Below are 114,013 nucleotides of genomic sequence, written 5' to 3' on the forward strand. Positions count from 1 at the left end.
CGTTCCTCGAACTCGCCCCGGTATTTCGCGCCGGCGACCATCGAGCCGAGGTCAAGTGCGACGACGCGCTTGCCGCGCAGCGACTCCGGCACGTCACCGGCGACGATGCGCTGTGCGAGCCCCTCGACGATGGCTGTCTTACCGACGCCGGGCTCGCCGATCAGCACCGGGTTGTTCTTGGTGCGGCGGCTCAGCACCTGCACCACGCGGCGGATCTCGGTGTCGCGGCCGATCACCGGGTCCAGGTCGCCCTTGCGTGCCCGGTCGGTGAGGTCGACGCCGTATTTCTCCAGCGCCTGGTAGGTGCCTTCTGGGTCGGGGCTCGTCACCCGCGCGGACCCACGCACCTGCGTGAACGCTTCCCGCAGTGCCTCGGGCGTCGCGTTGTGGCGCTTGAGCAGGTCGGCGACCTGCCCGCCTTCGGCGGCCAGCCCGACGAGCAGGTGCTCGGTGGAGACGTACTCGTCACCCAGCTCGGTGGCGAGCTGCTGTGCCTTGGTCAGCGCCTTGAGCGCGTTGGCGTCGAACTGCGGTGTGGCCACCGTCGCGCCGGTCGCGGTCGGCAGCGACCGCGTGATCGGTTCCAGCTCGGTGTGCACCTGCTCCGGATCGGCCCCGACGGCCGTGAGCAGGGGGCCGGCGATGCCGTCGCCTTGCGCCAGCAGCGCGCCGAGCAGGTGTGCTGACGTCACGTCGGGGTTGCCCGCTACCGTCGCCGCCTGCGCCGCGGACGAGATGGCCTGCTGCGTCTTGGTTGTCGGGTTGAAAGCGTCCATCCCTTGCCCGTTTCCTCGTTCTACGTGCGGTTACGAGGATGCACCATGGTTGGTGTCCTCGCTGGTAAGTTGTCCTCGCCTGAGACAACGTCAGGAAAGTTGAGCTTGTTCCACTCAACTTTATCGTGGCAGGTGTGACCTCGGTGGCAACGCCCCGTTCCGACCAAAGGACGTATTTCGCTCGCAGGGGAAACTGGGTCTTGTGTGGCGGCCGATCTTGGGGTCAACTTTCTGTCCATGCCTACAAGCACACACTCAGTGATCACGAGTCACTCGGATGGGGCTCCACTGGTCCTCGCGCAGGAGGATGTGGAAGGTGCCCAGAGTGAGTTGTTGCGTAACGTCGAGGAGGCGATCGACAGTGTCTTCGCGCCCGTCGCGGAGGGGCTGGGCAATTTCGTCTTCTACGAGCTTCCGTTCTTCGGGACGACCTTCCCGTGGATCGTCGGCTGGCTTGTCGTCGCGGGGCTGATCTTCAGCTTCTACTTCGGCTTCATCCAGTTCCGTGCGTTCAAACTCGCTACGGAGGTGGTGCGGGGCAAGTACACCCGTGACGACGAACCGGGCGAGATCACCCACTTCCAGGCGTTATCCTCAGCGCTATCGGGCACCGTTGGCCTCGGCAACATCGCGGGTGTTGGTGTTGCCGTCACCATTGGTGGCGCGGGCGCCACCGTCTGGATGATCTTGGTCGGCTTGCTCGGCATGGTCACCAAGTTCGTGGAATGCACCCTCGGTGTGAAGTACCGGGAGATCCACGAGGACGGCACCGTCTCCGGTGGGCCGATGCACTACCTGCGCAAAGGCTTCGCCGAGCGGATTCCTGGCAACGCGGGCAAGATTCTCGGCACTGGCCTCGCTGGGCTGGTCGCCGTCGGCATCCTGCTGTTCGGCATCGGTGGCGGCAACATGTTCCAGGCCAACCAGTCGATGGCGCAGCTGCGCCGCGTTACCGGTGGCGAGGACAGCCCGCTCACCAACGACGGCGCTGGCCTTGTCTTCGGCATCATCCTCGCGTTGATCGTCGGCGCGGTCATCTGGGGCGGCATCAAGTCGATCGGCCGTGTGACCAGCCGGCTCGTGCCGTCGATGGCGATCATCTACATCATCGCCTGCCTGATCGTCATCCTGTTCAACATCCCGCAGGTGCCCGCGGCCGTCGGTGAGATGATCTCCGGCGCGTTCACGGGTGAGGGCGTCGTCGGCGGTGTGATCGGTGCGATCATCCAGGGTCTCCGCAGGGCCACGTTCTCCAACGAGGCCGGTCTTGGTTCCGCGCCGATCGCGCACTCCGCGGTCAAGACGAACTACCCGGCCACCGAGGGGCTCGTCGCGCTGCTCGAGCCGTTCATCGACACCGTCGTCGTCTGCACCATGACGGCGCTGACCATCACCATCGCCAGCAGTCAGTACTGGAACGACTCGAAGGAAGCGCTGCTCGCCGCGGACGCCGCGGGTGAGGATGCGCCGAACATTCCCGGTGTCGAGGTGACGTCGAGTGCGTTCGAGACCGCGCTGCCCGGCTTCCAGTACGTGCTGGCCATCGCGGTGCTGCTGTTCGCGATCTCCACGATGATCACCTGGGCGTACTACGGCCAGAAGGCGTGGACGTTCCTGTTCGGCAAGAGCAACACCAGTGAGAACGCGTACCGGTTCGTGTTCTGCGCGTTCATCATCGTTGGTTCGGTCGTGCAGTTTGGCGACGTGCTCGCGTTCACCGACGCGGTCATGTTCCTGCTGGCACTGTTCAACGTGATCGGGCTCTACCTGCTGGCACCCGTGGTCAAGCGGGAGCTCAAGCTCTACCTCGGCGGGCTGAAGTCCGGCGACATCGAGGAAGTGGAGCGGGTCTGACCCGGTCAACCTGATAAGTCGATCAAGCTAGCTGATTGCGCAAGACGAGTGATCCCGCCCGGTGAAACGGGCGGGATCACTCGCTTGTGGGACTAGGGTTACGGCTACGCTGCCTGAGACCCAGGCGTGCCCCAATCACAACCCCGCGTCCAGTTAGAGACTTATGAGCCCACCTGACGCCGTCAGCCCTGTCCCGCGCGGGTCAGCGGCACGCAAGGCGCCGCCCGAGGTCACCACGATGGTGCGGCTCATTTCGGATACCTGGGCGCAGGCGGAGCCCTACTTACCCGAGATGTCGCAGACGTTCTACGGGCTGCTGTTCACCCTCGCGCCGGACACCCGCGAGCTATTCCCGATCAACGTCGAGGTGCGCAGGGGCAAGCTGATGCGCGCCATCGCGCGCGTGGTGCAGATGGTCGACCGGCCGGACGACCTCGTGCCGTTCTTGACCCAGCTCGGCCGCGACTACCGCAAGTTCGCTGTTGAGACCCGCCACTACGAGGCCATCGGCACCGCCATGCTCGCAGCGCTGCGCGAGCAACTGGGCGAGGCGTGGACGCCGGACGTCGAACGCGCATGGGCCGAGGGCTACACCATCGTCGCGCGGTCGATGCAGGAAGCGGCGGCGTCCGACCCGAGCCCCGCGCTGCTCAGCGCGACCGTGACCGACCACCGCAGGCTGAGCTGGGATCTCGCGCTGGTGCGCATCGAGCCGGACGCGCAGGTCTCCTACCGGGCTGGGCAGTACGTGAGCGTGGAGATCCCGCAGCGGCCCCGGCTATGGCGGTACCTTTCGCCCGCCAACGCTCCGCGCGAGGACGGCTCGCTGGAGTTCCATGTGCGCGCGGTCGACGGTGGCTGGGTGAGCAGGGCCATCGTCAGCCACACTCAGCCGGGCGACATCTGGCACCTCGGCCCGCCGCTCGGCAGGCTCAGCATCGACCGAGGCGCTGGCAGGGATGTGCTGATGATCGCGGGTGGCACCGGCAGCGCGCCGCTGCGCGCGCTGGTCGACGATCTCGCGCGATGGGGCAAGAACCCGAACGTCACGATGTTCTTCGGCGGCAGGACGGCCGACGACCTCTATGAGCTGGACAGCCTGCGCGCCCTTGAGTCGGTGAACCCGTGGTTCACAGTGGTGCCCGTCGTGGAGAGCGGCGGCGGTATCACCGGTGCCGAGCAGGGCACGCTCGCCGAGGTGGTCACCAAACGCGGCGCGTGGCCTGACCACGATGTCCTCGTCTCCGGCTCGCCTCAGATGATCAAGGCGACGGTGTCCCGGTTGCTGGTCTCGGGCACCAGCCTCGACCAGATCGCCTACGACCCGTTCACCCTGGATTGAGCGGTGACGAGACCGTTGTAGCGCGGTGGTCGGATCCGCCGCGCTACCGGCGACGGGCGCTGCTCAGCTCGCGGGCCGGTGACGTCTCGCGCTGGGCTTCCTTCCGATCCTCTTTGCGCGCCTTGCGGACCCCGAAGTAGTCCCCACCCTTGCGCTTGACGTCGTCGGTGCCCCACGCCTGGTCGGCGTCGGCGTGGATCATCCGAGGGATGTGCTTGCGGCAGTGGATGTACGCCTCGTCGATCTCGACCAGCACCCACCGCTCCGGCGTCCTGCCGCGCTCGGTCTCCTCGGGGATGCCGTCGAACTCCGCGCGCATCGCGTCGTGGTCGACGATCATCGCCCTGCCGTTGATGTGCAGGCCGATGCGGTCCCGCACGAAGTCGAGCAGCAGGATCCCGACGTGCGGGTTCTCGCTGATGTTGCCGAGGCTGGCCATGACGCCGTTGCCCCGGTACTCCGGGTAAGCGACGTGGCCGCGGTCGAGCACCTGAATGAAGCCCGGCGGGCCGAAACGCGGGGAACAGTCCGCCTCGCCGTTGGCGTCCGCCGTCGCGATGAACGCCATCTCCATCCGGTCGATGAAGTCGATCATCTCGTCATTGAGCGCCTCGCACACCTGGTCCTGGTAGAAGCGCTCCGCGCGGGTGCGGGTGTTGTAGGCCAGCTGCAACAGGTGCTCGCCGGCGGAGCCGGGCAGGTGGGTGTCGGTGTCCTTGGCGGGGTCTTCCGGCTCGGGCGGCACCGCGCGCCAGACGACAGGCGGTGCTTCCCAGGTCTCGGACGGCTTCGGGGTGGGTTCGGGCGGTTGCGGGGGCTGTTGCTGTGGCGCGGTGGCGTGCGCGGGTGGTTGCGGCGTCGGGTGGCCGTTCTGATGGGGGCCGTTGTGGTGTGCGCCGTTCTGAACCGGGCCGTTCTGGGGTGCGCCGTTGCGGGGGACGACGTTGCCCTGCTGGTTACCGGCGTCGTGCTTCCCGCGCCGGTGCTTCGGCGCTGGCGGGTGCGCCGGTGGGACGTCGTCTGTCGGGTTCGGGGTCAGATCCATCCGGGACATGCGTGCGAGCCGGAGCGAATGTTTCACCTGCGGTCCAGACGATCTCGGGTATGGGCGGGGACGGGTGCTGCCGACCGCCAAGTCTGACACGACAGGAGACCATTTCCCACCCCTCGTGTTGGCGGTACCACCGCATGCATAGGAGTCGTTACGCCAGGCAGTCGCCCTGGTACGGAACGCAGTTCGCACCAGTTGGCCGAACCACAGTGGCTTTATTTCATGCAGAATCAGGTTAGTCTCGACTGGGTGATAAACCGGCGGGGTCGTGGTCAGCGCGACTTCGTATGCCCGCGACTACCTGCGATCGTGGAGAAGCCTCGCACAGATGACAGTGAACGCCGTGCTCGACGAGCCAGAAGAGCCATCGGGCTCCAGCAGCGCGCGCCAGCGCGACGCTGAGCGCGTCGTCAGCATCATCAGGGAGAGCTTCGCCAAAATCGAGCAGCACTCGGAAGGGCTGTCACGCCAGTTCTACGCGTTGTTGTTCGCCATCGCACCCGATACGCGGGACATGTTCCCGGCCAACATGGAGATGCAGCGCAGCAGACTGTTGCGCGCGCTGGTGCACATCGTGCAAATGGTGGACCGGCCGCAGGAGCTGACGCCGTTCCTGCGGCAGCTCGGTCGGGACCACCGCAAGTTCGGCGTCGTCACCAAGCACTACGAGTCGGTCGGCACGGCGTTGCTCGGCGCGCTACGGCACTACTCGGGCGACGACTGGACCGAGGAGGTCGAGCGCGCCTGGGCGGACGCCTTCGCGATCATCGCTGGCGCCATGCAGGAGGGCTCCGCGTCCGATGACGGCCCAGCCTGGTGGCAGGCCCAGGTCGTCGAACACACCAGGCTCGACTGGGATACCGCGCTGATCAGGGTCCAGCCCGACCGATCGGTGCCGTTCTACACCGGCCAGTACGTGAGCATCGAGAGCCCGCAGCGGCCTCGGCTGTGGCGTTACCTGTCCCCGGCCAATGCGCCGCGCGAGGACGGCACGATCGATTTCCACGTCCGTGCGGTCGACGGCGGCTGGGTCAGCAGGGCATTGGTGGGCTACACCTGCCTCGGCGACGTCTGGCGGATCGGTTCGCCGCTGGGGAACCTGTGGGCCAACCCGGCGGCCGACCGCGACATGCTGCTCGTCGGCGGCGGCACCGGCATCGCGCCGCTGCTCGGTGTGATCGATGAGCTGAGTGCCAGGGACACCCGGCCATACGTGACGATGTTCTTCGGCGGTCGCAGGGTGGACGACTTGTACTACCTGAACGAGCTGCGTGCGCTCGCCGAGCGGCACTCATGGCTGACGGTCGTGCCGGTGACCGAGGACGGTTCGGCCGACGGCGGCGAGAAGGGCCAGCTCGCGGAAGTCGTCACCGGCCACGGGGCCTGGCGTGACCACGACGTGCTGGTGTCCGGCTCCCCCGGCATGATCCGCTCGACGGTCTCCCGGATGCTCGTCACCGGCACCACCTTCGACCAGATCTCCTACGACTCCTTCACGACGGACTGACGCCGGGCGGCCCCGGCGCCGTGTCCTGCAGTCTCGACGTTGTGTCCTGCAGTCTCGACGCCGTGTCCGACGCTGAGGACGCCGTGTCCTGCGCTCGGGACGCCGTGTTCGACAGATCGCCGGTCGTGCACACCCGACACGCCTATGTCAGGTACGTCAGTCGTAGCCCGCGGGCGAATCGTGGTCGACGAAGCAGTCAGCCCGGACCATGAAGGCTTCCGCGGTATGCGACACGTAGTCATTACCGTCCGCGTCGACGTACTTCACCGTGATCCACTTAAGAACGCTCACGGCTGCCCCGGGCTTGACGCCTACGGACAAGGTCCACGTCGTCCCGGGATCCAGCACAGCGTCGGTTGCGGTCAGTCCGTTTCCCCACACCAGCTCCGGGTCACGTTCGTCTGGCGGAAAGGGTCCGCCAACCACGGTGTTGGGGACCTTGTTGGGTACGTCGGGCGGCCACTGCGCGATCTCCGCGCCCACCAACGTCATCTGCTTGGCGTCAACAAGCTCGATGTCCGTAATGGTCACGGCGCTCTCGCCGATCGACTTCACGCCGTGGATGGGGATCGAGATGGCCGGGTTCCCTGGTTGAGCTTTGAGACACGTCCGTCCCGTGACCGAATCGGATGCGTCTCCGGGGATCTTGAGCGGCTTCGGCCCGGCACAGGCACTCAACGCGAGCGCGGTGGCTGTGATGGTGGCGGCGCGCAATGTGGACACGTCGGCTCCTTCCGCATTAGGTCAGAGCTCGAACGTTCAGCTCGCCCCAGATCGTTCGTCGCGGCCGCGTGAACGAACGGTGACGATACTGCATGGGACCGTAGAGGTGGGCCGGAATCGGGCGATTCGGATACTTTCGATGTGTCGGGAGTAAACGGGCTCGCGTGCGCGGTTACGCGCAGATGAGCGAGCAGCAGTCGATCACTGGGGTGGTGAGACCGCGTCCCGAGTGACGAACACGACGTTGGGAGTGCCGAACACGGCGTCCTGAATGCAGGACACAACGTCCAGAGTGCAGGACACAACGTCCTGAGCGTCGGACACGGCGCAACGGGCGGCGGCTGCTACCGCCAGCGTTTGGGTTTCCAGACCACCAGCGCCGTCTCCTGGCGCATCGGCACCAGCTCCTTGCGGTACGACGCGTGCACCGCGGCGGCGGCCTGCTCGGCGGCCGCGTACGCCGCCGCCAGCTCCTCTGTCAGCTCGGCGACCTTGCCACGCAGCGCGTCGACCTGGCCCTCCAGTTCGATGATCCGTTTGATGCCAGCGAGGTTGACGCCGTCTTCCTGCGAGAGTCGCTGCACCTCGCGCAGCAGCGCGATGTCGCGCATCGAGTAGCGCCTGCCGCCACCGGACGTCCTGCCCGGCGAGACCAGGCCCATCCGGTCGTAGGTGCGCAGTGTCTGCGCGTGCAGCCCGGACAGCTCCGCGGCAACGGAGATCACGAACACCGGCGTCGTTTCGTCCGCCCCGTGGGGCAGACCGCCGAAACCCTGAGGGAAGCGCAGCGACATTATCGCTCCTTCAGCAACTTGGTGATCTCCGGCCGCGGGTCATGCTTCTTGATCTTCTCGGCGTACTCGCGCAACGCGGTCTCGGCGTCGTCCGTGAGGTTGTCAGGCACCGTGACCTGCAACGTCACCAGCAGGTCGCCGGTCGTGCCTTCCCGCTTGGCGATGCCCTTGCCGCGCACGCGCAGCACCTTGCCGTTGTTGGTCCCGGCTGGCACCTTCACGGACACCTTGCCGTCGAGCGTCGGCACGCTGATCGTGGTGCCGAGCGCGAGTTCGGTGAACTCCACCGGCACGGTGATCGTCAGGTTGTTGCCGGACCGCCCGAAAACCGGGTGTGGCGTGACGTGCACCCGCACGTACAGGTCGCCAGCCGTCGCGCCACCTCTGCCCGGTTCGCCTTGCCCGGCGAGCCGGATCCGCTGGTCGTTGTCAACGCCGGGCGGGATCCGCACGGTCAGGGTGCGAGTACGGGTCGAGACGCCGTCGCCGCCGCACTCGGGGCACGGGTTGTCGATGATCGCGCCCCTGCCCCGGCAGTCGCGGCAAGGCTCGGAGAACGCGAACGCGCCCTGGCTTGTGTTGAGTAGTCCGGCGCCACCACAGGTCGGACACGTGCGCGGGGTCGTGCCCGGCTTGGCGCCGGAACCCGCGCAGCTACCGCACTTGGCGGGGCTGGACAGCCGCAGCGGCATGGTCGCGCCCTTGACCGCCTCGGCGAAGTCGATCCTGATGTCGGTCTCGACGTCGGAGCCGCGCTGCGCCACCGATGGGCCGGCACCGGTCGCCCCGCGCCTGCCGAACAGGCCGCCGAGGATGTCACCAAGGCCTCCCATCCCACCTTGGTTGGCGGTCTGGGCACCGAACAGGTCGCCGAAGTCGAACCCGCCAGCGCCACCGCCGCCGGGGAAGCCGAAGCCGCCACCGGCACCACCGGTGCCCGCACCGGAGCCGAACAGCGCACGCGCCTCGTCGTACTCCTTGCGCTTAGCGGGGTCGGACAGCACACCATAGGCCTCCGACACCGCCTTGAACTTCTTCTCGGCATCCGGGTTGCCGGGGTTGGCGTCGGGGTGGTTCTCCCGTGCCAGCTTCCGGTACGCCTTCTTGATCTCCTCCGTCGACGCGTCGGAGGAGACGCCCAGCTCACGGTAGAAATCCTTGCCGAGCCACTCACGAGCGGTCACCGGACGTCTCCTCCTTTCGTCAGTTGTTCTCTTCTCGGGCTGGCGGTTCGGCCGGTTCCGCCGGGTCCACCAGCACCTCCGGCCGCTCTTCCTGCCCGGGTTCGTGATCGGTCACCGCGACCATCGCAGGCCGCAGCACCCGCTCGCCGAACTTGTAGCCGCGGCGGAGCACCGTTGTCACCGTCGGTTCCTTGACGTCCGATGACGTGTTGTGCTGCACCGCCTCGTGCACGCTCGGGTCGAACGGCTCGTTCTCCGTGCCGAACGATTCGAGACCAGCCTGCTGCAGCGTCGTGACCAGCTTGTCCGCCACCGCCTTGAACGCGCCGGTGAGATCGCCGTGCTGCTCCGCGCGCTCGATGTCATCGAGCAGTGGCAGCAACTGGTTGGCGAGGGACGCCTTGGCCGCCGTGGTGTTGGCGACCTTGTCCCGCTCGACGCGCTTGCGGTAGTTGGCGTACTCAGCCTGCACGCGCTGCAGGTCAGCAGTGCGTTCCGCGAGTTCCTTCTCTACGTCGGAGGCCGGTGCCACCGCATCGTCGACGATCTCCCCGCCCGCGGGCGGCCCTGAGCCATCCGCGGGTCGGGGGGCGTCCTCGACGATCGGTTCTTCGCGGAGTTCGCCCGTTTCGGGATCGATCTTGCGACGGTCCCGCACGATGACTGGCTCCTCCGGCCTGACGGCTTCGCCTTCGTCGTAGTTGCCACTCACTTCTTGTCGCCCTCGGACTTGTCTTCGTCAACGATCTCGGCATCGACAACGTCTTCGGCGCCAGCCGACTCAGACGCGCCACCGGCGTCACCGGCGGCACCGGCCGTCGCGTCCTGCTGGTCCGCGTACATCGAGGAGCCCATGGCCTGCGACTCCTGCGTCAGCTTCTCCATCGCGGACTGGATCGCGGCGGTGTCGGTGCCCTTCAGCGCCTCGTTGAGTTCGCTGACCGCGTCATTGACCTTGGTCTTGACCTCGTCAGGCAGCTTGTCCTCGTTGTCCGTGACGAACTTCTCCGTCTGGTAGACGAGGGTTTCCGCCTGGTTGCGGGTCTCGGCCTCCTCGCGCCGCTTGCGGTCTTCCTCGGCGTGGGCCTCGGCATCCTTGACCATCCGGTCGATGTCTTCCTGCGCCAGCGCGGAACCACCGGTGATCTTGATGCTCTGCTCCTTGCCCGTGCCGAGGTCCTTCGCGGTCACGTGCACGATGCCGTTGGCGTCGATGTCGAAGCCGACCTCGATCTGCGGCACGCCACGCGGTGCTGGCGGGATGCCGGTCAGCTCGAAGCTGCCGAGCTTCTTGTTGTGCGCGGCGATCTCGCGCTCACCCTGGAACACCTGGATCTGCACCGACGGCTGGTTGTCGTCCGCCGTGGAGAAGACCTCGGAGCGGTTGGTCGGGATCGTGGTGTTGCGCTCGATGAGCTTGGTGAACACGCCGCCCTTGGTCTCGATACCCAGCGACAGCGGGGTGACGTCGAGCAGCAGGACGTCCTTGACCTCGCCCTTGAGCACACCGGCCTGCAGCCCGGCGCCGACGGCGACGACCTCGTCCGGGTTGACGCCCTTGTTCGGCTCCTGGCCGCCGGTCAGCTCCTTGACCAGGTCGACGACGGCTGGCATCCGGGTGGAGCCACCGACGAGCACGACGTGGTCGATGTCGCTGACGGAGATGCCAGCGTCCTTGATGACGTTGTGGAACGGCGCCTTGGTGCGGTCGAGCAGGTCCTGCGTGATCCGCTGGAACTCGGCGCGCGAGAGCGTCTCGTCGAGGAAGAGTGGGTTCTTGTCCGCGTCGACCGTGATGTAGGGCAGGTTGATGTTGGCGGTCGACGAGCTGGACAGCTCGATCTTGGCCTTCTCGGCGGCTTCCTTGATGCGCTGCAGCGCCATCCGGTCCTTGGTCAGGTCGATGCCCTGCGAGGCCTTGAACTTGTCGACCAGCCACTGCACGATCCGCTCGTCCCAGTCGTCACCACCGAGGTGGTTGTCACCGCTGGTCGCGCGGACCTCGACGACGCCCTCGCCGAGCTCGAGCAGCGAGACGTCGAAGGTGCCGCCACCGAGGTCGAAGACCAGGATGGTCTGCTCCTTCTCACCCTTGTCGAGGCCATAAGCCAGCGCGGCTGAGGTCGGCTCGTTGACGATGCGCAGCACGTTCATGCCCGCGATCTGGCCCGCTTCCTTGGTGGCCTGCCGCTGGGCGTCCTCGAAGTAGGCCGGAACGGTGATGACCGCGTCGGTGACCTCCTCGCCGAGGTACGCCTCGGCGTCGCGCTTGAGCTTCATCAGCACCCGGGCGCTGATCTCCTGCGCGGTGTAGTTCTTGCCATCGATCTCGGTCTTCCAGTCGGTGCCCATGTGCCGCTTGACCGAGCGGATGGTGCGGTCGACGTTGGTCACCGCCTGGTTCTTGGCGGGCTGACCGGTGAGTACCTCGCCGTTCTTGGCGAAGGCGACGATGGACGGGGTGGTGCGGGAACCCTCGGAGTTGGCGATGACCGTCGGCTCGCCACCTTCGAGGACAGCGACGACCGAGTTGGTCGTCCCGAGGTCGATGCCGACCGTTCGCGCCATGGGTGGTCCTCCTGTGTCTAGCTGGGGTCTTGCGTTTATGTTGAGTATGACTGGCTCAAGTTCTAACCGGACGGGTTCGTCCGCGTCAACTCAGACTTGAGTGAATCACACTCAACCTCACTGCCCGTGTAACGGGTGGGGGTGCGGAGTTTGTTCCCGGCGTGATGCGGCTCGCGTCAGCCCGTGCGGACGGTGATGCTTCCGCTGTCGGCGTCCAGGTCCAGCAGGTGCGGTGAGTCCGGGTCGGTGCGGACGTCGATCTCCTCGCCGCCGGAGTCAACCTGGGAGGAGACGTTGTACGCCACATCCGGCACGGTCAGCTCGATGGAGCCGGAGTCGGCCTGCGCGGTGACGTCGCTCGGCTTGTTCAGGGCGAGTTCGATCTTGCCTGAGTCGGCGTCGACCTCGATCGGACCGCTGAGGCCATTGCCGGTGATGCTGCCGGAATCGGCGTCGGCCACGACCGAGCCGTCGATGTCGCTGAGCGTGATGCTTCCGCTGTCGGCGTCAACGTCGACGTCGGCGACGCCGTCGAGCACGATGCTGCCGGAGTCGACGCTGCCGCTCACCGTGGTGCCGAGCGGGACGACGACCTCGTAGCTGACGTCGCACCGCCAGCCGCAGCCGTCGAGTTCGAGGGTGCCGTCCTTCACCTCGAACGCGGTGTCCGGTTCGTCCCAGTGGTACCGGAGCTCCTGGTTCACCGTCGTGGTCTCGACGTCCTCGGCGCGGATGCTCACGTCACCGCTGTCGTTGTCGATCTCCACATGGCGCAAGGGCTCGGTGACCGTGTCGTTCGCCGAAGCCGTTGACGGCTTCCACCACCCGGTCGCGATCACCACCGCGACGCCGAGGAACAGCACCCCCGCGATCGCCCTGCTAGTTCGAGACACCATGCCCTCCGTTCGAGATCCCAGGATGACGACGTTAGGACGTGGTGCGCCGGTGCCACATCAGGGACAACCCCCAGAAACGCCCTGAACCGCGCCGGTGCGTATGTAGTGGGACGAGCAGATGTGTCTCGACACCGTCGACGATGTCAATCGCAAGATCGCGCCCACGGCAGCGAAGGCGTCTTTCAGCGCGGACTACTAACCTCGCGGGCATACGTCTTCGGCAAGCACGCTTTCGATCCCAGGAGGACTCATGGCACAACCACCCAACCCGTACGACTTCCTGCCGCAGGTGCCCTCGTTCACGCTGCGCAGTAGCGACATCGCCGAGGGCGAGACGCTGGCGACGCCGCATCTGTCCGGCATTTTCGGCGCAGGCGGTGAGGACCGCTCGCCACACCTGGCGTGGAGCGACTTCCCCGCCGAGACCAAGAGCTTCGCCGTCACCTGCTTCGACCCGGACGCCCCGACCGCGAGCGGCTTCTGGCACTGGGCCGTCTGCAACATCCCGGTGACCACGACCGAGCTGCCGTCCGGCGCGGGTGACGCCAGTGGCTCCGGCCTGCCCGTCGGGGCGGTCACCCTGAAGACCGACGGCGGTGTGCGTCAGTACCTCGGTGCCGCACCGCCGCCCGGGCACGGCCCGCACCGCTACATCTTCACGGTGCACGCGCTCTCGGCCGACAAACTGGACGTCGACGAGAACGCTTCGCCCGCGTTTCTCGGCTTCAACATGTTCGGCACCACCCTGGCGCGGGCGAGCATCACAGCGATCTACGAGAACAAGGGCTGAGCACCAACCATCCGCCCTCCCGCCCGGGAACCGCTCCCGGGCGGGTCAGCGCGGCTTGAGCAGGTACTCCACCACGGGGCGCAGCTCGTCCGCCGTCGGCGGCTCGTCGTCGATCAGACCCTGGATCAGTAAGCCGTCGATCCCGGCGAGAAACACCCGGAACGCCACCTCGTCGTCGTGACGCACCATCGACGTCAAGACGTCCAACCAGCGCCTGGCGGCAGGGCGCAGCGCGGGTCTGCGTGACGCGAGCAGATACAGCTCGTACTCCGCCATCGTCCTGCCGCGCCGGGGCCCGAGCGCCTCGGCGAGTAGCGCGGATACCTCATCGGCCGCGCTTGGCCCGCCGCTTGAGTCCGACGATCGGCGCAGCCCCTCGCGGGAGCGCGCGCGGTCGATCATCCAGTACACCTCGGTGGCCATGTCCCGCGCGCAGGAGATGAGCGTCGCGATCAGCAGGTCATCCAGCGTGGCGAAGTGATACGTCGTCGAAGCCGTGGGGATGCTGGCCTCCCTGGCGACCGTCCGATGGGTGACGCCCGCGACGCCGTCCCGCTCGATCACCCGCAGCGTGGCGGCGATGATCTCCTGGCGACGTCGTTCGCCACGTGCCTTGCGGCCGTCCGTTTGCACGCTCACCGCGGCGCCCTACCTAGTTCGAGCAAGACGACTCCGCCGATGACGAGCCCGAGCCCCATGACCATCGGCATGGTGAGTTGTTCCTTGAAAAACACCACACCGACGGTCGCGATCAACGCGATCCCGAACGCCGCCCAGATGGCGTAGGCGACGCCGACCGGCATGCCGAGCTTGAGCACCTGGCCGAGCGCGGCGAAGGCGAGCAGGTAGCTGCCGACCACCAGCGCGGAGGGCCACGGCCGGGTGAAGCCCTCGGACAGCTTGAGTGCGGTCGTGCCGATGACCTCGAGCACGATTGCCCCGGCGAGGAGCATGTAGGCGGCCACGGCAGCACCTCCTGTCGCACTGTGTGATTTCACACTGCGGTTCCACACTACCTGAACTATCGTCCAAGTTTGTCGGGAGTCGTAGAACACATCGACGGGACAAGGGCGCAGTCGATCGATTACCCATCAGTAGGGTAAGCCCGCTCCGTAAGCATTACGCCAGCAGAAAGGCCCGCTCCATGGGTGCGCTAGAGCTCACGCTCGGCGGTATCGCCGTCCTGTTCAGCATCGTCGCGTGGGGAATGTTCGTCGCGACGGTCCTGCGCATGGTCAAGATCATCCGTCTCGGACAGCCCGACGCCACGCGCAACGGTCCGTTCGTGCCACGCATGAAGACGCTGGTCAAGGAGTTCGCCGCCCACACGCGGATGAACAAACTGCGCCACGTCGGGGTGTGGCACTGGATGGTGATGTGGGGCTTCCTGATCGGCTCCGCCGTGCTGTTCGAGGCCTACGGCGAAGTGTTCGTGCCTAGCTTCCACTGGCCGATCATCGGTGAGTGGGTGGTCTGGAGCCTCGCGATCGAGCTGCTCGGGCTCGGCACCGTCGTCGGCGGCGTCGCGCTGGCGATCATCCGCCAGCTGAACCACCCGCGCCGCGCCGACCGGCAGTCCCGCTTCGCCGGGTCGAACTTCTGGCAGGCGTACTTCGTCGAAGCTGTCGTGATCATCGAGGGCCTCGGCATCCTCGGCGTCAAGGCGTTCAAGATCGCCAGCGGCCTCGACCACTCGCCGTTGTGGGCGAGCTTCACCACCGCTCCGCTGGCTGAGCTGCTGCCGACCAGCCCGAACGGCGTCGTGATCATGGCGTTCATCAAGCTGATGGGCGCGATGGTGTGGGTCGTCGTCGTGTCGCGTTACATGACGATGGGTGTCGCGTGGCACCGGTTCAGCGCGTTCTTCAACATCTACTTCAAGCGTGAGGACGACGGCAGCCAGGCGCTCGGTGCGCTGAAGCCGATGATGAGCGACGGCAAGCCGCTCGACTTCGAGGAGGCCGACCCGGAGAAGGACGTCTTCGGTGCCGGTCAGGTCGAGGACTTCTCCTGGAAGGGCTGGCTGGACTTCACCACCTGTACCGAGTGCGGTCGGTGCCAGTCGCAGTGTCCCGCGTGGAACACCGGCAAGCCGCTGTCGCCGAAGCTGCTGATCACGCAGCTGCGTGACCACGCCTATGCCAAGGCGCCGTACCTGCTCGAGGGCGGCAAGAAGGACATGATGGGCGAGGAGATCGGCCTTGAGGGCGATGACCCGCATGCCGGGATCGACGTCCTCGCGCTGGCCGAGTCGGAGCGCCCGCTGATCGGCGGCCCCGAGGAGAACGGCGTCATCGACCCGGACATGCTCTGGTCGTGCACCAACTGTGGTGCCTGCGTCGAGCAGTGCCCTGTCGACATCGAGCACGTCGACCACATCGTCGACATGCGCCGCTACCAGGTGATGATCGAGTCGAACTTCCCCACCGAGCTGGGCGGGATGTTCAAGAACCTGGAGAACAAGGGCAACCCGTGGGGCCAGAACGCCAAGGACCGGCTGGACTGGACCAAGGAGGTCGACTTCGAGGTCCCGGTGTTCGACGGCGAGTGGGGCGACACCGAGTACCTGTTCTGGGTCGGCTGCGCGGGTGCGTTCGAGGACCGCGCGAAGAAGACGACCAAGGCCGTCGCCGAGCTGCTGCACATGGCCGGCGTCAGCTACAAGGTGCTCGGCTCCGAGGAGACCTGTACCGGTGACCCGGCTCGCCGCGCGGGTAACGAGTTCGTGTTCCAGATGCTGGCGCAGCAGAACGTCGAGGTGCTGAACTCGGTGTTCGAGGATGTCGAGCCGCTCAAGCGCAAGATCGTCGTCACCTGTGCGCACTGCTTCAACACCATGGCGAACGAGTATCCGGAGCTCGGTGGGCAGTACGAGGTCGTGCACCACACCCAGCTGCTCAACAAGCTGGTGCGGGAGAAGCGGCTCACTCCGGTCGCGCCGGTTGCCCAGGGCGTGACGTACCACGACCCGTGCTTCCTCGGCCGCCACAACCAGGTGTACGAGGCGCCGCGTGATCTTGTCGGCGCGTCCGGTGCGCAGCTGCGGGAGATGCCGCGCCACGGTGACCGCTCGATGTGCTGTGGTGCCGGTGGCGCCCGGATGTGGATGGAAGAGCGCATCGGGAAGCGGATCAACGTCGAGCGCGTCGACGAGGCGCTCGGCACCGCGCCGACCAAGATCGCGACGGGCTGCCCGTTCTGCCGCGTGATGCTCACCGACGGCGTCACCCAGCGTAAGAATGACCAGCAGGCCGATGAGCACGTCGAGGTCGTCGACGTCGCGCAGCTGCTGCTGTCCTCGGTGAAGCGCACGCCCGCGCCGGAGGGCTCGGACGGTGCCGCCGCGCCGGAGCCGACGCCAGCCGCCGGCGCCGCGGGCAACGGCGCTGGCAACGGCTCTGAGCCCGAGGTCGGCGGCGAGGCGGAAGCCAACGGCGAGGCGGATGTGTCAACGGCGTCCGTCCCCAGTGGCACGCCGCTCCCCGAGCAGGACAAGCAGGACGGCGGCTCGTCCTCCTCTTGATCGCGTCGCCGATCAGCTTGCCCTCTCGTATGACGATTTAAATACGGCAAAGCGGACAGTATTTGGTCGCACGGGAGGGTAAGCTGATCAACATCGCACTGACGCGCGTCGTCACTGTTCCGTGCCTAGCGCGTCGCGTGCTGGGCGCGCAGCTCCTTCGGGGTCGGCAACCGCTGGTGCGGGTCCAGCTCGAGCCCGCTCTTCGCGGCGGTGTCCGAGATCAGCAGCCACGCCCAGTCGACGAGTTTGCGGACCAGCTCCTCGCGGGTCTGCTCGTCGGGGTGCTCCAGCCATCGAGTCGTCGCGGCGTCGACGAAGCCGACCAACCCGTACGCCGCGGGTTCGGCCGCCGTGGTGTCGCCGCCAGATGCGTGCAGGTACTCCCGGAACAGCGCAGCGATGTGGCCGCTGACCGCGACCTTGACATCGTGGTACGCCGACGCGCCTGCTTCGCCGCCGATGTTGATGACGTACTGATAGATCGCCGCGTGCTCCGCCATCCACGCGACGTGGGTGCGCACCGCTAGTTCGATCATCTCCATCGGCGTGCCGCGTGGGTTCCACACCGGGTCCAGCTCGACGACGACCTGCTCGATGACCCGCTCCGCGATCGCCGCCGCCAAGTCCGCCTTGCCGTTGAAGTGCCGGTACAGCCGGGTGCGTGGCACACCTGCGCGATCCGCGATCTGCTGCGTTGAGACGTGCGGACCGTGCTCGGTGATCGCCTTGAGCGCGGCGTCGACGAACTCCCTGCGCCTGCGTTCGCGCTGGCCAGCCCACCGCGTCGCGCGGCCGTCCTGGCGCGCGGGCACGGAGCGTCGTTTCACCGTCACACGTCACAGTGTCCCAGAGGTACTGGAAATTTTAATGGTACTCGTTGTACCGTACATCTAAGTGTGACCCGAAGTAACGCTAACCACTGGTAGCGGCTTCGGGTCGACGTCGACGATGACGGAAGCGAGCGGATATGGGCAGCGTGCGGGAGGCACCACCGGCCGGTGGCGCGGCACTCGACGAGGTGATCATCGCGGCCATCCTGGCGTTCGCGGTGATCGTGCCGCTGATGATCTTCGTGATGCGAGAACGGGCTGGCAAACGCACACTGCTCGGCAGGCTCGCCGACACCGTCTCGCGCTACGACGGCCTGCCGCGCTGGGCAGGGCTGCCGATCTACCTGCTGATCCTCGCCGACATCACCGGCGGCATCGGGGTCTATTGGGACGTGCCGATCCACATGGAGCTTGGCCGCGACGAGGGGCCGCTGGCCAACCCATCGCACTACCCGATCTACTTCGCGTTGCTCGGAATCTTCTCGGCCGGCGTGATCAGCGCGACGCTCGCACGCAAGGAACTGCCGCTGCGGACGTTCCGGATCGGCCCCGCGTGGCGGGCACCCATGGGCTCGATCGTGGTGATGGTGTGCGGCATCGTCGGCGTCGCCGGGTTCCCACTCGATGACATCTGGCACCGGCTGTTCGGCCAGGACGTCACCGAGTGGGGCCCGACGCACGTCCTCATGATCGGCGGTGCGGTGCTGACGCCGATCGGCATCATGCTGCTGCTCGCGGAGGCGAAGCAGGTCGGCGCGCGGGCGATGACCGGGCGCGGCGAGAAGCTGTGGGGCGTGCTGGTCGGCGGTATGTGGGTCACCACGATCACCGCGTTTCTGATGGAGTTCGAACACGGCATCCCGCAGTTCCCGCTGCTCAACCAGGTCGTGCTGGTGGCGATCGCGACGACGTGGGGCCTGATCTACGCGCGGGTGACGTTCGGACCCGGTGGGGCGCTTGCCGCGATCGGGCTCTACGTGGCGCTGCGCTGCCTGCTCTACGTCGTTGTGGTGCCGTTCGACCTGACGCCCGCGCCGTTCCTGCCGTACATCGGCGAGGCGATCCTGATCGAACTGGTCGCGCTGGTGATCTCACCCAAGCGTGGGTACCTCTTCGGGGCGGTGTCCGGTGTTGCCGTTGGCACCATCGGCGTGCTGTCGGAGTGGCCAGCGACGCACTGGTTCATGCCACAAGCCTGGCCCGCCGAGATGATCGGCAAGTTCATGGTGTTCGGCACGATCGCCGGGGTCAGCGCGGGTCTCGCCGCGGTGTGGCAGTTGCAGCGGCTGGACGAGATCGGACGGCGCACCGCGTCCGATCCGCGGCTTGGCTCCCGCACCCGTATGCGCACCACACACGCGCTTGGGCTCGCGGGCGCGGTGGGGATGGTCGGCGTGATGGCCGTCGTCGTGCCGCCGCAGGACCCGCCGCCGATCACCGGCGACCTGGTGGTGACCGAGGCGAGTGCTAGCCGCACGATCGCCAATGACACCAACGAGGGCGTGCCGCCACGCTGGGTGGACCTCGCGGTGACGCTGCACCCGAGCGACGCCGATACCGACCTGAACTGGCTGTCGGTGATCTCCTGGCAGGGCGGGGATTTCTTCCGCACGGAGATGGTCAAGGGCGCGGACGGCGTCTACCGCTCGGAGCGGTCGGTCCCGGTGTACGGCAGCTGGAAAACCGGTGTCCGGCTGCATACCGGCAACAACCTGATGGCCGCGCTGCCGGTGTACTTGCCGTACGACAGCGAGATCGCCGCCCCGCCGGTCGCGGCCGAGTCGGGCACGCGGACGTTCGGCCCGGAGCACGAGCTGTTGCAGCGGGAGCGCAAACCGGGTGTGCCGGAGTGGCTGTGGACGCTGGGCTTCGTCGTCGTTGGCGTCGTGTGGTTCTCGGCCTGGATCCTGTGGGCCTGGATGTACACCGTCGCGGCGGCGGGTCCGGTGCCCGCGACGCGGCGACGTACGCAGCCGAAGGCGACCGCAGGCGTGCGCTAGCGGCGGGTGTCGGTGCGGTGGAAGTTCCGGTACGCCCTGCTCGGTGTCGGCCCGCGTTGCCCCTGGTAGCGCGAGCCCGCCTGCTTCGTGCCGTACGGGAACTCCGCCGCACTGGACAGCCGGAACAGGCACAGCTGGCCGATCTTCATTCCCGGCCACAGCGTGATCGGCAGGTTGGCGACGTTCGACAGCTCCAGCGTGATGTGCCCGTTGAATCCGGGGTCGATGAAGCCCGCCGTGGAGTGGGTCAACAGCCCGAGCCTGCCGAGTGAGGACTTGCCCTCAAGGCGTCCGGCGAGGTCGTCCGGCAGCGTGACCATCTCGAAGGTCGAGCCGAGCACGAACTCGCCGGGGTGCAGCACGAACGGGTCGTCACCGGTCTGCTCCACCAGCGAGGTCAGCTCGTCCTGCTGCAGTGACGGGTCGATGTGGGTGTACTTCGTGTTGTCGAAGACCCGGAAGAACCGATCGAGGCGCACGTCGATGCTGGACGGCTGCACCATTTCGACGTCGAAGGGGTCAAGCTCAAGCCGTCCGGCTTCGATCTCTTTACGCAGGTCGCGGTCACTGAGGAGCACAGCCACACCCTAAACCGTGGTGCGGGTGGGCGAGCGGCGGCGTACTCCTTCGTTATGGCTGTGAGCGAGGCCGTGCATGGGGTGGACGCAGCGGGTGCGTGGCTACGCGGCGCCGTCCACCGGGGCGTCCATGGAACGGGAGTAGCTGCGGTCCAGCGGCAACATCTTGCTGACCTGCGCGAGGTAATGCGAGCGGGTGAGCTCGCCAACCTTCTGCTGCAGTGTGGTCGCGCCGGGCACTCGCATCCGCACGGTCTCGGCCGCGAACGTGACTCCGGCGATGCCGCGCACCGCGGCGTCGGTGAGGCGGTTGCGCGGCAGGCCGAGGTAGTCGGCGTTGTTGCTGCCGATCAGCATGCGGCTGATCGCGGCGTGCAGGCTCACCGACGCCGACCCGACGACGCCGGACAGCGGGCCGAGCCCGGCGCCGATGTTCGCGTTCTGCGCGAGCAAGGCCTTGGCGAGCCGTTTGGAGTCGTCGTCCGGGATGAACTCGGTCGTGGCAAGTAGCCACAACAGTCGCCAGGCGTCGGCCTCGCTGCCAGGCAGGAGTTCGTCGTCGACGCCCATTAGCCAGCCGACGTAGCGCCACAGGTGCATGACGTCTTCGCGTTCCTGCTGGGTGTAGCGGATGCCGAGTAACTGCGTGCCCAGCAGGAACACCAGCGAGAAGAGAAGGAGCGTGCCGACGGTCTGCACCTGGTTGACCGGCCGGTCCCAGGCGTCGTAGTCCCAGTCGTCGCGGCGGTTCATCGCATCGCGCACGAAGGCGTGCACCAGCCGGATACGCAGCGCGGCCCGCGCGCCCTCGCCCTGCGGGTGGAGCGCCCCGGGGGTGGTGACGTCGATCCACCACGACGCGGTCTCTGCGAGCCTGCGGGCGGCGGTGTGCTCAAGGTCGCCGGTGCTGACCAGCGTCTTGACTGCGCGGGACGCGAGGTAGCCACCCATCAGTGACATGTCACCGAGCGGGAACATGCCGAGCAGCCCGGTGCGGATGATCGAGCGCGCGCCCTGGTCGATGCGGTCGAAGTCCACCCAGTACGGCGTGGCCTCGACGTCGCGGAAGAACGCGACAAGTGGCGCGGGCGGGTCGTCGATGGCGTCGATCCCGCTGGTCAGGGCCTGCTCGAACAGCGCGCGCCCCTCACCGTGCGGCATCGCGTGGATCATGGCGACGACGTCGTCGGCGAGTGGATCGTCCGCCTGCGCGAACCGCCGCAACCGCGCGAGCTGGGCGGCGTCCGCCCTGAGGTCGCGGTTCCCGGCGAGCCGCACCGCACGCTGCATCCGCCCGGAGGCGAACAGCTCGGGATCGGGGAGGCGTTCGTGGTCCGTCATCGGTCTCACCCACCGTCGTTGGTCGAGTGCCAGCACCCGACAACAAGTGTTGTCACTTTGCGGCGAGGGGTCAACCCTACGGTGAGATGTGGGGAGGGTGGACACGGATGATCCGCTGGTGTGTATCCTGTTTGTCGCCATGCGGATGTAGTTCAATGGTAGAACATCAGCTTCCCAAGCTGAGAACGCGGGTTCGATTCCCGTCATCCGCTCTCATAGAGAAACCCCAGGCCACAGCACATCTACTGTGGACCTGGGGTTCTCTTTTGCGTAGATCACCACGGGGTGTCAGCAACATCCCAACAACTAGCGAGGCGAGCCGCGACACCAGCCGCGTCGTCGCCGTGTCTCCGAAGCTGGCCCGGAGGTCGCGCACCACGCCACCACCACGCGCCGAGCGACAGACGAGGTGCCGTGGTTGGTACGGGTGACGAGCTTGCGGGTAGCCCGGCCCTCGGGCGGTATTGACGAATGCGCTCTAGCAGGTCAAGGGCGGCTCGCCACACCACGACGGACCAGCACGCCAGCATCGTTCGGCCCACCTTGGCAGCCGCGCGTCACCTAGGTCCCCGCCGCCTTCGTCCCCCCGGATGGTCGAACGCCGCGACGGCATCAAGGGCGCCTGCGGCGTCGCTGACGCGATGCGCTCACGCGCACCCTTGACACCACCGCCACGGCGCTACGAGAGGGCAAGGACGAAGGGAACGGGGAGAAAAGGCGGTGAGCAATGCGGGCGCGATGTATATGGTGCGGGGCCATGGAAAACAGGCCAGCCACCTTGCCACCAAGGCTCCGCTTGGAGCTGACTCGACACCGCATCAAGCCGGGTAAGAGCGCCGAAGTCGACGAGTGGATGCGCATGTTAAACAACAGGGCCGACGAATGTCGCGCCAGCCTCGACCCGGAACGCATGGCAGTCGAGGCGATCTTCCGGCTCACCGACGAGCACGGGGAGTGGCTCTACTGGTTCGAACTCTCCGGCGACGCGGGAGAGGGCCTGAATGAGGACCGTGCCATTGTCCGTGACCACATTGCCCACTCCGAGCGCTGCAAGGTGCCGGGGCACGTGGCCGCAACACCAGAAGTGCTCCTACTTCCGGCCCCTGTGGAGCATGCGATCCGACATTGGGCGTCATACGGGGCAATCGCGGATTCGGAATAGGAGATGCCACAGCAATATCCCAACAACATGCCCCGGTCAACCACGGTCAACCGAGGTACACCGCGACCGCCGCCCGCAGGTCAGAGCCGCTTTCCAGGCACCTCGGGATGATTCCCAAGCTGAGAACGCGGGTTCGATTCCCGTCATCCGCTCTCAGAACGAAACCCCAGGCCACAGGATGTCTACTGTGGACCTGGGGTTTCTTGAAGGTCCCGCCTCTGTGATACTTTGCGAAAGCCGCACCTCCAACTCGTCCACGTCTGTAGGCGGCGCCCCGAAGTGGAGCGCCGCAGGAATGCTGCCAGCTTCCGAACTGTGAGGACCGAGGTATTACTCGATGTGGCCAATTATGATGGCAATGTGAACTTGTTCTACAAACGGTCGATGCGGCTCAACCACCTTACGGATCTCTTCGGCTAGCACCGATCGCTGCTCGATCGCGGGTAGCTGTGCGGCTGACAATGCCGAATAGAGGCCACCGACGATCCGCTCGCCGTCTAGCTCATCGGTATACCCGACACTGGTCTTAGCTACTTGGAACCCCGCAGTTGCCAAGCTCTCGCAGTAGCGATCCTGAGTAGCCTCATCGGCTCCGCAGGTATTGACCAGCCGGGTGCCCAGCCAGTGCTCCAGCCACCGACGCAACGCGCGCGACCAGCCGCTGTCCTGCAGCCACAGCGGGGTTCCGTTCGTCACCACCGCGACTCCACCACCATGGCGACAAACCGGGGCTAGCACGCGGAACAACCGGTCGTGATCCATCCAGTGCAACGCCTGTCCAATCGTCACCGCCCCAAACGACCGGCCTATGAGCGATGCGAGGCCGGGGATATCGGCATCCGAACCCAGCACCCAGCTCACGTTTCCTACGTCCTGTTCGCAGGCGACACGTCGAGCACGCAACAGCATGTCCGGCTCCGGATCCACCCCGGCCACCGCATGCACTCGTCGAGCCATTGGCAACGTCAACTGCCCCGTCCCGCATCCAAGATCGAGCACGGCATCGCTCTCAGTTAGCTGGAAGGCTGTCACTAGCGAATCGATCACTGACGCCGGATAGCCGCGCCGATATCGGTGGTAGAAGTCGACCACCTCTCCGCTGAAACCCAGATCCACAGCGCCAGCATCTCAATAAGGAGGGGAATACGGCAGTTGTTCAGCTCGGAGCGTATGACCCACTGCGCCGTCCGCAGGTCATAGCCACCCACTTCAGGATGCACTTACGGCCGCAGCAGCTGCCGCACCCGAGCGGCTTCGCGGGTGAGGTGGTCACGCTCCGGCACGCTGGTCGCGGCGCGGGAGGCCTCGGCATACAGCTCGGCGGCATGCTCGAGGTCACCGGCGCGTTCATGCAGGTATGCCGTCGCCGCGGTGTAACGCGGCAAGTCGGGGTCCACGTCGGCCAGCGCCACCAGCCCGGCCCGCGGTCCGTCGGCCTCGCCGACCGCCACCGCGCGGTTGAGCCGCACCACTGGGCTGTCAGTGAGGAGCAGCAGTTCGTCGTACCACTCCACGATCTGTACCCAATCCGTCTCGGAGGTGCTCGGGGCGTCCGCGTGCAGGGCGGCGATCGCGGCCTGCGCCTGGTACTCGCCCAGCCGGTCGCGGGCCAGCGCGGCCTGCAGGATCATCACTCCCTCGGTGATCAGCCCGGTGTCCCAGCGCGATCGGTCTTGCTCAGCAAGCGGCACCAAGCGACCTCCCGGGCCGGTGCGAGACGCGCGACGCGCGTGGTGCAGCAGCATGAGCGCGAGCAGCCCCGCGACCTCGGGTTCGTCGGTCAAGGCGACGAGGTGGCGGGTGAGGCGGATCGCCTCAGCCGCCAGGTCGACGTCCCCGCTATACCCCTCGTTGAACACGAGGTAGAGCACCCGTAGCACCGTCCCGAGATCGCCAGGCTGGTCGAGCCGCAGCCCCGCGAGCCGCCGCTTGGCCCTGGTGATCCGCTGCGCCATGGTCGCCTCGGGGACGAGGTAGGCCGCAGCGATCTGCCGCGTGGTCAGGCCACCGACTGCGCGCAGTGTCAGGGCGACGGCCGAGGCCGGGGGCAGGATGGGGTGCGCACACAGGAAGTAGAGCCGCAGCGTGTCGTCCGTGGCTGGCACCGGACCGGCAGGGGGTTCCACATCCACGGCCAGCTCCCGTCCCCGCCGCGACGCTTCGGCGCGGGCGGCGTCGAGGAACTTGCGCCAGGCGACCGCGACGAGCCATGCCTTCGGATCGCGCGGTGGGTCGTCCGACCAGGTATCCAGCGCACGGACCAGGGCCTCTTGCACGGCGTCCTCGGCCGACGCGAAGTCTGCTCCGCGCCGGACGAGGACACCGATCACCGCGGGAACCAGCTCCCGGAGCGGCGACTCGTTCACTCGGTCACCGTGGTCTGCTCTGACAGAAACGGACGCACCTCCAGCCACTCGTGGATCGGCTCACCACCAGCCCCGGGAGCGGCGGACAGCTCCCCGGCCAGCTCGACCGCGCGGTCCCACGACTCCACGTCGATGACCATCCAGCCTGCGATGAGGTCCTTGGTCTCGGCGAACGGGCCATCGGTCACCGGTGGGTGCCCCTCACCGTCATACCGGACGAACGCGCCCTCGGGTGCGAGCGCTTGTCCGTCGACGAATTCGCCCGTCTCTTCCAGGCGTGCGGCGAAGTCGCGCATGTACTGCATGTGCGCGTCGACCTCCTCCGGCGTCCACTTGTCCATCGGCACGTCGTTGACCGGCGCAGGCGCGCCCCGGTAGTGCTTCAGCAGCAGGTACTTCATGGTGGTTCTCCTTCTCCGTCACGCGGCCGGTCGTGGCCGCTGATGCCCCTGGGACGGAGCCAGCGCCTCATTCTCGACACCCGGAAGCGGGCTGAAGTTGAGCCGTTGCGGCTGCAGGCGCTCTTTTGGTGTTGGTCATCCGCTGGGAGCAAGATAGTCGAGTTCGCGTTCGACATGCCGAGTCCGAGTTCGAGTTCGGATCGGGACGGCGAGCGCGGCGAAGTAGTCCGGTATCTGTTTATGTTGGATATGTGACTGCTCTACCACGGATACTGACGCCTCTGACTCAACTCACGGCCGTTGACGGAGTTGTCGTCGCACTCTTAACGGTGGAGCTGTGGGACGACGGAATAGTCTTGCGTCTTGCTGGGCTCCCGAACGAGGCAACGCGACGAATGCTCGACGAGCATGTACAGCAAATGAGGGTATGGGCAGAACGACGGGAGCAGAGCCCGAACGACAGACCTGCCGACCCGCCGGAGGAACCCGGACATCGCGTCCTGAACCGCATCAACATGGGTGTCACCGACGACCACGGAGCGTCGTATCGGATGCTGACCCGCCACACCGGAGGTACCGGCACCGAGTTCCGGGACGAGTGGTACTTCCAACCTGGCGTCCCCGTCGGAACGAAGCATCTCACCATCCACACCAGCGGAGCAGGCGTCCTGGATAACGCTATTCAGGTGACGGCAGCCTGATCTGCTCCGGTGAACTCCCTCGGTACCTCGCTCACGAGTCGAGTCTCGCTTACGTCCGATCAAGACATCCAATTCAGTCCGCCGCAGCGGACGTCGGGCTAGGAGTCGTGGCCGACTGTCACATTCGGGCGTCCGCCGGTGTCTTTATGCCGAACAGGCAAACGTATCAGGAGGACACCATGACGCCACGTGTTCCGAAAGCGAAGCTCACCGGCTTGGCCGGCAGCTTGATCAAGCGGTTCAGCAGCAAGATGTTCGGCAAGGTGCCAGAGTCGATCGGAGTGATCTGGAACAACCCGGACGTCTTCAAGGCGGGCATGTCGTTCGGGAGGAAGATCCAGAAGTGGGACCAGGTCGACGAGAGCCTGAAGTCGTTCGCGCACATGGCGGTGGCCGCGCAGGTCGGCTGCAGCTGGTGCCTCGACTTCAACTATTTCCAGGCGTGGAACAAGAAGCTGGATCTACGCAAGGCGAGTCAGGTGCCGCGGTGGCGGGAGTCGGATGTGTTCACCGCGCTGGAGCGGGATGTGATGGCCTACGCCGAGGCCATGACGAACACACCGCCGACCGTCACCGATGAGCTGTCCGCGCGCCTGCTCGATCAGCTCGGCGCGGCGGCCCTGGTCGAGCTCAACGCCGTGATCGGCTTCGCCAACTACACGACGAGGTGCAACACGGCGCTCGGGATCGAGTCGGAGGGCTACTCCGCCGCGTGTGAGATTCCGCTGTCCGCACGTCCTGAGCGTTCCGGCGTAGCGTCAACATCATGATCGACGATCCGTTCGTCACGCACCGCAGCCTGCTGTTCACGGTCGCCTACGAGATGCTCGGGTCGGCGGCCGACGCGGAGGACGTGCTGCAGGAGGCTTGGCTGCGGTGGGCTGACGTCGATCGCGCGCGGGTGCGTGACGTGCGGGCGTACCTCATCCGGATCGTCACGCGACAAGCGCTCAATCGCCTGCGAACGTTGTCGCGCCGCCGCGAGGAATACGTCGGTGAGTGGCTGCCGGAACCGCTGCTGACCAGCCCCGACGTCGCGGACGACGTCGAACTCGCCGAAAGCGTGTCGATCGCGATGCTCACCGTGCTGGAAACGCTCGGACCGACTGAGCGGGCGGTGTTCGTGCTGCGCGAGGTTTTCGAGATGCCGTACGGCGAGATTGGCGAGGCCATCGGAAAGCCCGCCGCGACGGTTCGGCAGATCGGACGACGAGCGCGTGAGCATGTGTCGGCTCGTCGGCCGCGGGTGCGGGTGAGTCGGTCGGAGCAACAAGCCGTGGTGGAGCGGTTCCTGACCGCGCTGCGGACCGGGCAGTTGCAGGAACTGATGGAGATCATGGCGCCGGACGTGGTCGTCGTCGCCGATGGCGGTGGGCTGGCGCGTGCGGTTCGGGTTCCGATCCACGGCGTGGAACGGGTGGCGAAGTTGTTCGCGGCCGCGAACCGGATCCAAGGCAAGGTCGAGACGACGACCGTGTGGCTCAATGGCGCGCCTGCTGGCCGGGTCGTGATCGACGGCGAGTTAACTGCGGTCAGTTTCGTCGTGGAAGACGGTCGGATCAGCCGAATCTACGCGATGCGAAACCCAGAGAAGCTGGCGCGGCTGGACGAACTGGCCGAACTTACTCGGTGAGCGCAGATCTGCTCGGTGACGGGCTTCGCGGCGCCAGCGCATGCGGCTGTGCCGCGGCCAGTGGTGCTGGTCGCGGTGGGCCGGTGTGTGGTTGTGGGGTGGGCTGTTTCGGGCCGCCTATCCGGCGGGCTGGCCGAGGGGTTCGGTGTGGGGTGTGGTGAATCGTCTGGGTTGGCGTGTGGGGTCGAGCCAGGTGGGTGGGAGGCATTCCGGCTTGCCGTCGGTGGCCATGCGGATATCCCACCCGGAGTGGTGCACGAGTCGGTGGCAGGCGGTGCAGAGCAGGCAGAGGTTGTCGATGTCGGATGTTCCGCCGTGTTCCCACCAGTTGATGTGGTGGACTTGGCACCAGCGGACGGTGCGGGAGCACATGATGCAGCCGCCGTCGCGGGCGGCGAGGGCGCGGCGTTGGGCGCGGGTGGCGGTGCGCACCTCACGGCCGAGGTCGAGGATTTCGCCGTTGGAGCCGAGGACCGCGGGCACGAGGCGGGCGTCGCAGGCCAGGCGGCGGGCTTGTTCCGCGGTGACCGGGCATTCCCAGTTCAGGGTGGGGGTGTCGCCCAGCATCTGCTGCACCGCCCGCTCCCCATCCATCAGTGGGTCGCGCCGCAAGAGTTGGTCGAGCGTCATCGACACGGTCACTACCGGGGTTTCGCCGGCTTCGGTGGGGCGTTCGGTGGCGCGTTGGGTGTAGTCGAGCAGTTCGGCGAACGCATCCCCCTGGCGTTGCCCGGTGGTGCGCTGATCCGGCATGCCCTCCACCGTCGGTCGGGGCTTGGCCAGCGCCGACAACAGGGTTTCCAGCAACTGTCCGGATTCGGAGTCGAGGGTGCCCCGTAGTTTGAGGCGGTTGTGCCGGGTCCAGGACCACAACAGTTCGCGTTCGGGCTCCGCGAGTTCCTCGTCGTCGGTGGGTTCACGGCCGTCGGGGTCGACTAGGGCGAGTAGGTGGCGTCCGGCGCGGCGCACCACCGCGGGTTGTGCCTGCCGCGCTAGATCGATCAGCGTCTTCTCGTAGCTGGCGCGGTCGGTGTCGTCGATGTCGGCGGGCATGGCGGCCATGGTTTCGCTGATGGCGTCGACGTGGCCGGGGTTGAGCACACCCTCAGCCGCGGCCTGCGCGGCCATCGGCGCCGCCGCGGGCTTCTCACTCGTCCCCTCGCGAGTGGGGTGCAGCCGCTGGGCCCGCGTGGCACGTTTCTTCGCCTCGGTGGTGCTGATCCGCAGCAGATCGCGCTGCAGTGTCGCCAGCGACGGATACCCATAGGTAGCGAACACCCCGCGCGACTGGATCTCGGCCAGCACCGCCGCCTGAGCAGCCTCGGCACGATTCCGCACCTCCTCGGCCGTGCGCAGCGCCTCGGCGAGTTCGGTGTCGGCCGCTTGCCACCAGCCGTGCGGGCCGGGCTCCGGAAGGAGGGCATCTGCGCTGCTCATACCCCCAATCCTAGACTCCTATCGAACGCCTGTTCTAGTCTCAGGTGTGGAACCCCTGCTGTACTTCCGTAGAACTTTCCCTGCATGTGCATCCATCGAGGCATGGGCGATGGCAGCGAGATCCGCTGACCAGGACAGGGCCTGGACGTCCTAAAAGAACGTTCTCCTACGCAGGTGGCTTAATGGCGGTCAGTCGCTCGATCACGCCAAGGCGGAAGCTCTGACGGTAGATGATCGTGAAGTCGGTATGGCGGACCAGCGCGGCCATGCGGCGGGTTTGGGAGTCCTGCACGCCGCGTCGGGCGGAGACTTGTTCGAGGAGGTGTTGCACGGCACGAACCGGACGATGGGGGCTGGCGACGTGTCCGAGCAGCACCAAATGTCCGCCGGGACGCAGGACGCGGTGCATTTCTGTAATGGCTGCCCGATCGTCGGGGATGCTGCTCAGCCCGAGAGTGCAGATCACGGTGTCGAAGGAGTCGTCGGCCAACGGCATGGCTTGCGCGTCCCCCTCTAGCAGGGAAACTGGCGGCTCCATGCCGTCGGCGCGGGTTCGGGCGAGCGCCAGCATGCGGGGGCTGAGATCGATGCCGGTCAGGCGCACGCCCGGTGGGTAGTAGCCAAGGTTGCGTCCGGTGCCGACGGCGACTTCGAGCACGTCGCCACGGGCTTGTGAGCACGCCCAGGACCGGCCGTCTCCGAGCATGGCGCGTTCGTAGAGGTGCGTGTCGAAGTCGTAGTGCGATGCGTAGGCGTCGTACTGGCTGCGTGCTCGTGCGGTCGCGTTCTGTTCAGATCCGGAATGTCCTTGCGGCTTGGGCGTATTCGTCACTCAATTCTCCGGCTTTATCAGCAGGTGCACGGGCCGCCATCCGATGAATACCGCCACTGCCCCTTGGAGCGCCGCGTTTGTCCACTCCTGTTGGAAGCCCCACCACAGCATCGAAGCCAGCGTGAGAACGGAGAGTGCCAGAAACACTTGGTAGATGCGCCCCAAGGCAGCGAGGCGGCGCCGGAACTCGTCCACGTCAAGAACGTAGCAGCTGCCGCGCACTTCAGCGGGCTACGCGAGCGGCGCCAATGCCTCGGCCAATGGCTCCAGCACCATCGGCGTGTGTGGTGGCGGAAGGTAGACGATCGCCAGGTCGAGGCCCTGCTCGCCGAGTGCCGCCGCCTTCTCAGCGACCCGCTTGACGTCGCCATCCTCGCCGAGCCATACGTGGCTGGACAGCGTGATCTCCGCGGAATCGCGACCGATATCGGCGCAGTGCTGGTGCAAGACGTCGCGCTTGTGGGCGAACTCTTCGGGCGTGCCGCCGCCGAAGTTCCAGTGCTGCGCGAACCGCGCCGCTGTACGCAGCGTGCGCTTCTCGCCTGCGCCGCCGATGCAGATCGGCGGATGCGGCCGTTGGACGCCTTTGGGTTCGTTCCGCGCGTCCTTCAACTGGTAGTAGGTGCCGGAGAACGTCGTCGTTTCCCGCGTGAGCAGCCTGACGATCACCTCGCACGCCTCTTCGAACCGGTCACTGCGCTCGCGGGGCGTGCCCAACTCCATGCCGTAGGCGTCGGATTCCTCGGTGTTCCACCCGGCCCCGATACCGATCTCCAAGCGCCCGTCCGAGATGACGTCCAATGTGGACGCCATGTTGGCGAGCACAGCAGGATGCCGATGGTGGATGCCGGTGACCAGGTTGCCCAGCCGTAGACGTCGTGTGGCCTGGGCCAGCGCCGTCAGCGTGAGCCAGCCTTCGAGACACGGCCCGGTCGAATCGGAGAAGATCGGATAGAAGTGGTCAAACGTCCAGCCGGATTCGAAGATCTCGATGTCATCGGCCGCTTGCCACACGCTAAGCATGTCCTGCCACGTGGTGTTCTGGGGCGACGTCTTGAAGGCGAACCGCATGTGGCCATCGTAGTCCGCGTGATCGGGCGCGCAGAGCGAATTCTGTGACGGTGCTGAGGTCCTGGCAAGATCACTTGCCTCCAGAATGTCCGGCCTATACACCGGATGGAACCTTGCTTGGGACTGCCCCGGGTTCGGTTGACTCCTTAGCTGTGAGGATTCGTCCTCATTGGAAGGATGATCGCTATGCCGAAGCCGTTCCCTGCCGAGTTCCGTCGTGACGTCGTCGCCGTGGCTCGCAAGCGCGAAGCGCCGATGCGCCAGATCGCCAAGGACTTCGGGATTTCCGAGTCCTGTCTGAACCGCTGGTTGCAGCAGGCCGATGTCGAGGACGGTGTCCGTCCCGGTGCTACGAAGGAAGAGTCGGCCGAGTTGCGGGAGTTGAAGAAGCGCAACCGGGTCCTGGAGCAGGAGAATGAGATCCTGCGGCGGGCGGCGGCGTTCTTCGCCAAAGACATCGCCCCAAAATGATGTACCCGCTGGTCCGTGACCTGGCCGCCGAGGACATCCCCGTGGCGGTGACCTGCCGGGTGCTTGGGTTCTCCAAGCAGGCGTTCTACAAGTGGCGTGCCAACCCCGTCTCGCAGCGGGACTGGGAGGACGCCCACTTGATCAACACCGCGATCGACGTCCACGAGGATGATCCAGCGTTCGGGTATCGGTTCATCGCCGACGAGCTGGCCGCCCTCGGGCACGTGGCCGGGGAGAACCGGGTGGCCCGGTTGTGTTCGCTGCAGCGGATCTACTCGGTCTTCAGCAAGAAGCGCGGGCTGAACCGCACGGCCGGACCGCCGGTACACGACGACCTGGTCGAGCGTGATTTCACCGCGGCAGCGCCGAACGTCTTGTGGCTGACCGACATCACCGAACACCCCACCGGCGAGGGCAAGCTGTACCTCTGTGCGATCAAGGACGTGTTCTCCAACCGGATCGTCGGCTACTCCATGGACTCGCGCATGAAGGCCTCCCTCGCGGTAGCCGCGCTGCGCAACGCCGTCGCCCTCCGCAGCCCGGCCGGGACGATCGTCCACTCCGACAGAGGCAGTCAATTTCGGTCCCGAAAGTTCGTCCGTGCCTTACACGAGTACGGCCTTGTCGGGTCGATGGGGCGGGTCGGAGCCTGCGGTGACAACGCCGCGATGGAGTCCTTCTTCGCGCTGCTGCAGCGCAACGTCCTGGACCGGCAACGCTGGGCCACCCGCGACCAGCTGCGCCTGGCCATCGTCACCTGGATTGAACGCACCTACCACCGTCGACGCCGGCAACGCCGACTCGGCAGAATGACCCCCGTAGAGATCGAGTTGCTGTTCCACGAACCGGTCGCACTCGCGGCTTGAACCACCCAACCCGCGAGTCAACCGAAGTCAGGGCAGTCCCCTTTGCCCAGTGATCGTCAGCTTTGCGCGATGGTGGCGATCGCGTCCGCCAGGTCGCTAACCACGCGCTTGCGCTTGGACTCATCGGGGTCGAGCGGCAGGTCCAGTTGCAGGCCCATGAAGGCGGCGTCGAGCAGCGTCACCGCTCGCTCCACGCGTGTCCGCGTGCAGCCCGCGGCGACCAGGTGGTCGGCGAGGGCACCCACCCAGTGCTCGTTGGCCTCGCGGACCACCGACACGTAGGGCTCACGCCCGAGCAGGCCAAGGGCGGCGGCTTCGACGTACATCCGGTGGCAGAGGTCTGACTCCTCCGACGTGCTGACCCGCCAGAGGTCTAGAACCGCCGCGCGCACGCTCCGAGACCGCGGCAATGCCCTGACCGCCTGGACCGATCGGTCGTTGGAGATTCGGAGCATGGTGGCGACGAGGTCGTCCTTGCTGGCGAAGTGGTAGAGCAGCATCCGATCGCTGGTGCCGATCTCTGCGGCGAGCGGTCGCAAGCTCAGCCCGATCAAGCCGTGGTTGAGCGCGTAGTCGGTCGCCTGCGCGGCCAGTTCCTCACGTCGGGCGGTGTTCCGGGCCATGACGCCTCCTCGTTCCGTTGAGCGTGAGTGTAGCGACTGCTACAGTTGTAGCGATTGCTACACAAGGGGTGTGTCATGGTTCTGGCCTGGGTGTTGCTGTTGTCGGCTATCGGTGTCGAGGTCGCCGCGACGGCATCGCTGCCACGCACTGACGGCTTCCGCGACCCTCTCTGGACCGGGCTGGTGTTGCTTGGCTACGCGCTGTCGTACTGGCTGCTGGTCATGGTGATCCGGCAGATCCCTGTTTCGGTCGCATATGCGATCTGGTCGGGTCTCGGCACCGCTGGCATTGCGATCGTCGGCACGCTGTTTCTCCATGAGCGTTTCGACCTCGCCAAGGTCGCAGGGGTCGCGTTGATCATCGTCGGGGTCGCGGTTCTGAACCTGCACGCGGCGCATTGAGGCGTGGACGATTACTGGATGCCCGTGCTCAGTGTTTGACAGCTTGTCGGCACGATTTCCTATGCAGGGCCTTCTCGGTTGGGTCCGCCGTGAGTTCGGTAGGGATAGACGACGAAGCGCCTGCGATGCGCGATGTGGCAGGCTCGCCCCATGTCCTTGCCCCAGGCACTGACCACCGAGCCAGGGACGTTCTGGCTACGGCGTGCGACGCTTGACGACGTTCCCGCCGTTGTCGACCTCATCGCCAACGATCCACTGGGCCGGATGCGCGAGATTCGGTCCGGTGACCTCACCCCGTATGTACGGTCGTTTCATGCGATCGACAGCGATCCCGCGCACCTGCTGGTGGTCGCGGTCGACGATGCGGACGCTGTGGTCGGCACGATGCAGTTGACGCTCATCCCGGGGTTAGCCAGGCAGGGTGCGCTGCGGGCACAGATCGAGACCGTCCGGGTTCGGGAGGACTGCCGTTCGCTCGGGTTGGGGCGCGCCATGATGAGGTGGGCGATCGACGAGTCCCGCCGACGTGGGTGCGCGTTGGTGCAGTTGACGTCGCACAAGAAGCGCACGTACGCGCATCGCTTCTACGCTCGGCTCGGGTTCGAGAACTCGCACGAAGGCTTAAAGCTGGTGTTGTAGTTCGGGGGCAGCGCGGCGTTCCGCGGAACCGACGAACGTCGAGGGGTAGTGGCCGAGCTACACCTCGATAGTGAAGTCCCGATGCGTCTCGGTCGCGGGAATGCCGTCAAGGCTCCAGTTCTCAACAGGCGGTTCGTGCAGCACGATCCGCACATCGGAAGCCGGTATGCCGAACGCGCCGAGTTCAGCGACAAGGTACTTGTAGAGGCGACGTTTGGCCCGTTCCGTGCGGCCCTTGAACATCGTGACCTCGACGATCGTGTACTGCTCCGAATGGTGTTGGGGAGAAATCACATTCTCTGCCGGAAACTCGACAAGCCTGACCGTCGGATCGTCTTCGGGAATCTGCAATGCGCCGACGAGCGCGCGGCGCACACCTTCGAGAATTCCACGCTTGTCATCGATGCTGCGTCCAGCAATGAGTTCGATCGTCGCGAGCGCCACGATCGCAGATTAGCACCGGACAACGTCCGGGAATCGCAATTGCCACTCCGAAACGTGATGCCACGACGATTCGTTGGCGGCGTGGGTGTGGGACACGATGCCCCACACCCACGTGGGTGGTGATTACAGGCAGATCGAGTAGCCCTGGTGCGTGCCGGGCTTGTGCCCACCTTCGCCGAGTGCTCCGTCCTGCGCGGACGGCTTGATGTGGTGCTGTGCGTAGTCGGAGTTACCCGGTTCGCCGGAGTCGTTGCACGGCCCGGCGTCATGTGCCAACGCGGGAGCCGCCCCGCCACCGATCGCCAGTGCGAAGCCAAGTGCTGCGGCCACAGTCAGTCTGCGCATCGCATCCTCCGTTCTCTCGGGCCTCGAGTGAGGCCGTGGACGTTGGCCGACGTTGTCGTACTACGAGCGAGGAACGTCAACGGATTGGGTGACGGCGAAATGTACACCGAGTGGCGTAGTCGACGTGTCGACAAGCTGACAGGCGCGGCGTCCCTGCCGTGCGGATCACCGCTGGTCCCTGGCGAGAGGAGCGGGTCAAGACACTGGCTGCGGTGGCTACCGAACTACGGGAGTGACCCGGCGCGCGGTGAGCCGCGACGTGCCTGACGCCGTCTGTTCGCTGAGCACCTGAAAGTCCTCGGGTAGCCGTGCGCTCAGCTCGCCGGGTGTGACGCGGAATCGTCCGCCGTCGGGGTCCGCCAGCGCTTCCCACTGCAGCAGCCCGCCCGGCGTGACAGCCTGACATGCCCGAGCGAAGACGTCCTGGTCCCAGTATCGGATCGCCACGACCAGTGCGAAGTTACCCTCCGGCGTGTACGCCCGCGCGTCCGCGAGCACGCACTCGACCCGCAGGCCCCTGCGGCTCGCCTCGTCGGCGAGCTGGCTGAGCGCCAGGTCGGAGACGTCGACCGCGACGACGTCGCGTCCCGCTTCCGCCAGCGCCAGAGCGGTGCCCGACCGGCCGCAGGCGAGCTCAAGCACCCGGCCGTCGGGGATACCGGCGCGCAACGCCTCCGCCGCGAACTGGTGCGGCACGAAGTCCGGCGGCGTGGTCCCGTAGCGGGCGTTCCACCGCAGCCGATCGGGGTGCTCCGAATCGAGGCGCATGGGGTCACGGTATCCCGCTCGCGAGCTTTCGCCGTGCACGCAGCGGACTGCTAACGTGCGGCGAGATCAGCTGCGCGGAGGTGAGCCTCAGATGGCGGATGTCCTGGTGCTTGGCGGTGGCTTCGGTGGGCTCGCCGCGGCCCACGAACTGCGGCGTCGCCTGCCCTCCGATGACACGGTGACCGTGATCGCGGCGCGCGACACCTTCTTCGTCGGGTTCGCGAAGCTGTGGGAGCTGAGCGGACTGCGGCCGTTGGCGGACGGCACGCGGTCGCTGTCCGCGCTCGACCAGCACGGCATCCGCTTCGTGCATGCGGACATCACCGCGATCGATGCGGGCGCGCGGAGCGTGGGCACGTCGGCGGGGGCGTTCACCGCCGACGCCATGGTCATCGCACTCGGCGCCGGATACCAGCAGAAGCACACCGCGCTACTCGGCGAGCATGCTCACAATCTCTACGACGCGACGGCACTGCCCGGCATCCGTGCCGATCTCGACGCGCTGACCAGCGGGACGTTGCTGGTCAGCATTCTCGGCGCCCCGTATCTGTGCCCGCCAGCGCCGTTCGAGGCCGCGCTGCTGCTGGATGAGTGGCTGCGCGCCAACGGCCGTCGCGATCAGGTCGACGTCGTGGTGTCCACCCCGCAACCGCTCACGCTGCCGGTCGCGGGTCCGGACGCGAGTCACTTCCTTGCCGAGCGCCTGACCGAGCGCGGCGTCACCGTGTTGACCGAGCACCCAGTGGAGTCGGTCGACCACGCCGCTGGCCTCGCGCGGTTCAGCGACGACCGCAGCCGCGAGTTCCAGCTCATGCTCGGTGTGCCCGCCGCGGCCCCGCTACCGGTGGTCGCCGCGAGCGACGTCGCGTCGGAGTCCGGCTGGATCAAGCCCGACCGGTCGATGTTCGCCACCAGCGCTGACCGCGTCTACGCGGTCGGTGACTGCACGATGGTGCCGACCGCGACCGCGCAACTGCCGAAGGCTGGCGTCTTCGCGGAGGCCGAGGGGCTGGTCGCGGCTGCCAACGTGGCGGCCGACCTGCACGGTGGCGAGCGGGAGTCGTTCGACGGCTACGGCTATTGCTTCCTCGAACTGCCGGGACAGCGGGTGGCGAAGGTGGAAGGCGACTTCTACGCAGAGCCGAAGCCGGACGTGGCGTTGACCCCGCCCGACGAGGCGGCGTTCACGGCGAAGCAGCAGTGGGAGCGGGAGCGGCTGGCCGCCTGGCTGGGGTGAGCGCCGGGCTTCGGCTTACAGCTTCTGCGCGAACTCCACGATGTTGCCGTCTGGATCCGCGATGTGCACGGTGCGCTCCCGCCACGGCCGATCGACCGGTCCGGTGAGGATCTCGACGCCCGCTTGTCGCAGCCGGTCCGCCTCGGCGTCGACGTCGTCGACGATGAACCCGATCTCGCCACACGGCGGGTTGCCACCAGTCTGTCCAATGAGGTCAGTCAGCTTACCGCGCTCGAATAACGCGAACTTGGTGTTGTCCATGGCGAACTCGACGTAGCCGTCCCCTTCGATGCGCACCTCCATGCCCAACACGTCGCGGTAGAACGCCACGGACCGCTGGAGCGATTCGACGTACCAAATCACGTAGTCAATTCGACGCATGCCTTCACGGTATGCGCGACAGGGAGTTAGTGCTTGGTTGTTGGAACGGGGCGTGGCACGTCGGCGGCGGCTGGTGGATCTTGAGGCTTTCTGGCGATCCGGATCGCCAGAAAGCCTCAAGATCGGCGGGAACGTCACGGCGCTGAGTTCGACTCGCGCGGTTCGGGCCGCGCCCGCGCCCCGCCGCTACGACCGGCGCCAGACGTAGGCCGCTGAGATCGGGTGGTTCCGATAGCGCTCCCACTTCGGCTTCACCGCGATCCACTCGTCGTCGATCACCGCCTCGCGCATCTCCGTGAGCTGCCACCCCGCGTCGATACCAGCCGCGATGTGGTCGCTGATCAGGTGCACGGTTGTCGTGATCGCGATGTGCTCACCGCTTGAGGACGTGAAGTGCGTCGGCATGCCCGAACGCATGATGAAGTGGGGGTGGAACGTCACCAGCGCGAACGTCGCGTCCGACGTCGCCACGCGTGCCGCTTCCTGGTACAGCGGCCCTAGGTCACTGAGGTGCTCGTCGATGAGCGACGCGGCCAGCAGGTCATATGTGTCCCCGGGCAAGCCGGTCGCGGTCACGTCCGCCTCGATGAGCCGATCGTGCACCCCTCGCTGCTCGGCGAGGGTCAACATTTGCGGTGTGACGTCGACGCCGTCGATCGCTGTGACGCCGTTGTCGCGCAACCATGCGCCTGTCCTGCCGGTGCCGCAGCCGAGGTCGAGGGCGCGCGTGGCCGACTTCCAGCGCGGTGTGGTCAGCCGGTCGAACAACGCGATGTCCATCGCGTCGTTGACGGTGTTCTCATAGGTCTCGACCCACTCGCCATACCCGGTACGGGCGTCGACGGTCCGGTAGCCACGGCTGTCGAAGCTGCTGAAGTCCATGCGGTTCAGGATCTCGGCGCGGCGCCGAGTAGCCAACCGAATTTCACGCCAGGGCCTTCTCCGTAGTCAGGTGACTGCGGTACGTTGTGATCACTGGGTGGAGGTGATCTATGTCACAGGATCAGGCAACGGGGGCAGTGAGCGCATCCACGGCCACGAAGGGGGAAACGGAACAGAAGGCACCGGGGGTACGGCGATGGAGCGGGCTGCTGCTCGGCGTGCTGCTAGCCGTCATCGTGTACCTGATCTTGCCGGATTCGCTCGCGACGGAAGCGAGGGCGACGGCAGGCGTCGGCATCCTGATGGCTGTCTGGTGGATGACCGAGGCGATCCCTCTACCCGCCACGGCGCTGGTGCCGCTGGTTGCCTTCCCGCTGCTGGAGGTCACCCCGGTCGGAACCGTCGACGTCGAGGACGCGGGAACGGACGCGACGACGTCCGACCTGCTCGGTGCCGCCGCGCCGTACGCGAACCCGGTGATCTTTCTGTTCCTCGGCGGATTCATGCTCGCGCTCGCCATGCAGCGCTGGGGCCTGCACAAACGGATCGCCCTGCGCACGGTGCTGCTCGTCGGTACGAAGCCGGTCATGCTGGTCGCGGGATTCATGCTCGCCACCGCGTTCCTGTCGATGTGGGTCAGCAACACCGCGACCACGGTCATGATGCTGCCTATCGGGCTGTCCGTGCTGGTGCTGGTCTCGCAGCTCGGTGACGGCGATGGCGACCCGAACTTCGCGGTCGCGCTGATGCTCGGCATCGCCTACGCCGCGTCCATCGGTTCACTCGGCACGATCATCGGCACGCCGCCGAACGGCTTGCTGGTCTCCAACCTGGAAGAACAGGGCATCAGTATCGGCTTTGGACAGTGGATGCTGTTCGGCGTCCCGATCGCGGTCGTGTTCCTGTTCCTCGCCTGGCTCGTGCTGACGCAACTGGTGTTCCGGCCGAGGCTGAAGGAGCTGCCTGGCGGGCGCCAGCTGATCCAACGGCATCTCAACGAGCTTGGCCCGATGTCGTCGGGCGAATGGACCGTGCTCGCCGTGTTCGTCAGCGCCGCCTTCGCTTGGATCTTCGTTCCGACGCTGTTCGGCAGCGACGGCGTGGACAGTCTCAAGGAAGCGCTGCCGTTCCTGACGCGGGTCGAGGACGAGGTCATCGCCATCGCGATGGCGATCGCGCTGTTCATCATCCCGGTCAGGGGCAGGCCCGGTGAGCGAGTGCTGAACTGGGACACGGCCAAGCAACTGCCGTGGGGCATCCTCCTGCTGTTCGGCGGTGGGCTGACGCTGGCGAATCAGATCAAGGTCACCGGTCTCGGCGGTTGGATCGGCGAGCAGGTCGAAGGCGTCGGCACTGTGGCGGTACTCGTGCTGGTCGTGCTTGTGACGGGCCTCGTGCTCCTGTTGACCGAACTGACCAGCAACACCGCGACGACCGCGACGTTCTTGCCGATCCTGATCGGCGTCTCCGGTGGGCTCGCCGTCGATCCGATGCTGCTCGCCGTGCCGGCGGCGCTCGCGGCGACGTCGGCGTTCATGTTGCCGGTCGCGACGCCGCCGAACGCCATCGCGTTCGGCTCCGGCTACATCAGGATGGGCCACATGGTGCGCGCGGGCATCGTGCTCAACGTCGTGGGAATGGTGATGATCACGGTCGCGATGTTCACGCTCGCGGGGCCAGTGCTCGGTGTGACGTTCTAGTGTGAATCCCGCGGTTCGCCGGTGCGTGACGTCGCTGAACGTGCGGCTTCGCCGCGCCGCGACCTGCCGTCTTCGCCCGCGACGATCACTGCCGCCACGGTGAACATCAAGACCAGGAGAACGATTACCGCGATCGGGTCCATGTCGCCTCCCGGGTTCGTGACATACATTGTGTTGCGAGTCACAGACCGTACCGGGCCTGAGATCGGAACGCCAGCGACTGGCCGGAAAACGGCGGCCGCACCGTGCATGAACTGGTAGGACGCCGCGGTGGATCCCGCGGGCTCCCTCCTGACAGGGGCGAAAACTAGTACGAACGTACTGCTCTGCTGTCGAAGTGGCACGTCACGTGGGTGCTAAGCGACCGTCACATCCCACGACGGTGGCGGAGGCTTTGCCGCGTGTGCGCGGCCGGAGGGAGTGTGGCGAAGTGAGCATCGACGCGCGCGGTCAGCGGATGGTGACGGTCGGCGTCGCCGACACCGAGCCGCTGTTCCGCGACGGGCTTGCCACCCTCATAGAACGGACGCCATGGGCGCGGATGGTCGCTCATTCCGCGAGCCAGCAGGGCTGTCTGGTCATGATCGACCAGCTGCATCCGGACGTCGTGCTGCTGACGTCCGAACTTGCGCCGCAATGTCAGTTCATCCACACGCTGACCACGGGTGGCGACGCGCCGCGCGTGGTGGTCGTGGTCAGCGCCCATGACCGGAACTCGCGCTACGTCGCGGGGACGATGGCCGCTGGTGCCTATGGCGCGGTCGCGCGTAATGCCGATCCGCACCGGTTCGCGGACGCGATCCGCAGCGTGTGGCACTCGCACCGCTACCTTGACCCGACGTTGCGGGCGATGGCGGGCTCGGTCGAGCAGTCCAGCGCCTCAGCGGGAAACCGTGGCACTCAGCCGTTGCGGATCCCGTTGTCGCGGCGGGAGTTCCAGGTCATGCAATTGATCGCGGAAGGCATGGAGAACGCCGCGATCGCGAAGGTGCTGTTCCTGTCCGTCGAGACGGTGCGCACGCATGTCAAGAGCATCCTGCGCAAGTTGTCCGCGCGGGACCGCACCCACGCGGTGACGATCGCGTTCCGGTCGGGCCTGCTGCAGCTGACACCGTTGCCGCCCACGGAGACCACGTCCGAGGAGAACCCGGTCGCCGCGGGCAGCTCACCGGCGTCGTGACCAGCTGAAGCTGACCCAGCTCCGATCCGGGTTGAGGACCGGTGCCCGTCGCCCGTACGGGTCGACCAGACGGCCATCCGGCGTAGGCCGTGGTGTGATGGTCGAGACATCCAGGCACACCGCTTGCAAGCATTACCCGCGAGTAATACCCTGATGTTACTGGCGAGTAAGCCAGCGGCCAACGACGGTGCGCTACGCGCGGCCGATCCGCGGCGCAACCGGGAAACCGGTGACGGGGAGCGGGCCTCGCACGCGCGGCCTTCGACCTGACAAACCAGGCAGGTAGCCCCTCTCGACGTCGAGGTCACGGCCTCGCGGCGGGAAGCGAGCCGACACCGACACGGAGCAACCAGACATGGGTCACTACAAGAGCAACATCCGAGACCTGGAGTTCAACCTCTTCGAGGTGCTCAAGATCCAAGAGCACCTTGGTACCGGGCCATTCGCCGAAGCCGACGAGGACACCACGCGCACCGTGCTGTCCGAGGTCAACAACCTGGTTTCGGGCGTCGTGGCCGACTCGTTCGAGGACGCGGACCGCAACCCGCCGGTCTTCCACCCGGACAAGTTCGACGTCACCATGCCTGAGTCGGTGAAGAAGGCCCTCAAGGCCACCGTTGAGGCCGGCTGGGACCGCATCAGCCTGCCGACCGAGCTGGGCGGCTTCGGCATCCCGCCGACCGTCGCGTGGTCGGCCGCGGAGCTGTACACCGGCGCGAACGCCGCCGTGTTCTTCTACATGGCTGGCAAGACGTTCGCCAAGATCCTGCACGACAACGGCAACGAGCAGCAGAAGAAGTGGGCCCAGATCGCGATCGACCGCAACTGGGGCTCCACCATGGTGCTCACCGAGCCTGACGCCGGTTCCGACGTCGGCGCCGGTCGCGCCAAGGCGTTCAAGCAGGACGACGGCTCCTGGCACATCGAGGGTGTCAAGCGCTTCATCACCGGTGCCGCGCAGGACGACATGACCGAGAACATCTTCCACCTGGTTCTCGCGCGTCCCGAGGGTCCTGGCATCGAGACCAAGCCCGGCACCAAGGGCCTCGGCCTGTTCTTCGTGCCCGCCCACCACTTCGATCCGGAGACCGGTGAGCTGACCGGCGAGCGCAACGGCGCCTTCGTCACCGGTGTCGAGCACAAGATGGGCATCAAGGCGTCCACCACCTGTGAGCTGACCTTCGGCCAGCACGGCACCCCCGCCAAGGGCTGGCTCGTCGGTGACAAGATCGACGGCATCGCGCAGATGTTCGACGTCATCGAGCACGCGCGCATGATGGTCGGCACCAAGGCCATCTCCACGCTCTCGACCGCGTACCTGAACACGCTGGAGTACGCCAAGGAGCGGGTGCAGGGCGCTGACCTCACCCAGATGCTCGACAAGACCGCGCCGCGCGTCACCATCACGCACCACCCGGATGTGCGCCGTGCGCTGATGACGCTGAAGGCCTACGCCGAGGGCCTGCGGGGCGTTTACCTCTACACCGCGACGTACCAGGACAAGATCGCGCTGGGCAAGGCAACCGGTGAGGATGTCGACCTGCTGGAGCGCGTCAATGACCTGCTGCTGCCGATCGTCAAGGGCGGTGGCTCGGAGCGCAGCTGGACGCTGCTCGGTACCGAGGCGCTGCAGACCCTGGGTGGCTCCGGCTTCCTGCAGGACTACCCGATCGAGCAGTACGTCCGTGACGCCAAGATCGACACCCTGTACGAGGGCACCACGGCGATCCAGTCGCTCGACTTCTTCTTCCGGAAGGTCGTCCGCGACAAGGGCCAGGCGCTCGCGCACGTGGCTGGCGAGATCACGCAGTTCATCGAGTCGGAGAGCGGCAACGGTCGGCTCAAGGAAGAGCGTGCGCTGCTCAAGCAGGCGCTGGACGACGTCCAGGGCATGCTGGGCGCGCTGATCGGCTACCTCACCGCGTCGCAGGACCAGCCGGACAACCTCTACAAGATCGGCCAGCACTCGGTGCGGCTGCTGCTGTCGGCCACCGACCTCCTCGTCGGCTGGCAGCTGCAGAAGCAGGCCGAGGTCGCGATCGCCGCGCTCGACGGCGGCGCGAGCGAGAAGGACCGGCCGTTCTACGAGGGCAAGATCGCGGCCGCGTCGTTCTTCGCCAAGACGGTGCTGCCCGAGCTCACTGCCCGTCGCAAGGTCGTCGAGTCCGCTGACAACGGCCTGATGGACGTGGACGAAGCCGCCTTCTGAGCCTTGGCGCTCTGACCACGTAAGACACGCGGGCCCGGGTCGTGCACCCGGGCCCGCGTGTTTTGCATTCCCGACGCCGTGTCCCCCGTTCCGGACGCCGTGTCTGCCGTTCCCGACGTTGTGTTCGGCAAAGCGTTCGCGACTTCCGCTCTCGCTGTGGCAAGGTCACTGCTGTGCGGGGTATCAACATCAGTGAGAAGTTAGCCCAGTTCAGCGAGCATTGGTCACCGAAGACTGTCGCGACGATCAACGACTACGACGTCCGGCTGGTGAAGGTCCAGGGCGAGTTCGTGCGACACAACCATGCCGACACCGACGAACTCTTCCTGGTGATCGACGGTCAACTCACCATCCGCTTCGACGACGGCGAGGTCACGCTGGGCCCGGGCGAATTGCACGTGGTCCCGCGCGGCGTGTACCACCAGCCGATTTCCGAAGGCGAGACGTCGATCCTGCTATTCGAACCGAGCGTGACGGTCAACACTGGCGACGCGGGTGGAGAGTTGACCGCTGAGCGGACGCCGCTCTGATCAGGCGTGCTCGCCGCTGACGTATGCGCGCTGTAGGTACGGGTGCGCAATGCGGCGTCCTGAGGGACGAATACGGCGTCCTGAGGGACGAATACGGCGTCCTGAGTGGGGGACACGCCGTCGAGAGCGGGGGACACGGCGTAGGGTGCTCGCGTGCGCTGGGCCGTTTGGAGCAACCTGCGGTCGGGCTCGGTGTGAGGTGAAACAACGGGACCCAAGCGAGCGACCCCTGGTTGACCTGTTCAACTTCCGGGGGTGCGAGTGGTACCGCGTCGACGAACTACGCGAACGTGGACGGCGCTGGCGCGATGTGCCGTCGCGGCCTGCGTCGCTATCGGCCTGATCACGCCGCTTCCCGCGTCCGCGAGTACAGCGTCGGCAAGTGCGGCATCGGTGAGTGGGACTGCGGCGTCCTCTGGCGTGGTCACGGCGGGCGCGACCGCAGCCGAGTCCGCCGCAGCCGCCACCGCTGTCCCGTCCGGTTTCTCCGATGACGTCGTCCTCGACGGCCTGAACATTCCGACGGCCGCGGCGTTCACCGACGGCGGCAGGGTGTTCATCGCCGAGAAGAGCGGCATCGTCAAGACGTTCGATTCCCTGACCGATCCCACGGCCACGGTCACCGCCGACCTTCGCGACGCCGTGTACGACTACTGGGACCGGGGCCTGCTCGGCCTGACCGTCCACCCGGACTACCCCGCCACGCCGTACGTGTACGCGCTCTACAGCCTCGATCGCAAACCGGGCGGTGGCCAGTGGGGCGACGCGTGCCCCGACCCGCCCGGCGCGAACGACAAGGGCTGCGTCATCAAGGCCAGGTTGTCCCGGCTCACCGTGAACAGCGACGGCGTCGCCACCGGCGAGAAGGTGCTGCTCACCGGCTGGTGCCAGCAGTACCCCAGCCACTCCATCGGCACCGTCGAGTTCGGCCCGGACGGCGCGCTCTACGTCGGCTCGGGCGACGGCGCGAGCTTCACCTTCACCGACTACGGCCAGGTGGACAACCCGTGCGGCGACCCGCCCGGGGTCGCTGGCACCGGCCTCAGCGCACCTGACGCCAGGGGCGGTTCGCTGCGGTCGCAGTCACCGAGGCGGCCTGCGGGCGACCCCATCTCGATGGACGGCTCGATCCTGCGCATCGACCCGGAAACCGGCGACGCGATGCCGGGCAACCCGTTCGCCAGCAGCGGCAACGCGAAAAAGCGCCGGATCATCGCCTACGGCATGCGCAACCCGTTTCGGTTCAGCTTCCGCCCTGGCACTAGCGAGATCTGGGCAGGCGACGTCGGCTGGCGCAAGTGGGAGGAAATCAATCGCGTTCCGGATGCCGCTGACTCCACCGCCGAGAACTTCGGCTGGCCGTGCTACGAGGGCGGCATCAAGCAGCCGGGCTACAACAACGCCGACCTGACGGCGTGCGAGACGCTCTACACCGGTGCTGGTCAGAACACGCTGTACTACACCTACCACCACGCGGATGAGGTGGTCGCCGGAGACGGCTGCGGAACTGGCGGCTCCTCCATCAGCGGTATCGCGTTCGAGGACGGCACCAGCGACTACCCGCTCGGCTACCTGGGCGCGCTGTTCTTCGCGGACTCCTCGCGTGGCTGCATTTGGGCGATGCGGCGCGGTACCGACGGCCAACCCGACCCGAGCGCCATCGAGTTGTTCGCGGGCGGCGTCGTCCGCCCAGTGCAGCTGCTCACCGGGCCAGGCGGCGACCTGTACTACATCGCACTCGATGTCGGGGAACTGCATCGCATCAGCTACAACGACGGAAACAACCCGCCTACCGCCGTGGCTGGCGCCGACCCGACCTCCGGAGCGGCGCCGCTGACGGTCGACTTCGACGGCACGACGTCCACCGACCCGGACAGCGACGCGCTCAGCTACGCCTGGGATCTCGACGGGGACGGCGCTTTCGACGACGCGTCGACGGCGACCGCGCAACACACCTACCTGCAGGAGTCCACAGTGCGAGTGGGACTGCGGGTGACGGATCCGCGGGGGCTATCCGATGTGGACACGGTCACCATCACCGTCGGCGACCCGCCGGCGGAGGACCCCACCGTCACGATTGACACCCCGCAGTCGGACCTGACCTGGCGCGTCGGCGAGACGGTGTCGTTCTCCGGGCACGCGGATGATCCACAAGACGGCCCGCTGCCCGCTGACGCGCTGGACTGGAAACTGACGTTGCAGCACTGCACCAGCGACGGCTGCCACCCCCACGACGTGCAGATCTACCGCAGCACGGCGTCCGGCTCGTTCAGCGCACCCGACCATGGCTATCCGTCCTATTTGGAGCTGCGGCTCACCGCGGCTGACTCCGATGGGAACCGGACAACCAGCGAACCTCTTCGTCTCAACCCGAAGACCGTGTGGCTGGACTTCGACACGAGGCCGAGCGGACTCGAGCTCGTCGTCGACGACAGCGAGCAGACGCCGTTCAGCCGCAGGGTCATCGTCGGTTCGCGCAACACGATCGCCGCGCCGGATCCGCAAGCCCCGGACTACCACTTCACCACGTGGTCGGACGGCGGTGCGCGCAGCCACGACATCATCGCGCCCGAGAGCCGGACGCTCTACACGGCGAACTACGTTGCTTGCACGGTCAACGGCGTCCCGCAGCCGGATTGCGGCGAAGCGACCCCGAGCGCGGTGCGCGACCTCGAATCCATCGGCAGGCGCGGCAAGGCGCGGCTGACCTGGCAGGAACCGTACTGGCCCGGACGCGGCGGCGTGACCAAATACCGCATTCACGTTGACGGCGAGTTCGTTAAGGATGTTGGTCCGGGCAAGCGGCGCACGGTGGTCAAGAACATCGCGGGCCGCCAGTCGCACACCTTCCGCGTCACTCCGTTCAGCGCGGCCGGGCCGGGGCCAAGCAAGACGACGACACTCATCGGCACGGATGTGCGGTCGTGGCGGAGCTCGCGATTCATCACATTCGGTGACACGCTGCGGGTGAAGGGCACCTACACCCGGACGGATACCGGTGGGCCGGTCAGTGGGGTGGCGGTCCGGCTGGTCGGACGTCCGCCCGGTGACACGGGCTGGCGCGGCATGGCGTGGAAGAAGACCAACCGCGACGGCGTCGTGGTGTTCTATCGCACGACCAAGCGGAACTGGGAGTACCGGCTGATCTACTACGGCAACCGGACGTACATGGGCGTCACGTCGACATGGCATCGGGTCACGGTGCGGCAGCGGGTGCGCGCGTTCTTCTCCGACCCCACGCCGCACCCCGGCGAGCGGGTGCGCCTCTTCGGCCGCGTCCTGCCGAACCACGCGGGCAAGTGGGTGCGGATCCAGATCCTGCGGGACGGTGAGTGGGTCGCCGCTGGAAACCGGAAGCTGTCACCCAAGAGCAGGTATCGGCACTTCGTCCGTTGGGACCGTCCGGGTGACTACTACTACCGGGTGCTCCGGTGGCGGCACCACGACCACGCCTGGGGCGTGAGCCCGGTCCGCAAGCTCAAAGTCCGGTGGTGGCACGACTAGTCGCGGTCACACCTCGCCAGGCAGCGCGCTGAACGACGGCAGCGCCAGCATGCCAGGACCCTACGAGGCCGCCACGGTCGCCGAGCCGCGTGCCAGTGTCACCGAGTTGCTCGCACCCGCCGCTAACTGTCCTTCGTGCAGACGATCTCCGGCTTCGGGTTGTAGACGGCGGTGTTTTCCTCCCTGCGCACCTCGGCGCCGGTGTCGATGTCGTAGAGGATGCGGGTGTCTGTCACGGTGAACCCGTCGATGCCCGCTGACGGCGAGCAGTCCGCGGACTTGACCTTCTTCGTGCCCGCTTCCGTGACGTCGGTCTTCGGGCCGGTCTTCGACTCGACGCGGTAGTGCTTGGTGCCCCAGATCTTCACCGTGACGCTGTCCGGTGTCCAGAACGTCTGGATCGCCACGCCGGTGGGCGAGTCGTTGGTGAACGCGATGTCGATGACGCTCTGGCCGTCCGGGTACATGAACACCGTCGCTTCCCGCGCCATCGGGTAGCGGCTGATGTAGTAGCTGTGCTCCTGGTGGCCCGCGTCCTTGAGGCCCGCGAAGTACGCCGCGTTGTAGAGCGTTGTGGCGAACTGCGAGATCCCGCCACCGACAGCTGTGCCAGGCACACCGTTCTCGATGATTCCGGCGTCGACGTAGCCTTCGGCCTTACCGCGCTTGCCGGTGTGGCCGTTCAGGCTGAACGTGTCACCTGGCTTGACGATCGCGCCGTTGACTTCGGCGGCAACGGTCCGGATGTTGACGCCGGAGTCCTCCGCGAAACCGCCGGTGGTGAACTCACCGATGACCTCCTTGATGCCGAGGTTCTCGGCCTCCTCGGTCGTTGTCTTCGGCTTCTGCTCCTTGTAGACGGCGGTCAGCGTGCGTTCCTCGGTCTGCGTGATGACGTCGAGGTACGGCTTGAGCGACTTCTGCCAGTCGATTTGGCGGCCCACCTTGCTCGGCTTGACCGCGGGCTCGCCGCCCTCGAACACGATCTCGGCGTCCCTGCCCTCGGTCTCGGTGCCCGCGAGTTGCGGCTCAAGCGCCTCGCGCAGCGTCTTGCGATCCACCTTCGGCTTGAGCGAACCGTCCTTGTCCGGTTTGAACTGGAACGCCTTCCCGATCACCTTCGGCTCGAGGACGCCGTTGGCGCCCTCGCCTTCCATCGTGATCGGCCCGGACACCGCGGGCTCCGCGACCTGCTCCAGCGTGGCGCGCACGCCTTCCTCAGACGTCTTGACCGGCTTGCGTGTGACGTCGAGCTGAACGCCGCCTTCGTTCAGCCAGCCACTCTCGATCGTGGCGACCGCGTCCTCGACGCTGGACACCTGCTGTCCCTGCCGGGGCATGACGGCGACGGCCTCGACGTCGCCGCCGGAACCGGTGGGTTCGAACTTGATGGTGCCCTCGACCTTGGGGTGGTTCAGCTCGTTCTCCACGAGCCGGGCCACCGTGTTCTCCAGCCGTTCCGGGATGGACTGGCTGACGATGCCGACCTCGGTCTCAGTCCAGAACGACGTGATCCGGGTGATCGGGCTCAGCGGCGGTTTGCCAGCCTCCTCGAGCGTGCCCTGCCAGTCGATGCCGAGACCAGCCGACTTCGGGTTGAGCTCGGTCTGGACGTCGCCAGCGGTGATCTTGATCGGATCGTCGAACCGTGGTTGGAGCTCCTGGCGCAGCGTCTGCTCGGCAGAGGTGCGGCTCATGCCGCCGACGTCGACACCGGCGACGGTCACGCCGCGTGGCACGTCACCCCAGTTGATCAGCAGGTCGGCGAGGTAGGTGAGCACTAGCGCGGCCATCACCGCGCCAGCGACCATCATGGTCTTGCCAATGCCGGAGCGCACCTTCTCGCCGCTCGGCTGCTCCTGCTGCGCGGCCAGGTCGGCGAACGTCGTGGTCGCGAACTGGTTCGGATCGTCGGGACCGCCCAGTCCCTGTGGCGCGCCGCCGTACAGGCCAGCGGGCGGCGGGTACTGACCAGGCGGCTGCCCCTGGTACTGCCCCTGGTACTGCTGCCAGGCCGGAGCACCGGGACCTGGTTGGCCTTGTGGCGGGACCGGCGCGGCGCCGACGACGGTCGGTTCATCGTCAGCTGGCGTGACCTGCGGCGTCGGCGGTGTGACGTGTTGCGTCGGCTGTGAGGCGACCGGCTGGAAGGCGTCGGTCGCCTGCTCAGTGCCCTCGAGGCCCTCCGGGTGTTGTCCCGGCCATGGGCCGTGCTGATCGGCACCGGCGGCGGGTTGTGTCCCGCCGCCGCTGCCGTTTGTGTTGTTGTGGTGCTGCTGTGCGTCCCCCGACGACGTCTCAGCCTGCCCGGATGGCTGGCCGCTCATGCTCCCCTTATCCGAATCCCATGCCGGCCAGTAGTGTTCCTCATCGGCCACCGAAACCTCCCGGCCCTACAAGTACAACCCCGTACCGTGCTCGGTTCGTTCACTCGCGATCGCGTGGATGTCGCGCTCCCGCATGACCAGGTAAGACTTGCCTTTGATCTCCACTTCGTATTGGTCTTCCGGGTTGAACAGCACCCGGTCGTCGACCTTCACACTGCGGACATTGTTGCCCACACCGAGCACATCGCCCCACGTCAGGCGGCGGGCGACTTGTGCCGTCGCCGGTATAACGATGCCGCCGCTGCTGCGTCGCTCTCCGTCGTCGGCCGCCACCCGCACCAGCACACGATCGTGTAGGAGCTGGATCTCCAGCTTGTGGTCGTCAGATGCCAGTCCAGGTTCAGACACGGCGGCAATGGTACTGGTCACTGCCGACCAGATGTCGTAGTGGCCATCATTGTCTCCTCAACGTCCTGGTCAGACCCGCGGCTACCGTCGTAGCCAGGACCCAACCCGTTGCGGTGAATCCGGTGGCGACCCACTTGTCGACGCCACCGGTATGCCAACGTCCCTTGTTGCCGAAGTCCACGATTGGCACGAGTAGGTCGACGGTGTAGAGCACCGGATTCCACTCGAGGCCGGTGTCATCGGCGTTGACCACGCACCTCGGGCCGCTCACCGTGTAGCGGGGGTCATTGACGCACGGATCGGGCAGCAGCCCGAACCATAAACTGCCCGCGACCAGCAGCAATGCCAGCCAGCCGAGCGCGCGGATGGGCCGGTAGCCGTAGCCGACGACGGCGCGCTGCAGCCAGCTCCACAGCCACACCCCTGGCCCCATCAGCCCCGCGCCCTTGCGCAGCGCATCGTAGCGGTACTGCTGCTTGCGCATCAGCACGAGGGACGCGTGTTCCTCGTTACCGCACGCCCGCAGCATGGTGGCGAGCTGGTCGTACGGGCCGGGCCGGTAGCGGCGCATCGCGTGCCGCAGGAGCGCGATCCGCTCGTGGACCTGGTCGTCGCGCTCGAGGTCGATCGGGGTGTGCAACGCGTCGTAGCGGAACTCCTCCAGCTCGAGGCCGCCGCTCGCTCGCCACAGCGCCACGTTGTCGTCCAGCGTCGCGCAATGCGCCCTGCGCAGGACGACCGACCCAACCGGTGGCTGGTGCGGGGTGAGCACGAACTCGTCCGCCACGACGTCGCTGGCATCGAGCGCGATGCCTCGGACGAGGCCGCGGCCGTCGATGCCAGCGGCGCTTGACTGCCGCGACTCCGGCACGGAGTGCAGCACCGCGCCCGCGAAGCTGATCCTGCGGCCTACCTTGGCGCCGTCCAGCGTGATGCCACCCTCCGCGGTGAACGGTTTCGCGCCGTGGGCGGTGCAGACCAGGTCCCTGCCGACCGACGCCGCCCGCAGGTCGACCGAGTAGCTGCGGGTGGTGCGCAGCGTCGGGGAGGTCAGCTCGGCTCCGAACATCTCGATCGACCCGCCGACCTGGATGCCCTGCAACTGCACCGTGCCGTCGATGGCGGTGTCCGCGAGTTGGACGTTGCCGGACACGTGGGAACGGCGCGCGGAGAAGACGTCGCGGCCGGCGTGCGAGAACGTGGCGTAGCGGGCGAGCAGGTTGCCGCCGACGCTGATGTCGGCCAGCCGCAGCTGTCCCTCCGTCACCAGCCGTGTCGCCTGGATGTCGCCGCTGATCTCGGTGCCGTCGATGTGCAGCGCCCTGTCGTATTGCGGCACCTGCTGTTCGCGGCGCCGCACCGCGATCTCGGCGTTGGCCAGCCGTAGCGAGCCGCCGATCACCGCGTTGATCATGCGCACGGTGCCATCGGAGCGGAAGCCGTCACCACAGATCAGGTTGCCGTCCAGCCGCATCCGGTCCGCGACGAGCGACGGCCACGGATCGATCGACGGGTCCCCGGTGTGCATGGCGTCGCGCCATTCCTCGATCGCGACGTCGCCACCGGGATTGACGATCAGCCGCGCGCCCCGCATGACCAGATCGCCGTCGATGTGGGCGCTCTGCACCGAGACCATGCCCCGTGTGGAGAATCGCTGCTGGGTGTCGCCAACGCCGCGCTTGCCGTTCTCCGTTTCGCACAGCATGCTGCCACCGATGTGCGCGCCCATCGCGTTCAGCGCGAGCCCGTGCGGGTTGTGCAGCCGCGCGCCGGAGAGGTTGACGTTGCCGCCCGTGCGCAGGCCGGGCAGTCTGACCTCGCCGTTGGTGTGCAGCCGGTAGGCGAGCAGCGCGCCGGACACCGCGAGCCGGTCGGCCTGGATCGCTCTGCCTTCCCGGTAGTCGATGCTGCTCTTGCTCAGCACGACAGAGCCCTCGACGACGGCGTCGGTGAGCACGACGGCGGCGTCCGGCATGCCAGGCTCTTTGCGGGAGCCGAGCGCGAGACTGGTCTGCGGCTCGCCGGTGGTGGCAGGCGTCAGGTCGACGTGGCTGCGCAGCAGCCGTACGTCGTTCTTGCATTCGAGATTGCGCGCTTTCAGCCCAGGCAGCCAGCAGCCGAGGAAGGCCAGCCCGAGCAGCCTGGACTCCCTGACGTCCGGCTGCTGCTCGAACCGGCAGTTCTCGAATCGCAACAGGAAGTCGAGGTCGGCCCCGCGCAGGTCGAGCACGCCGGTGATGTAGCTGTCCTTGACGCTGAACGTCGGCGAGTTCGTCGCGGCGGCGCGCCTGCGCCACAACCCGCCCGACTCGGGCTCGACGAGCTGTCTGACCAGGTCGGCCGCCTTGACCTCGTACCGAAGGTCGGGACCGACCTTGGCGTCGAAGGTCTCGGCGGCCTGCTGGCTGGCAGCGTCCGGCTGGGCGATGTTCTCCCCCGGCATCAACGCCCCTTCGTTATGCGTGTGACAAATCCCCATTCCCGGTCCCCCAGCCAATCGGATTGCGCCGACGCGACGCAATCCGCTGGCGGGGTGCCGCTACGGCGACGGCGCCGTCTCTTCGACGTGGGTCGGGTTGAGCACCCGGTGCAGGAACGACTTGGTCCGCTCGTGCCGAGGGTTGCCGATCACCTGGGCGGGCGGCCCCTGCTCCACGACCTTGCCCTCGTCCATGAACAGCACCACGTCGGCGACCTCCCGCGCGAACTGCATCTCGTGCGTGACGACGAGCATCGTCATGCCCTCGTCGGCGAGTTGGCGCATCACGGTGAGCACGTCGCCGACGAGCTCGGGGTCGAGCGCCGACGTCGGCTCGTCGAACAGCATCACGTCCGGGTCCATCGACAACGCGCGGGCCATCGCGACGCGCTGCTGCTGACCGCCGGACAGCTGCGCTGGGTACTGCGTGGCCTTTTCCGCGACGCCAACCTTCTCGAGGTTGCGCATGCCGATCTCGGTGGCTTTCGACTTGGACCGCTTCAGCACCCTTCGCTGGGCGATGGTCACGTTGTCCAGCACCGACATGTGTCCGAACAGGTTGAACTGCTGGAACACCATGCCGAGCTTGCGGCGGGCCGCGTCGATGTCGACGTCGATGTGGGTCAGTTCGATGCCGCTGACGAACACCTGCCCCGCCGTCGGCTCCTCGAGCAGGTTCACACAGCGCAGCAGCGTCGACTTGCCGGATCCCGACGGTCCGATGACGCACACCACCTGGCCCTGCTCGACAGTGACGTCGATGCCCTTGAGCACTTCGAGGTCACCGAAGGACTTGTACAGTCCGGTGACCTGGACGGCATGGGTCATCACACCCGCCCCCTCTTCTGCTTCGCTTCCAGCCTGCGGACGAGGTAGCCGAGCGGCACCGTCAGGCACAGGTAGAGCAGGCCAGCCACGATCAACGGCGTCGAGTTCCCGGTGCGCGTCGACAGCGACTCGCCGAACTTGAACAGTTCGTAGCCGGACAGCGTGAAGCCGATGACGAACACCAGCGAGGAATCCTTGAACAGCAGGATCAGCTCGTTCGTCAGCGGCGGGATCACGATCCGGATCGCCTGCGGAACGATGACGGTGAACATCGCCCTGCCCTGCGACATGCCCAGCGACCGGGCCGCCTCGGTCTGCCCCTTCGGGACCGCCTGGATACCCGCCCGGAACGTCTCGGCGAGGTAGGCCGCGCTGACAAGGCCGAGCGCGAGCGCGACGGTGCCGTAGGGGTCGTACGGCATTTCGTAGTCCTGGAATGCGATCGGCACACCGAAGCCAAGGATCATGAAAACCACGATCGCGGGCAGGCCGCGGAAGACCTCGATGTAGACAAGTGCGATCGCCCGGTACGGCAGGACGTCCGACAGTCGCATCAGCGCGACGATGAGGCCGAGGAAGAACCCGAGCACGTAGCCGGACAGCGTGTAGATGATGGTGTTCTTCAGCCCGACGGCGAGGATGTCGGGGAAGGCCTTTCGCGCCTCGTCGAGGTTGAAGAACGCGTGCTGGATGGCTGGCCAGTCAGCGATGACCGCGAGCATGACGACGACGGCGGCGAAGACCGCGTACTGGATCGCCAGGCTTATTTTCTTGCGTTTACGTGGGCTGAGGCGGGCCCGCGGCGCGGAGCCCGCCTCAGCGACGGTGGTATCGGTTGTCATCGGTGATTAGGAGCCACTCTCGGTGCCCGTCGGCGTCTTCTCGGGCGCCTCACCGATCCACTTCTCGTAGGACTCGGCCCAGCGTCCGTCCTCGAAGGCCTTCTTGAGCGACTCGTCGAGCTTGTCCAGCAGCTCGGAGTTGCCCTTCTCCACCGCGTAGCCGTACTGGTCACCGGTGTCGACCTTGTCGACGACTTCCCAGTCCTTCGAGATGTCTTCCTTGTTCTTCATCCAGTCGAGCACGGTCGGCAGGTCCTGCAGCACGACGTCGACCTTGCCCGCCTGCATCGCCTGCACCTGCAACCCCGCGTGGCGGAAGACCTGCGGCTTGAAGCCTTCGGACGTCGCGTAGTCGAGGCTGGTCGTGTCGGCCTGCACCCCGAGCGTGAGGTCCTGCGACTCGACGTCGTCGAGGCCCGTGACATCCGAGCCCTGCTGCGCCACGACGGCGAGGGTCTCGTCGAAGTACGGCACGCTGAAGCCGAGGTTCTCCTTGCGCTCCTCGGTGATCGTCATGCCGGCCGCCGCGACGTCACACTTGCCCGCGTTGAGCGCGGCACCGTTCTTGATCTGCGCGAAGTCGACGTCGATGATCTCCTGCTCGACGCCGAGGTCCTCAGCGAGAATGTCGATCATGTCGACGTCGAAGCCGACGATCTCGCCGCTGTCGTCCTGGGCCTGGAACGGCGGGTAGGGCAGGCTGGTGCACGTGGTCAGCGTGCCGTCGTTGACCAGCTCGACGCCGCTGCCGTTGCCTTCCGCCGTGTCGCCACTGTCATCACCGCCGCCACACGCTGCTGTCGTGAGTGCGAGCGCAGCCGCGGGAAGTAGGGCAAGCCTTGTGAGCTTGGATCGACGTGCCACGATGTCTCTCCGTCTCTGGTGGTATCCGATCGAGTGATCGCATCCTGCCACCTGTCTCAGCTGGCGAGAAGTCCAGGGCGGCGGTAAAGGCGTGCGATGTCCTACTTCGTAACCAGGACGTGACCCGCCGGTGCTCGTCCGTGCATTGTGGATCTTGAGGCGTTGTGGTCGTCCGAGCAGCCACAATGCCTCAGGATCCACGAATCACTAGGCTGCCGGACGGCGTCACGCGCGTGCGTGCGCGTCCAGTAGGTGTGCGACCGCCGCGGTGACCCGCTTCGCGTGGGGAAGGTGCAGCCACTCGTCCGGGACGTGGGCGTTGGAGTCCGGCCCGAGCGCGCCGGTGACGAGGAACTGCGCGTCCGGGTATTTCTCGCCGAGCAGCCCCATGAATGGGATCGACCCGCCGAGTCCCGCACCACGCCATGGCGCGTCGAAGATGTCCCTGCTGACCGCGTTCAGCCCGCGCTCCAGCCATGGCGCGAGGTCGGGGGTGTTCCAGCCGTTCGCGTGCTCCATGTCGGTCAGCTCGACCGTCGCGTTGTACGGGACGTCGGTGGTCAGCGCCCGCTCGATCGCGGCGACGGCCTGCCCCGCGTCCGCCGTCGGCGGCAGCCGGAAGCTCAGCGCCAGCGTCGACGACGTCCGGAGCACGTTGCCCGCGTTGTCCGGGGTGGGGAAGCCGTCCGCGCCGATTACCGACAGCGTCGGTCGCCAGCTGGTGTTCAGCAGCAGCTCCACCTCGTCGTCCGACATGGGCTGGACGCCGGGCGCCAGCGGGAAGCCACGCAGCACCGAGCCCGGTGCGGACGCCACGGTCTGCTCCGCCTCGCGACGCCGGTTCTCCGGGATGGACACCGACAGCTCGGGCAGCAGGATCTCGCCGGTTTCGGCGTCCTCGATGCGGTTGAGCAGGGCGCGCAGCACCCGGAAGGAGCTGGGCACCGCGCCGCTGGCCATGCCGGAGTGCTGCGCGGTCTCCAGGACGGTGACCTTGACGCACACCTGCGCGAGCCCGCGGAGGCTGGTCGTCAGCCACAGCCGGTCGTAGTCGTTGCCGCCGGAGTCGAGGCAGACGACGAAGGTGACATCGCCGAGTCGCCGCTCCAAGTGATCGAGGTAGGCGGGCAGGTCGGGGCTGCCGGACTCCTCGCCGGTCTCCAGCAGCACGATCGCCCTGGCGTGTTCGCCACCGTGCTCTCGTACCGCCTCGAGCGCGGCGGTCGCGGCGTAGCCGGAGTAGCCGTCATCGGCCGAGCCCCTGCCGTAGAGCCGGTCGTCACGCAGTACCGGTTGCCACGGCCCGAGGCCATCCGACCAGCCGCCGAGCGGAGGCTGCTTGTCGAGGTGGCCGTAGAGCAGCACGGTGCCGTTGTCCACCCCGCCCGGCGTTGACGGGACGTCGAGCAGCAGCACGGGGGAGCGACCTGGCAACTGGACGACCTCGATCTCGGCGCCGGGGATGTCCCGCGCGGCGAGCCAGGCCTTGACGTGCTCGATGGCTCTGGCGAGCGCGCCGGTGCGCTCCCAGTCCGGGTCGAAACCCGGTGACAGCGCTGGGATTTCGATCAGCCCGCTGAGGCTGGGCAGGATGTCGTCCTGCCAGGTCTGGTTCACCGTCGAGGTCACTGCTGCTGCGTCCACGGCGCAGATGATGCCACCGCTCGCCCGGGTGGCCGACACCCATCCGGGGTGTGTCCGAGGTCACACTCAAGCCGTGGTTTGTGAAGTGCGGTGGCGGAACAGGCCTCGAGCGTGGCGGGCACGGAGCACGCGAGGGTGGCGATGAGACCCCTCGGCGAGCGCGGCCTGAACAGCGACTACTCACCTCGAGCGACCGCTCGGACACTAATCGTTCGCAATCCCGACTCTCGGCGGCCCCATGTTCGGAAGACCAAGCAGTTTGCGCAGCTCAGCAGCCATATTCAGGCAACGAATCGGAATCTGGGGCTGACATCTGGCTCGGTGCTCATGCCAGGATATGAAGCAGAACACCGTCAACGCCGACGGCAGCCGGAACCTTCCCCACCGGAAGTACCCGGCACCGTCGGCAGCAGTCGTCGCACTCGCCACAAGTGGGAGCGAGACAAGAGACCGAGGAGACAGCACATGTCGTCCCCAGAACAGTGGGCGCAACCAGATCAAGGAGCAGAGTCGGCCGCGACAGCGGGTCAACCCTCTCCGGACCAAGTGATCGCGGGATTGCGCGCGACAACGGAAGGCGGAGCTGACCTGATTCAGCTGCTCACCCCGGAAGGTGAGCGAGTAGAGTCCCCGATCTTCGACCCCTACGTCGCCGATGTCGACGATGCGTCCTTGCGCGAGCTGTATCGCGACATGGTCATCGTGCGCAGGGCGGACCGGGAAGCCAACGCGATGCAGCGGCAGGGCCAGCTCGGCATCTGGGTCCCGCTGCTCGGCCAGGAAGCCGCGCAGATCGGCTCCGGCAGGGCGATGCGCCCCAAGGACATGGCGTTCCCGAGCTACCGCGAGCACGGTGTCGGCTACGCCCGCGGGGTCGACTTCAAGGAACTGCTCGGCATCTTCCGGTGCTCCGACCAGGGCCAGTGGGACTTCGCCAAGCACCGCTTCCACCCGTACACCATCGTCATCGGCAACCAGGTGCTCAACGCCTGCGGCTACGCGATGGGCCAGAAGTTCGAGGGCAAGGTCGGCAACCCTGAGGCCGACGGCGGTGACGAGAACGAGGCCACCATCTGCTACTTCGGCGACGGCGCGACCAGCCAGGGCGATGTCCACGAGGGTTTCGTCTGGGCCGCCGTCTACGACGCGCCGCTGGTGTTCTTCTGCCAGAACAACCAGTGGGCGATCTCCGAACCGACCGAACGCCAGTCGCGGCTGCCGCTCTACCAGCGGGCCCGCGGCTACGGCTTCCCCGGCATGCGTGTCGACGGCAACGACGTCCTCGGCTGCCTCGCCGTCACCCGGTGGGCGCTCGACGCCTGTCGCAACGGCAACGGCCCGGTGCTGATCGAGGCGTTCACCTACCGGATGGACGCCCACACCACCACGGACGACCCGACGCGCTACCGGCTCTCCGACGAGCTGGAGGCGTGGAAGCTCAAGGACCCGATCGAGCGGGTACGGGCGTACTTGACCCGTAACGGCGGCGCGGATGCCGACTACTTCGCGGAGGTCGACAATGCGGCCGATGAGTTCGCGGCGGAGCTGCGCGACTTCTGCTTCAACATGCCCGACCCGCCACCGGAGCGGATATTCAGCAACGTCTACGCGGACCCGTCCCCTGTGGTCGATGCGCAGCGGGAAGAGTTCCTGTCCTATCTGGACGGTTTTGCCACCGCGGGAGGTGAGCGGTGATGGCGGCACCCGCGAAGTCGGCCAACTCGGCAACGGTGAACCACCCCGAAGCGCCGTCCTCGGTGCAGAACCTGACCATCGGCAAGGCACTCAACCTCGGCTTGCGCAAGGCCATGGAGGAAGACGACAAGGTCATCCTGCTTGGTGAAGACATCGGCAAGCTCGGCGGCGTCTTCCGCATCACAGACGGCCTGCAGAAGGACTTCGGAGAGCAGCGCGTGCTGGACACCCCACTCGCGGAGTCCGGCATCGTCGGTACCGCGATCGGCCTCGCGGTGCGCGGCTTCCGGCCGGTCTGTGAGATCCAGTTCGAGGGCTTCATCTTCCCCGGCTTCGACCAGATCAACAGCCAGCTCGCCAAGTTGCACTACCGCACCCAGGGCGAGGTCAAGGTTCCGGTCGTCATCCGGGTGCCCTACGGCGGCGGCATCGGTGCCGTCGAGCACCACTCTGAGTCGCCGGAGTCGCTGTTCGCGCACCTCGCGGGCCTCAAGGTCGTGTCGTGTGCGAACCCGGTCGACGCCTACTGGATGATCCAGCAGGCGATCAAATCCGACGACCCGATCCTGTTCTTCGAGCCGAAGAAGCTCTACCACTCCGGTGCGCTGAAGGCCCCGGTCGACACGGCCGCGACACCGGAGCCGTTGCACAAGTCGCGGGTGATCAAGCAGGGCACCGCGGCGACCCTCGTTGGCTACGGGCCATCGATCAAGGTGTGCCTCGACGCGGCGACGGCGGCGTCGAGTGAGGGCACCGAGTTGGAGGTCATCGACCTGCGCACGCTCTCGCCGCTCGACCTCGCGCCGGTGTTCGAGTCGGTGCGTCGCACCGGACGGCTCATCGCGGTGAGCGAGGCCCAATCGGAGTCCTCGATCACCTCGGAGATCGTCGCGCGCGTGCAGCAGGAATGCTTCTACTCGCTCGAGGCACCAGTACTGCGGGTGACCGGGTTCGACACGCCGTACCCGCCCGCCAAGCTGGAGGAGCACTACCTGCCGGACTTGGATCGGGTGCTGCACGCCGTCGACCGCACGCTGGACTGGTGAGGGGGTCACTGACACATGCCTGAATACAAGCAGTTTCCCCTTGCCGACACGGCGGAAGGTCTCACCGAAGCCGAGATCCTGAACTGGCTGGTCAAGCCGGGCGACGAGGTCACGGTGAACCAGATCGTCATCGAGGTCGAGACCGCGAAGGCGGCCGTCGAGCTGCCGATCCCGTGGTCTGGGGTGATCACCGAGCTGCACGTCGAGCCCGGTCAGGTGGTTGAGGTCGGCTCGCCGCTTCTCACCATCGACGTCGACCCGAACGGTGCAGAGGTGCCGCAGCAGGCCTCGTCCGAGGTGAACGGGTCGGCTCCCGCCGAGGCCCCTGCCGAGTCGGCTGCGGAGGAACCCGCCGAGGAGGAGATGAAGCCGCTGGTCGGCTACGGCTCCAAGCCGACGGAAACCAAGCGGCGTCCGCGCAAGGACACCCCGGCGCGCACCGGGGCTCCTGCTGCTTCCGCTCCGTCGGCAGCCGCGTCCGCTCCTGCCGCGCAGGCGTCCGCTCCCGCTGCGGCGCCGGCGGAGGCCATGTCGAACTCGACCGCCACCCCCGCCTCGCCGGCCAAGTCCGCGTCGGACTACGTGCCGCTGGCCAAGCCGCCGGTGCGCAAGCTCGCCAAGGACCTTGGCATCGACTTGCGCACGGTGATCGGCCACGGCAGTGGCGGCGTCATCACGCGGGAGGACGTCGAGCGGGCCGCGAACGGTTCGGCGCCGGCGGCCGAGCAGCCAGCCGCGCCGTCCGGTGTGCGGGAACGCGGCGAGCGCAGGGTGCCGATCAAGGGCGTCCGGCGGATGACCGCCGAGGCGATGGTCAAGTCGGCGTTCACCGCTCCGCACGTCACGGAGTTCCTCACCATCGACGTCACGCCGATGATGGAGCTGCGGGAGGAGCTGAAGAAGCACCCGGACTTCGCTGGCGTGAAGCTGACGCCGCTGACCTTCGCCGCCAAGGCGATGTGCATGGCGGCCAAGCGCACGCCAGAGGTCAACGCGCGGTGGGATGGCGACGCAGGCGAGATCGTCTACCACGACTACGTCCACCTGGGTGTCGCCGCGGCGACACCGCGCGGGCTGGTCGTGCCGAAGGTCCGCGACGCCGACGAGCTGTCGTTGGTTGAGCTGGCCAAGGCGATCGAGGAGCTGACCAACACCGCACGGGACGGCAAGACGCCACCGGAGGACATGGTCAACGGCACGATCACCATCACCAACGTGGGTGTGTTCGGCGCTGACACCGGCACGCCGATCATCAATCCTGGTGAGGCGGCGATCCTGGCGTTCGGCGCGATCAAGGACATGCCGTGGGTGGTCGACGGCGAGATCGTGCCGCGCAAGGTGTGCCAGCTCTCGCTGAGCTTCGATCACCGGTTGGTCGACGGCCAGCAGGGCTCGCAGTACATCGCGGACGTCGGCGCGCTGCTGGCCAACCCGGCTATGGCGATCACGTACTGACCCGGTTCGGGCCGGGGACGACGCGCCCGGCGTTGTCCCCGGCGCCCGGACCGCCGCCTCGGGCGAGTTGATCACCCACCCTGCTCGTAGGCCCATCGAAATCGGGCAAAACGGCCACTTTTGTGGTTCTACGAGAGGGGAGGGTGATCAACTCGCGGACCATATGGCGTCCTGGGAACGAAACGTCTCCTCGCGTACGTTGAAGGAGATATGGGCGTAGTACTGCTGCTCTACCTGATCGTTGAGGTCGTCGCCGTGTGGGCGGTGGCCTCCGTCGTCGGCGCGCTGTGGACGATCCTGCTCCTGCTCGCGGGTGCGATCGTGGGTTCGTGGCTGGCACGTCGCGAGGGCGGCAAGGCGATGCGCGCGGTCGTCGCCGCCGCGCAGGCCGGACGTTCCGGCCATCAGGAGGTCACCGACGGGATGCTGGTCGCGCTGGGCGGCGTGCTGATCTTCCTGCCCGGCTTCGTCACTGACGTGCTCGGTGTGCTCGCCATGGTGCCGCCGACCCGCACCGCGCTGCGTCGTGCCTGGTTACGTCGACTGGAACGCAGTGCGAGCGGGCCGCGTGGCGGCGGGATGCGGTACGGCCGCAGGGTGGTCGTCGTGGACGGCCAGGTCGTCGAGGACACGTCCTACGACTCAACGTCCGATCCCCGCCGGGACGACCGTGACGACGGTCCGCCGCGCATCATCGAGGGCTGAGCGGGCGACCAGCCGGCTTGACGCTCCCTAGGCCCGCCGAGCGCGACGTCAGGCCGCTGGCTTCGGGATGTCGAAGTAGCTGGTCAGCATCGCGGCGACGGAGTAGTCGCCCTTGATCTTCACCTTGCCAGTGACAAACATCGACGCGAACGCGGCGTTGCCCGTCGCCATCAGAATGAAGTCGTATACCGACACCGTTACGGTGGTGTCGGGAATTCTGTCGAGATCTTTCGCCGCCGAGAAATCGCCATCCTCGATGACCGTCTGGTAACGGTCATAACCGTCCTCTCCGTCACCATTAGTGAATCGCCACGAAACGACGATGCTGACGTCCCGGACTTTTTCCTGAATAAGCTGTTTGGACATGCGACGAAATATTTCGTCGAGAAAGAACGGCCGCAGGATTTCGTCCTCGGAAAGCGCCCTGAGTTGCTCCTTGCTCGCCCGCGACACCAGCCGAACGAGCGAGTCGGTGCTGAGCGTGTTCAGGTGGACACCCGCGCCCGCTTCGCCAAGCATGTGCAGGGTATTCAGCAGTTGCGTGAACTGCTCAGGGGTCAGTCTGCTGAGGTCGAGCGCCTGGGCGAGCGTGTCGAGTTCGTCGCCGGTCGTCGTCGCTTCGTCCGCCAGCCGCGGCGCGAAGTAGCGCTGGCGGATGCGGTGGAACCACGCCTTCGGCGTCCGTTTCTTGGGCACGTCAGCGATGGTACGTCACGTCCTCGGCGAAGGAAGATCGAAATACCTTATCAAGCCGGCGGCGAATCCGAGATCACCTTTCACGTTCAGTTTTCCAGTGACGAATAACACAGCCGGAGTCGCTTGCCGGGTGGTGAGCCGGAGAAAGTCAACCGGCGACACGGTGATCGTCGCGCGCGGCGTGCCGTCGGTGGCCCCCGCGCGCACCGTGCAGCCGCCGTCGGCGAAGTGGCACTCATATCGGTCGTAACCAGCACCGCCAATGCCGCCGTTACCGTCGCCGCCGGTCAACCGCCACCGGACGACCGCGTGCAGCCGCCCGACCCGATCCGGTCGCACGTGCTGCCGCATCCGCTGGAACGCCTCGTTGAGCAGGGCCTCCCGCAGATCTGGCTTCGCGAAGACGTCGTCGAGCTGGGCGCGAGATGCGGTCGCGATGAGCGTCGCGAACGTGGCTGACTCGACGTCGCTCAGGTTGACGCTTGGCACGGCCGCGCCGATTCTGCGGAGCGCGTCGAGTAGCCTGCGCACGCCGGATCTGTCCAGTTGGGCGGGATCGACAGCCCGGACGATGGCGTCCGGGCCGAGTCCGGCGCGCGTGACGTCGGTGGGCTCGATGGTCTCCAGCGTCTCGATGAGGTGGTGGCCACGTAACGACGGGAGCGCGTCGATGCTGGCGTTGTCCGGCATCGCTCCTCCTGTCAGTCGCAGGTCACCGCGTCCCTGCCTGCTGCGATGGAACCTACTTGGAAGTAAACCTACCGGCGAGTAGATTACGGGACAACTGACTGTGAAGGATCTAATGTTGGCTGTTGGCGTCCGTGCGGGCCAGCTCAGTACCCTCACGCGGCGATAGGGAGGTGCTCGGAGTGCAGGAGAAGGCAAAGCGGCCGCGGCGGGCACGGCGCTTGCCCCGCGAGGTGCGGGAGCGCCAAATCCTCGACGCCGCGGTCGAGGTGTTCTCCGCCAACGGCTACCACGCCGCGTCGATGGATGAGGTCGCCGAGGTCGCCGAGGTGTCGAAGCCGATGGTCTACACCTACCTCGGCTCCAAGGAGGACCTGTTCGCCAAGTGCATCCGGCGGGAGGCGAAGCGGCTGCTGGACGCCGTCGCCGAGGGTGTGGACACCGACATGCCGCCGGACATGCAGCTGTGGAGCGGGCTGCGGTCGTTCTTCTCGTTCGTGGGCGACAACCGCAGCTCGTGGCTGGTGTTGCACCGGCAGGCGCTGTCGGTCGGGGGCTCGTTCGCCGAGGAGATCTCGCAGATGCGGGCGCGCTCGATTGAGCTGGTCGCCGCGGTCGTCGTCGCGACGGGCACCAGGCAGGGCATCGGCGAGGAGGCCGAGAAGTCCGCGGAGGGACTGGCCGCCGCGCTGGTCGGTGCGGCGGAGTCGCTCGCCGTGTGGTGGCTAGACCACCCCGACGTCAGCGACGGCCTGCTCGCGTCCTGGCTGATGAACCTGGTCTGGCTCGGGTTCGGTGACCTGGTCAAGGGCGAGGTCTGGACGCCCAACTTCCCGGCACCGACGTAGCGTCCGCCGGAGGCACTCTGCCCCCGGCGGACGCGCCGCTTCAGAGCCGCCGGATGCTGCCTTCCAGGTACGGCTTCGGTTTGCGGGCATCCCACAGCTCGAAGGCGTAGCCCTCCGTGGTTGTCCAGTTGGTGAACCCGGCCTTCGCGGGCAATAGCACCGGCAGCTTGAACGTCACATCGATCTCGTAGGCGTCCGGCAGCTTGCCCTCGAACGCGGCGAGTGCGTGCGCCTTCGTCCACATGCCATGTGCGATGGCGCGCGGGAAGCCGAGCAGCTTCGCGGTCGTGTTGTAGAGGTGGATGGGGTTGTGGTCCCCGGACACCTCCGCGTAGCGCCTGCCGATGTCGTTCGGGATTCGCCAGATCGCCCGCGCCGTCGGCTGTGCCAGCTGTTCCTTTTTGGACTTGCCGCCGCCACCGCCGCCGCGCTTGAGGTATGTCGACACGTCGATCCACGCTGGCTCGTCCTCACCAGCGAGGATGACCTCGCTGATGACATCGAACTGTGTGCCCTTCTCGTGGTCGCGCAGGTTCTCGACGTGCACCCGCAGCGTGAACGAGTCAGCCAGCGTGATCGGCCTGCGCTGGGTGATCTTGTTCGACAGGTGCACCAAGCCCATCAGCGGGAACGGGAACGACGGGTCCGACATCAGCTTGACCTGCAACGGGAACGCCAGGATGTGCGGATACGTCGCGGGTAGCGCGTCAGTCAGCCGGAACCCACACACCTCGTTGTACTTCGCGAGGTGATCGGGGTCGACGACGACGTCCTTGCGCACCAGCACGGTGTCCGGCAGGTCCTTCCGCCGCGAGGCGACGCCGGGCAGCATGCCCATGACGGCCCTGCCGAACAGCGGTCCGAGTTTCGGGGACGAATCGAGTTCAACGACACTCATGGCTGCCTCACGCCCCGATCAGGGCCTGGCCGCAGACACGGACGATGTTGCCGTTGACCCCGGCTGACGCCGGATTGGCGTACCAGGCGATGGTCTCGGCGACGTCCACCGGCAGCCCGCCCTGCGCCAGGCTCGACAGCCGCCGCGCTGGCTCGCGGATGGTGGCGGGGATCTTCGCCGTCATCTGGGTCTCGATGAAGCCGGGTGCGACCGCGTTGAAGGTGTGGCCCTTCTCCGCGACAGCGGGCGCTGTGCTGTCGACCATGCCGATGACACCGGCCTTGCTCGCGCCGTAGTTGGTCTGGCCGAGGTTGCCCGCGATGCCAGCCACCGAGGACACCCCGATGAACCGCGCGTTATCACCGAGCACGGACGACGCGAGCAGCGTGTCGTTCACGGCGAGCTGCGAGAGCAGGTTCACCGTCAGGACCGAGTCCCAGCGGCCCTCGTCCATGTTGGCCAGCTTCTTGTCCCTGGTGATGCCCGCGTTGTGCACGACGATGTCCAGCTTGCCGTGCCGCTCGGTGAAGTAGTCGACCAGCTTGGTGCCAGCATCCTTCGCTGTGATGTCGAGCTGGAGTGCCGAGCCGCCGATCTTGTTCGCGACCTGTGAGAGGTCCGCGCCCTGCGCGGGGATGTCCAGCACGACGACGTGGGCGCCGTCGCGGGCGAGTACGTCGGCGATCGACGCGCCGATGCCGCGCGACGCGCCGGTGACCAGCGCGACCTTGCCGTCGAGCGGCTTCTCCCAGTTGGTGGGGGCGGTGATCGTCGCGCCGCCAGCGCCAGCGGTGCCGACCCGGATGACCTGGCCGTCGACGAACGCCGACTTGGCCGACAGCAGGAACCGCAGCGTGGACTCGGTCGCGCCCTCGCTGCCGGCGGCGACGTAGACCAGCTGCGAGGTCGCGCCTTTCGTCAACTCCTTGCCGACGGAACGGGTGAAGCCTTCCAGCGCGCGCTGCGCGATCCGCTCCTTGCCGCTGGTCAGCTCGGGCGGGGTGCCGAGCACGACCACCCGGCCGCAGTAGCCGACCTGACGCATCACCGGGTGGAAGAAGTCGTACACCTCGCGCAGCTGCGCCGGGTCGGTGATGCCGGTGGCGTCGAAGACGAGCGCGCCGTACTTGACGCCCTCGGATGCCTCCTTGCGGACGTCGATCCCAGCGCTGTTGAGCTGCTCGGCGACGGTCTTCTCCAGTCGTCCGCCCTTGGCGGCGCCGACAAGGGCGGGACCGTCGAGTAGGGGCTGACCTGGCTCGTAGCGGCGCAGCGGTGTCGGCTGCGGCAGACCGAGCTTGGGCGCGAGGAACTTGCCTACGGATGAATTGGTGAACTGCGTGTACCTGTCGGCCATACCTGCCTCCTTAGTGAGGTCATGCCTTGTTGGTCATGCCAAGCCGTGTTCCGTGGTGGGCTACCCCGCGACGACCCACATCCCACTCGTGTATCCGAGCGAACTTCCGAGGACGTGTGTCAGCGCACAGCCTAACCTACTTGCGAGTAGGTTAGTATCTGCAGTGACGACAGTGCCAGACACGTGCAGATACTGGGTCGTTCGTCACGGTAGGCGCATTCGTCGGCCGCGACGACCGGACGCCGTCAGGGAGCACCAATGAGCTGATGCCGCCCGTCGCGGAATGCGAGACACTGGCGACGCGCACGCGGGCACGTAGCAGCTTCCATCCCCGCACGAAAGCAGGAGGATTCACATGGCCACACCGAAGAAGGCAGCCGGAAGCGCGGGCGGCCGCAAGACGGTCCGCAAGGTGGCGATCATCGGCGCCAACCGTATCCCGTTCGCGCGCTCGAATGGCCCCTACGCCAAGGCGTCCAACCAGGACATGCTCACCGCGGCGCTCGATGGCCTCGTCAGCCGGTTCGGTCTGCAGGGAGAACGTATCGGCGAGTTCGCGGCTGGCGCCGTGCTGAAGCACGCGCGGGACTTCAACCTCGCGCGCGAGACGGTGCTCGGCAGCCAGCTCGCCCCGGAGACGGCCGCCTCGGACGTTCAGATGGCCTGTGGCACCGGGCTGCAGGCGATCGTCAACGTCGCGAACAAGATCGCGCTCGGTCAGATCGACTCCGCCATCGCCGGTGGCGTCGACACCACAAGTGACGCGCCGCTCGCGGTCAACGACGACCTGCGCAAGATTCTCGTCCAGCTCAACGCGGCCAAGACCGCGGGCGAACGGGTGAAGTTGCTCGGCAAGGTCCGGCCGGGCCACATCGTGCCGGAGATCCCGCAGAACGCCGAGCCGCGCACTGGGCTGTCCATGGGCGACCACGCGGCGCTGACGGCGAAGGCTTGGGACATCAGCCGCGAGGCGCAGGACGAGCTGGCCGTCGCCAGCCACCGCAACCTCGCCGCCGCCTACGAGCGCGGGTTCTTCGACGACCTGATGACGCCGTTCCTCAAGCTCACCAAGGACCAGAACCTGCGCGGCGACTCCACCGTCGAGAAGCTGGCCAAGCTCAAGCCGGTGTTCGGCGGGCCGGAGGGCACCATGACGGCGGCCAACTCGACGCCGCTGTCCGACGGCGCGTCCGTGGTGCTGCTCGGCACGGCGGAGTGGGCACGCAAGCACAATCTGCCGGTGCTGGCGTACCTGACCTACAGCCAGACGGCGGCCGTCGACTACATCCACGGCGACGACGGCCTGCTCATGGCACCGACCTACGCGGTGCCTCGGATGCTGGACCAGGCCGGCCTCGGTCTCGGCGACTTCGACTACTACGAAATCCATGAGGCGTTCGCGTCGCAGGTGCTCTCGACGTTGAAGGCGTGGGAGGACCCGGCGTTCGCCAAGGAGAAGCTGGGCCTCGACGCGCCGCTCGGCTCGATCGACCGCTCGAAGCTCAACGTCAACGGCTCCTCGCTGGCCGCTGGCCACCCGTTCGCCGCGACCGGCGGCCGGATCGTGGCCACGCTGGCGAAGCTGCTCAACGAGCAGGGCTCTGGCCGCGGCCTGATCTCCATCTGCGCCGCTGGTGGCCAGGGCATCACCGCGATCGTGGAGAAGTAATCGTGGACATGGAGAAGTAGCGAGCTTGCCGCCGCGACGGTGACCGCGCTGCGGAGTGTGGTCACCGTCGTCGTGGCTCTCGGCGGGTGCTCGCGCGGCACGTACGCCGTTGGGGTGATGGCCGCTGCGCTAGGCAGCGCTTCGGCGCGCGCCGCCACCGGATGGCGGGTTATGGTCGCGGCAGCTCAGGACCAACGGCGGTCCGCGTCGTTCGCACTGGCGCACTGGAGGAGAAGCCATGGGGATATTTGACGTCTCGTTCAGCAAGTTCATCACGCCGACCGTGGTGAAGGTCGTCTACATCATCCTCATGGTGTTGCTGGCACTTGGCTACGTCGGCGCTGTGATCGGTGGGTTCGCCAACGACGCCGCCGCGGGGTTCCTGGTGCTGATCCTCGGCCCGATCTTCGTGTTCCTTTATCTGTTGCTGATCCGGGTCTCGCTCGAAGCTCTGGTTGCTGTCGTCCGCACCGCTGAGAACACCACCGAGCTGGTGCGTATCCAGGGCGGTGGTGGTAGCCCGGCTGTCCAGTGGCAACCGCAGGGTGGACCGCCGCCCGGCCAGCCGCCGTACGGTGGCCCGCCCCAGCAGCCCGGCCCGCACGGTGGCCCGCAGCAGTCGCCGTACGGCCAGCAGCCCCCGCCGCAGACGCCACCGCCCGGCTTCTATCCGAACCAGTAACGCCGAGGCCGACGGTCATTCCGTCGTGTTGACCTCCCCTGGCTTTCGCGAAACGCCACATCGCCGGGGCAGTGCCTGGTTAGAATCGCGCGGTGTTGAGTGCCCGCGAGTTGACCAAGGTGTACAACGGCAGACCAGTCGTCTACAACGTTTCGTTCGACCTCCAGCCTGGCACGGTCACCGCGTTTCTCGGGCCGAACGGCGCGGGTAAGAGCACCACGCTGCGCATGCTGACCGGCCTGACCCGGCCGACGCACGGCCAGTCGTGGTTCGCAGGCAAGCCCTACACCGCGTGGCCGAATCCGGCACATGTCGCTGGCGTGCTGCTCGACGCGTCCGCGACGCATCCCGGCCGCACCGGCCGGGCACACTTGCGCAACATCGCGATCCTCGCCGGGATGCCGACCAGCCGGGTCGACGAGGTCCTCTACGAAGTGGGACTCGGTGACGCTGGCGGCAAGAAGGTGGGCAAGTACAGCCTGGGCATGCGGCAACGGCTCGGTCTGGCACAGGCGCTGCTGACTCGGCCGCCCGTGCTGATCCTCGATGAACCGATCAATGGCCTCGACCCGGAGGGCATCCGCTCGATCCGCAACCTGCTTCGTGGCCATGCCGTGGCGGGCGGGACGGTCTTGCTCTCCAGCCATGTCCTCTCCGAGGTCGACCAGACGGCCGACAGAGTGCTGATGATCGGCAACGGGCAGATCGTCGCCGACGGCCCGCTACGGGAGCTGGTCTCATCGCAGCAGTCGATCGCCAGAGGACCGGACACCGCGCGGCTGGCGCAGGTGCTGCAGGAGGCGGGCATCGGCGTGCAGCCGACACCGGACGGCGCGGTGTTCGCCAATGCCACCCCGGAGCGGGTTTCCGACGTGGCGTTCAAGGCCGGGGTGCAGATCCACAACATCACCGAGCACGAGCAGAGCCTCGAGGAGATCTTCTTCCGGCTGGCGGGAGGGCAGCAGCGATGAGCGGATATCAGCCACCTCACGGCGCGATGGCGCAGGCCCCGGCCACAGGTGCGCCACCGATGTCCCCACAGCCGATGCCCGCTGTCGGTCAGCCTCCCGCGCAGCGGTCGCCGTGGCAGTACCGCGCCGAGCGGCGCGCGTCGTTCCTGGCCCAAGTGCGCGTCGAGTTCCGTAAGCTCGCCGGGACGATCAGCGACCGCATCCTGCTGATCATCGGGCCACTGGTGCTGATCGGGCTCTCGGTGTGGATGCTCTCCCTCGTTGAGCGGATGGAGTCGGCCGCGGATCAGCTCGCCCCCGCGGTGTGGTTACTCCGGATCGCGGCGATCGTGCTGCACGCCGTGCTGATCAAACTGATCGCGGGCGAATGGCAGCACCGCAGCGCGCAACCGACGCTGCTGGTGCAGCCCTCGCGGGCGCGTTACTTTCTCGCGCAGGCCGTGGTCGTACTGGCCGTGTGGCTGTTCTGCGCCGCCGCGCAGATCGCGGTCACGTTCATCGTCACACCGATGTCGACCGCCCCGACGTCGGGCTATCTGCTCGATTACCGGCCAGGGTGGGTCATCGGCGTGCTCATGCTCGGGTCGCTGTCCGCTGTCATGGCCGCCTTGATCGTGTCGATGTTGATCCCGAACGCCGCTGGCGCACTCGCGGTGTACTTCGGCGTCGTTCCCGTCATGGCGATCATGTCCGGCGTCGCGCCGGAGGTGTTCGTCTGGATCGACCCGCTCGCTCCCGCGGTGACGCTCGCGGGGTTGTCACCGGTCGACAGCCCCGCGCCAGTGTTCACGTCGCTGGCGTTGTGGCTGGGCCTGTTCGCGCTGTCCGGCTGGGCGGTGTCGCGGCGCGACCTGGCCTGAGGGGCCGTTACCCGGTGGCCAGCGAGCCGCCGTCCGGATCGATCATCGGAAGGAGCTCTTCAGTGATCTCGCGCATTCGGGGGCAGTGCTCCGTCACGAACGAGGCCGCTTGGTCCTCGTTGACTTCCCACGTCGTAGTCGGTTTGATGAGTTCGCCAAGAGGGGCACCGACGTCCTCGTGCAGCAAGCCGGTGAACCGGATCGCTTGCGGTGAGCCGGTGTCGACGACGTATTCGCATCGCGGAGTGGTCGGAACGCCACGCAGGTCGAGCTGTTGCACGGCGTAGTAGCGGTCGAGCAGGATCGTGCGGCGGAAGTGGCCGCTGTGGTTGCCACCATTCCAGAAATCGGGGAAGGCCCTGTCGACTGAGGGATTCGGCGGGTATTCGACCGTTATCCAGACCTGAGCCAGCGTGCCTCCCTCACCCCCGTCGAGCTGGCACGACTCGTTGCCAGGCACGCCTGAGTCCCTGCCGGTCCCGGCGAGCCCCAGCTCGCGTAGCCGACCTGGATCGAACTGGGAGCAATCCCCGGTGTAGGGGTAAGGCCGTTCCTCGAGCGACTTGACGTCGTCGTAGGCGATGGCCTCCTCGGGGATGCTTGGTGCTGGCATGGTCGGGTCAGGACCAGGCGGGCTGGAGCAACCGACGAGGACCGCCATGCCGGCGAACATCAGGGCCACTGCGCGCGATGACGATCTCCTCACCCGGGTATTTCATCACGAACGCCGCAGCCGCGTGGGCGTTTCCCATCCGCAAGGGGCACGGGTTCAGCTCAGGGAAAAACCCTGACGACTTTGTCGGTGGTTGTCCTTAGCATGACGTCGGCGTCATTGGGAGTGACGCCATGACTCAACATCAGGTCGTTCGCCGCCCTGCGGTATGGCGCGGCGTCGTCTAGTCAGGCAGCACAAAGCAGCGGTGATGTGCGCCCGGCGAACGGCCGTCAAGAGCGCGGCTTCGCGCTCGTTGCGGAGGGAAACATGGGATCTCGCTTCGATGGTGTCGCCGTGCGTGCGGAGGGGTTAGTCAAGTCATTCGGCTCGACCCGCGCGCTCAACGGCGTCGACCTGGAAATACCGACGGGCCAAGTGCTAGGACTGCTTGGCCCGAACGGCGCCGGCAAGACGACGACCGTGCGCATCCTGACGACGTTGCTCAAACCGGACTCGGGCAGCGCGATGGTCGCCGGACACGACGCGGTGGCCGACCCGGATGCGGTGCGCCGCTCGATCGGGCTGTCAGGGCAGTACGCGGCGGTGGACGAGAACCTCACCGGGTTCGAGAACCTCTACATGGTCGCGCGGCTGTACGGCATGAGCCGTTCGCAGTCCCGCGCCCGCGCCCGTGAACTGCTGGAACGGTTCCGGCTGACCGAGGACGGCGATCGGCCGTCGAAAGGCTACTCGGGCGGCATGCGGCGTCGGCTCGACCTCGCTGGTGCGCTGGTCGCGCGGCCGGTCGTCGTCGTGCTGGACGAACCGACCACCGGGCTCGACCCGCGCGGCAGGATGGACACCTGGGAGGTCATCTCCGAGCTCGTTGACGACGGCACCACGGTGCTGTTGACCACGCAGTACCTTGAGGAAGCTGACCAGCTCGCGGACGCCATCGTCGTCATCGACAAGGGCAAGGTCATCGCGGGCGGCACCGCCGATGAGCTGAAGAACCAGGTCGGTGGTGAGCGGCTGGAGCTGATCGTCGCCGACGCCGCCGACCTGCGGTCCACGGCGCGGGTGCTCGCCGAGGTCGGATCGGGTGAGCCGTCGACCGACGTGCATACCCGCAAGGCAGACATCTTGGTCGACACCGGGCCGAAGGCGCTGATCGAGGCGCTGCGCAGGCTCGACGCGGAGAACATCCTCGTGTCTGACGTCGCGCTGCACCGGCCAACGCTCGACGACGTCTTCCTCGCGCTCACCGGCCACGCCGCCGAGGAGGATTCGACTGACACGAAGGGGGTGGCGGTATGACGGCTGTCACGCTGGCGCCGCCGCGGGGTGGTTTTGGCAACGCCATCGCACGCACCCTGCGCGACGGCGGCGTCATCACCTGGCGCAACCTGATGAACGTCCGGCGCAACCCTGAGCTGCTGCTCAGCGCGACCCTGCAGCCGATCATGTTCGTGCTGCTGTTCGCCTACGTCTTCGGTGGCAGCTTCGGCGGCGGGGCGTACCGGGAATTCCTGATGGGCGGCATCTTCGCGCAGACGGTGGCGTTCAACTCGGCGTTCACCACCATCGGTATGGCCAACGACCTGCAGAAAGGCGTCATCGACCGGTTCAGGTCGCTGCCGATGTCGCGGATGGCGGTGCTGCTGGGCCGCACTACGGCGGACCTGGCCGTCAACTCGCTCGGCCTCGTCGTGATGTCGCTGTGCGGACTGATCGTCGGCTGGCGGATTCGTGGCAGTTTCACCGACGCGGTCCTCGGCTTCGCGGTGCTGTTGCTGTTCGGGTTCGTGATGTCCTGGATCGGTGCGTTCGTCGGGATGCTGGCGGGCAAGGTCGAGGTGGCGCAGAGCGCAGGATTCATCTGGATGTTCCCGGTCACGTTCATCTCGTCGGTGTTCGTGGTGCAGACGACGTTGCCCGGTCCACTGCGGACATTCGCGGAGTGGAACCCGGTGACGGCGGTCGCTGACTCGGCGCGCAGCCTGTTCGGTAACCCGCCATTGCCCGGCTTCGAACGTCCGGAAGGTTGGGTTGCGGACAACGCGACGCTGTACGCGATTCTGTGCTGCATCGCGATTTTCGCGATCTTCGCACCACTCGCGGTAGCGAAGTACCGCAAGGTCGCGAGCAAGTAGGAACGACACGGGATGTCAGCAGCGGGGTGTGGCCATGACGGCCGCACCCCGCTCTTCGTGTTTCTGCGGATATCTAGCGCAGGTGCTAGACACGGCTAGACAGCCGTAGTTCGCGCGCCAACCCCCGCGAGTCGCACCCTATTCGCCGCGAGTTGTACCTTCTGCGGCCCGAGTTGCACCTTCTCGGCCGCGAGTCCCGCGTTGCTGTGCCGCGAGTCCCGCGTTCCGGTGCGGCGAGCTCCCCGTTCTGGACGGTCGTGTCCACCTTGCGGCGCGCACCGCTTCCGTAGCGCCGTATTCCACTCTCTTGCTTCAGTGCTAGATGGCCATAGACAACGCCAGAAACTCCTAGCGAATCCGAGAATTCGCGCTTGACCTTGACGTAGCGTCAACTTCTACCGTGGATCTCACCGACGCCACGAGGGAAGGAGGACGTCGTGGCTACCCAGGAGTGGTCGATCCAGGAAATCGCGCGCGTGGCGGGCACGACCAGTCGCACGCTTCGTCACTACGACGACGTGGGGCTGCTCGCACCCAGCCGGGTCGGCAGCAACGGGTACCGCTACTACGACCAACGCTGCCTCGTGCGGCTGCAGCGCATTCTGCTGTTGCGCGAGCTTGGCCTCGGCCTGCCCGCGATCGCGGACGTGCTCGACGGCGAGCGGGACAGCGCCGCCGCGCTGGCCGTCCACCTGGAGTGGCTGTGTCAGGAGCGCGACCGCATCGAGCGGCAGATCGCGTCGGTGACCACGACCCTGCGGAAGCTGGAAGGAGGTGAACAGATCATGGCAACCGAAGCATTCGACGGCTTCGATCACACTCAGTACAAGGACGAGGTGATCGAACGTTGGGGCAAGGACGCTTGGGAGCGCGGCGACAACTGGTGGCGCTCGCTGTCCGATAAGGACAAACGCGAGTTTCAGCAGCGGCAGTACGACATCGCCGCCGACTTCGCCGCGGCGCATAAGCAAGGCAAGGCTGCCGATAGCGATGACGTGCAGGCGATCGCTCAGCGCCAGTACGACTGGATCGCGATCGGCTGGCAAGGCAAGCGTCCGACGGCGGATGAGTTCGTCGGCCTCGGTCAGTTGTACGTCGATGACCCGAGGTTTACGGCGCACTACGACCGCCACGGCGAAGGCACGGCGGCGTTCATCCGCGATGCCATGGCGACCTACGCCGAGCGCACCCTGCGGTGATTCGCCAGGCGCGCGGTAGTCGTCAGCCGCACCGGCTCGGGGCCGCGGACCCGGCCGGGACCGTGCTGGATGACGAACACGGCGTCCGGAACGTCGGACACAGCGTCGGGAACGGCAGACACGCCGTTGAGAACGTCGGACACGACGCATGGCAGCGGCGCGACACGCCTAGGGATATATGCCGGAATATCGGGCTGGCGCTAGAAACGTCGATACGGTGCTAGTCATGGACCCGGTTCGGAACCCGTTCGCGCCAGGGGCGGGCCAGCGCCCGCCGGAGTTGGCGGGCAGGGAGAAGGAGCTCACCGCCTTCGACGTCGTGCTGGAACGGGTCGCGCGCGGCAGACCGGAACGCAGCCTCGTCCTCACCGGACTACGCGGCGTCGGCAAGACCGTGCTGCTTGGCGAGCTTCGGTCGATGGCGATGCGCCGCCGCTGGGGTACGGGCAAGATCGAGGCGCGCCCGGACGCCGAGCTGCGCAAGCCGCTGTCGGCCGCGCTGCACCGGGCGATCCGTGACCTCGCGGTGCGGCACCGCGCGCCGGATCGCGTCGAGGAAGTCCTCGGCGTGCTGAAGGCATTCGCGTTGCGCGCCAACCGATCCGACGCCAAGCTGCGCGACCGCTGGCAGCCGGGCATCGACGTGCCAGCCGCGCAGGGCCGCGCGGACTCCGGCGACATCGAGATCGACCTGGTCGAGCTGTTCACCGATGTCGCGGAGTTGGCCGCCGACGTCGGTACCGGAGTCGCGCTGCTGATCGACGAGATGCAGGACCTCCGGCCGGACGACGTCTCGGCGCTGTGCGCGGCATGCCACGAACTCTCGCAGTCCGGCGCGCCGCTGGTCGTCGTCGGCGCCGGGTTGCCGCACGTGCCCGCGGTGTTGTCCGCGTCGAAGTCCTACTCCGAGCGGCTGTTCAGCTACGCCCGCATCGACCGCCTGGATCGGGAGCACGCCGACGTCGCTGTCCTCGCGCCGATCGAGCGGGAGGACACCGGGATCGAGCCGGAGGCGCTGGATGCGCTGTTCGACGTTTCGGGTGGCTACCCGTACTTCATCCAGGCGTACGGCAAGGCGGCGTGGGATGCCGCGCCCGCCGACCCGATCACGCACGAGGACGTCAAGGTCGCCGCACCGGAGGCCGAGGCGGAACTGGCGGTCGGCTTCTTCGGCTCCCGTTACGAGCGCGCGACGCCCGCCGAACGTGAGTACTTGATCGCGATGGCCGAGCTGACCCATGGCCGTGACGAGCCCGCTGGCAGTTCGGACGTCGCGGTCTATCTCGGGCGCAAACCCTCATCACTGTCGCCAGCGCGCGACAGCCTGATGAAGAAGGGGCTCGTCTACTCCGCCGAGCGGGGCCAGATCGCCTTCACCGTGCCGCACTTCGGTCACTACCTGCTCGGCAAGCGGGAAGATTAAAAACGGACATTAAGCCTGAAAGTGGACCATAGTACCACCGCGACGTGGTGAGCCAGGACACAATTGGGTGAAGGTGTAACGCTGCCATGGACATTGTCGATACTCCAGATGACCCCGTGGTGCTGGCGGACCCCCGACCTGGCAGCATCACGGGGTTTTCCAATGCGTGCCCCAGGGTTCATGCGTACCCCGAAGATTCGCGATCTTGGCGCGCGGTACACAATTCAGTACCGAGTGTTACCGCCCGCGCCCCTTCGACGATTCCAGGAATCTCATGACACGACTGAGGTACGCCGTGGTGATTCCCGCGGCGGTAGTCGGTTTGCTCGCTGGCGGCGTTCCCGCGCTGTCCACCCCGTCGGCGCCGATCGACCCGCGCGCCGCATACACCGAGCAGCGCATCGACTGGGGTCCGTGCGAGGGCATCCCCGAATCCGCTCCGGCGGCCGCGAGAAAACTACGGTGCGGTGAGTTCACCGCACCGAGGGATTGGGACAACCCCGGCGACGGCAACGATGTCACGATCGCGGTGAGCAAGCTGCCCGCGAAGGGCGGCGCGCGCGGCTCGATCCTCACCAACCCGGGTGGTCCCGGCGGGCCGGGCAGGCTGTTCCCGATTCGGTTCCGCGAACAGCAGCGGGTGCGCGCGAACTACGACATCATCGGCTTCGACCCGCGCGGTACCGGTGAGAGCAGCAACATCACCTGCGGCGGCGCGGTAAGCAACGTCGATCCGCTCGACCCGAGGGACCGCAGCCAGGAGAACCTCGACCTGATCTTGGACACCACCGAGGCCGCGGCGGACGCGTGCCAGGAAAAGTCCGGCGAGCTCGGGCGATTCATCAACACGTACCAGACCCTCCGCGACATTGACCTGCTGCGTCGGCTGCTTCACCGGACGAAAATCAGCTGGATCGGTTACTCGGCGGGCACCTGGCTCGGCGCGCAGTACGCGACGGCGTTCCCCAATCGGGTGGACAAGATGGTGCTCGACTCCAACATCGAGTTCACCGCTGACTGGCAGACCGCCTTCGACTGGCAGCCGCTCGGCTTCGAGCGCCGCTGGCGGGCCGATTTCCTGCCGTGGCTGGCGCGGTATCACGACATCTACGGTTACGGCCGCACCAGCCAGACCGCCCGTATCCGTTACGAGAAGGTGCGCAACGCGCTAGAGGACGAGCCGGTCAAACTGGACGGCAGGACGATCGGGCCGAACGAGTTCGACATCCAGATCGCGGGCGCGATGTACAACAAGCTCGCCTTCCCCGGATTGGGTGAGTACTTGCGGGCGGTGCGCGACCTGGCGATGGACCGCGCGCACGGGCAGCGCCGCGAGGACGCCCTCGACACGTTGCGACGGCTGCGTCTGCGGGAGAACAACGGCGCCCCGCTGCCGCTCGCGGTCGGCATGGACGGCAGTGCAGGTGCGCCCGGCGGCGAACACGACGACGCCTTTGACGCGAGTTTCTGGACCATCCCGTGCAACGAGACCGAGTGGCGTGGTGACCGGCGTAGCGTCGTCGCACAGTCGGATTACCTCGGCAAGCGGTACCCCTTGCTTGGGTGGGGATGGCTGATCCAGCCGTGCATCTTCTGGGACAACGACAACCCTGTCGACTTGCCGACGCCGACCGGTGAGGGTGTGCCACCGGTGCTGATGGTGCAATCGACGCACGACCCCGCGACGCCATTGGAAGGCGCCCGCCGCGCACACGCGAACTTCGCGGGATCGCGGATGATCACGGTCACCAATGAGGGCGATCACGGCATCTACGCCGGGGGCAACGGCTGTGTGGACAACCTGGTGAACGCCTACCTTGTGGACAACCGGGTGCCGTCGGACTCGCTGTGTCCCGGCACGCCACTACCCGAGCCGGAAACCGCGCCCGCGCAGCCGCCGCAGCGCGGCATCCCCTTCGGGTGGCACGGCACCTGGTGACAGCGGCTCGTCCCGGTTCGGGTCCGTTGTGCCGTCGGCTGACTCGCCGCATCGCTGCGGTCGCGGTGTGGTCACAGCTCGGCATGTCCACCGGTATCCGCCATTCGTCCACCTAATGGAGCAGTGGGTCCACAGTTTGTTCACAGAGTTATCCACAACCTGGGGGCAACTGGGGACACCGCCCATCAACACGTGGTGTGACACGACGCCGCCTGCCCATGCGAATGGGCCCGGTGCCCGTCCGGGTGCGACCGCACCGGACAGGGCACCGGGCCCGTTAAGACTCGCTCAGTCGGCGGCTCCAGGAGCGCGCAAGGAGCCAGACGTCAGCCGAGGCGCTGCTTCAGCGACTCCAGCTCGTCGCGCAGCGAGGTCGGCAGCTTCTCGCCGATCTTGTCGAACCACTCCTCGATCAGCGGGATCTCCTGCCGCCACTCGTCGGCGTTGACCTCGAGCGACGCTTCGATGTCCTCGATCGGGGTGTCCTCGAGGCCGGAGAGGTCGAGCTGGTCGGCGGTGGGAACCCAGCCGATCGGGGTCTCGCTCGCGGCGGCCTTGCCCTCGATCCTCTCGATGATCCACTTCAGCACGCGCGAGTTCTCGCCGAAGCCAGGCCACAGGATGCGGCGGTCGTCGCCACGGCGGAACCAGTTCACGTAGAAGATCTTCGGCAGCTTGTTCGCGTCGGCGCGCTTGCCGGTGTCGATCCAGTGCTGGAAGTAGTCGCCGGCGTTGTAGCCGATGAACGGCAGCATCGCCATCGGGTCGCGGCGCACCTCGCCGACCTTGCCCGCGGCGGCCGCGGTCTTTTCCGAGGACAGCGTCGCACCCATGAAGGTGCCGTGCTGCCAGTCGCGCGACTCCGTGACCAGCGGGATCGTGTTCGCGCGGCGGCCGCCGAACAGGATCGCCGAGATCGGCACGCCGTTCGGGTCGTCCCACTCCGGCGCGAGGATCGGGCACTGCGACATCGGCGTGCAGTACCGCGAGTTCGGGTGCGCGGCCTTCTCCTCGGAGTCCGGCGTCCAGTCCTGCTTCTTCCACGACGTCGCGTGGGAGGGCTGGTTCTCCATCTCTTCCCACCACACGTCGCCGTCATCGGTCAGCGCGACGTTGGTGAAGACCGAGTTGCCCTTGTTGATGGTCTCCATCGCGTGCGGGTTGGTCTTGTAGTTGGTGCCGGGCGCGACGCCGAAGAAGCCAGCCTCCGGGTTGACGGCGTAAAGCCTGCCGTCGTCGCCGAAGCGCATCCACGCGATGTCATCGCCCAGCGTCTCGACCCGCCAGCCAGGAATGGTGGGCCGCAGCATCGCCAGGTTGGTCTTACCGCAGGCGCTCGGGAACGCGGCCGCGATGTAGTAGACCTTGTTCTCCGGCGAGATCAGCTTGAGGATCAGCATGTGCTCGGCGAGCCAGCCCTCGTCGCGGCCGATCACCGATGCGATGCGCAGCGAGTAGCACTTCTTGCCGAGCAGCGCGTTGCCGCCGTAGCCGGAGCCGTAGCTCCAGATCGTGCGCTCCTCGGGGAAGTGGGTGATGTACTTCGTGTCGTTGCACGGCCACGGAACGTCCTCCTGGCCGGGCTCAAGCGGCGCGCCGAGCGAGTGCAGCGCGGGCACGAACTCGCGCTCGGTGCCGTCGTCCTTGACGAACTTGTCCAGCGCCTGCTTACCCATGCGGGTCATCACACGCATCGAGGCGATGACGTACTCGGAGTCGGTGATCTCGACGCCGAGCTTCGGGTTGTCGTCGGCGAGTGGACCCATGCAGAACGGGATGACGTACATGGTGCGACCCCGCATCGAGCCCCGGTAGAGCTCGGTCATGATCGCCTTCATCTCATCCGGATGCATCCAGTTGTTGGTCGGCCCGGCGTCTTCTTCCCGCTGGGAGCAGATGAACGTGCGCTCCTCGACCCGTGCGACGTCGCTCGGGTCGGATGCCGCCCAGTACGAGTTGGGCTTCGACTTCAGCGGCACGAAGGTCCCCTGGTCGACCAGCTTCTGGTTGATCCGTTCCGATTCGGCGTCTGAGCCGTCGATCCATTCCACACGGTCCGGGGTCGTCAGTTCCGCGACCTCACGCACCCATTCGAGCACGCGGCTATGCGTCGTAGGTGCGTTGTCCAGTCCGGGGATGGCTACAGCAGTCATCTCGTAAATCTCCTGACTCCGACACGGTTAGCCCCCGCGGAGACCACGCGGGGCTGAGTGATCGGCGTGCGGGCTTCGTTGCCGGCGACCGAATGGCTTCGCGCACCGGGAAGCGGACAAGTGCTTGGCGTCGCTTCGTCGGCGTGCTCGTTTTGGGGGTCCCTTGAGAGTAGCCGGGCAAACGCCAGGTAACCGAGCCTTGTCCTGTCGGTTCTCTCACAAGAACGATAAGGGAATCGATTCAGTTTCCCGTTGTCGATCACGTTTGGAGTAGTCGGCAGGGCGATTTCCGGCCGCCGGGCGAACTCGTGACTGATCGGCGGCCGCGAGCCGGTGTGCGCTATGACCGTTAGGTCGGGTCAGAAGATTCTTCGGCGATGACGTCGATCGGCCTTAGTTTGGGCTTAACCACTGCCCGGTGTACGGATCGATTTTGGCGACACCCTCGACATTTGTTGTGATTCCGCTCACGCCACGGTCGGTGGCTGCCGACGCGACGGTGTCGCCAACGCCGCCGCCGGTATCGCCGCCGTGTGCCCCGCTGGTCTGGGTGGTGCCGGTGTCGACGCGCTCCCACTGGCCATCGCCGGTGTGCTTCAGGGTGGCCGTGCTGCCGTCTGGCTCGACAACGAGTGCGTAGTCCGCCTCGCCGTCGCTGTTCACGTCGGTGAAGTAGAAGGTGTTGCCCGCGTCGTCCTTGGTGACGGCGGTGTCGTTCACGCCGTCCTCGTTGGTGTCGATCGTCGGCGGTCCGACGTCGAGATCACCCTCCGGCATGTCGGCCGTCATCGGCTTATCGGACCTCGGGGTGTCTTCACTGGTCCGCGTGTCGGTCGGCCCCGTGGCGTCCTCGGGCTGACCCTGCGCCGATGGGTCGACGGCGATCCATTCGCCGGACTGCTCGTCGAACCGTGCCTCGGCGACGGTGTTGCCCCGCTCGTCGGCCTCAAGGTAGATGTCGGCGTCGCCGTCCGCGTCCTCGTCGATGTAGGCGCTCTTGGTGCCGTCCGTGTTCTCGACGATCGCGGTGTCGACGTGCCCATCGGAGTCGAGATCGGCGTTCTTCTCGACGTCGTAATCCTGCCCGTCGACGGTGACGGTCACGTCCTCGCTGGTCACCGTCTCGTCGCTACCGCCGGACTCATCCACGTACATTGCTTGATATCCCCTCGTGTCCGTCGCCCGAACGGGCTCACCACGCGAGACTCGTCGCGTGTTCGTCGAAACGTCGTGACTGAGACTCACCGTAGGCCCACCGGGTTCCCGGCACAACGAGTCGACACGCCGACGTGCGAATCAAGCTCGCGGCCACCCCGCTGAGCACCAGTAAAACCGGACGAAACGGGCGCTAATGACGCTGAGCGGTTAACGCAGCGAGCCGAGCAGCGTCTGGGCGGTCTCGCGGCCGTTCTCCGCCTCCGTGAGGTGGGCGCTGACGGCGGCGAGCTGCTTGGACTTTTCCGCCGCGCTGAGCTTCAACGTCTTGTCCACCTCCTTGATCTCCGCCTCGATCGCCTCGATCCGCCTGGTCAGCGCCTCGTCCAAGGCGAGGGACAACTGGTGTTCCGCGTCGATGATCTGCTCGGACACCAGCTGGTCCACCGCGGAGCGCGCGTCCGCGATGGCCTCGGTCAGCCACGTCTTCACGTGCTGTTTGTTCGCGGCGTGCCGCCGCGTCCGGCCGATCCACCAGCCAGCTCCGAGCCCAACGGCCAGCACTGGGACGGCGACCAGGCCCGCCGTGGCCAGCGTCATCGCGCCGCCGGTTGCCAGGCTCAGCCCTGTCCCACTCGCCCCGATGCCCATGTAGGTGCCCATGCCGACCATGAGCTTGTCCTCCGCGGTCGCGGGCCGCTTGTCCGGCGGGCGCAGCACGACCGGCCGACTGTCACCTCGCGCGAACTGCGCCCGGATCACCCGCAGTTCGTCCTCGCTGAACAACTCGGCGAGCGCGTTGTTCGTCGCCGCGTTGAGCCGCTGGTCGAGCAGCGTGTTCAGTCGTGACGACACCAGTTGCAACGCGGAGTCGACTTCCTGCGGCAGTGCGTTGAGGACGTCGGCGTCCGCGCCGTCGATGCGCTGGCGGAACCACGACTGGACGTCGCGCATCTGCCGCGCGACCTCATGAGTGCAGTCGGTCCGCGCGCGCTGGATCTCGCTGCGCAACGTGAGCTGCCAGCCCCGCGTCGACGACTTCCGCTCCGCCCGCAGCGCGTCGCGGCGTTCCCGCAGCGCGTCGCCCTCCGACTCGCCCGAGTTCAGCGCCCTGCGCTCGGCGGTGAGCCGCGCCGCCTGCTCCTCGAACGCGGTGACCAGTGTGCGCAGCGTGTTCGCCTCCCGCAGTGCGTCCGCCTTGCCGATCACGGCTTCCTGCACCGCGGTCTGCAGCGCGATCACGCCTGACTTCTGCCGCAGCATCGCGGCGGCGTCGTCCGATGGCGCATTGCCGGCCAGCTCGAACATCCGCGCCGAGACCGGCAGGAACTCGGCGTCAGCGAACCGGGGCGCGTGCGTGGCGAGCAGTTCGGTGTTGGCGGCTGCCACCTGCCGCCAGCCCTTGAAAGCATCCGTTTTGGACAGTGCGAACAGGACTGTTTCGACTCTGTCGCTCATCTTCCGCAGAAAGTTGAGCTCACTCGCGGTGAACGGCGACGACGCGTCCACCACGAACAGCAGCGCGGTCGCCGACGCCGCGGCCTCGATAGCCAGCTCGCCGTGCATCGAGTCGAGCCCGCCGACGCCCGGAGTGTCCACAAGCGACACGCGTGCCAGCAGCGGGCACGGGTAGGCGACTTCGACGTAGCTCGGCGGCAGCTGCCCCTCAGGTAGCTCGCTGGTGGCCGACGTCCAGTTGGCCAGCTCAGCCAGCTCGAACGGCACGGGTGGCCGCTGACCCGGATAGCAGGCCTGCGCGCGGGGCTCGTCACCGCTGACGAACCGCAGATACGTCGCCGTGGCGACCTCGGCATCTACTGGGGACAACCCTGGGCTGGCGAGCATGGCATTGACCAGCGAACTCTTACCGCGTTTGGTTTCACCAACGACGACGATGGCAGGCGCACCCTGCTGCCGCTCGCGGGTATCGCGTACCCAGTTGGCCGCGCCGGCGTCGATATCCTGAAGCGATGCGATGAGCGAATCGCAGCCCTTTCTGACCTTCTCGATCGGCGTGGCCCGCGGCTGGAAGAACGCCGATGTCATGTCGGTTCCCCTGCTGTGTACACGGTCACCACGGGTGCGCGGAGCAGCGCGTCGCCATCGCGGAACCCGACGATCTCGGTCTCCGCGACCGTGCCAGTCAGCGAGTCGTCCGATGTGGACACCGTGCCGCCTGCCTCGTGGCGGGCGGGGTCGAACTGCTCGCCGTCCGGGCGAAGCGCGGTGACCCCGACGTCGGCAAGGCCCTCCTCGATGCGCGTGACGATGCCGCAGCTCTGGGTGCGGTCCAGCGCGTAGAGGCACAGCTGGATCAGCGCGGCGCGGTCGTCTCGCAGCCGCTGGATGTCGCGCCGCCCGCCGGTGTCGGCCGCCGCGATGAGGTGCGCCGCGATCTCCCCGGTCGGCACGTCATCGGGGTTGGCCCCCGCGTCCCCCGGGAAGATCCGTGCGTTGCCGGGATCGCCGGCTTTGTCGCCTTGGCGGTTGAACCACGCTGCCACTGCCACCACTCTCGTCTACTTCTCGCGTAGCTGTTGCCAGATCAGGAAGTACGCCCGGTGCACTACGTGCGCCACCCTGCTTTGTGCCGGAGTCGCGCCGAACGAGGCGAACGAGCGCCACCAGCCCGCCCGCTCCAGCGCGTGCGCCGTCAGCTGCTCCCTGTCGCCGTCTGGCATACCGAGTTGCGCGGTGACGTCGGCGTTGCTGCCCACCCGCAGCACTTCCTCGGTGAGGTCGTCCGGCAGCTCGACCGCGCCCGATGTGACCAGCGTGAGCGCTTCGAGTACCCGGAGCTGGTGTGCTTCCGGCTTGGCGAGCAGCACCTCGATCGCGTCGTGCACCTTCGCGCGTTCTGCGGGGTCGGGCGCGGTGTGGGCGAGCGCGGTGATCGACGCCAGCGCGGCAGCCGCCTTGATGCCGTCCGCCCGCGCCGCGAACACCGTGTTCAGCCGCGATCGCACTGCTTCGAGCCCGGACGCGTCCCTAATCCTGCGGCGCAGGTCGCCCGCTGTGACGGCCGGGTCCGACCTGATCGCATGGATGCCGCACTGAATGCCGTAGAGGTCGAGCCTGTCGAGCAGCCGCGTCCTCGTACCCGAGGGGACGTCGCAGTCCCAGCTGGTGAAGATGTCCGCGGAGAGCAGGATCGTCTCAAGCGTTGCGTCGTCCAGTTCGGACAGTGCCCGCAGCGCGTCGGCGTCCGCCGAGGTGAACCCGCCTGACTCAGCCGATTCCGCCAGCAATCCGATCACCGGGAGGACGTCCGCCACCTTCGGTTTCAGCGTCGCGGCCTGTGCCTCGGCGAGCAGTGCCGCCGCACGCCAGACGTCACCGTCCGCGCCCGCTACGGACTCAGGGGCGATGATGTCCGCCTTGTTCAGCACGGCGATGGCGTTGACCGGACCGGCTTCCCTGCTCGCGGTCGCCGCGGTGAACGCGGCGAGCGCCTGCTGATCGTCGGCCCGCACGCTCTGCGTCACCACGTACAGCACCGCCTCCGCCCCCGCGACGGCGTCCCGGGAGGTGTGGTCGAGCACGTCCCCGCCGTCCGGCTCCCGCCGGGTGCCGAGCACACCCTCGGTGCGCGCCACCGACGCCGCGTCCAGCGAGCCGAGGCCAGGGGTGTCGATCACCGTCATGTCCCTGAGGACGGCGCTGGTCAGATACGCCTCGATGTGCGAGACGGCGTCGGTGTCCATGCCGAGCGACGCGGGAATCATGCCGTCGGCGTCGAACGGCAACACCGTGGTGGTGCCGTCGGTGCGCACCACCTCGACCCGGTCCACCGTGCCGTACTGGAAGCGGGTGACCAGCCGGGTGCACTCACCGATGTCCGTCGGCGCGACCCTGCGCCCGATCAGCGCGTTGACCAGCGTGGACTTGCCCGACTTGATCCGCCCGGCCACCGCGACCTGCAGCGGGGCGCCCAGCCTGCGCAGCACCTCTGCGAACCCGGCCGCCGTCGCGGGCCCGACCTGGGGCTGCAGCCTGCGGCAGAGGTTGGCGACCGAGGTGGACAGCGGACCAGCGAGCGCGCTCTGCTCCGTCACGGCGGTCACTCCCCCATCCCCTTCCTGATCGGCCCGGCGCGGGTCGCTTGCGGCATCGTGCCACGACACGGGTCCGCCTGAGGTTCACCCCAGGGTGCTACCTGAGATGGACGCGCGGGCGATGTTTCCCAACATAGTGTGAGGCGTATGCGCCGGCTGAGCCTGTGGCTGCACGCCCATCCGATGGTCGGCGACAGCGCGATGGCCGTGCTGATCGCCCTGTTCGACCTGCTGCTGGTCACCGTCGATGGCGAACAGCGGATGGGGCCGCCCGCGCCGGACGCCGTCCTCGCCGTGATCATCGTCGCGACGGTCGCGCCGCTGGTCATCCGGCGCAGGCACCCGATGTGGTTCGCCTACCTTGTGCTCGCCATCGGCGCCGTGCACGCGGCATACGAGCTGGGGCTCGCCGCCGTCGCCACCGCGTGCATCGCCGTCTACACGCTGATCGTCTACGTGAACCGGCGGCAGACGGCGATCTACTTCGTGGTGATGGTCGTCTCCTCCGCGGTGCAGATCCTGATCCAGTTCGACCGCGCGGAGTGGCTGATCGCGCTGGGCTTCACCGGCGGTTCGCTGGGATTCTGCTGGGTGCTTGGCGAGTTCGTCGGCGCGCGGCGGGCGTACCGGGCGGAGATGGAGGCGCGGCTGCACCTGTTGGAGACCGAACGCGACCAGGCGAGCCAGATCGCCGTCGCCGCGGAGCGAAGCCGGATCGCGCGGGAGCTGCACGACGTCATCGCGCACGCGGTGAGCGTGATCGTGGTGCAAGCCGATGGCGCGATGTACACGATCGAGCGGGATCCCGCCACCGCGCGGGACGCGCTGCGCACCATCGCCGAGACCGGCAGGGGCGCCCTCGACGAGCTGCGTGGGCTGCTCGACGTCCTGCGTGGGTCAGGCGACGCCGCCGAGCAGCCGCTCGCCCCGCAGCCGGGCATCGCCGCGCTGCCCGAGCTGGCCGAGCGGATGCGCGCCGCTGGTATGCCGGTGCGGCTCGAGCTGGACGGCGACTTCGTCGACGTCTCAACCGGTGTCGAACTCGGCGTGTTCCGCATCGTGCAGGAGGCGTTGACCAATACGCTCAAGCATGCGGGCCGGACCGCGTCGGCGTCGGTGACGGTGACGCAGCGGGCCGACTCGGTCGAGGTCGACGTCGTCGATGACGGCGCTGGCAAGGCGCGCCCCGTGCTCGCGCCCGCGCTGACCGACGTGGCGGGCGGGAACGGCTTGATCGGCATGCGCGAGCGCGCGTCGGTGTTCGGTGGCAGGCTGAACGTCGGGCCGGAACCGGGCGGCGGCTGGCGGGTGCACGCCGTCATCCCGCACCAGGGCAGACACGCCGTGCCGTGACCCGGCCGCTGGCACGCGGGGAGAACGCCGAGAACGGGGAGACCAGTGATCCGGGTTGTGCTTGTCGATGACCAGGAGCTGATGCGCGTCGGCTTCCGGATGGTGCTCGGCGCGCAATCCGACATCGACGTCGTCGCCGAGGCGGGTGACGGCGAGCGGGCGGTGCGGCTCGCTGAGCAGCATCGGCCGGATGTCGTGCTGATGGACGTCCGGATGCCGGTGCTCGATGGCGTTGAGGCCACTCGGCGGATCGTGGCGGCAGGCACCGCGCGCGTGCTGGTGATGACCACCTTCGACCTGGACGAGTACGTCTACTCCGCGCTACGCGGCGGCGCGAGCGGGTTCTTGCTCAAGGACACCCCGCCGGACGAGCTGGTGTTCGCGCTGCGATCGGTGGCATCCGGTGACGCCGTCGTCTCGCCGAGTGTGACCCGGCGGCTGCTCGACCGGTTCGTCGACTCCGGTAGCGCGCCGCGCGACACCACCGTGCTCGAGGTGCTGACCGAACGGGAACGTGAGGTGCTGGCACTGGTGGCGCGCGGGATGTCGAACACCGAGATCGCCGAGAGGCTGTACCTGTCGGAGGCCACCGTCAAGACGCACGTCGGGCGGATTCTGACCAAGCTGGACCTGCGCGACCGGGTGCAGGCCGTCGTGCTCGCGTACGAGACAGGGCTGGCCCGGCCGGGCGTCTGACCCGGAAGCCGGAACTCGCGGCCCCTGAGCTCGGGACTCGCGAAATTGGGGGCCGGATCAGGGTAATCACCGATACCAGTACGCGCTGGCCACGGGCACGCTACGACTTGGGTCGCGCCAGAAATGGGCCCCAGGGATGACGCGCGATGACCCGCGACGCGCCCACGATGGCACCAGCGATCGATTCCGCACCACAGGCCAGACCAAGGGAGACATCATGATCGAGGCGAAAGGCCTCACCAAGCGTTACGGCGACACCCTCGCCGTCAACGACCTGTCGTTCCAGGCGCGGTCGGGCACCGTGACCGGCTTCCTCGGGCCGAACGGCGCGGGTAAGTCGACGACGATGCGCATGATCCTCGGCCTCGATCGGCCGACCACGGGCACCGCCACCATCAACGGCAAGCACTACCACGAGCTGAAGCACCCGCTGCGCACTGTCGGCGCGCTGCTGGACGCCAGGTGGGTGCACCCGAACCGCTCCGCCCGCTCGCACCTCGCGTGGCTGGCCAAGGCCAACGGCATCAGCAAACGCAGGGTGGACGACGTCCTCGACATCGTGGGCCTGACCAGCGTGGCCGGCAAGCGCGCTGGCGGGTTCTCGCTCGGCATGTCGCAACGGCTCGGCATCGCGGGCGCGCTGCTCGGCGACCCCGAGGTGCTGCTGTTCGACGAACCGGTGAACGGCCTCGACCCGGAGGGCATCCTCTGGATGCGCAAGTTCATGCACCGGCTCGCGGACGAGGGCCGCACGGTATTCGTGTCGAGCCACCTGCTCTCCGAGATGTCGCTGACCGCGAACGACCTGGTCGTCATCGGCAAGGGTGAGCTGGTCGCGCAGAGCAGCACGTCGGACTTCGTCGCCCGCGCCACCGAGCAGGCCGTGCGGGTCCGCTCACCGCAGCTGTCGCTGTTCCGCGATGTTCTCGCGGGTGAGAACGCGGGCATGCGCGAGGACGACGGCGGCATCGTCGTGTCCGGAATGGACAGCGAGGCGATCGGGGAGCTGGCGGCCAAGCACAGCATCGTGCTGCACGAGCTGAGCCCGCAGCAGGGCTCGCTTGAGCAGGCGTTCATGCACCTCACGGGCGACACCGTCGAGTACGCCGCCCACTGACCAGCACCGCTCGCACCGGACCACGCACAAGACACGAAAGCTGACACGACATGACTCTGCTCGCAGTAGAACGGATCAAGCTGTTCACGACCCGCTCGCCGTGGTGGTGCGCCGCCGTCACGCTGGCCATCGTCATCGGTTTCGCGGCCCTGATGGCGGGCACTGCGGAGAACGACACCTGGATCAGCGTCGGCAGCTCCCAGTTCGGCTACGGCTTCGGGCTGGCCGTGATCATGGTGCTCGCCGCGCTGTCGATCACCACGGAGTACCGCTTCGGCACCATCAAGTCGACGTTCCTCGCCGTGCCGAACCGCCCCGCGGCGCTGCTCGCCAAGACGGGAGTCGTCGCGCTGCTCGCGCTGGTGATCGGCGAGCTCGCCGCGTTCGGGGCGCTCGGCGTGTCCGCGCTCATGGCGCCATCGGCCGACCTCGCGCTCAACAGCGCCGCCGACTGGAAGCAGGTGGCAGGGGTCGGCATCGTCTACGCGCTCACCGCCGTCATGGGCGTCGCCGTTGGTGCGCTCATCCGGCACAGCGCTGGGGCGATCTCGGCACTGCTGATCTACGCCGTCGTCGTTGAGCCGCTGGTCCCGCTGATCCCGCAGTTCGGTGACGACATCTACAAGTGGCTGCCGTTCAACGTCGTCGAGAAGTTCCTCAGCGGCAGCGGCGAGGCACTCGGCGGTGGCCAGGCCGGCCCGCCGCTGTCGACGTCGACGCTGAGCCCCGCGATGGCGCTGACGTACTTCGCCGGTGTCGCGGCGGTGCTGCTCACCACGGCGATTCTGGTGGTGCGCAAGCGGGACGCGTGAGAACACCCGTCGTGCGCCTTCGGGGTGCGCACGGTGGGTTTCAGGGGGGGGTTCGGGGATAGGGAGTCCGGGTCGCATCGGGGGCGACCCGGACTCTCACCGTATCGGACTAGTAACGATTCGTGTTCACGATCCGATACCTGCGGTGAGGTCCAATACGACGCTCAGCGGGCGATCACGGCCGTGACCAACTAGGTTCGAGCTTGTGAGAACACTCACGAACGGCCGACATTGATTCGCTGAGCAGCGAAAATGGAACCGTCCGTCATTGAGACGCCTTGGAGGTGACCATGACGGCGACCGAAACACAACAGAGCAGCGATCAGGACACTGCCGCTGAGGACGCTGCTACCGATACCGCGCCGCCAGGGCAACGCAGCCGGCTGCGCGTCGAACCCACCGCTGGCCTGCAATGGTCGCAGGCGCTGGAACTGCCCCATGCCGCGGCGGACGCCACTCGGCCCGCCGAGATCCGCAGGGCATACATTCACCGCGCGCCGGAAACGCACGTGCTCGCGCTGTATCGCGATGTCTGCGATGCCGAGGAGCCACGCCCGGATGTGCCAGCGCCCTGGTGGCTGCGCGCCCTCGCGCGTGGCGACATCGAATCGAGAACCGCTGCGTTCCGGGTCGAGGACAGGATCGCGCAGCTGCTGCTGCCTCGGCCGGGCTGGGAGTTCGTGCCGTGGGCCGCGGATGGCGAGTCCGGCTACTGGGAGTTCATGCCGTCCGAGCGTGGGCCGTCCGGTTACACGGTGCCGACCACGGTGCTCAACACCGATCGGCACACCGGCTGGATCGACGTGCTGCCCGCGCATTCGGGGGCGACGCCGGAGCCGATCGCGATCGCTGGTCTCGCGGGGCTGCGGTCCCGGCTGGGTGAGATCGAGGCCATTCGCTGAGGTAGCGCCCGCGGGGGCCGACGTGCCCGCTGGGTAAGGTCGTGCTGGTGAGCGGCCAGGAACGACCAACCAACGTGGCACACCCGCGCAGCGTGGTCAGCTACGTCAAACGTGGCGGGCGGATGACCGTCGGCCAGCAGCGCGCGTGGCGTGAGCACTGGCCAACGCTCGGCAAGGCGGTGTCCGAGCTCGACGGCACGCTGGACGCCGACGCTTGGTTCGGCCGCAAGGCCCCCGTCGTGCTGGAGATCGGCTCCGGCATGGGCGAGACGACGGCGGAGCTCGCCAAGCGCGAGCCCGACGTCAACTACATCGCCATCGAGGTCTACGACGCAGGGCTCGGCCAGCTCATGCTGCGCGCGGAGAAGCTGGGCGTCGACAACCTGCGGCTGCTGCACGGCGACGCCGTCGTGCTGCTCACCGAGCATGTCGCGCCCGACTCGCTGGACGTCGTACGGATCTTCTACCCGGACCCGTGGCCGAAGAAGCGCCATCACAAGCGGCGGCTGATCCAGCCGGAGTTCATCCGGCTGGTGGCGTCGCGGATTCGGGTCGGCGGCTCGCTGCATTTGGCGACCGACTGGGAGGATTACGCCGAGCAGATGCGCGATGTCTGCGATGCCGAGCCGCTGCTGCGCAACGTCTACGCCGACGAGCCTGGCGGCTGGGCGCCGAGGCCGGAGTGGCGGCCGGTCACCAAGTTCGAGTCCCGCGCCGAGCGGGAGGGCAGGGTGTCGCGCGACTTGATCTACGAGCGGCGCTAGGCCAAGCGGCGCTGCGTCTGGGGCGTCGGTAATTTCTGGCAGGATCGAGCCATGCCGCTTCGTTTGTACGCCCCCGCGTTACTACCGTGCGACCGTGACGATGAGTGCACCGTCGTGCGCGATGCCGCGCTCGATATCGATGCGACGGGGCGGATCAGCTACGCGGGGCCACGGGCGAACGCGCCGGCACTGAACGACGCCACCGTCATCGAGTTGCCCGGCATCCTGCTGCCCGGCCTGATCAACGCGCACGCGCACAGCCCGATGACCGTGCTGCGCGGCATGGGCGGCGACCTGCCGTTGCTGCGCTGGCTGCGTGAGGTGATCTGGCCAGCCGAGGCGCGCATGGGGCCTGCCGAGATCCACGCGGGCATGGTGCTCGGTTCCGTCGAGATGCTGCGCCACGGCGTCACCACCAGCGCCGAGATGTACTTCCAGGGCGACCGGGTCGCCGACGCGGTGCTGGCCACCGGTGCACGGGCGGTCATCGGCTGCCCGATCATCGACCTGCCAGGCATGGACTGGCGCACCATGATCGCCGAGGTCGACCGCTGGATTGACGCCGACGGCGTGCGGTTCGGGCCCGCTGATCGGATCGAGATCGGCTACGGCCCGCACTCGGCGTACATGCTGCCGGAGGACGCGCTGCGGGAGATCGCGGAGTCCGCGGTGCCGCGTGGCGCGCTGATGCAGGTCCACGTCGCCGAGGCCAGCGAAGAGGACGCCAACCAGCGCGAGGGACACGGTTCGGTGCCCAAGTTGCTGGACGCCGTTGGCATGCTGGACGGCAGGGTGCTCGCCGCCCACTGCGTGCACATGTCCGACGAGGACATCGCGCTGTTCGCCAAGCGCGGCGTCGGGGTGGCGCACTGTCCCGGCTCCAACGCCAAGCTGGCGTCCGGCATCGCGCGGCTGACCGACATGCGCGCGGCAGGCATCCACGTCGGCCTCGGTACCGACGGCCCCGCCAGCAACGACGACCTCGATCTCTGGCACGAGGTCCAGCTCGCGGCGATGCTGGCGCGACTGTCCACACACGACTCGACGGCGCTGTCGGCCGATGAGGCGCTGCTGATGGCGACCAGAGGCGGCGCCGCGGCGCTCGGCAGGGCGGACATCGGCGTGCTCGAACCGGGTCGCTGGGCCGACCTGGTTCACGTCGATCTGGACGATCCGACGTTCGCCGGGGGCATCGACGTCCCCGACGAGCAGTTGCTCGCGAACATGGTGTGGGGTGCTGGCTCGCGCCGGGTGCGCGACGTCTGGGTCGCTGGGGAGCAGGTGGTCGCCGCCGCTGAGCCGACCAAGGTGGACCGGGCGGAGGCACAGCGTGTAGTCCGTTCGGCGGGCGAGCGGGTGCGCGTCTGAGCAGCGGGGATCACGCGTAGTAAAATTTCTTCGCTAAGGGGTGGCGTGATAACTCGTTAGTGGTACGTTACCGAGCCGTGACTCACTACCGTGCGCGTCGACCTCGGGCGGTGGCCGCGCTCCTCGGCATGGTTCTGGGTGGCCTGACCGCTGGCGGGTACACGGTTGCCGCCGGCCAGACCGACTTTGGTGCGGTTCTGAGCTCGCTGTCGGCGGAGATCGCGCTCGCTGACGCGTCGAACAACGGTGGCGCGAGCGCGCCTGGCGCTGCCGTGTCCCCCGATCCCGCTCCCACGACGTCGTCGGAATCGCGGCAACGCTCGCAGCGCCCCACCGAGACGCCAACGACGTCGAAGCAGAAGAAACCCAAGCCCAAGCCGAAGCCGACCACGACGTCGCCCACGACGTCCTCAGCCGCGCCGTCGCCGACCACGACCATGCGCACCACCCGGCAGTTCACCGTCACCCCGGACGTGACGACGTCGGAGAGTGAGCCGAGTTCGGAGCAGGCCTCGGCGACCGACCGCGTGGTGCGGCTGGTCAACGAGGTCCGCGCCGACCACGGCTGTGACGCGGTGACCGTGGACGAGCGAATCGAGCGGGCCGCGAGCAAGCACAGCACCGACATGGCCGAGCGGAACTACTTCTCGCACGACACCCCAGAAGGCGTCGGGTTCGCTGAGCGGATCGAGGACGAGGGCTACTCCAGCCCCGGTGCGGAGAACATCGCCAAGGGTTATCGCACCGCAGAGGACGTCATGGACGGCTGGATGAACTCCGACGGCCACCGCGCCAACATCCTCAACTGTGATCTGAACACCATCGGCATCGGTCTCGACACCAACGGCTGGCTCTGGACACAGGACTTCGGGTACTGAGCTGCGGCGGCGTCCGGCGTCCCGAAGTTGATCTACTTCCTGCGCGCTGTGACCATTTTCTGTCCGGTTCGTCCGGCTCTGCTGGTTCTCACGCGCAGGAAGTAGATCAACTCTGGCGCGGGGTGCTGGGTGCGCCCGCCGTTCGACGTCCCGCCTCTCACCTCGGCCGGATGCTCACCTCGGTGACGTGCGCGTCGTCCCCAGCGGTGACCGCGCCGAGCACAGCCTGGGCGACGGACTCCGGCCGCAGGAAATCCGACGCCCGGTACTCACGGCCCTCGCTTGCGATGATGCGCTCCTGCATGGGTGTGTCGGTGCGGCCGGGATGTACGGACGTGACCCGCAGCGACGGCTCCTCGGCACGCAGCGCGTCGCTGAACGCCCTGAGTGCGAACTTGCTCGCCGCGTACGGCGCCCAGCCGGGCCGTACGTTGTAGCCCGCGCCGGAGTTGATCAGCACGACGTCGCCAGATGTCGCCCGCAGCGCGGGCAGCAGCAGCCGGGTCAGGTCAACGACGGCGAGCACGTTGACGTCGAAGTTCTGCTGCCAGGTCGCCCTGTCGGCGTCCTCGATCCTGCCGATCGGCGCGACGCCTGCCGAGTGAACCAGGACGTCGAGCGCGTCGATGTCCGCGACCGCCTCGGCGACGGCGTCCGGGTCGGTCAGCTCGACCGCGAGCGGATCGGCGTCTGGCAGTTCCTTGGCGAGCGCGGCCAGCGCGTCGGCGTCCCTGCCGCCGAGCAGCAGTCGGTGGGTGGGGGCCAAGGCACGTGCGATCGCAGTGCCGATGCCTTTGGTTGCTCCGGTGACCAGTGCGAGTGGCATGGCTCCCAGTGTGATGCCTGGTTCCGGTGCGGCCGTTCCGGGTGGGATAGAGTAGCGAGCCGTGGAGATCCTGTTTACGACCTTGCTTGTCCTGGCCATCGTGGCCGTGACCTGGTTCGCGGGCTACGTGGTGTACCGGCTGTACGCAGATCAGGGCTGATGACGGAAAGCGGCAACGAAGCGGTCGAGTCCGCGGCGCGGCGCGCCGAGCAGACCCGCGACCGCAACATCCGGCAGTCGCCCGATTTGCCTGACCTGCCGATCGCTGGTGACACCGCCAACCTGCGGGACGGTGCGGACCTGAACGACGCCTGCCTCGCGCTGCTGCCGCTGGTCGGCGTGTGGCGCGGCGAAGGCCAGGTCGACTACCCCACGATCGACGGCCCGGTCCGCTACGCGCAGCAGCTCACCATCGCCCACGACGGCAGGCCGTTCCTGTTCCACGAGGCGCGCTCCTGGCTGCTCGACGAGAACGGCAACGTCATCAGGCAGGCCGCACGCGAGGTCGGCTGGTGGCGCCCGCAGCAGGACGACACCATCGAGCTGCTGCTCGCCCACAACACCGGCGTGCTCGAACTCTTCTACGGCAAGCCCCGCAGCCAGACGTCCTGGGAGCTGTCCACCGACGCCGTGATCCGCTCGACCAGTGCCAAGGACGTCACGGGCGCGAAGCGGCTCTACGGCATCATCGCCGACGGCGACCTCGGCTACGTCGAGGAACGCGCCATGATGGGCCAGCAGCTGCAGCCGCACACCTCGGCACAGCTGCACCGAGTGGCTGGCTGACCCTCCTGCCTTCGCGAGAGGTGCATACTCACACCGAGAGCGCCTCAGCCGGGATGGTTCGCGATGTCCGAAGCCCTCGTCGACGCGCGTGCGGCATATGCGCGCCGCGACTGGTCGCTGGCGCGCGAGCGGTACGCGGCGGCCGACCCGGCATCGCTCGGTGCGGACGACCTCAGCAAGTTCGGTGACGCGGCATGGTGGCTCGGCAGGATCGACGAGGCGCTTGCCATCTCGGAGCGCGCCCACCACGCCCACATCGCCAAGCGTGACACGCGACAGGCAGCGATGCGGGCGATGGAGCTGGCGTTCCTGCGGTTCCTCCGCGCCGAAGACACACTCGGCAGCGCATGGCTGGCCAGGTCCCGGCGGCTGCTCGCCGCCGACCAAGACTGCGTCGAGCACGCCTACCTGCGCTACTTTCTCGAGGTAGAAGCAGCGGAGGCCGACAGCGCCGATGACGCGGAGCCGATCGTCACGACGGCGCGCGAGATCCGCGCGCTGGCCCGCCACTATGACGACGCCTGCCTCGCGGCGATGGCGACCGTGGCCGAGGGCCGCGCGCTGATCACGCTCGGCGAGGTCGCGGCTGGGCTCGCACTGCTCGACGAGGCGATGGCGGTCGTGCTCACCGACGACCTGCCGCCCGGCTGGGCCGGCAACATCTACTGCAACGTCATCGTGACCTGCCATGAGCTGGTCGACCTGCGGCGGATGCGGTCCTGGACGGAATCGCTCGAGGAGTGGTGCGCCGCGATGCCCGCCGCCGTAGTGTTCACCGGGATCTGCCGGGTGCACCGGGCCCAACTGATGCAGACCCGCGGCGACTGGACCCGGTCGGAGTCCGAGGCACGCCGGGTGTGTGCCGACCTCGCGGAACTGACCGTGCCCACCACGGCCGACGCGCACTACGTCATCGGCGATTCGCTCCGGCTACGCGGTGACTTGGACGCCGCCGAGCAGGCGTACCTGCGTGCCCATGACCTTGGCCGCGACCCGCAGCCGGGGATGTCGCTGCTGCGGCTGGCGCAGGGCAACGCCGATGTCGCCGCCAGATCCGTCCACGCCGCTCTCGCCGCGACCGGCGGACCGCTTGCCCGCGCCCCGCTGTGCTTCGCCGCCGTCGAGATCGACATCGCTGCCGATGAGGCAAGCCACGCCCGCACTGCCGCGGATGAGCTGGATGAACTCGCGCGCCGCTATCCGAGCCCCGGTCTGCGCGCGATGGCGCTCCACGCACGAGGCGCCGTGCTGCTCGCGGAGGGGCCCCCCGCCGATGCGTTGTTGCTGCTGCGTCAGGCCTGCACCGGCTGGCTGCGGCTCGACGCGCCGTACGAGTGCGCGCGGGTCCGGCTGTTGCTCGCGGACGCCTACACCCGGCTTGGCGATCTCGATGCGAGCGAACGGGAACGGGAATCGGCCGAGACGGCGCTGGCCCGCCTCGGTGCACCACCGCCATCGGCGGGCGCGCGGGAGATTCCAGATGGGCTCTCCGTGCGGGAAGCCGAGGTGCTCGCGCTGGTCGCGCACGGTAAGACGAACCGCGAGGTCGCCACCGAGTTGGTGCTCAGCGAGAAGACGGTCGCGCGGCATCTGTCGAATATCTTCATCAAGCTCGGGTTGCCGTCCCGGACGGCCGCGGCCGCCTACGCGTTCGAGCGTGGTCTCGCGCGCCGGAGTGGGTAATACGATCCATCGGCCGCCTTGCCGCTGCGTGCTTTTCCCGATGCCGCGCCGGTGTCCTCGCTCTAGCGTCAACCGCGAGATACCCAACCAACCGCAGGAGGGCAGCCGCATGACCACCGATGCCGCAGCGCACCCTGACACCACCGCAGACAAGGCCGCTTTCGACGCGGCCGCCGCTGAGGAGTTCGCCGAGCGGCTGTTCGGCGACTACACCAGCGCGATGGTGACCCTGATGATCGACATCGGCCACCGCACCGGTCTGTTCGACGCCGCCGCGGCCGGGCCGGCGACCAGTGCGAAACTCGCCGAGCGCGCGGGGCTGACCGAACGCTACGTCCGGGAATGGCTCGGCGCGCTCACCACGGCGGGGATCACCAGATACGACCCGTTGACCCGCACCTACACGCTGCCCGCCGAGCACGCGGCGTGCCTCACGGGTGGCGGCGCCACCAATGTCGCCCCGCTGAGCCTGATCGTAGGCCACCTCGCCACTCACATCGACGACGTGACGACGGCGTTCCGTGAGGGCGGCGGCGTGCCGTACGAGAAGTTCCGGCCAAGATTCACCGATGTCATGGACGGCATCAACCGCGGCCTGTTCGATGGCCAGCTCATCGACGGGGTGCTGCCGCTGGCCGGTGACCTGCCAGCGCGGCTGGCCTCCGGCGTACGCGCCGCCGACATCGGCTGCGGCACCGGCCGCGCGCTGATCGTGCTCGCCGAGGCGTTTCCCGCGTCGACCTTCGTCGGCTACGACATCGCGGCCGATGCGATCGACCGGGCGCGGGCCGAAGCAGCCGATGCAGGGCTGACGAACGTGACGTTCGAGGTGTGCGACGTCGCCCACCTGCCTGCCGACGCGCGGTTCGACGTGGTGTTCGCGTTCGATGCGATTCACGACCAGGCCGACCCTGAGGGCGTGCTGCGGGGCGTGCACGACGCGCTGGTGCCTGGCGGGAGCTTCGTCGCGGTCGACATCAAGGCGTCGAGCCATCTGGAGAACAACGTCGGCAACCCGATCGCGCCGCTCATCTACGCCGTCAGCACGATGCACTGCATGACCGTCTCGCTCGCGTGTGGTGGCGCGGGTCTTGGTACGGCGTGGGGCGAGGAGCTGGCGCGCCAGATGTTCGCCGACGCGGGGTTCGAGGTCGTTTCGGTCAGTGACGTGCCGGACGACCCCATCGACATCCTCTACCACTGCCGACGGCCGTGACACCGCGCCGACGGCGGTGATGCCGCCATGGCTGTCAGGCCATCGGCGTGCTCACCAGCAGGTGCGCCGACCGCCAACCAGACCCGCAGCGACGGTGGTCGACCAGTTCGAGATGTCCCGCCCGCAGCGCCTCGATGACGTCGTCCACCGGACGCACGGTGAAGCCGTGCTGTGTCACCGGCATCGACGCCATGACATCCGGGTCGGCCATCCCGATCACGAACCGGCCGCCCGGCGCGAGCACTCCGGCGACCTCGGTGAACGCGCGCTTCAGATCCTCGATGAAGTAAATCGTGTTCACCGTGATCGCGCCGTTGACGGAGGCGTCGTCAAGCGGCAGTTGCGACATCGACGTCTCGTGCAGCTCAAGCGTGCCAGCATCGATCGCCCACGCGTACTTGCGTGTCGCCCGCGCGAGCATCGCGTCCGAGATCTCGACGCCGTGCACCGTGCCGGACTGCCCGACCCGCTCAAGCAGTTTGCCGAGCCCGGTTCCGCCGCCGAAGCCGATATCGGCGGCGACCGCGCCCGGTTTCAGATCGAGTGCCGCGATCGCTTCGGTGATCAGCTGCTCGTTGCGCCGGTTCAGCAACATGCCGGTGAGCGCGCCGCGCCTACCGCTCGGACGTGCCAACTGCTTCGCGAGCCCGCGCTCGAATGACTCTCGGAACCCCATGATCATGGACGGTACTCGGATTCGTACGCCGCGACGAGTTCCGCGTGCAACTCCCGTGCGTCGGGCAGCCGTTCGCCGTCGAGCGTGTGCACCCTGGTGATCTCGCGGATCGACGACGTCAGGAACAACCCGTCCGCCGTCCGCAGGTCCTCGGTGCGCAGTGGTTCGACCTTGGTGTGCCATCCTGCGCGCTGCGCGGCGCGGAACAGGGCCGCCTGCGATGTGCCTGGCAGGATGCCGATGCCAGCGGGAGGCGTGTAGAGCGTGCGGTCGCGCGCGATCACCACGCTCGACGTCGGCCCTTCCAGGACCGTGCCGTTCGTGGCGAGGAATATCGCGTCGTCCGCGCCGCGCCGGTTGGCCTCCCTGATCGCGGCCATGTTCACGGCGTACGACAGCGACTTCGCGCCAAGCAGCAACCACGGTGCGCGTTCGGCGAGCCCCTCGTCGATGCCCCGGTCAAGCGTCACGGCGGCGATGCCGGTGGCACGGGCCTGCGTGATCTTCTCGTCGACGTCCGTGCCGAGCGCGAACGCGAGCGGCTCGCCGGCAGGGTCAGAGCCACGGGTGCAGACCAGCTTGAGCGCCATCTCGCGGTCGCGTGGCCACCGTGCCAACACCTCGTCAACGGTGCGTTGCCATCGGTGGACATCCTGCTCCGGCAGGTCGAGCATCGCGGCGGAACGTCGCAGCCGGTCGAGGTGGGGTCGCAATTCGCGGGGATGGCCGTCCCGGACGAGAATCGTTTCGAACACCCCGTCGCCCCGCTGCAGCCCGAGGTCATCTGCTCGGATCTGGGGTGAAGTGGGATCCTCGACGGATCCATCGAGGAATACCAGAACGCGCATAATAGTCAGGGTAGCTAGAACCGGGGACCCAATATCGAGGAGCTATCGTGCAGTCTCCCGTGCTCGGGCGGCGGAGCGCAGTCGCCGCGCCCGAAGGACATCCAGAACACGGCGTTGCGTGGCACTTCGGCGATCCATTCGCCGAACAGCGGGCGGCGGTCAGGTCGGCGGCGATCATCGACAGATCGCACCGCCAGGTGCTCGCCGTCACCGGAAGTGACCGATTGTCCTGGCTGCATCTCGTCATCTCGCAGCACGTCACGGAACTGCACGAGGGCAACGGCACCGAGGCGCTGATCCTGGACAGTCACGGCAGGGTGGAGTCGCACCTCGTGCTCGCCCACACCAAGCTGGGCGGGGAGCCAACCGTACTGCTGGACACCGACTTCGGCGCTGAGATCACCAGCGCGTTGCCCAAGGGCGGTGGCACCCAGTCATTGCTCGAGTATCTGGACGCGATGCGGTTCTGGTCCGACGTCGCGGTGGCCGACGTCACCGAGGACTGGGCACTGCTGACGCTGCTCGGCCCGCACGCGGATGCGGTCATCGACGAGCTTGACCTTGACCTCGACCTTGACTCCGAGCGGTACGCCGTCGCGTCGGGGTCCGGCATCGTCGCGCGCAGGGCGCCAGGGCCAGCGCCCGGCGGCATCGACCTCTTCGTGCCACGTGCTGAGCTGCTCTCCTGGTGGGAGCGGCTGGTGGATGCTGGTGCGCGCGAGGCGGGGAGCTGGGCGTTCGACGCGCTGCGGGTGGAGTCGATGCGGCCACGAAGAGGCGTGGACACCGACGAGCGCACCATTCCGCACGAGGTCGGCTGGATCGGGAGCGCGGCGCACGTCGCCAAGGGCTGCTACCGGGGCCAGGAGACGGTGTCGAAGGTGTTCAACGTCGGCAGGCCGCCGAGGAACATGCTGCTGCTGCACATCGACGGTTCACAGGAGATCTACCCCGAGACGGGTGATCCGGTGCTGCACAAGGACCGCACCGTCGGCAGGGTCGGCACCGTGGTGCAGCACTACGAGCTCGGCCCGATCGCGCTGGCGCTGATCAAGCGTTCAGTACCTGCCGACGCCGAACTGTTCGCAGGTCAAGGTGATCGGATGGCGCAGGCGGCTATCGACCCGGACTCCGTACCGGAGGAAGGTCCGGCTCCTGGCAGGACCGCGGTGCACCGGTTGCGTGGGTGAGTGCTCGCTATCACATGATCGGCACCGCCATCCGCGTGATAATGCGGCTGGATGCTTGGCATCGGCCGTTACCTGGAGCACGATGTCGGCGTGATTGAAGTCCGCCCCGGCGGCAGGCGCCGCATCGACCGGGTGCTCGCCGCTGACTACGTCCGTGACCTGGAGCGCCTGAGCCTTGCCGAGCTGCGGGCACGGCGTGACGAGGCCGCGCAGGAGGAGACGGACTTGTCGTATCTGCGGCGGCTGCTGCACGCGCGGATCGACATCGTGCGCGCCGAGCAGCGCAGGCGCAGCAGCGGTGGGTCGGGCGACGTCGTCGAGCAGCTTGCCGAGATCCTTGCCGATGACGCGGTGGGTACGGCGGGCAGGCATCAGTCGCTTGAGCCGTCCCGAGTGGGCGACCGCAGGCGGCTCGGCGAGTCGTTGGTCGCCGACGCGGGACTGTCTAATGTCGGATCGCTGTCCGACGAGGCGCTCGAGCACAGCCTCGACACCTTCACCGAAGAGGAGCGCTCGGTATCCGGCAGGCGGCGCGAGGTGCAGGCCGTCGTCGACACGCTGAACTCCGAGATCGCGGGCCGCTACGCACACGGCGCCGCGTCGGTGGACGATCTGCTCGCCGCGGAGCGCGACAGCTGAGCCGCTAGTTGAAGCGCTCGCGGGCGGCCAGCTCGCCCCAGTAGTCGCGCAGCCCGGTGAACAGGTCCGTCAGTTCCTCGACGTCGCCGGATTCCAGCGCGTCCAGGATGCTGTGTACCTCCTCGGCGGAGGTATCCGACTCGAGCAGCGGGTCGGTGATGAGCTGCACCAGCCCGCCGTAGTCCAGCTCGACGGCCGAGTTGGCGTCGAACGCGGCGAGCCATCGATCGGTGTCGACGAGCACCTTCGTCGGCCCTTGATCGCCGAGCACGTTCTCGGCGAGGTCGCGTGCCTTGGCGACCCTGCGGCGCGCGTCACTCATCGCGACTCGCCAGGACATCTCCCGCTCGGGGTCGTCCATGCCGGTGCCGAGGTTGAGCACACGCTGCTCGGGGTCGACCAGCGTGAACCACGGCAGCGGGATGGTCCAGGTGACCGACAACACGTGCAACGCGGCGGAGTGCACCTGACCGAGCGCCGCGGCCGCGCGGGCGCGCGCCCCTTCCAGGTTGATCTCGTTGGCGTCGAGCACCGCGGCCCGCAGCGCGGGGTGGGAGTCGTCGAGGAACGACGTCAGCGCCGCCGCCGAACGCGGGCGGAGCTCAAGCGGGCACACCAGTGGGCCGGGCCCGACCGTGACGCCTTCCGTCGTCGGCACATCCTCTGGCCGCAGCACCAGGACGTCGGTGAGCCCGCTCGGCGCGGGCCTGCCGTCCGCGAGCTCGGCCGGGAGCAGCCGGGGCGGCTTGGCGAGTTGTGATTTGAGCCACATGTGCTCTTCGTGTGCGATCGAGTTCGCTCGAGTCATCGTCGCGTGCTCGACCGCGGCGACCAGCCGTTCGTCCGGCGGATCACCGAAAGCCGATAGTGGCTCGTAGACACGGAGGTAGGCACTGAACGGGCGGGGCACAGACGAATCGTGACACGGAGTGTGGCCGTCTTGCTGCCCCGGGCGGCCAAAGGTGGCAATTTCGCGATGTGTGGTGCCTTCCACGCCATGCCGCGTCGCGTCCGCGAGGCATGACACGGTACGGTAGAGGACAGGAAATAGTTGTCGAGTCGATGCGGGGCTGCCGTTCCCCCGGCTGCCCCGCCCCTGTGTGAGGGGGTCGAGCCATGGGGCGCGGCCGAGCGAAGGCCAAGCAGGCGAAGGTGGCCCGGGAGCTCAAGTACAGCACTCCCCCCACAGACCTTGAAGCCTTGCAGCGCGAACTGGCAGGCAAATCGCCTGACAAAGGCCAAGACGAGGACTGGTACTCCGACCCGTACGACGAATACGACGACGAGTACCGACACTGAGTGCACCGCAGGCGCGAGGGGTGACCTTCTACAGGTCCTCCCTCGCGCTTGTGTCGTGCCCGCGGAACGGAGTGAGAGATGACGGTGTCCGACCAGATCAAGCGTGTCGGCGTAGTCGGGGCCGGGCTCATGGGCTCCGGCATCGCGGAGGTCAACGCGAAAGCAGGCCTCGACGTCACGGTCAGTGAGGTATCCCAGCCGGCCCTCGATGCGGGTAAGGCGCGCATCGAGAAGTCGCTCCACCGCGCGGTACGCAGCGGCAAGTTGACCGAGTCCGACGCCGAGGCCGCGAACGGCAGGTTGACCTTTACCTCAACGCTGGATGACTTCGCCGACCGCGATGTCATCATCGAAGCCGTCGTCGAGGACGAGCAGGCCAAGCTCGACGTCTTCCGCACCCTCGACAAGGTCGTCGAGCGCGAGGACGCCATCCTCGCCTCCAACACGTCGTCCATCCCGATCATGAAGCTGGGCATGGCGACCAACCGCCCCACCCAGGTCGTCGGGGTGCACTTCTTCAACCCGGTGCCGGTGCTTCCGCTTGTCGAGCTGGTGCCCTCGCTGCTGACCGGTGAGGACACCGTCGAGCGGGCGCGTGCCTACGTCACCGACACGCTGAACAAGACCGTCATCCGCTCGCAGGACAGGGCTGGCTTCATCGTCAACGCCCTGCTCGTGCCGTACCTGCTGTCCGCGATCCGGATGTTCGAGTCCGGCTTCGCCTCCGCGGAGGACATCGACCGGGGTATGGAGCTCGGCACCGCGCACCCGATGGGTCCGCTGCGGCTGAGCGACCTGATCGGCCTCGACACCATCAAGTCGATCACCGAGTCGATGTACGAGGAGTTCAAGGAGCCGCTGTACTCCGCCCCGCCGCTGCTGATGCGGATGGTCGACGCGGGCCTGCTCGGCAAGAAGACCGGGCGCGGCTTCTACGACTACCACTGAGGTGTTGGCCAGGGTGGTTGGCGACTCGCTTCGGTCGTGATCCGTTGGGACACTGAGTCCCATGGATCTCCTCGACGCGCACGGCTACTCGATGGACCGGTTCGACCGGCTCGTGCGACGTATTGGTGATCGGTGGGACGCGCCGACGCCGTGCACCGAGTGGTCGGTTCGCGATCTACTCAACCACCTCGTGTCCGAACAGCTCTGGGCGCCGTGGTTGCTCGACGGCGCAACGCTGGATGATGTGGGCGACCGGTTCGACGGCAATGTGCTCGGCATTGACCCGGTCACGGCGTGGGCGGATTCGAGTGCCGCGGCTCGGGCGGCGTTCCGTAAGCCTGGCGCGCTGGACGGCGACGTGTACGTGTCCGTCGGCATGATCGACGCCGTCGAGTACGGCTGGCAGATGACGACCGATCTCGCGGTCCACGGCTGGGACCTCGCCATGGCGATCGGCGAGCCGCAGCCCATCACCGATGAGCTGGCGAACGAGCTCATCGCGCGGTTCGAGCCGTATGTCGACGCGTTGCAGGGCCACGGCATCTTCGAGCCGCCTGTCCGGGTTGGTGACGATGCCGCGCCCGCCGACCGGCTTGTCGCCTTGCTCGGCCGCGATCCCGCGTGGCAGCGATCGTGAGCTCGAGCCGGACGCCAGGGTGTTCCAGCGGCGATGGTGTCGGGTAGGTGTAGCGGCGATCTTGAGGCGCTGTGGTCGCTATAGCAGCTGCCGTGTGTCTTGAGATGTCGGACGGTGGTGTGTCGGGACATGGCTGACACCTGAGTGCTGTGGCCAGACTTGCTGGTCATGGCGGAACAGGTGGTTGCTATGGAGATCCGGCTGTTGGTGGCGCTGGCCGGACGCCCAGGACAGGAACGGGTCAATGTCACCGCGTTGTGTGCCGAGCTCGGGATCTCGCGGGACACGTTCTACCGGTATCGACGCCGCTTCGACGGCCGTGGCCTGGAGGGGGTGCTGCCCCGGTCGCGGCGCCCACACCACTCGCCGGGCCAGACCCCGGACTGGCTGGAGGAGTTGATCGTGGCCACGCGCCACGAACTCGACAGGCAGGGCTGGGACTGTGGGGCACGCTCGATCCGCTACCGGCTGCTGCGGCGCGGCATCAGCCCCTCGCCCACGGCGCGCACGATCCATCGAGTGCTGGTGCGCCGCGGTGAGATCACCCCGGCGCCGCAGAAACGGCCCCGCTCGTCGTGGCGGCGGTTCGAGTTCGCCGAGCCGAACGGCTGCTGGCAGATCGACGGCACCGAATGGCACCTGGCCGACGGCACTCCCGCGGTGATCCTGCGGGTGCTCGACGACTGTTCCCGCAAAACGCTGGCCAGCAGGGCAGCAGTGAGCGAGAACGCCGCCGACGCCTGGGGCTGCATGCTCACCGCGCTGACCCGCCACGGACGCCCGGCGATCCTGCTCTCCGACGGCGGCGCGGCGTTCACCGCCCGCCACCGTGGCGGGTGGGCGGCATTCGAGGCCAACCTGCGCGCCCTGGCCATCACCCCCGCGGTCGCCAGCCCGCACCACCCACAAACCTGCGGCAAGAAGGAACGCGAATGGCAAACCCTGAAACGCTGGCTGCGTGCCCGCCCCACCGCGGCCAACCTGACCGAACTACAGCAGCAACTCGACCTCTACGACGCCGCCTACAACGCGCTCCGACCCCACCAAGCCCTCGACGGACACACCCCCGACGAACGCTACGCCCAACGCCACACCACCAGCGACAACAACGACGACACCCCACCCGCACCTCTGCCCCCACTACCAGTGGTGCGCGACGTCAAAGCCAGCACGACCGGCACGGTCGCCATCGGCCGCCACCAACAAGCCCAAGTCGGCATCCAATGGCAACACGCCCAGCTCACCGTATTCCGCGACGGCAACCGCGTCGCGATCTTCCACCGCGACCACCTCGTCCGCGCCCTCGACGCCGACCCCAACCGCCGCTACCAACCCCTCGGCAGCCGACCCGGCCCACCACGACGACCACGCCTGGCCCTACCCAACTCCCCACTGCCCCACCCCCAACTAGCCGAAGCGAGAAACCAACCCAACCACAAATGATCAGCGTACTGTCAGACATGTCCGGACACACGTGTCAGACATGTCCCGCCACACCACAGTCGCTATAGCAGCCACAGCGCCTCAAGATCGTCAACGAAAGCCCTTACTCCCCGTCGAAGCCGCCCCTGCGGTCGCGCTTGATCTTGCCGCGTTGCTTCTTCGCCGCGAGACGCCGTTCCTTCGCGCGCTTGCTCGGCTTCGTCGGCTTGCGCTTGCGTGGCGGCGGCGCTGCGGCCTCGGCCAGCAGCGTGGCCAGGCGTTCCCTTGCCGCCTCCCGGTTCGCCAACTGCGCCCGGTGCTCGCTCGCCGCCACGGTGATCACGCCGTCCACCAGGCGGGAGCGCAACCGGTCCAGCATCCGCTGCCGCAGCGACTCCGGCACGCTGGCGGAACGTGCCACATCGAACGACAGTTCCACCCGCGAGTCCGTGGTGTTCACGCCCTGCCCACCGGGGCCGGACGAGCGCGAGAACCGCTCCCGCAGCTCAGCAGCGGGAATGGTGATCCGTCCGTTCACGACGACGTCGCCGCGTGCGTCTGTTGACATGGGCATCACCGTGGCAGGCAGAGCTCCGAGGCGGGGTACCCCGGACGCAGGGATCAGAAGCGCGGATGGTCGCCGTGCAGCAGCGCGCGGGCGCTTTCGGGGTCGTCGGCGGGCCGGATGTCGCCGAGCACCCAGGCTGGCACGTGGCGTGCGGTCAGCACGGCCAGCGCGCGATCGACGTCCTCCGGCGCGATGACGGCCACCATCCCGACGCCCATGTTGAACGTCTTCTCCATCTCGGTGCGGGCGACCTTGCCGCGCTGCGCGATCAGCCGGAAGATCGGCTGCGGCGTCCAGCTCGACCGCTCCAGGTTCGCGACCAGCCCGCGCGGTATCACCCGCTCTAGGTTCGCCTCAAGCCCGCCGCCGGTGATATGCGCGAACGTCCGCGCGTGCGTCTCGGCTGCCAGCGCGAGGCAGTCGCGCGCGTAGATACGGCACGGCTCGAGCAGTTCCTCGCCCAGCGTGCGGCCGAACTCCTCGACGTGCCCGTCCAGCGGCATCCGCGCGTCGGACAGCAGCACCTTCCGCGCCAGCGAGTAGCCGTTGGAGTGCAGCCCGGTCGAGCCCATCGCGATCACGACGTCGCCCGGCCGCACCCGGTCCGGCCCGAGCAGCTCGGACGCCTCGACGGCGCCGACGCCGGTCGCGGACACGTCGTAGTCGTCGTCGGCCATCAGCCCGCGGTGCTCCGCCGTCTCTCCGCCGAGCAGCGCGCAACCAGCCTGCACACAGCCTTCCGCGATCCCGGCGACGATGTCGGCGATGCGCTGCGGGTCGACCTTGCCGACCGCGATGTAGTCCTGCAGGAACAGCGGCTCAGCCCCGGTCACGACCAGGTCGTCGACCACCATCGCCACTAGGTCGATGCCGATGGTGTCGTGGGTGTCCATCGCCTGCGCGACGGCGAGCTTGGTGCCGACGCCGTCGGTCGACGACGCGAGCACCGGCTCCTTCCAGCGGTCCAGCTTGAGCGAGAACAGCCCGGCGAAGCCACCGACGCCGCCGAGCACCTCCGGCCTGCTCGCCCGTTTCGCGTGTGGCTTGAGCAGTTCGACGGCCGCATCGCCGGCCTCGATGTCGACGCCCGCATCGGCATAGGTCGCCCCTGCTGGGCGTTCCGGCTGTGCAGGGGGCTCTGGCTGCGCAGGGGGCGGCACAGAGGGCACAGTGCACTCCATCCTGATGTTGTGAAAGTTCTACGGACGCTTGACAGCGTCTTCGGCACCATAGCCTGCTTGCGGTACCGAGAGTGAAGACGTCGCTGACGGTTCGTCAGGTTGCCGCGCCGGTTGCAGACTTTCCAGCACGTGTTTGCCGATCAGTTCGTCATCAGGCAACGGAATTGGGTACTCACCATCGAAGCATGCCGCGCACAGCCGAGACGCGGGCTGCTCGGATGCCGCGATCAGCCCGTCGAGCGACACGTAGCCGAGCGAGTCCGAGCCGATCGAGCGGCGGATGCCCTCCATGTCGAGCCCGTTGGCGATCAGCTCGGCACGGGAGGCGAAGTCGATACCGTAGAAGCACGGCCAGCGCACCGGCGGCGACGCGATCCTGACGTGCACCTCGAGCGCACCGGCCTCGCGCAGCATCCGTACCAGCGCGCGCTGGGTGTTGCCGCGCACGATGGAGTCGTCCACGACGACCAGCCGCTTGCCCCTGATCACGTCCCGCAGTGGATTGAGCTTCAGCCGGATGCCGAGCTGCCGGATGGTCTGCGACGGCTGTATGAACGTCCTGCCGACGTAGGCGTTCTTCACAAGGCCCGAGCCGTACGGGATGCCGGACGACTGTGCGAAGCCGATCGCGGCGGGGGTGCCGGACTCCGGCACCGGGATAACCAGGTCGCCCTCGGCCGGATGCTCCTGTGCCAGCCTGCGGCCGATCTCGACGCGCGTGGCGTGCACGCTGCGGCCGGCGATGGTGGTGTCCGGCCGCGCGAGGTAGACGTACTCGAACACGCACCCCTTCGGTTCTGGCGCGGCGAAGCGGGACGACCGCAGCCCGTCGGCGTCGATGGCGAGCAGTTCGCCCGGCTCGACCTCGCGCACGAACGACGCGCCCACGATGTCCAGCGCGGCGGTCTCACTCGCGACGACCCAGCCGCGCTCCAGCCTGCCGAGCACGAGCGGGCGAACGCCCTGTGGGTCGCGGGCGGCATAGAGCGTGTTCTCGTCGGCGAAGACGAGGCAGAACGCGCCCTTGAAGGTGGGCAGCAGTTCCATCGCGGCTGCCTCGACGCCCTTATCCGCGGCTGTGCCCGCGAGCAGCGCCGTCATCACGTCGGAATCGGTTGTCGCGCGCTTGGCGCGGGAGGGAGGCTCGTCGCCGGCCGCGACGGTTCCGGTCTCAGCCGCCCTCTCGGCGAGCTCGGCGGTGTTGACCAGGTTGCCGTTGTGACCGAGCGCGATACCGCTGCCGGTCACGGTGTTGCGAAACGTGGGCTGGGCGTTCTCCCAGGTGCCGCCGCCCGTGGTGGAGTAGCGGCAGTGGCCGACGGCGATGTGGCCTTCGAGTGCGGAGAGGATTTGCTCGTCGAAGACCTGGCTGACCAGCCCGAGGTCCTTGAAGACGACGATCTGCGAGCCGTCGGAGACCGAGATGCCCGCTGCCTCCTGGCCACGGTGCTGCAGCGCGTAGAGCCCGTAGTAGGCGAGCTTGGCGACTTCTTCACCAGGCGCCCAAGCCCCGAAAACCCCGCACTCTTCGCGTGGCTCGGGGTCCGTGCTGTGATCGAGGGCTAGGTCGCCGGTGTTGTCGTTGGCGCCGTGCGATGCCACCAATAGCTCCTGCGAGGACGGGGGACGGCCATTCCCAGTGTAGCCGCTCAACCTGCCCTAAACGGGCGACCCGGAGTGGCAATGACCACTGTGACTCGCCTCGCCCGGCGGCCAGGGTTTGGTCAGCCGACCGGGGCGAGCCACTTGGCCGCGCCAGGGCGCACCGGCACCCAGCAGCCGCTGTTCTCACCCTTGCGTGACGGCACGGCGTAGTCGTCCGGCAGTGCGAGCATCGCGCCGAGCACGGTGCTCACGTATCCGCTCGTCTGCCACAGCACCGTGCGGGGGGCGAGGACATCGGTCTCCTCGCCCGGCATTCGCATCGCGTGGACATCGTCCTCGTCATGCAGCGTGACGACGTCGATGACGCCGCTGTGCACCCGGACACCGACGACGGCGGCGATCTCACCGTCGTCGTCGGTGGGGTGCACGAACCGGAAGCCGCGCGTGACGAGCTGACGCAGCTGATCCTCAGTGCTGATCACGGTGACCCCCCGCGTCAGCTCGCGATGTCGTCGAACTCGCCGTCTTTGGCGCCGGCGACGAACGCTGCGATCTCGGCCTTGGTGTAGACCAGCGCGGGACCATCCGGGAAGCGGGAGTTGCGCATCGCGATCTCGCCGTTGGTCAGTCGCGCCACCTCGACGCAGTTGCCGACAGCACCACTGCGGGAACTCTTGCGCCACGTGACGTCCGTCAAGTCCGTTGCGGGCATACCGTTGGCGATGGTGTTCACCATCTTGTCCCTCACCTCCCGACTATAAGGATGCATCTGCACGTGCATCCGATTGTGCGGGCGAATCTAGCACGTGTACCGGCAAACGCAAATGCATGTGCATGAAATTTGTTCACGAAAGCTGCACAGCGTGTGCAATCGTGTGCCACAGCCACGTTTGGGTGACAAGGACTGGTGCGTCAGGGGAACCAGGGGTGTACGACGATCAGTGCAACGTGTTGCTGACCTGGGCCCATCTGGATCTGATCATCCAAACGGGCGGCAATAGTGACGAGCCGGTGAACTTTGGCTTTAAATCTCGTTGCGGCGCTTCTCGAGCAACGCACGGGACTGGTCCGGCGTCTCCGCGTCGACCGCGAGTTGGTCGATGGCACGGGCGTACGGCTCGAGGTCGTCCTGCTTGTCGAGATACACCGCACCGGTGAGGTACTCGACGTAGACGATGTCCGGCAGTTCGGGCTCGGCGAAGCGGAGCACGCTGAACGCGCCTTCCGCTCCGTGGTTACTGCGGCTGTACGGCAGCACCTGCACCGCGATGTGGGGCATCTTCGTCCACTCGATCAGGGCGTCGAGCTGATCCTTGAGTACGGCGGGCCCGCCGACGGGGCGGTGCAGCACGGCCTCGTCGATGAAGGCCCACAGCCGGGGCGCGTTGGGCTTGCTGAGGATCTTCTGCCTGCGCATGCGCAGCGCGATACGGCGCTCGGTCGCGTCGGCGTGGTACTCGGGCCTGCCCTTGGTCGCGACCGCCCGCGCGTAGTCCTCCGTCTGCAGCAGCCCTGGCACGAACTGCAGCTCGAACGTCTGAATACGCGAGGCCGACTCTTCGAGCCCCACGTAGTTGGTGAACCACGCTGGCAACAGGTCGTGGTAGCGGTACCACCAGCCAGGCGTGTTGGAGTCCCGCACCATCTGCAGGTACTCCTCGCGCTCCTCCGGGTCGGAACGGCCGTAGAGCGTCATCAGGTCGGCGACGTCGCGGTCCTTGAATCCGACCCGGCCCAGCTCCATCCGGCTGATCTTGGACTCGGAGCCGCGGATGTGGAACCCCGCGTCGGCACGCGAGATGCCCGCTTCCTCCCGCATCCGCCGCAACTGCGCCCCGAGCACCATGCGACGTGCGGTCGGCGTGCCACCGCTCTGATCCGCGCCACCCCTACCGGACTGGAGTGTCATGTCTGCCTCTCGCTGCTCCTGGCATCTCAAGCCGTCCCCGACCGATCACTCAGCGTACAATGCCCATCGCCCGCGTCAAGCGCGACTCCCGCGTTTACGTGGTGATCGTCGGACGTCTAGGCTACGTGTGATCCGCGTTACTTGAATACGTCTACGAGGTTGTCGATGACAAACGCCGCCCCGGATTATCCCGTACCCGCCGGAGTCGACCCGACGAAAGTGAGCATCGCCCGGGTCTACGACGCCTTCCTCAACGGCAAGGACAATTTCGAGGTCGACCGTCAGGTACTCAAGATGGTTCGGGGCAAAGTGCCCGAGGCACAGGACATGGCAACCGAGAACCGCACGTTCCTGATCAGGGCCGTGCGGTTCCTCGCGAGCCAGACCGGAATCAGCCAGTTTCTCGACTGTGGTTCCGGGTTGCCCACATCGGAAAACGTGCATCAGGTAGCGCAGCGGATCAATCCGGAAGCACGGGTCGTCTACATCGACAACGATCCGGTCGTGCTCGCGCACGGGCGCGCGTTGCTTGAGGAGAACGACCGGACGCACTTCGCGGCGGCCGACATCTTCAAGCCGCAGGAGATCCTGGAGAACGACGTTGTCAACAAGCACATCGACCTCTCGGAACCGCTGATTTTCCTGCAGGTCGGCACGTTCCAGCTTTACGACGGCCCGCGCGACGAGCCTGCCAAGATCATGCAGGAGTACATCAAGGCACTGCCTTCCGGTTCGTACGTGGCCTTCAGCCATTTCTTCGATCCAGAGAACGAACACACCGAGACCGCGCGCAAGATGGAGGAGCAATTCCTCGCCAGTCCGATGGGGCGCGGTACGTTCCGGACGCGCGCCGAGTGCGAGGAGTTCCTCGAGGGCCTCGACCTGATCGAGCCCGGCCTCGTGTTGTGCGCCGACTGGTGGCCTGATGGGCCACAGCTCAAGCCGCTCAACTCGGTACAGAACTGTTTCATCTGCGCCGTCGGCAGAAAACCGTAGTCACCGGCGCCTGATGGCGTTTACCGCAGACGCAGCTGAGGCAGCAGATGTGAGAGGTCGGATCGCGTGCCGGAAGCCGAAACGCTCCCGTCGGCGATCGCTGTCTGCCAGTCGGTCAACCCGGCGGCGAGCCGCAGCCATGTCCTCGGATCGGTCTCGACCACATTGGACGGTGTGCCTCTGCTGTGCCTCGGCCCACCGACGCACTGGACGGCAGCGAACGGAGGCACCCTGACCTCGACGCTGTTTCCCGGTGCGTCCGTGGCGAGGGTGTGCAGGCTCAGCCGGACGGCGGTGGCGAGTTCTCGCCGTTCCGGCTTGTCGCCCTCGCCGGACAGCCAGCCCGACATCGACTCGACGACGCGCCGCAACTCGGCGGGGTTCGGTGCGCGCCGGGAACCAGACATGGGAAATAGGATGAGCGACGCGCGAAACACGCCAGCAATTGGGGGCGATCACGATGGCAGCTGACGACGCAGGAAGGCTCGTGCCTGGGAAGCCGCGACGCCAGCCCCCGATCACCGATTCGATGCGCGCCCGCGCGCAACGCAACCCGAACTCGTGGCTCTACGTCATCGACGAGGCCTTCGACCCGTCTGGTTCAGTGCCGGACTGGGCCGTTGTGGGGGCGTATCCGGTCAACGCGGACGGCGAGATCGTCGCCGACTTCCATCCGAACGAGGACTACCGGCCGTCACCGCGGGCGCTCGGTTTCCCCGAACCGGATGGCGAGCTCGAGGACCTGCTGCAGCTGGTGCGGACGGGTCACCGGCCGGTCTCCGACCTGCCGCCGGTGGTGTTGCGATCGACGTTGTACGTCTACGCCGTCTCGCGGGAGCAGGACAACCTCACCGGGTTCTACGACAAGCGCGGCCGCATCGTGGTGCCCGCCTACACCCGTCAGTCCATGATCCCGCAGGAGTGGCCCAGTTCCCGCACGTTGACCGGGCGGGATATCCTGCCGCAACTCTCGGGGCATCCGCTTGCGATCAATCCGGAGGGGTTGGTCACCGCGGTGGTCCCTGAGGAGCATCTGGAAGCGGCGGCGCGGCGTCGCTGGCGCAGGTGACGCCGTCCTGACGTGACTCGGCGGCGCTCGCTGACCCGCGTTGACCGCCTGATCCAGCGAGAACCCGCCACGCCGGTGCGAGTGGGGGTGAACAGCCGGTTGCGCTCGGGGTTCGTGTGACTGGACAGCAGGCATGAGTTGTCCACGATCGGGCGATTGGTCACGCGGGAAGGTGACAGCGACTGCGTTCTCCGTTCACAATCGACGGTCGGATGGCTGTGGGGGTGCCGTTCGATCGATCGGTTGGAAGGGTGATCGCATGACGGCCACGCGAGGGCGGCCGGTGCGCCGGGTGTTACTCGGGGCGCTCGCCGTCGTCGGCGTGGTCAGCGTGACCGCGGCGTCGTTGTTCGTCGCGCCGAGCGTGAGCGCGGCACCGCAGGGCGCGGTCGACACCTACGTGCAGCGGCACAGTCACCCGATGGGCTCGCAGATCGCCGTGTATGAGCGCGGCGCGCAGGCGCGGCAGGACGGCTCCGGCGGGTCGGACGAGGAGCAGGAGGAGCCGGACGAGGAGCAAGACGGGCCGGACTCCGAAGATCGCGACGGCATCGAGGGTATCGACGTCAGCGGCTGGCAGCGTGAGGTCGACTGGCAGCACTGGTGGGACAAGGGCAAGCGGTTCGCCTACGTGAAGGCCACCGAGGGCACCGGGTACAGGAACCCGTACTTCACGCAGCAGTACAACGGGTCTTACGACGTCGGCATGATCCGGGGCGCGTACCACTTCGCGCTGCCCGATCGATCGTCCGGTGCGGTGCAGGCGACGTACTTCGCCGAGCGGGGCGGCGCGTGGTCGGCGGACGGCCAGACGTTGCCCGGCGTCATCGATCTGGAGTACAACCCGTACGGCGACACCTGCTACGGCAAGACGCAGCAGGCGATGCGGGCGTGGATCAGCGACTTCCACGACACCTACCGCGAACACACTGGCCGCGCGCCAGTGATCTACACGTCGACGAACTGGTGGAACAAGTGCGTCGGCGATGGTCACGGCTTCGAGGAGACCGTGCCGCTGTGGGTGGCGCGCTATGCGGACAAGATCGGGGACCTGCCAGCGGGCTGGCACGTCCACACGTTCTGGCAGTACTCGAACGATCCGATCGATCAGAACACTTTCAACGGCGGCAGGAAGCAGCTCGAAGCCATCGCCACCGGCGAGTAGCCGTCGCGAGTCGCACCGTATTCGCTACGAGATGCACCTTGTTCGCCACGAGTTGTACCTTGCTGGCTCCGAGTTGACGCCGATGCCTCGGCTCCCGTGTGCCCCGGTCGAGGCACCACCGTGCGGCAGATGCGTGACCCCGTAGAGTCTGGTGGGGAGATCTGCTAGCGCGCCGCGAGCCGCCGACTCCGTCACCCGAGCTTGGACACCGGAGGAGCGATGGGTC

General features: G+C 67.3%; 109 protein-coding genes and 1 tRNA gene (2 of these 110 cut by a window edge). 55 read left to right on the plus strand and 55 right to left on the minus strand.

Going from position 1 to position 114,013, the window contains the following annotated elements; genetic code table 11:
- Positions 1–776: the beginning of an ATP-dependent chaperone ClpB gene (clpB, locus tag AMYHA_RS03275; RefSeq protein WP_034267826.1), read on the minus strand. 1,825 nt of this gene lie to the left of the window's left edge; the window shows 776 of its 2,601 coding nt (coding positions 1–776); the start codon lies at positions 774–776; its stop codon lies off the left edge, out of view.
- 237 nt (positions 777–1,013) lie between these two features.
- Here clpB and AMYHA_RS03280 point away from each other — a divergent pair, with 237 nt between their 5' ends.
- Together AMYHA_RS03280 and AMYHA_RS03285 are read left to right on the plus strand one after the other, a co-directional pair.
- Entirely contained in the window at positions 1,014–2,630 is a 1,617-nt protein-coding gene (locus AMYHA_RS03280) for an alanine/glycine:cation symporter family protein (protein ID WP_084037523.1), read from the plus strand.
- A gap of 163 nt (positions 2,631–2,793) precedes the next feature.
- On the plus strand, positions 2,794–3,972 hold the full coding sequence (locus tag AMYHA_RS03285) for an FAD-binding oxidoreductase (protein ID WP_231104606.1): 1,179 nt from the start codon (positions 2,794–2,796) through the stop codon (positions 3,970–3,972).
- A 43-nt stretch (positions 3,973–4,015) separates the two neighbouring features.
- Here the strand turns inward: AMYHA_RS03285 and AMYHA_RS03290 are convergent, their stop codons facing one another.
- Positions 4,016–5,017: a pyridoxamine 5'-phosphate oxidase family protein gene (locus tag AMYHA_RS03290; protein ID WP_084036779.1), complete on the minus strand. Its 1,002-nt coding sequence runs from the start codon at positions 5,015–5,017 to the stop codon at positions 4,016–4,018.
- 334 nt (positions 5,018–5,351) lie between these two features.
- Here AMYHA_RS03290 and AMYHA_RS03295 point away from each other — a divergent pair, with 334 nt between their 5' ends.
- Entirely contained in the window at positions 5,352–6,530 is a 1,179-nt protein-coding gene (locus AMYHA_RS03295) for a globin domain-containing protein (protein WP_084036781.1), read from the plus strand.
- Between the two features lie 156 nt (positions 6,531–6,686).
- Here AMYHA_RS03295 and AMYHA_RS03300 read toward each other — a convergent pair whose 3' ends face one another.
- The 6 genes from AMYHA_RS03300 to AMYHA_RS03325 all read right to left on the minus strand — a co-directional run bounded on the left by AMYHA_RS03300 (position 6,687) and on the right by AMYHA_RS03325 (position 12,695).
- Positions 6,687–7,244 carry a hypothetical protein gene (locus AMYHA_RS03300; RefSeq protein WP_157361769.1) on the minus strand — a complete coding sequence of 186 codons (558 nt, stop codon included), beginning with the start codon at positions 7,242–7,244 and terminating at the stop codon, positions 6,687–6,689.
- Between the two features lie 353 nt (positions 7,245–7,597).
- Entirely contained in the window at positions 7,598–8,047 is a 450-nt protein-coding gene (locus AMYHA_RS03305) for a heat shock protein transcriptional repressor HspR (protein ID WP_034267833.1), read from the minus strand.
- Positions 8,047–9,231: a molecular chaperone DnaJ gene (dnaJ, locus tag AMYHA_RS03310; protein WP_034267836.1), complete on the minus strand. Its 1,185-nt coding sequence runs from the start codon at positions 9,229–9,231 to the stop codon at positions 8,047–8,049. The genes AMYHA_RS03305 and dnaJ overlap by 1 nt, the downstream gene beginning before the upstream one ends.
- A gap of 19 nt (positions 9,232–9,250) precedes the next feature.
- Complete coding sequence (grpE, locus tag AMYHA_RS03315) at positions 9,251–9,943, minus strand: nucleotide exchange factor GrpE (protein ID WP_051399498.1); 693 nt, start codon at positions 9,941–9,943, stop codon at positions 9,251–9,253.
- Entirely contained in the window at positions 9,940–11,799 is a 1,860-nt protein-coding gene (gene dnaK / locus AMYHA_RS03320; protein ID WP_034267838.1) for a molecular chaperone DnaK, read from the minus strand. The genes grpE (AMYHA_RS03315) and dnaK overlap by 4 nt, the downstream gene beginning before the upstream one ends.
- Before the next feature lie 176 nt (positions 11,800–11,975).
- Positions 11,976–12,695, minus strand: a complete 720-nt coding sequence (locus AMYHA_RS03325; protein ID WP_084036783.1) for a DUF4097 family beta strand repeat-containing protein — start codon at positions 12,693–12,695, stop codon at positions 11,976–11,978.
- Positions 12,696–12,945: 250 nt separating this feature from the next.
- Between AMYHA_RS03325 and AMYHA_RS03330 the strand changes: the two genes are divergently transcribed.
- A complete protein-coding gene (locus AMYHA_RS03330) occupies positions 12,946–13,485 on the plus strand; it encodes a YbhB/YbcL family Raf kinase inhibitor-like protein (protein WP_034267841.1) in 540 nt (179 codons plus the stop codon).
- Positions 13,486–13,530: 45 nt separating this feature from the next.
- On the opposite strand, the gene AMYHA_RS03335 is transcribed toward AMYHA_RS03330, so the two are convergent.
- Both AMYHA_RS03335 and AMYHA_RS03340 read right to left on the minus strand, forming a co-directional pair.
- Positions 13,531–14,124, minus strand: a complete 594-nt coding sequence (locus AMYHA_RS03335; protein WP_034267844.1) for a TetR/AcrR family transcriptional regulator — start codon at positions 14,122–14,124, stop codon at positions 13,531–13,533.
- Positions 14,121–14,450, minus strand: coding sequence for a DMT family transporter (locus tag AMYHA_RS03340; RefSeq protein WP_157361771.1), 330 nt, complete (start codon positions 14,448–14,450; stop codon positions 14,121–14,123). The genes AMYHA_RS03335 and AMYHA_RS03340 overlap by 4 nt, the downstream gene beginning before the upstream one ends.
- A 179-nt stretch (positions 14,451–14,629) precedes the next feature.
- Between AMYHA_RS03340 and AMYHA_RS03345 the strand changes: the two genes are divergently transcribed.
- Positions 14,630–17,008, plus strand: coding sequence for a (Fe-S)-binding protein (locus AMYHA_RS03345; RefSeq protein ID WP_034267847.1), 2,379 nt, complete (start codon positions 14,630–14,632; stop codon positions 17,006–17,008).
- A 125-nt stretch (positions 17,009–17,133) separates the two neighbouring features.
- Here the strand turns inward: AMYHA_RS03345 and AMYHA_RS03350 are convergent, their stop codons facing one another.
- Complete coding sequence (locus AMYHA_RS03350) at positions 17,134–17,841, minus strand: TetR/AcrR family transcriptional regulator (RefSeq protein WP_231104607.1); 708 nt, start codon at positions 17,839–17,841, stop codon at positions 17,134–17,136.
- A 134-nt stretch (positions 17,842–17,975) separates the two neighbouring features.
- On the opposite strand from AMYHA_RS03350, the gene AMYHA_RS03355 reads away from it, so the two are divergent.
- Positions 17,976–19,838: a hypothetical protein gene (locus AMYHA_RS03355; protein WP_034267853.1), complete on the plus strand. Its 1,863-nt coding sequence runs from the start codon at positions 17,976–17,978 to the stop codon at positions 19,836–19,838.
- Here the strand turns inward: AMYHA_RS03355 and dcd are convergent.
- On the minus strand, positions 19,835–20,416 hold the full coding sequence (dcd, locus tag AMYHA_RS03360) for a dCTP deaminase (protein ID WP_034275627.1): 582 nt from the start codon (positions 20,414–20,416) through the stop codon (positions 19,835–19,837). The genes AMYHA_RS03355 and dcd overlap by 4 nt on opposite strands.
- A 102-nt stretch (positions 20,417–20,518) precedes the next feature.
- Complete coding sequence (locus tag AMYHA_RS03365; protein ID WP_034267855.1) at positions 20,519–21,757, minus strand: oxygenase MpaB family protein; 1,239 nt, start codon at positions 21,755–21,757, stop codon at positions 20,519–20,521.
- A 141-nt stretch (positions 21,758–21,898) separates the two neighbouring features.
- Between AMYHA_RS03365 and AMYHA_RS03370 the strand changes: the two genes are divergently transcribed.
- Both AMYHA_RS03370 and AMYHA_RS03375 read left to right on the plus strand, forming a co-directional pair.
- Positions 21,899–21,969, plus strand: a tRNA-Gly gene (locus AMYHA_RS03370).
- Between the two features lie 545 nt (positions 21,970–22,514).
- Positions 22,515–22,919: a DUF6176 family protein gene (locus AMYHA_RS03375; protein WP_051399500.1), complete on the plus strand. Its 405-nt coding sequence runs from the start codon at positions 22,515–22,517 to the stop codon at positions 22,917–22,919.
- Positions 22,920–23,249: 330 nt separating this feature from the next.
- Here AMYHA_RS03375 and AMYHA_RS03380 read toward each other — a convergent pair whose 3' ends face one another.
- The 3 genes from AMYHA_RS03380 to AMYHA_RS03390 all read right to left on the minus strand — a co-directional run bounded on the left by AMYHA_RS03380 (position 23,250) and on the right by AMYHA_RS03390 (position 25,686).
- On the minus strand, positions 23,250–24,035 hold the full coding sequence (locus AMYHA_RS03380) for a class I SAM-dependent methyltransferase (protein ID WP_034267858.1): 786 nt from the start codon (positions 24,033–24,035) through the stop codon (positions 23,250–23,252).
- A gap of 104 nt (positions 24,036–24,139) precedes the next feature.
- Positions 24,140–25,285: an RNA polymerase sigma factor gene (locus tag AMYHA_RS03385; protein WP_034267860.1), complete on the minus strand. Its 1,146-nt coding sequence runs from the start codon at positions 25,283–25,285 to the stop codon at positions 24,140–24,142.
- Positions 25,282–25,686: a YciI family protein gene (locus tag AMYHA_RS03390; protein ID WP_034267863.1), complete on the minus strand. Its 405-nt coding sequence runs from the start codon at positions 25,684–25,686 to the stop codon at positions 25,282–25,284. The genes AMYHA_RS03385 and AMYHA_RS03390 overlap by 4 nt, the downstream gene beginning before the upstream one ends.
- 251 nt (positions 25,687–25,937) lie before the next feature.
- Here AMYHA_RS03390 and AMYHA_RS03400 point away from each other — a divergent pair, with 251 nt between their 5' ends.
- The 3 genes from AMYHA_RS03400 to AMYHA_RS03410 all read left to right on the plus strand — a co-directional run bounded on the left by AMYHA_RS03400 (position 25,938) and on the right by AMYHA_RS03410 (position 28,020).
- Positions 25,938–26,387, plus strand: a complete 450-nt coding sequence (locus AMYHA_RS03400) for a hypothetical protein (protein ID WP_157361773.1) — start codon at positions 25,938–25,940, stop codon at positions 26,385–26,387.
- A 179-nt stretch (positions 26,388–26,566) separates the two neighbouring features.
- Complete coding sequence (locus AMYHA_RS03405; RefSeq protein ID WP_034267871.1) at positions 26,567–27,157, plus strand: carboxymuconolactone decarboxylase family protein; 591 nt, start codon at positions 26,567–26,569, stop codon at positions 27,155–27,157.
- Positions 27,154–28,020 (plus strand): RNA polymerase sigma-70 factor, encoded by an 867-nt coding sequence (locus AMYHA_RS03410; protein ID WP_034267874.1) that lies wholly within the window; start codon positions 27,154–27,156, stop codon positions 28,018–28,020. Before AMYHA_RS03405 ends, AMYHA_RS03410 begins: the two co-directional genes overlap by 4 nt.
- A gap of 117 nt (positions 28,021–28,137) precedes the next feature.
- Here AMYHA_RS03410 and AMYHA_RS03415 read toward each other — a convergent pair whose 3' ends face one another.
- The 4 genes from AMYHA_RS03415 to AMYHA_RS03430 form a co-directional block, all read right to left on the minus strand.
- Positions 28,138–29,457, minus strand: coding sequence for an HNH endonuclease (locus AMYHA_RS03415; protein WP_034267876.1), 1,320 nt, complete (start codon positions 29,455–29,457; stop codon positions 28,138–28,140).
- A 166-nt stretch (positions 29,458–29,623) separates the two neighbouring features.
- Positions 29,624–30,289, minus strand: coding sequence for a class I SAM-dependent methyltransferase (locus AMYHA_RS03420; protein ID WP_051399501.1), 666 nt, complete (start codon positions 30,287–30,289; stop codon positions 29,624–29,626).
- The gene (locus tag AMYHA_RS03425; RefSeq protein WP_157361775.1) at positions 30,290–30,484 is read right to left on the minus strand and encodes a hypothetical protein; all 195 of its coding nucleotides are present in this window, start codon (positions 30,482–30,484) and stop codon (positions 30,290–30,292) included.
- A 36-nt stretch (positions 30,485–30,520) separates the two neighbouring features.
- Complete coding sequence (locus AMYHA_RS03430) at positions 30,521–31,360, minus strand: LLM class F420-dependent oxidoreductase (protein WP_034267880.1); 840 nt, start codon at positions 31,358–31,360, stop codon at positions 30,521–30,523.
- Between the two features lie 186 nt (positions 31,361–31,546).
- Between AMYHA_RS03430 and AMYHA_RS03440 the strand changes: the two genes are divergently transcribed.
- A protein-coding gene (locus AMYHA_RS03440; protein ID WP_157361777.1) for an IS3 family transposase occupies positions 31,547–32,697 on the plus strand; the annotation gives its coding sequence in 2 pieces (ribosomal slippage) (positions 31,547–31,817 and positions 31,817–32,697; 1,152 coding nt in all).
- Positions 32,698–32,753: 56 nt separating this feature from the next.
- Here AMYHA_RS03440 and AMYHA_RS03445 read toward each other — a convergent pair.
- Complete coding sequence (locus AMYHA_RS03445) at positions 32,754–33,320, minus strand: TetR/AcrR family transcriptional regulator (RefSeq protein ID WP_034267888.1); 567 nt, start codon at positions 33,318–33,320, stop codon at positions 32,754–32,756.
- 75 nt (positions 33,321–33,395) lie between these two features.
- Between AMYHA_RS03445 and AMYHA_RS03450 the strand changes: the two genes are divergently transcribed.
- Together AMYHA_RS03450 and AMYHA_RS03455 are read left to right on the plus strand one after the other, a co-directional pair.
- Positions 33,396–33,722, plus strand: a complete 327-nt coding sequence (locus AMYHA_RS03450; protein ID WP_196776826.1) for a DMT family transporter — start codon at positions 33,396–33,398, stop codon at positions 33,720–33,722.
- Between the two features lie 150 nt (positions 33,723–33,872).
- Complete coding sequence (locus tag AMYHA_RS03455) at positions 33,873–34,361, plus strand: GNAT family N-acetyltransferase (protein WP_051399502.1); 489 nt, start codon at positions 33,873–33,875, stop codon at positions 34,359–34,361.
- 57 nt (positions 34,362–34,418) lie between these two features.
- Here the strand turns inward: AMYHA_RS03455 and AMYHA_RS03460 are convergent, their stop codons facing one another.
- The 3 genes from AMYHA_RS03460 to AMYHA_RS03470 form a co-directional block, all read right to left on the minus strand.
- On the minus strand, positions 34,419–34,805 hold the full coding sequence (locus AMYHA_RS03460; RefSeq protein WP_034267889.1) for a tautomerase family protein: 387 nt from the start codon (positions 34,803–34,805) through the stop codon (positions 34,419–34,421).
- 123 nt (positions 34,806–34,928) lie between these two features.
- Positions 34,929–35,150 carry a hypothetical protein gene (locus tag AMYHA_RS03465; RefSeq protein WP_034267891.1) on the minus strand — a complete coding sequence of 74 codons (222 nt, stop codon included), beginning with the start codon at positions 35,148–35,150 and terminating at the stop codon, positions 34,929–34,931.
- A 216-nt stretch (positions 35,151–35,366) separates the two neighbouring features.
- On the minus strand, positions 35,367–35,918 hold the full coding sequence (locus AMYHA_RS03470; protein WP_034267894.1) for an SAM-dependent methyltransferase: 552 nt from the start codon (positions 35,916–35,918) through the stop codon (positions 35,367–35,369).
- Between the two features lie 91 nt (positions 35,919–36,009).
- Here AMYHA_RS03470 and AMYHA_RS03475 point away from each other — a divergent pair, with 91 nt between their 5' ends.
- A complete protein-coding gene (locus AMYHA_RS03475; RefSeq protein ID WP_034275642.1) occupies positions 36,010–37,155 on the plus strand; it encodes an FAD-dependent oxidoreductase in 1,146 nt (381 codons plus the stop codon).
- 15 nt (positions 37,156–37,170) lie between these two features.
- Here AMYHA_RS03475 and AMYHA_RS03480 read toward each other — a convergent pair whose 3' ends face one another.
- Positions 37,171–37,536 carry a VOC family protein gene (locus AMYHA_RS03480; protein WP_034267897.1) on the minus strand — a complete coding sequence of 122 codons (366 nt, stop codon included), beginning with the start codon at positions 37,534–37,536 and terminating at the stop codon, positions 37,171–37,173.
- Positions 37,537–37,722: 186 nt separating this feature from the next.
- Positions 37,723–38,418: a class I SAM-dependent DNA methyltransferase gene (locus AMYHA_RS03485; protein WP_034267899.1), complete on the minus strand. Its 696-nt coding sequence runs from the start codon at positions 38,416–38,418 to the stop codon at positions 37,723–37,725.
- Between the two features lie 110 nt (positions 38,419–38,528).
- Here AMYHA_RS03485 and AMYHA_RS03490 point away from each other — a divergent pair, with 110 nt between their 5' ends.
- The 5 genes from AMYHA_RS03490 to AMYHA_RS03510 all read left to right on the plus strand — a co-directional run bounded on the left by AMYHA_RS03490 (position 38,529) and on the right by AMYHA_RS03510 (position 47,541).
- Complete coding sequence (locus AMYHA_RS03490; RefSeq protein WP_034267900.1) at positions 38,529–40,118, plus strand: SLC13 family permease; 1,590 nt, start codon at positions 38,529–38,531, stop codon at positions 40,116–40,118.
- Positions 40,119–40,548: 430 nt separating this feature from the next.
- Entirely contained in the window at positions 40,549–41,298 is a 750-nt protein-coding gene (locus AMYHA_RS03495; RefSeq protein WP_034267903.1) for a response regulator transcription factor, read from the plus strand.
- A 355-nt stretch (positions 41,299–41,653) separates the two neighbouring features.
- Positions 41,654–43,507 carry an acyl-CoA dehydrogenase gene (locus AMYHA_RS03500; protein WP_034267905.1) on the plus strand — a complete coding sequence of 618 codons (1,854 nt, stop codon included), beginning with the start codon at positions 41,654–41,656 and terminating at the stop codon, positions 43,505–43,507.
- 173 nt (positions 43,508–43,680) lie between these two features.
- Complete coding sequence (locus tag AMYHA_RS03505; protein ID WP_034267907.1) at positions 43,681–44,037, plus strand: cupin domain-containing protein; 357 nt, start codon at positions 43,681–43,683, stop codon at positions 44,035–44,037.
- Between the two features lie 393 nt (positions 44,038–44,430).
- Positions 44,431–47,541 carry a PQQ-dependent sugar dehydrogenase gene (locus AMYHA_RS03510; RefSeq protein ID WP_231104608.1) on the plus strand — a complete coding sequence of 1,037 codons (3,111 nt, stop codon included), beginning with the start codon at positions 44,431–44,433 and terminating at the stop codon, positions 47,539–47,541.
- Between the two features lie 122 nt (positions 47,542–47,663).
- Here AMYHA_RS03510 and AMYHA_RS03515 read toward each other — a convergent pair whose 3' ends face one another.
- The 7 genes from AMYHA_RS03515 to AMYHA_RS03545 all read right to left on the minus strand — a co-directional run bounded on the left by AMYHA_RS03515 (position 47,664) and on the right by AMYHA_RS03545 (position 56,942).
- Positions 47,664–49,919, minus strand: coding sequence for a VanW family protein (locus AMYHA_RS03515; RefSeq protein ID WP_231104609.1), 2,256 nt, complete (start codon positions 49,917–49,919; stop codon positions 47,664–47,666).
- Between the two features lie 15 nt (positions 49,920–49,934).
- Positions 49,935–50,285, minus strand: a complete 351-nt coding sequence (locus AMYHA_RS03520; protein ID WP_407919900.1) for a GroES family chaperonin — start codon at positions 50,283–50,285, stop codon at positions 49,935–49,937.
- A gap of 37 nt (positions 50,286–50,322) precedes the next feature.
- Positions 50,323–52,719: an oxidoreductase gene (locus AMYHA_RS03525; protein WP_231104610.1), complete on the minus strand. Its 2,397-nt coding sequence runs from the start codon at positions 52,717–52,719 to the stop codon at positions 50,323–50,325.
- A 96-nt stretch (positions 52,720–52,815) separates the two neighbouring features.
- Positions 52,816–53,583, minus strand: a complete 768-nt coding sequence (locus tag AMYHA_RS03530; RefSeq protein WP_034267909.1) for an amino acid ABC transporter ATP-binding protein — start codon at positions 53,581–53,583, stop codon at positions 52,816–52,818.
- Positions 53,583–54,425, minus strand: a complete 843-nt coding sequence (locus AMYHA_RS03535) for an amino acid ABC transporter permease (protein WP_034267912.1) — start codon at positions 54,423–54,425, stop codon at positions 53,583–53,585. Before AMYHA_RS03535 ends, AMYHA_RS03530 begins: the two co-directional genes overlap by 1 nt.
- 6 nt (positions 54,426–54,431) lie before the next feature.
- Positions 54,432–55,289, minus strand: a complete 858-nt coding sequence (locus AMYHA_RS03540) for a transporter substrate-binding domain-containing protein (protein ID WP_051399504.1) — start codon at positions 55,287–55,289, stop codon at positions 54,432–54,434.
- Positions 55,290–55,514: 225 nt separating this feature from the next.
- Positions 55,515–56,942, minus strand: a complete 1,428-nt coding sequence (locus AMYHA_RS03545) for a M20/M25/M40 family metallo-hydrolase (protein ID WP_034275660.1) — start codon at positions 56,940–56,942, stop codon at positions 55,515–55,517.
- A gap of 456 nt (positions 56,943–57,398) precedes the next feature.
- On the opposite strand from AMYHA_RS03545, the gene pdhA reads away from it, so the two are divergent.
- The 4 genes from pdhA to AMYHA_RS03565 all read left to right on the plus strand — a co-directional run bounded on the left by pdhA (position 57,399) and on the right by AMYHA_RS03565 (position 61,834).
- A complete protein-coding gene (gene pdhA, locus AMYHA_RS03550; protein WP_034267914.1) occupies positions 57,399–58,628 on the plus strand; it encodes a pyruvate dehydrogenase (acetyl-transferring) E1 component subunit alpha in 1,230 nt (409 codons plus the stop codon).
- Complete coding sequence (locus AMYHA_RS03555; protein WP_034267917.1) at positions 58,628–59,674, plus strand: alpha-ketoacid dehydrogenase subunit beta; 1,047 nt, start codon at positions 58,628–58,630, stop codon at positions 59,672–59,674. Before pdhA ends, AMYHA_RS03555 begins: the two co-directional genes overlap by 1 nt.
- Positions 59,675–59,689: 15 nt before the next feature.
- Positions 59,690–61,129 carry a dihydrolipoamide acetyltransferase family protein gene (locus AMYHA_RS03560; RefSeq protein ID WP_034267920.1) on the plus strand — a complete coding sequence of 480 codons (1,440 nt, stop codon included), beginning with the start codon at positions 59,690–59,692 and terminating at the stop codon, positions 61,127–61,129.
- A 210-nt stretch (positions 61,130–61,339) separates the two neighbouring features.
- Entirely contained in the window at positions 61,340–61,834 is a 495-nt protein-coding gene (locus AMYHA_RS03565) for an FxsA family protein (RefSeq protein ID WP_034267922.1), read from the plus strand.
- A 48-nt stretch (positions 61,835–61,882) separates the two neighbouring features.
- On the opposite strand, the gene AMYHA_RS03570 is transcribed toward AMYHA_RS03565, so the two are convergent.
- Positions 61,883–62,464, minus strand: coding sequence for an SCP2 sterol-binding domain-containing protein (locus AMYHA_RS03570; protein WP_034275663.1), 582 nt, complete (start codon positions 62,462–62,464; stop codon positions 61,883–61,885).
- Between the two features lie 81 nt (positions 62,465–62,545).
- Entirely contained in the window at positions 62,546–63,220 is a 675-nt protein-coding gene (locus AMYHA_RS03575; protein WP_034267924.1) for an SCP2 sterol-binding domain-containing protein, read from the minus strand.
- 179 nt (positions 63,221–63,399) lie between these two features.
- Here AMYHA_RS03575 and AMYHA_RS03580 point away from each other — a divergent pair, with 179 nt between their 5' ends.
- On the plus strand, positions 63,400–64,065 hold the full coding sequence (locus tag AMYHA_RS03580) for a TetR/AcrR family transcriptional regulator (RefSeq protein WP_196776827.1): 666 nt from the start codon (positions 63,400–63,402) through the stop codon (positions 64,063–64,065).
- A 40-nt stretch (positions 64,066–64,105) separates the two neighbouring features.
- Here AMYHA_RS03580 and AMYHA_RS03585 read toward each other — a convergent pair whose 3' ends face one another.
- Complete coding sequence (locus AMYHA_RS03585) at positions 64,106–64,963, minus strand: MaoC/PaaZ C-terminal domain-containing protein (RefSeq protein ID WP_034267927.1); 858 nt, start codon at positions 64,961–64,963, stop codon at positions 64,106–64,108.
- A gap of 7 nt (positions 64,964–64,970) precedes the next feature.
- Complete coding sequence (locus AMYHA_RS03590) at positions 64,971–66,320, minus strand: 3-oxoacyl-ACP reductase (protein WP_034267930.1); 1,350 nt, start codon at positions 66,318–66,320, stop codon at positions 64,971–64,973.
- Positions 66,321–66,675: 355 nt separating this feature from the next.
- Between AMYHA_RS03590 and AMYHA_RS03595 the strand changes: the two genes are divergently transcribed.
- From AMYHA_RS03595 to AMYHA_RS03610, 4 genes are all read left to right on the plus strand, one after another.
- The gene (locus tag AMYHA_RS03595) at positions 66,676–67,989 is read left to right on the plus strand and encodes an acetyl-CoA C-acetyltransferase (protein WP_051399505.1); all 1,314 of its coding nucleotides are present in this window, start codon (positions 66,676–66,678) and stop codon (positions 67,987–67,989) included.
- A 238-nt stretch (positions 67,990–68,227) separates the two neighbouring features.
- Complete coding sequence (locus AMYHA_RS25500; protein ID WP_051399506.1) at positions 68,228–68,671, plus strand: DUF4282 domain-containing protein; 444 nt, start codon at positions 68,228–68,230, stop codon at positions 68,669–68,671.
- 92 nt (positions 68,672–68,763) lie between these two features.
- Positions 68,764–69,642: an ABC transporter ATP-binding protein gene (locus AMYHA_RS03605; RefSeq protein WP_034267933.1), complete on the plus strand. Its 879-nt coding sequence runs from the start codon at positions 68,764–68,766 to the stop codon at positions 69,640–69,642.
- A gap of 59 nt (positions 69,643–69,701) precedes the next feature.
- Positions 69,702–70,502, plus strand: a complete 801-nt coding sequence (locus AMYHA_RS03610; RefSeq protein WP_157361779.1) for a hypothetical protein — start codon at positions 69,702–69,704, stop codon at positions 70,500–70,502.
- 7 nt (positions 70,503–70,509) lie between these two features.
- Here the strand turns inward: AMYHA_RS03610 and AMYHA_RS03615 are convergent, their stop codons facing one another.
- Positions 70,510–71,163, minus strand: coding sequence for a hypothetical protein (locus tag AMYHA_RS03615; RefSeq protein WP_157361781.1), 654 nt, complete (start codon positions 71,161–71,163; stop codon positions 70,510–70,512).
- A gap of 321 nt (positions 71,164–71,484) precedes the next feature.
- Here AMYHA_RS03615 and AMYHA_RS03620 point away from each other — a divergent pair, with 321 nt between their 5' ends.
- From AMYHA_RS03620 to AMYHA_RS03630, 3 genes are all read left to right on the plus strand, one after another.
- Entirely contained in the window at positions 71,485–72,474 is a 990-nt protein-coding gene (locus tag AMYHA_RS03620) for a daunorubicin resistance protein DrrA family ABC transporter ATP-binding protein (protein WP_034267937.1), read from the plus strand.
- Positions 72,471–73,310: an ABC transporter permease gene (locus tag AMYHA_RS03625; RefSeq protein WP_051399508.1), complete on the plus strand. Its 840-nt coding sequence runs from the start codon at positions 72,471–72,473 to the stop codon at positions 73,308–73,310. The genes AMYHA_RS03620 and AMYHA_RS03625 overlap by 4 nt, the downstream gene beginning before the upstream one ends.
- 437 nt (positions 73,311–73,747) lie before the next feature.
- Positions 73,748–74,509, plus strand: coding sequence for a MerR family transcriptional regulator (locus AMYHA_RS03630; protein WP_034267940.1), 762 nt, complete (start codon positions 73,748–73,750; stop codon positions 74,507–74,509).
- On the opposite strand, the gene AMYHA_RS26795 is transcribed toward AMYHA_RS03630, so the two are convergent.
- Entirely contained in the window at positions 74,485–74,652 is a 168-nt protein-coding gene (locus tag AMYHA_RS26795; protein WP_157361783.1) for a hypothetical protein, read from the minus strand. The genes AMYHA_RS03630 and AMYHA_RS26795 overlap by 25 nt on opposite strands.
- An 83-nt stretch (positions 74,653–74,735) precedes the next feature.
- Here AMYHA_RS26795 and AMYHA_RS03635 point away from each other — a divergent pair, with 83 nt between their 5' ends.
- Both AMYHA_RS03635 and AMYHA_RS03640 read left to right on the plus strand, forming a co-directional pair.
- Positions 74,736–75,932, plus strand: coding sequence for an ATP-binding protein (locus AMYHA_RS03635; protein WP_034267943.1), 1,197 nt, complete (start codon positions 74,736–74,738; stop codon positions 75,930–75,932).
- Positions 75,933–76,206: 274 nt separating this feature from the next.
- On the plus strand, positions 76,207–77,871 hold the full coding sequence (locus tag AMYHA_RS03640; protein ID WP_051399509.1) for an alpha/beta hydrolase: 1,665 nt from the start codon (positions 76,207–76,209) through the stop codon (positions 77,869–77,871).
- A gap of 326 nt (positions 77,872–78,197) precedes the next feature.
- On the opposite strand, the gene AMYHA_RS03645 is transcribed toward AMYHA_RS03640, so the two are convergent.
- From AMYHA_RS03645 to AMYHA_RS03665, 5 genes are all read right to left on the minus strand, one after another.
- The gene (locus AMYHA_RS03645) at positions 78,198–80,024 is read right to left on the minus strand and encodes a phosphoenolpyruvate carboxykinase (GTP) (RefSeq protein ID WP_034267945.1); all 1,827 of its coding nucleotides are present in this window, start codon (positions 80,022–80,024) and stop codon (positions 78,198–78,200) included.
- 393 nt (positions 80,025–80,417) lie between these two features.
- The gene (locus AMYHA_RS03650; protein ID WP_034267948.1) at positions 80,418–81,179 is read right to left on the minus strand and encodes a DUF6802 family protein; all 762 of its coding nucleotides are present in this window, start codon (positions 81,177–81,179) and stop codon (positions 80,418–80,420) included.
- Between the two features lie 210 nt (positions 81,180–81,389).
- Positions 81,390–83,225, minus strand: coding sequence for a dynamin family protein (locus tag AMYHA_RS03655; protein WP_051399510.1), 1,836 nt, complete (start codon positions 83,223–83,225; stop codon positions 81,390–81,392).
- Entirely contained in the window at positions 83,222–83,560 is a 339-nt protein-coding gene (gene grpE / locus AMYHA_RS03660; protein WP_231104909.1) for a nucleotide exchange factor GrpE, read from the minus strand. Before grpE (AMYHA_RS03660) ends, AMYHA_RS03655 begins: the two co-directional genes overlap by 4 nt.
- A 138-nt stretch (positions 83,561–83,698) precedes the next feature.
- Positions 83,699–85,243, minus strand: a complete 1,545-nt coding sequence (locus tag AMYHA_RS03665) for a dynamin family protein (RefSeq protein ID WP_034267952.1) — start codon at positions 85,241–85,243, stop codon at positions 83,699–83,701.
- Positions 85,244–85,381: 138 nt separating this feature from the next.
- On the opposite strand from AMYHA_RS03665, the gene AMYHA_RS03670 reads away from it, so the two are divergent.
- From AMYHA_RS03670 to AMYHA_RS27770, 8 genes are all read left to right on the plus strand, one after another.
- Positions 85,382–86,587: a sensor histidine kinase gene (locus tag AMYHA_RS03670; RefSeq protein WP_456236139.1), complete on the plus strand. Its 1,206-nt coding sequence runs from the start codon at positions 85,382–85,384 to the stop codon at positions 86,585–86,587.
- A 45-nt stretch (positions 86,588–86,632) separates the two neighbouring features.
- A complete protein-coding gene (locus AMYHA_RS03675) occupies positions 86,633–87,283 on the plus strand; it encodes a response regulator (RefSeq protein ID WP_034267955.1) in 651 nt (216 codons plus the stop codon).
- 217 nt (positions 87,284–87,500) lie between these two features.
- Positions 87,501–88,400: an ABC transporter ATP-binding protein gene (locus AMYHA_RS03680; RefSeq protein ID WP_051400316.1), complete on the plus strand. Its 900-nt coding sequence runs from the start codon at positions 87,501–87,503 to the stop codon at positions 88,398–88,400.
- A gap of 50 nt (positions 88,401–88,450) precedes the next feature.
- Positions 88,451–89,212 (plus strand): ABC transporter permease, encoded by a 762-nt coding sequence (locus tag AMYHA_RS03685; protein ID WP_034267958.1) that lies wholly within the window; start codon positions 88,451–88,453, stop codon positions 89,210–89,212.
- 290 nt (positions 89,213–89,502) lie between these two features.
- Complete coding sequence (locus AMYHA_RS03690) at positions 89,503–90,114, plus strand: hypothetical protein (protein ID WP_231104611.1); 612 nt, start codon at positions 89,503–89,505, stop codon at positions 90,112–90,114.
- 122 nt (positions 90,115–90,236) lie between these two features.
- On the plus strand, positions 90,237–90,878 hold the full coding sequence (trmB, locus tag AMYHA_RS03695) for a tRNA (guanosine(46)-N7)-methyltransferase TrmB (RefSeq protein ID WP_231104911.1): 642 nt from the start codon (positions 90,237–90,239) through the stop codon (positions 90,876–90,878).
- Between the two features lie 51 nt (positions 90,879–90,929).
- Entirely contained in the window at positions 90,930–92,246 is a 1,317-nt protein-coding gene (locus AMYHA_RS03700) for an amidohydrolase family protein (protein ID WP_034267961.1), read from the plus strand.
- A gap of 128 nt (positions 92,247–92,374) precedes the next feature.
- A complete protein-coding gene (locus AMYHA_RS27770) occupies positions 92,375–93,124 on the plus strand; it encodes a CAP domain-containing protein (protein WP_034275697.1) in 750 nt (249 codons plus the stop codon).
- Between the two features lie 157 nt (positions 93,125–93,281).
- Here AMYHA_RS27770 and AMYHA_RS03710 read toward each other — a convergent pair whose 3' ends face one another.
- A complete protein-coding gene (locus AMYHA_RS03710) occupies positions 93,282–93,959 on the minus strand; it encodes an SDR family oxidoreductase (protein ID WP_157362459.1) in 678 nt (225 codons plus the stop codon).
- A gap of 150 nt (positions 93,960–94,109) precedes the next feature.
- On the opposite strand from AMYHA_RS03710, the gene AMYHA_RS03715 reads away from it, so the two are divergent.
- The 3 genes from AMYHA_RS03715 (at position 94,110) to AMYHA_RS03725 (ending at position 97,635) form a co-directional block, all read left to right on the plus strand.
- Positions 94,110–94,736, plus strand: a complete 627-nt coding sequence (locus AMYHA_RS03715) for an FABP family protein (RefSeq protein WP_034267966.1) — start codon at positions 94,110–94,112, stop codon at positions 94,734–94,736.
- 63 nt (positions 94,737–94,799) lie between these two features.
- Entirely contained in the window at positions 94,800–96,419 is a 1,620-nt protein-coding gene (locus AMYHA_RS03720; protein WP_034267969.1) for a LuxR family transcriptional regulator, read from the plus strand.
- Positions 96,420–96,528: 109 nt separating this feature from the next.
- Positions 96,529–97,635 carry a class I SAM-dependent methyltransferase gene (locus AMYHA_RS03725; RefSeq protein ID WP_034267972.1) on the plus strand — a complete coding sequence of 369 codons (1,107 nt, stop codon included), beginning with the start codon at positions 96,529–96,531 and terminating at the stop codon, positions 97,633–97,635.
- Positions 97,636–97,669: 34 nt separating this feature from the next.
- On the opposite strand, the gene AMYHA_RS03730 is transcribed toward AMYHA_RS03725, so the two are convergent.
- Entirely contained in the window at positions 97,670–98,311 is a 642-nt protein-coding gene (locus tag AMYHA_RS03730; protein ID WP_034267975.1) for a class I SAM-dependent methyltransferase, read from the minus strand.
- Between the two features lie 2 nt (positions 98,312–98,313).
- Complete coding sequence (locus AMYHA_RS03735; protein WP_034267978.1) at positions 98,314–99,159, minus strand: aminodeoxychorismate lyase; 846 nt, start codon at positions 99,157–99,159, stop codon at positions 98,314–98,316.
- A gap of 47 nt (positions 99,160–99,206) precedes the next feature.
- On the opposite strand from AMYHA_RS03735, the gene ygfZ reads away from it, so the two are divergent.
- Positions 99,207–100,349, plus strand: a complete 1,143-nt coding sequence (gene ygfZ / locus AMYHA_RS03740; protein WP_231104612.1) for a CAF17-like 4Fe-4S cluster assembly/insertion protein YgfZ — start codon at positions 99,207–99,209, stop codon at positions 100,347–100,349.
- A 90-nt stretch (positions 100,350–100,439) separates the two neighbouring features.
- Positions 100,440–100,988, plus strand: coding sequence for an RsiG family protein (locus tag AMYHA_RS03745; protein ID WP_034275700.1), 549 nt, complete (start codon positions 100,440–100,442; stop codon positions 100,986–100,988).
- Positions 100,989–100,992: 4 nt separating this feature from the next.
- Here AMYHA_RS03745 and AMYHA_RS03750 read toward each other — a convergent pair whose 3' ends face one another.
- Complete coding sequence (locus AMYHA_RS03750; RefSeq protein WP_034267984.1) at positions 100,993–101,898, minus strand: hypothetical protein; 906 nt, start codon at positions 101,896–101,898, stop codon at positions 100,993–100,995.
- Positions 101,899–102,104: 206 nt separating this feature from the next.
- Between AMYHA_RS03750 and AMYHA_RS03755 the strand changes: the two genes are divergently transcribed.
- From AMYHA_RS03755 to AMYHA_RS03770, 4 genes are all read left to right on the plus strand, one after another.
- Positions 102,105–102,287 (plus strand): DUF3073 domain-containing protein, encoded by a 183-nt coding sequence (locus AMYHA_RS03755; RefSeq protein WP_034267987.1) that lies wholly within the window; start codon positions 102,105–102,107, stop codon positions 102,285–102,287.
- Positions 102,288–102,365: 78 nt separating this feature from the next.
- Positions 102,366–103,235, plus strand: coding sequence for a 3-hydroxybutyryl-CoA dehydrogenase (locus tag AMYHA_RS03760; RefSeq protein ID WP_084036788.1), 870 nt, complete (start codon positions 102,366–102,368; stop codon positions 103,233–103,235).
- A gap of 61 nt (positions 103,236–103,296) precedes the next feature.
- Positions 103,297–103,872 carry a TIGR03086 family metal-binding protein gene (locus AMYHA_RS03765; RefSeq protein ID WP_034267990.1) on the plus strand — a complete coding sequence of 192 codons (576 nt, stop codon included), beginning with the start codon at positions 103,297–103,299 and terminating at the stop codon, positions 103,870–103,872.
- Between the two features lie 168 nt (positions 103,873–104,040).
- The gene (locus tag AMYHA_RS03770; protein WP_157361786.1) at positions 104,041–105,315 is read left to right on the plus strand and encodes a DDE-type integrase/transposase/recombinase; all 1,275 of its coding nucleotides are present in this window, start codon (positions 104,041–104,043) and stop codon (positions 105,313–105,315) included.
- 103 nt (positions 105,316–105,418) lie between these two features.
- Here the strand turns inward: AMYHA_RS03770 and arfB are convergent, their stop codons facing one another.
- From arfB to AMYHA_RS03800, 6 genes are all read right to left on the minus strand, one after another.
- On the minus strand, positions 105,419–105,862 hold the full coding sequence (gene arfB / locus AMYHA_RS03775; protein ID WP_034267993.1) for an alternative ribosome rescue aminoacyl-tRNA hydrolase ArfB: 444 nt from the start codon (positions 105,860–105,862) through the stop codon (positions 105,419–105,421).
- Between the two features lie 53 nt (positions 105,863–105,915).
- Positions 105,916–107,022 (minus strand): phosphoribosylformylglycinamidine cyclo-ligase, encoded by a 1,107-nt coding sequence (gene purM, locus AMYHA_RS03780; RefSeq protein ID WP_051399513.1) that lies wholly within the window; start codon positions 107,020–107,022, stop codon positions 105,916–105,918.
- Positions 107,023–107,061: 39 nt separating this feature from the next.
- Positions 107,062–108,645, minus strand: coding sequence for an amidophosphoribosyltransferase (gene purF / locus AMYHA_RS03785; RefSeq protein WP_051399514.1), 1,584 nt, complete (start codon positions 108,643–108,645; stop codon positions 107,062–107,064).
- Positions 108,646–108,767: 122 nt separating this feature from the next.
- A complete protein-coding gene (locus AMYHA_RS03790; RefSeq protein WP_231104613.1) occupies positions 108,768–109,130 on the minus strand; it encodes a hypothetical protein in 363 nt (120 codons plus the stop codon).
- Positions 109,131–109,144: 14 nt separating this feature from the next.
- The gene (locus tag AMYHA_RS03795) at positions 109,145–109,384 is read right to left on the minus strand and encodes a DUF397 domain-containing protein (RefSeq protein ID WP_034275711.1); all 240 of its coding nucleotides are present in this window, start codon (positions 109,382–109,384) and stop codon (positions 109,145–109,147) included.
- A gap of 288 nt (positions 109,385–109,672) precedes the next feature.
- Positions 109,673–110,557: a helix-turn-helix domain-containing protein gene (locus AMYHA_RS03800; protein WP_034267996.1), complete on the minus strand. Its 885-nt coding sequence runs from the start codon at positions 110,555–110,557 to the stop codon at positions 109,673–109,675.
- A 165-nt stretch (positions 110,558–110,722) separates the two neighbouring features.
- Here AMYHA_RS03800 and AMYHA_RS03805 point away from each other — a divergent pair, with 165 nt between their 5' ends.
- Positions 110,723–111,553, plus strand: coding sequence for an SAM-dependent methyltransferase (locus tag AMYHA_RS03805; protein ID WP_051399515.1), 831 nt, complete (start codon positions 110,723–110,725; stop codon positions 111,551–111,553).
- A gap of 20 nt (positions 111,554–111,573) precedes the next feature.
- Here the strand turns inward: AMYHA_RS03805 and AMYHA_RS03810 are convergent, their stop codons facing one another.
- Complete coding sequence (locus tag AMYHA_RS03810) at positions 111,574–111,960, minus strand: sterol carrier family protein (RefSeq protein WP_034268001.1); 387 nt, start codon at positions 111,958–111,960, stop codon at positions 111,574–111,576.
- Between the two features lie 53 nt (positions 111,961–112,013).
- Between AMYHA_RS03810 and AMYHA_RS03815 the strand changes: the two genes are divergently transcribed.
- The 3 genes from AMYHA_RS03815 to mgtE form a co-directional block, all read left to right on the plus strand.
- On the plus strand, positions 112,014–112,622 hold the full coding sequence (locus tag AMYHA_RS03815) for a type VII secretion system-associated protein (RefSeq protein ID WP_034275713.1): 609 nt from the start codon (positions 112,014–112,016) through the stop codon (positions 112,620–112,622).
- Positions 112,623–112,881: 259 nt separating this feature from the next.
- The gene (locus AMYHA_RS03820; RefSeq protein WP_034268003.1) at positions 112,882–113,787 is read left to right on the plus strand and encodes a lysozyme; all 906 of its coding nucleotides are present in this window, start codon (positions 112,882–112,884) and stop codon (positions 113,785–113,787) included.
- Between the two features lie 219 nt (positions 113,788–114,006).
- On the plus strand, positions 114,007–114,013 hold the 5' end (the start) of the coding sequence (gene mgtE / locus AMYHA_RS03825) for a magnesium transporter (RefSeq protein WP_034268005.1). 1,325 nt of this gene lie beyond the right edge of the window; only the first 7 of its 1,332 coding nucleotides appear in the window; it begins with the start codon at positions 114,007–114,009; the stop codon falls past the right edge of the window.

The sequence above is a fragment of the Haloechinothrix halophila YIM 93223 genome, from assembly GCF_000504245.1.
In the GTDB taxonomy this organism is placed as follows: domain Bacteria; phylum Actinomycetota; class Actinomycetes; order Mycobacteriales; family Pseudonocardiaceae; genus Haloechinothrix_A; species Haloechinothrix_A halophila.

Coding starts and splice junctions, on each gene's coding strand:
- AMYHA_RS03805 (WP_051399515.1), top strand. CDS start 110,723: ATGACAAACGCCGCCCCGGATTATCCCGTACCCGCCGGAGTCGACCCG.
- AMYHA_RS03280 (WP_084037523.1), top strand. CDS start 1,014: ATGCCTACAAGCACACACTCAGTGATCACGAGTCACTCGGATGGGGCT.
- AMYHA_RS03305 (WP_034267833.1), bottom strand. CDS start 8,047: ATGTCGCTGCGCTTCCCTCAGGGTTTCGGCGGTCTGCCCCACGGGGCG.
- AMYHA_RS03725 (WP_034267972.1), top strand. CDS start 96,529: ATGACCACCGATGCCGCAGCGCACCCTGACACCACCGCAGACAAGGCC.
- AMYHA_RS03585 (WP_034267927.1), bottom strand. CDS start 64,963: ATGAGTGTCGTTGAACTCGATTCGTCCCCGAAACTCGGACCGCTGTTC.
- AMYHA_RS03465 (WP_034267891.1), bottom strand. CDS start 35,150: ATGCGCAGACTGACTGTGGCCGCAGCACTTGGCTTCGCACTGGCGATC.
- AMYHA_RS03530 (WP_034267909.1), bottom strand. CDS start 53,583: ATGACCCATGCCGTCCAGGTCACCGGACTGTACAAGTCCTTCGGTGAC.
- AMYHA_RS03575 (WP_034267924.1), bottom strand. CDS start 63,220: ATGCCGGACAACGCCAGCATCGACGCGCTCCCGTCGTTACGTGGCCAC.
- AMYHA_RS03390 (WP_034267863.1), bottom strand. CDS start 25,686: ATGAAGTACCTGCTGCTGAAGCACTACCGGGGCGCGCCTGCGCCGGTC.
- AMYHA_RS03735 (WP_034267978.1), bottom strand. CDS start 99,159: ATGCGCGTTCTGGTATTCCTCGATGGATCCGTCGAGGATCCCACTTCA.
- AMYHA_RS03470 (WP_034267894.1), bottom strand. CDS start 35,918: ATGCGCCTCGATTCGGAGCACCCCGATCGGCTGCGGTGGAACGCCCGC.
- AMYHA_RS03450 (WP_196776826.1), top strand. CDS start 33,396: ATGGTTCTGGCCTGGGTGTTGCTGTTGTCGGCTATCGGTGTCGAGGTC.
- AMYHA_RS03535 (WP_034267912.1), bottom strand. CDS start 54,425: ATGACAACCGATACCACCGTCGCTGAGGCGGGCTCCGCGCCGCGGGCC.
- AMYHA_RS03755 (WP_034267987.1), top strand. CDS start 102,105: ATGGGGCGCGGCCGAGCGAAGGCCAAGCAGGCGAAGGTGGCCCGGGAG.
- AMYHA_RS03410 (WP_034267874.1), top strand. CDS start 27,154: ATGATCGACGATCCGTTCGTCACGCACCGCAGCCTGCTGTTCACGGTC.
- AMYHA_RS03490 (WP_034267900.1), top strand. CDS start 38,529: ATGTCACAGGATCAGGCAACGGGGGCAGTGAGCGCATCCACGGCCACG.
- AMYHA_RS03685 (WP_034267958.1), top strand. CDS start 88,451: ATGACTCTGCTCGCAGTAGAACGGATCAAGCTGTTCACGACCCGCTCG.
- AMYHA_RS03455 (WP_051399502.1), top strand. CDS start 33,873: ATGTCCTTGCCCCAGGCACTGACCACCGAGCCAGGGACGTTCTGGCTA.
- AMYHA_RS03680 (WP_051400316.1), top strand. CDS start 87,501: ATGATCGAGGCGAAAGGCCTCACCAAGCGTTACGGCGACACCCTCGCC.
- AMYHA_RS03445 (WP_034267888.1), bottom strand. CDS start 33,320: ATGGCCCGGAACACCGCCCGACGTGAGGAACTGGCCGCGCAGGCGACC.
- AMYHA_RS03475 (WP_034275642.1), top strand. CDS start 36,010: ATGGCGGATGTCCTGGTGCTTGGCGGTGGCTTCGGTGGGCTCGCCGCG.
- AMYHA_RS03635 (WP_034267943.1), top strand. CDS start 74,736: ATGGACCCGGTTCGGAACCCGTTCGCGCCAGGGGCGGGCCAGCGCCCG.
- AMYHA_RS03560 (WP_034267920.1), top strand. CDS start 59,690: ATGCCTGAATACAAGCAGTTTCCCCTTGCCGACACGGCGGAAGGTCTC.
- pdhA (WP_034267914.1), top strand. CDS start 57,399: ATGTCGTCCCCAGAACAGTGGGCGCAACCAGATCAAGGAGCAGAGTCG.
- AMYHA_RS03770 (WP_157361786.1), top strand. CDS start 104,041: ATGGCGGAACAGGTGGTTGCTATGGAGATCCGGCTGTTGGTGGCGCTG.
- AMYHA_RS03375 (WP_051399500.1), top strand. CDS start 22,515: ATGGAAAACAGGCCAGCCACCTTGCCACCAAGGCTCCGCTTGGAGCTG.
- AMYHA_RS03295 (WP_084036781.1), top strand. CDS start 5,352: ATGACAGTGAACGCCGTGCTCGACGAGCCAGAAGAGCCATCGGGCTCC.
- AMYHA_RS03610 (WP_157361779.1), top strand. CDS start 69,702: ATGTCCCCACAGCCGATGCCCGCTGTCGGTCAGCCTCCCGCGCAGCGG.
- AMYHA_RS03715 (WP_034267966.1), top strand. CDS start 94,110: ATGACGGAAAGCGGCAACGAAGCGGTCGAGTCCGCGGCGCGGCGCGCC.
- AMYHA_RS03760 (WP_084036788.1), top strand. CDS start 102,366: ATGACGGTGTCCGACCAGATCAAGCGTGTCGGCGTAGTCGGGGCCGGG.
- AMYHA_RS03640 (WP_051399509.1), top strand. CDS start 76,207: ATGACACGACTGAGGTACGCCGTGGTGATTCCCGCGGCGGTAGTCGGT.
- AMYHA_RS03430 (WP_034267880.1), bottom strand. CDS start 31,360: ATGCGGTTCGCCTTCAAGACGTCGCCCCAGAACACCACGTGGCAGGAC.
- AMYHA_RS03330 (WP_034267841.1), top strand. CDS start 12,946: ATGGCACAACCACCCAACCCGTACGACTTCCTGCCGCAGGTGCCCTCG.
- AMYHA_RS03795 (WP_034275711.1), bottom strand. CDS start 109,384: ATGGTGAACACCATCGCCAACGGTATGCCCGCAACGGACTTGACGGAC.
- AMYHA_RS03500 (WP_034267905.1), top strand. CDS start 41,654: ATGGGTCACTACAAGAGCAACATCCGAGACCTGGAGTTCAACCTCTTC.
- AMYHA_RS03355 (WP_034267853.1), top strand. CDS start 17,976: ATGGGCAGCGTGCGGGAGGCACCACCGGCCGGTGGCGCGGCACTCGAC.
- AMYHA_RS03690 (WP_231104611.1), top strand. CDS start 89,503: ATGACGGCGACCGAAACACAACAGAGCAGCGATCAGGACACTGCCGCT.
- AMYHA_RS03405 (WP_034267871.1), top strand. CDS start 26,567: ATGACGCCACGTGTTCCGAAAGCGAAGCTCACCGGCTTGGCCGGCAGC.
- AMYHA_RS03670 (WP_456236139.1), top strand. CDS start 85,382: ATGCGCCGGCTGAGCCTGTGGCTGCACGCCCATCCGATGGTCGGCGAC.
- AMYHA_RS03365 (WP_034267855.1), bottom strand. CDS start 21,757: ATGACGGACCACGAACGCCTCCCCGATCCCGAGCTGTTCGCCTCCGGG.
- AMYHA_RS03700 (WP_034267961.1), top strand. CDS start 90,930: ATGCCGCTTCGTTTGTACGCCCCCGCGTTACTACCGTGCGACCGTGAC.
- AMYHA_RS25500 (WP_051399506.1), top strand. CDS start 68,228: ATGGGGATATTTGACGTCTCGTTCAGCAAGTTCATCACGCCGACCGTG.
- AMYHA_RS03765 (WP_034267990.1), top strand. CDS start 103,297: ATGGATCTCCTCGACGCGCACGGCTACTCGATGGACCGGTTCGACCGG.
- AMYHA_RS03595 (WP_051399505.1), top strand. CDS start 66,676: ATGGCCACACCGAAGAAGGCAGCCGGAAGCGCGGGCGGCCGCAAGACG.
- arfB (WP_034267993.1), bottom strand. CDS start 105,862: ATGTCAACAGACGCACGCGGCGACGTCGTCGTGAACGGACGGATCACC.
- AMYHA_RS03620 (WP_034267937.1), top strand. CDS start 71,485: ATGGGATCTCGCTTCGATGGTGTCGCCGTGCGTGCGGAGGGGTTAGTC.
- AMYHA_RS03480 (WP_034267897.1), bottom strand. CDS start 37,536: ATGCGTCGAATTGACTACGTGATTTGGTACGTCGAATCGCTCCAGCGG.
- AMYHA_RS03810 (WP_034268001.1), bottom strand. CDS start 111,960: ATGTCTGGTTCCCGGCGCGCACCGAACCCCGCCGAGTTGCGGCGCGTC.
- AMYHA_RS03655 (WP_051399510.1), bottom strand. CDS start 83,225: ATGACATCGGCGTTCTTCCAGCCGCGGGCCACGCCGATCGAGAAGGTC.
- AMYHA_RS03285 (WP_231104606.1), top strand. CDS start 2,794: ATGAGCCCACCTGACGCCGTCAGCCCTGTCCCGCGCGGGTCAGCGGCA.
- AMYHA_RS27770 (WP_034275697.1), top strand. CDS start 92,375: ATGGTTCTGGGTGGCCTGACCGCTGGCGGGTACACGGTTGCCGCCGGC.
- AMYHA_RS03590 (WP_034267930.1), bottom strand. CDS start 66,320: ATGGCCGACAGGTACACGCAGTTCACCAATTCATCCGTAGGCAAGTTC.
- AMYHA_RS03820 (WP_034268003.1), top strand. CDS start 112,882: ATGACGGCCACGCGAGGGCGGCCGGTGCGCCGGGTGTTACTCGGGGCG.
- AMYHA_RS03565 (WP_034267922.1), top strand. CDS start 61,340: ATGGGCGTAGTACTGCTGCTCTACCTGATCGTTGAGGTCGTCGCCGTG.
- AMYHA_RS03730 (WP_034267975.1), bottom strand. CDS start 98,311: ATGGGGTTCCGAGAGTCATTCGAGCGCGGGCTCGCGAAGCAGTTGGCA.
- AMYHA_RS03525 (WP_231104610.1), bottom strand. CDS start 52,719: ATGCCGGGGGAGAACATCGCCCAGCCGGACGCTGCCAGCCAGCAGGCC.
- dnaK (WP_034267838.1), bottom strand. CDS start 11,799: ATGGCGCGAACGGTCGGCATCGACCTCGGGACGACCAACTCGGTCGTC.
- AMYHA_RS03555 (WP_034267917.1), top strand. CDS start 58,628: ATGGCGGCACCCGCGAAGTCGGCCAACTCGGCAACGGTGAACCACCCC.
- AMYHA_RS03645 (WP_034267945.1), bottom strand. CDS start 80,024: ATGACTGCTGTAGCCATCCCCGGACTGGACAACGCACCTACGACGCAT.
- AMYHA_RS03485 (WP_034267899.1), bottom strand. CDS start 38,418: ATGGACTTCAGCAGCTTCGACAGCCGTGGCTACCGGACCGTCGACGCC.
- AMYHA_RS03650 (WP_034267948.1), bottom strand. CDS start 81,179: ATGTACGTGGATGAGTCCGGCGGTAGCGACGAGACGGTGACCAGCGAG.
- AMYHA_RS03815 (WP_034275713.1), top strand. CDS start 112,014: ATGGCAGCTGACGACGCAGGAAGGCTCGTGCCTGGGAAGCCGCGACGC.
- AMYHA_RS03290 (WP_084036779.1), bottom strand. CDS start 5,017: ATGGATCTGACCCCGAACCCGACAGACGACGTCCCACCGGCGCACCCG.
- AMYHA_RS03615 (WP_157361781.1), bottom strand. CDS start 71,163: ATGGCGGTCCTCGTCGGTTGCTCCAGCCCGCCTGGTCCTGACCCGACC.
- AMYHA_RS03415 (WP_034267876.1), bottom strand. CDS start 29,457: ATGAGCAGCGCAGATGCCCTCCTTCCGGAGCCCGGCCCGCACGGCTGG.
- AMYHA_RS03720 (WP_034267969.1), top strand. CDS start 94,800: ATGTCCGAAGCCCTCGTCGACGCGCGTGCGGCATATGCGCGCCGCGAC.
- AMYHA_RS03345 (WP_034267847.1), top strand. CDS start 14,630: ATGGGTGCGCTAGAGCTCACGCTCGGCGGTATCGCCGTCCTGTTCAGC.
- trmB (WP_231104911.1), top strand. CDS start 90,237: ATGACCGTCGGCCAGCAGCGCGCGTGGCGTGAGCACTGGCCAACGCTC.
- AMYHA_RS03625 (WP_051399508.1), top strand. CDS start 72,471: ATGACGGCTGTCACGCTGGCGCCGCCGCGGGGTGGTTTTGGCAACGCC.
- AMYHA_RS03800 (WP_034267996.1), bottom strand. CDS start 110,557: ATGACACTCCAGTCCGGTAGGGGTGGCGCGGATCAGAGCGGTGGCACG.
- AMYHA_RS03325 (WP_084036783.1), bottom strand. CDS start 12,695: ATGGTGTCTCGAACTAGCAGGGCGATCGCGGGGGTGCTGTTCCTCGGC.